109 protein-coding genes, 2 tRNA genes and 2 pseudogenes (2 of these 113 running past the window's edge) are annotated in these 113,392 nt (G+C 62.1%); 52 read left to right on the plus strand and 61 right to left on the minus strand.

Annotation, left to right across the window (positions count from 1 at the left end):
* Positions 1–1,124, plus strand: the 3' portion of a protein-coding gene (locus PO860_RS18285) for a M23 family metallopeptidase (protein ID WP_183610616.1). The gene continues 817 nt to the left of window position 1, outside the view; only the last 1,124 of its 1,941 coding nucleotides appear in the window; its start codon lies beyond the left edge, outside the window; its stop codon occupies positions 1,122–1,124.
* Positions 1,125–1,190: 66 nt separating this feature from the next.
* Here the strand turns inward: PO860_RS18285 and clpB are convergent, their stop codons facing one another.
* From clpB to PO860_RS18315, 6 genes are all read right to left on the minus strand, one after another.
* Positions 1,191–3,791: an ATP-dependent chaperone ClpB gene (gene clpB, locus PO860_RS18290; RefSeq protein WP_273885802.1), complete on the minus strand. Its 2,601-nt coding sequence runs from the start codon at positions 3,789–3,791 to the stop codon at positions 1,191–1,193.
* A 252-nt stretch (positions 3,792–4,043) separates the two neighbouring features.
* The gene (locus tag PO860_RS18295) at positions 4,044–4,769 is read right to left on the minus strand and encodes a DUF4167 domain-containing protein (protein WP_273883103.1); all 726 of its coding nucleotides are present in this window, start codon (positions 4,767–4,769) and stop codon (positions 4,044–4,046) included.
* Positions 4,770–5,111: 342 nt separating this feature from the next.
* Entirely contained in the window at positions 5,112–5,972 is an 861-nt protein-coding gene (prmC, locus tag PO860_RS18300; RefSeq protein WP_273883102.1) for a peptide chain release factor N(5)-glutamine methyltransferase, read from the minus strand.
* Positions 5,969–7,048, minus strand: coding sequence for a peptide chain release factor 1 (gene prfA, locus PO860_RS18305; protein ID WP_273883101.1), 1,080 nt, complete (start codon positions 7,046–7,048; stop codon positions 5,969–5,971). The genes prmC and prfA overlap by 4 nt, the downstream gene beginning before the upstream one ends.
* A gap of 29 nt (positions 7,049–7,077) precedes the next feature.
* Positions 7,078–9,345: a phosphoenolpyruvate--protein phosphotransferase gene (ptsP, locus tag PO860_RS18310; protein ID WP_183610611.1), complete on the minus strand. Its 2,268-nt coding sequence runs from the start codon at positions 9,343–9,345 to the stop codon at positions 7,078–7,080.
* Between the two features lie 89 nt (positions 9,346–9,434).
* Positions 9,435–10,709, minus strand: coding sequence for an aspartate kinase (locus PO860_RS18315; RefSeq protein ID WP_183610610.1), 1,275 nt, complete (start codon positions 10,707–10,709; stop codon positions 9,435–9,437).
* 296 nt (positions 10,710–11,005) lie between these two features.
* Between PO860_RS18315 and ubiG the strand changes: the two genes are divergently transcribed.
* Complete coding sequence (ubiG, locus tag PO860_RS18320; RefSeq protein ID WP_273885803.1) at positions 11,006–11,752, plus strand: bifunctional 2-polyprenyl-6-hydroxyphenol methylase/3-demethylubiquinol 3-O-methyltransferase UbiG; 747 nt, start codon at positions 11,006–11,008, stop codon at positions 11,750–11,752.
* A gap of 265 nt (positions 11,753–12,017) precedes the next feature.
* Here ubiG and PO860_RS18325 read toward each other — a convergent pair whose 3' ends face one another.
* From PO860_RS18325 to PO860_RS18340, 4 genes are read right to left on the minus strand one after another with little or no spacing between them, the layout of a single operon-like run.
* Positions 12,018–12,446, minus strand: coding sequence for a DUF1178 family protein (locus PO860_RS18325; RefSeq protein ID WP_272784974.1), 429 nt, complete (start codon positions 12,444–12,446; stop codon positions 12,018–12,020).
* A complete protein-coding gene (locus PO860_RS18330; protein ID WP_273885804.1) occupies positions 12,443–13,300 on the minus strand; it encodes a carbon-nitrogen hydrolase family protein in 858 nt (285 codons plus the stop codon). Before PO860_RS18330 ends, PO860_RS18325 begins: the two co-directional genes overlap by 4 nt.
* A 10-nt stretch (positions 13,301–13,310) precedes the next feature.
* Positions 13,311–13,568, minus strand: a complete 258-nt coding sequence (gene grxC / locus PO860_RS18335) for a glutaredoxin 3 (protein WP_273885805.1) — start codon at positions 13,566–13,568, stop codon at positions 13,311–13,313.
* A gap of 31 nt (positions 13,569–13,599) precedes the next feature.
* Entirely contained in the window at positions 13,600–14,376 is a 777-nt protein-coding gene (locus tag PO860_RS18340; RefSeq protein ID WP_183610605.1) for a ComF family protein, read from the minus strand.
* Between the two features lie 77 nt (positions 14,377–14,453).
* On the opposite strand from PO860_RS18340, the gene PO860_RS18345 reads away from it, so the two are divergent.
* Positions 14,454–15,338, plus strand: a complete 885-nt coding sequence (locus PO860_RS18345) for a methyltransferase domain-containing protein (RefSeq protein ID WP_183610604.1) — start codon at positions 14,454–14,456, stop codon at positions 15,336–15,338.
* 15 nt (positions 15,339–15,353) lie between these two features.
* Here PO860_RS18345 and PO860_RS18350 read toward each other — a convergent pair whose 3' ends face one another.
* The 6 genes from PO860_RS18350 to PO860_RS18375 form a co-directional block, all read right to left on the minus strand.
* On the minus strand, positions 15,354–15,521 hold the full coding sequence (locus PO860_RS18350) for a Flp family type IVb pilin (RefSeq protein ID WP_183610618.1): 168 nt from the start codon (positions 15,519–15,521) through the stop codon (positions 15,354–15,356).
* 67 nt (positions 15,522–15,588) lie between these two features.
* Positions 15,589–15,906, minus strand: coding sequence for a hypothetical protein (locus PO860_RS18355; protein ID WP_183610603.1), 318 nt, complete (start codon positions 15,904–15,906; stop codon positions 15,589–15,591).
* Between the two features lie 230 nt (positions 15,907–16,136).
* Positions 16,137–16,550 carry an 8-oxo-dGTP diphosphatase MutT gene (mutT, locus tag PO860_RS18360; RefSeq protein WP_273885806.1) on the minus strand — a complete coding sequence of 138 codons (414 nt, stop codon included), beginning with the start codon at positions 16,548–16,550 and terminating at the stop codon, positions 16,137–16,139.
* On the minus strand, positions 16,547–17,353 hold the full coding sequence (locus PO860_RS18365; protein ID WP_273885807.1) for a GNAT family N-acetyltransferase: 807 nt from the start codon (positions 17,351–17,353) through the stop codon (positions 16,547–16,549). The genes mutT and PO860_RS18365 overlap by 4 nt, the downstream gene beginning before the upstream one ends.
* Positions 17,334–18,575, minus strand: a complete 1,242-nt coding sequence (gene argJ, locus PO860_RS18370; RefSeq protein ID WP_275038339.1) for a bifunctional glutamate N-acetyltransferase/amino-acid acetyltransferase ArgJ — start codon at positions 18,573–18,575, stop codon at positions 17,334–17,336. The genes PO860_RS18365 and argJ overlap by 20 nt, the downstream gene beginning before the upstream one ends.
* Positions 18,576–18,691: 116 nt before the next feature.
* Positions 18,692–19,573: a peptidylprolyl isomerase gene (locus tag PO860_RS18375; protein WP_272784970.1), complete on the minus strand. Its 882-nt coding sequence runs from the start codon at positions 19,571–19,573 to the stop codon at positions 18,692–18,694.
* Between the two features lie 246 nt (positions 19,574–19,819).
* Here PO860_RS18375 and secA point away from each other — a divergent pair, with 246 nt between their 5' ends.
* The 3 genes from secA to PO860_RS18390 all read left to right on the plus strand — a co-directional run bounded on the left by secA (position 19,820) and on the right by PO860_RS18390 (position 25,414).
* Entirely contained in the window at positions 19,820–22,537 is a 2,718-nt protein-coding gene (gene secA, locus PO860_RS18380) for a preprotein translocase subunit SecA (RefSeq protein WP_183610599.1), read from the plus strand.
* A gap of 180 nt (positions 22,538–22,717) precedes the next feature.
* On the plus strand, positions 22,718–24,133 hold the full coding sequence (locus PO860_RS18385) for an oligosaccharide flippase family protein (RefSeq protein WP_273885808.1): 1,416 nt from the start codon (positions 22,718–22,720) through the stop codon (positions 24,131–24,133).
* On the plus strand, positions 24,134–25,414 hold the full coding sequence (locus PO860_RS18390) for a GNAT family N-acetyltransferase (RefSeq protein ID WP_273885809.1): 1,281 nt from the start codon (positions 24,134–24,136) through the stop codon (positions 25,412–25,414). It begins immediately after the preceding gene.
* Positions 25,415–25,681: 267 nt separating this feature from the next.
* On the opposite strand, the gene PO860_RS18395 is transcribed toward PO860_RS18390, so the two are convergent.
* Positions 25,682–27,313, minus strand: coding sequence for an AMP-binding protein (locus PO860_RS18395; protein WP_272784967.1), 1,632 nt, complete (start codon positions 27,311–27,313; stop codon positions 25,682–25,684).
* A 235-nt stretch (positions 27,314–27,548) separates the two neighbouring features.
* Here PO860_RS18395 and PO860_RS18400 point away from each other — a divergent pair, with 235 nt between their 5' ends.
* Positions 27,549–28,529, plus strand: coding sequence for an aldo/keto reductase (locus PO860_RS18400; protein WP_183608731.1), 981 nt, complete (start codon positions 27,549–27,551; stop codon positions 28,527–28,529).
* On the opposite strand, the gene PO860_RS18405 is transcribed toward PO860_RS18400, so the two are convergent.
* Positions 28,522–29,109 carry a TetR/AcrR family transcriptional regulator gene (locus PO860_RS18405; protein WP_183608730.1) on the minus strand — a complete coding sequence of 196 codons (588 nt, stop codon included), beginning with the start codon at positions 29,107–29,109 and terminating at the stop codon, positions 28,522–28,524. The two genes, PO860_RS18400 and PO860_RS18405, sit on opposite strands and share 8 nt — an antisense overlap.
* A gap of 127 nt (positions 29,110–29,236) precedes the next feature.
* Between PO860_RS18405 and PO860_RS18410 the strand changes: the two genes are divergently transcribed.
* Complete coding sequence (locus PO860_RS18410; RefSeq protein ID WP_272784966.1) at positions 29,237–30,532, plus strand: MFS transporter; 1,296 nt, start codon at positions 29,237–29,239, stop codon at positions 30,530–30,532.
* Between the two features lie 124 nt (positions 30,533–30,656).
* Positions 30,657–30,741, plus strand: a tRNA-Leu gene (locus tag PO860_RS18415).
* Between the two features lie 110 nt (positions 30,742–30,851).
* On the opposite strand, the gene PO860_RS18420 is transcribed toward PO860_RS18415, so the two are convergent.
* Entirely contained in the window at positions 30,852–31,139 is a 288-nt protein-coding gene (locus tag PO860_RS18420; RefSeq protein ID WP_097622071.1) for a hypothetical protein, read from the minus strand.
* Positions 31,140–31,303: 164 nt separating this feature from the next.
* The gene (locus tag PO860_RS18425; protein WP_126910578.1) at positions 31,304–31,588 is read right to left on the minus strand and encodes a hypothetical protein; all 285 of its coding nucleotides are present in this window, start codon (positions 31,586–31,588) and stop codon (positions 31,304–31,306) included.
* A 211-nt stretch (positions 31,589–31,799) separates the two neighbouring features.
* Here PO860_RS18425 and PO860_RS18430 point away from each other — a divergent pair, with 211 nt between their 5' ends.
* Entirely contained in the window at positions 31,800–33,548 is a 1,749-nt protein-coding gene (locus tag PO860_RS18430) for a cation:proton antiporter domain-containing protein (RefSeq protein ID WP_183608728.1), read from the plus strand.
* Between the two features lie 57 nt (positions 33,549–33,605).
* On the opposite strand, the gene PO860_RS18435 is transcribed toward PO860_RS18430, so the two are convergent.
* Positions 33,606–33,890, minus strand: coding sequence for a hypothetical protein (locus PO860_RS18435; protein ID WP_183608727.1), 285 nt, complete (start codon positions 33,888–33,890; stop codon positions 33,606–33,608).
* Between the two features lie 202 nt (positions 33,891–34,092).
* Here PO860_RS18435 and PO860_RS18440 point away from each other — a divergent pair, with 202 nt between their 5' ends.
* On the plus strand, positions 34,093–34,683 hold the full coding sequence (locus PO860_RS18440) for a YqaA family protein (protein WP_183608726.1): 591 nt from the start codon (positions 34,093–34,095) through the stop codon (positions 34,681–34,683).
* A gap of 22 nt (positions 34,684–34,705) precedes the next feature.
* On the plus strand, positions 34,706–35,221 hold the full coding sequence (locus tag PO860_RS18445; RefSeq protein ID WP_273883092.1) for a disulfide bond formation protein B: 516 nt from the start codon (positions 34,706–34,708) through the stop codon (positions 35,219–35,221).
* A gap of 9 nt (positions 35,222–35,230) precedes the next feature.
* Here PO860_RS18445 and PO860_RS18450 read toward each other — a convergent pair whose 3' ends face one another.
* Positions 35,231–35,788 carry an HNH endonuclease gene (locus PO860_RS18450; protein ID WP_077992002.1) on the minus strand — a complete coding sequence of 186 codons (558 nt, stop codon included), beginning with the start codon at positions 35,786–35,788 and terminating at the stop codon, positions 35,231–35,233.
* Between the two features lie 111 nt (positions 35,789–35,899).
* Positions 35,900–36,592 carry a DNA-3-methyladenine glycosylase family protein gene (locus PO860_RS18455; protein ID WP_272784962.1) on the minus strand — a complete coding sequence of 231 codons (693 nt, stop codon included), beginning with the start codon at positions 36,590–36,592 and terminating at the stop codon, positions 35,900–35,902.
* Between PO860_RS18455 and gluQRS the strand changes: the two genes are divergently transcribed.
* Positions 36,591–37,472 carry a tRNA glutamyl-Q(34) synthetase GluQRS gene (gene gluQRS, locus PO860_RS18460; protein ID WP_273885811.1) on the plus strand — a complete coding sequence of 294 codons (882 nt, stop codon included), beginning with the start codon at positions 36,591–36,593 and terminating at the stop codon, positions 37,470–37,472. The two genes, PO860_RS18455 and gluQRS, sit on opposite strands and share 2 nt — an antisense overlap.
* Here the strand turns inward: gluQRS and PO860_RS18465 are convergent.
* On the minus strand, positions 37,437–38,360 hold the full coding sequence (locus PO860_RS18465) for a YihY/virulence factor BrkB family protein (RefSeq protein WP_183608723.1): 924 nt from the start codon (positions 38,358–38,360) through the stop codon (positions 37,437–37,439). The two genes, gluQRS and PO860_RS18465, sit on opposite strands and share 36 nt — an antisense overlap.
* Before the next feature lie 76 nt (positions 38,361–38,436).
* On the opposite strand from PO860_RS18465, the gene PO860_RS18470 reads away from it, so the two are divergent.
* The 7 genes from PO860_RS18470 (at position 38,437) to PO860_RS18500 (ending at position 44,286) form a co-directional block, all read left to right on the plus strand.
* Positions 38,437–39,270 (plus strand): SDR family oxidoreductase, encoded by an 834-nt coding sequence (locus PO860_RS18470; RefSeq protein ID WP_183608722.1) that lies wholly within the window; start codon positions 38,437–38,439, stop codon positions 39,268–39,270.
* Positions 39,271–39,284: 14 nt separating this feature from the next.
* Positions 39,285–39,488 (plus strand): twin transmembrane helix small protein, encoded by a 204-nt coding sequence (locus PO860_RS18475; RefSeq protein WP_097622081.1) that lies wholly within the window; start codon positions 39,285–39,287, stop codon positions 39,486–39,488.
* 477 nt (positions 39,489–39,965) lie between these two features.
* The gene (locus tag PO860_RS18480; protein ID WP_183608721.1) at positions 39,966–40,544 is read left to right on the plus strand and encodes a cob(I)yrinic acid a,c-diamide adenosyltransferase; all 579 of its coding nucleotides are present in this window, start codon (positions 39,966–39,968) and stop codon (positions 40,542–40,544) included.
* Positions 40,545–40,577: 33 nt separating this feature from the next.
* Entirely contained in the window at positions 40,578–41,363 is a 786-nt protein-coding gene (locus tag PO860_RS18485) for a rhomboid family intramembrane serine protease (RefSeq protein ID WP_272784958.1), read from the plus strand.
* A gap of 188 nt (positions 41,364–41,551) precedes the next feature.
* Positions 41,552–42,301, plus strand: coding sequence for an electron transfer flavoprotein subunit beta/FixA family protein (locus tag PO860_RS18490; protein WP_275037939.1), 750 nt, complete (start codon positions 41,552–41,554; stop codon positions 42,299–42,301).
* Positions 42,302–42,327: 26 nt separating this feature from the next.
* A complete protein-coding gene (locus PO860_RS18495) occupies positions 42,328–43,257 on the plus strand; it encodes an electron transfer flavoprotein subunit alpha/FixB family protein (protein WP_275032687.1) in 930 nt (309 codons plus the stop codon).
* Between the two features lie 147 nt (positions 43,258–43,404).
* Entirely contained in the window at positions 43,405–44,286 is an 882-nt protein-coding gene (locus tag PO860_RS18500; RefSeq protein ID WP_097618080.1) for a 3-hydroxybutyryl-CoA dehydrogenase, read from the plus strand.
* Positions 44,287–44,464: 178 nt separating this feature from the next.
* Here the strand turns inward: PO860_RS18500 and tlpA are convergent, their stop codons facing one another.
* Positions 44,465–45,127, minus strand: a complete 663-nt coding sequence (tlpA, locus tag PO860_RS18505) for a thiol:disulfide interchange protein TlpA (RefSeq protein ID WP_183608717.1) — start codon at positions 45,125–45,127, stop codon at positions 44,465–44,467.
* Positions 45,128–45,153: 26 nt separating this feature from the next.
* Between tlpA and argH the strand changes: the two genes are divergently transcribed.
* From argH to PO860_RS18525, 4 genes are all read left to right on the plus strand, one after another.
* A complete protein-coding gene (gene argH / locus PO860_RS18510; RefSeq protein ID WP_272783666.1) occupies positions 45,154–46,557 on the plus strand; it encodes an argininosuccinate lyase in 1,404 nt (467 codons plus the stop codon).
* A gap of 156 nt (positions 46,558–46,713) precedes the next feature.
* Complete coding sequence (gene lptM / locus PO860_RS18515) at positions 46,714–46,908, plus strand: LPS translocon maturation chaperone LptM (protein ID WP_003543301.1); 195 nt, start codon at positions 46,714–46,716, stop codon at positions 46,906–46,908.
* An 11-nt stretch (positions 46,909–46,919) separates the two neighbouring features.
* On the plus strand, positions 46,920–48,188 hold the full coding sequence (gene lysA, locus PO860_RS18520) for a diaminopimelate decarboxylase (RefSeq protein ID WP_183608715.1): 1,269 nt from the start codon (positions 46,920–46,922) through the stop codon (positions 48,186–48,188).
* A 165-nt stretch (positions 48,189–48,353) separates the two neighbouring features.
* Positions 48,354–50,996, plus strand: coding sequence for a TIGR02302 family protein (locus tag PO860_RS18525; protein WP_273884517.1), 2,643 nt, complete (start codon positions 48,354–48,356; stop codon positions 50,994–50,996).
* Between the two features lie 134 nt (positions 50,997–51,130).
* Here the strand turns inward: PO860_RS18525 and PO860_RS18530 are convergent, their stop codons facing one another.
* From PO860_RS18530 to PO860_RS18540, 3 genes are all read right to left on the minus strand, one after another.
* Complete coding sequence (locus PO860_RS18530; RefSeq protein WP_018495840.1) at positions 51,131–51,490, minus strand: response regulator; 360 nt, start codon at positions 51,488–51,490, stop codon at positions 51,131–51,133.
* A 217-nt stretch (positions 51,491–51,707) separates the two neighbouring features.
* Positions 51,708–52,250, minus strand: a complete 543-nt coding sequence (gene hpt / locus PO860_RS18535) for a hypoxanthine phosphoribosyltransferase (RefSeq protein WP_003567049.1) — start codon at positions 52,248–52,250, stop codon at positions 51,708–51,710.
* A 132-nt stretch (positions 52,251–52,382) separates the two neighbouring features.
* Positions 52,383–53,036 carry a hypothetical protein gene (locus PO860_RS18540; RefSeq protein ID WP_272783670.1) on the minus strand — a complete coding sequence of 218 codons (654 nt, stop codon included), beginning with the start codon at positions 53,034–53,036 and terminating at the stop codon, positions 52,383–52,385.
* Positions 53,037–53,241: 205 nt separating this feature from the next.
* Between PO860_RS18540 and ftsE the strand changes: the two genes are divergently transcribed.
* From ftsE to PO860_RS18560, 4 genes are all read left to right on the plus strand, one after another.
* Positions 53,242–53,901 (plus strand): cell division ATP-binding protein FtsE, encoded by a 660-nt coding sequence (gene ftsE, locus PO860_RS18545; protein ID WP_003567051.1) that lies wholly within the window; start codon positions 53,242–53,244, stop codon positions 53,899–53,901.
* Positions 53,894–54,907, plus strand: coding sequence for a cell division protein FtsX (locus PO860_RS18550; protein ID WP_097618074.1), 1,014 nt, complete (start codon positions 53,894–53,896; stop codon positions 54,905–54,907). Before ftsE ends, PO860_RS18550 begins: the two co-directional genes overlap by 8 nt.
* Positions 54,908–54,974: 67 nt before the next feature.
* The gene (locus PO860_RS18555) at positions 54,975–55,691 is read left to right on the plus strand and encodes a YdcF family protein (protein ID WP_273884516.1); all 717 of its coding nucleotides are present in this window, start codon (positions 54,975–54,977) and stop codon (positions 55,689–55,691) included.
* Positions 55,692–55,816: 125 nt separating this feature from the next.
* Positions 55,817–56,614 carry a lysophospholipid acyltransferase family protein gene (locus PO860_RS18560; protein WP_273884515.1) on the plus strand — a complete coding sequence of 266 codons (798 nt, stop codon included), beginning with the start codon at positions 55,817–55,819 and terminating at the stop codon, positions 56,612–56,614.
* On the opposite strand, the gene PO860_RS18565 is transcribed toward PO860_RS18560, so the two are convergent.
* Positions 56,615–57,145 carry a gamma-glutamylcyclotransferase gene (locus PO860_RS18565; RefSeq protein WP_273884514.1) on the minus strand — a complete coding sequence of 177 codons (531 nt, stop codon included), beginning with the start codon at positions 57,143–57,145 and terminating at the stop codon, positions 56,615–56,617.
* Positions 57,146–57,196: 51 nt separating this feature from the next.
* Between PO860_RS18565 and PO860_RS18570 the strand changes: the two genes are divergently transcribed.
* Entirely contained in the window at positions 57,197–58,213 is a 1,017-nt protein-coding gene (locus PO860_RS18570; RefSeq protein ID WP_273884513.1) for a DUF2125 domain-containing protein, read from the plus strand.
* Between the two features lie 13 nt (positions 58,214–58,226).
* Here the strand turns inward: PO860_RS18570 and PO860_RS18575 are convergent.
* From PO860_RS18575 to PO860_RS18590, 4 genes and pseudogenes are all read right to left on the minus strand, one after another.
* A pseudogene (locus tag PO860_RS18575) lies at positions 58,227–58,647 on the minus strand (GNAT family N-acetyltransferase).
* 9 nt (positions 58,648–58,656) lie between these two features.
* Positions 58,657–59,583, minus strand: coding sequence for a prephenate/arogenate dehydrogenase family protein (locus PO860_RS18580; RefSeq protein ID WP_183608707.1), 927 nt, complete (start codon positions 59,581–59,583; stop codon positions 58,657–58,659).
* Positions 59,580–60,677, minus strand: coding sequence for a histidinol-phosphate transaminase (hisC, locus tag PO860_RS18585; RefSeq protein WP_272783659.1), 1,098 nt, complete (start codon positions 60,675–60,677; stop codon positions 59,580–59,582). The genes PO860_RS18580 and hisC overlap by 4 nt, the downstream gene beginning before the upstream one ends.
* 92 nt (positions 60,678–60,769) lie before the next feature.
* Positions 60,770–61,546 (minus strand): class I SAM-dependent methyltransferase, encoded by a 777-nt coding sequence (locus PO860_RS18590; protein WP_003582647.1) that lies wholly within the window; start codon positions 61,544–61,546, stop codon positions 60,770–60,772.
* Positions 61,547–61,599: 53 nt separating this feature from the next.
* Between PO860_RS18590 and gloB the strand changes: the two genes are divergently transcribed.
* Together gloB and PO860_RS18600 are read left to right on the plus strand one after the other, a co-directional pair.
* Positions 61,600–62,370 carry a hydroxyacylglutathione hydrolase gene (gene gloB, locus PO860_RS18595; protein ID WP_183608705.1) on the plus strand — a complete coding sequence of 257 codons (771 nt, stop codon included), beginning with the start codon at positions 61,600–61,602 and terminating at the stop codon, positions 62,368–62,370.
* On the plus strand, positions 62,370–62,792 hold the full coding sequence (locus PO860_RS18600) for a cupin domain-containing protein (RefSeq protein ID WP_273884511.1): 423 nt from the start codon (positions 62,370–62,372) through the stop codon (positions 62,790–62,792). The genes gloB and PO860_RS18600 overlap by 1 nt, the downstream gene beginning before the upstream one ends.
* Positions 62,793–62,794: 2 nt before the next feature.
* On the opposite strand, the gene yddG is transcribed toward PO860_RS18600, so the two are convergent.
* Together yddG and PO860_RS18610 are read right to left on the minus strand one after the other, a co-directional pair.
* A complete protein-coding gene (gene yddG, locus PO860_RS18605; protein WP_273884510.1) occupies positions 62,795–63,682 on the minus strand; it encodes an aromatic amino acid exporter YddG in 888 nt (295 codons plus the stop codon).
* A 31-nt stretch (positions 63,683–63,713) separates the two neighbouring features.
* Positions 63,714–64,493 (minus strand): DUF3108 domain-containing protein, encoded by a 780-nt coding sequence (locus PO860_RS18610; RefSeq protein WP_183608702.1) that lies wholly within the window; start codon positions 64,491–64,493, stop codon positions 63,714–63,716.
* A gap of 241 nt (positions 64,494–64,734) precedes the next feature.
* Between PO860_RS18610 and rpmB the strand changes: the two genes are divergently transcribed.
* Positions 64,735–65,031 (plus strand): 50S ribosomal protein L28, encoded by a 297-nt coding sequence (rpmB, locus tag PO860_RS18615; protein ID WP_008527777.1) that lies wholly within the window; start codon positions 64,735–64,737, stop codon positions 65,029–65,031.
* 109 nt (positions 65,032–65,140) lie between these two features.
* Complete coding sequence (locus PO860_RS18620) at positions 65,141–65,776, plus strand: VUT family protein (RefSeq protein ID WP_183608701.1); 636 nt, start codon at positions 65,141–65,143, stop codon at positions 65,774–65,776.
* A 10-nt stretch (positions 65,777–65,786) separates the two neighbouring features.
* Here PO860_RS18620 and PO860_RS18625 read toward each other — a convergent pair whose 3' ends face one another.
* The 5 genes from PO860_RS18625 to PO860_RS18645 form a co-directional block, all read right to left on the minus strand.
* Entirely contained in the window at positions 65,787–66,353 is a 567-nt protein-coding gene (locus PO860_RS18625; RefSeq protein ID WP_273884509.1) for an ATP-binding protein, read from the minus strand.
* Positions 66,354–66,434: 81 nt separating this feature from the next.
* Positions 66,435–67,457, minus strand: coding sequence for an esterase-like activity of phytase family protein (locus PO860_RS18630; RefSeq protein ID WP_273884507.1), 1,023 nt, complete (start codon positions 67,455–67,457; stop codon positions 66,435–66,437).
* 16 nt (positions 67,458–67,473) lie between these two features.
* Entirely contained in the window at positions 67,474–69,375 is a 1,902-nt protein-coding gene (gene cobT / locus PO860_RS18635; protein ID WP_273884506.1) for a cobaltochelatase subunit CobT, read from the minus strand.
* A gap of 13 nt (positions 69,376–69,388) precedes the next feature.
* Positions 69,389–70,381, minus strand: a complete 993-nt coding sequence (cobS, locus tag PO860_RS18640) for a cobaltochelatase subunit CobS (protein WP_097618060.1) — start codon at positions 70,379–70,381, stop codon at positions 69,389–69,391.
* 307 nt (positions 70,382–70,688) lie between these two features.
* Positions 70,689–71,306 carry a J domain-containing protein gene (locus tag PO860_RS18645; RefSeq protein ID WP_183608697.1) on the minus strand — a complete coding sequence of 206 codons (618 nt, stop codon included), beginning with the start codon at positions 71,304–71,306 and terminating at the stop codon, positions 70,689–70,691.
* Between the two features lie 102 nt (positions 71,307–71,408).
* Here PO860_RS18645 and PO860_RS18650 point away from each other — a divergent pair, with 102 nt between their 5' ends.
* The gene (locus PO860_RS18650) at positions 71,409–71,693 is read left to right on the plus strand and encodes a BolA family protein (protein ID WP_273884505.1); all 285 of its coding nucleotides are present in this window, start codon (positions 71,409–71,411) and stop codon (positions 71,691–71,693) included.
* 102 nt (positions 71,694–71,795) lie between these two features.
* Here the strand turns inward: PO860_RS18650 and PO860_RS18655 are convergent, their stop codons facing one another.
* Genes PO860_RS18655 through PO860_RS18665 form a run of 3 tightly spaced genes read right to left on the minus strand, consistent with a single transcriptional unit; the run spans position 71,796 to position 74,817 of the window.
* Positions 71,796–73,109: an HlyC/CorC family transporter gene (locus PO860_RS18655; protein WP_183608696.1), complete on the minus strand. Its 1,314-nt coding sequence runs from the start codon at positions 73,107–73,109 to the stop codon at positions 71,796–71,798.
* On the minus strand, positions 73,106–74,230 hold the full coding sequence (gene aroB, locus PO860_RS18660; protein WP_183608695.1) for a 3-dehydroquinate synthase: 1,125 nt from the start codon (positions 74,228–74,230) through the stop codon (positions 73,106–73,108). The genes PO860_RS18655 and aroB overlap by 4 nt, the downstream gene beginning before the upstream one ends.
* Positions 74,227–74,817 carry a shikimate kinase gene (locus tag PO860_RS18665; protein WP_183608694.1) on the minus strand — a complete coding sequence of 197 codons (591 nt, stop codon included), beginning with the start codon at positions 74,815–74,817 and terminating at the stop codon, positions 74,227–74,229. The genes aroB and PO860_RS18665 overlap by 4 nt, the downstream gene beginning before the upstream one ends.
* Positions 74,818–74,965: 148 nt before the next feature.
* Between PO860_RS18665 and PO860_RS18670 the strand changes: the two genes are divergently transcribed.
* The 5 genes from PO860_RS18670 to PO860_RS18690 all read left to right on the plus strand — a co-directional run bounded on the left by PO860_RS18670 (position 74,966) and on the right by PO860_RS18690 (position 78,792).
* The gene (locus PO860_RS18670) at positions 74,966–75,142 is read left to right on the plus strand and encodes a hypothetical protein (protein ID WP_275032752.1); all 177 of its coding nucleotides are present in this window, start codon (positions 74,966–74,968) and stop codon (positions 75,140–75,142) included.
* Positions 75,143–75,147: 5 nt separating this feature from the next.
* Positions 75,148–76,101 (plus strand): site-specific tyrosine recombinase XerD, encoded by a 954-nt coding sequence (gene xerD / locus PO860_RS18675; RefSeq protein WP_183608692.1) that lies wholly within the window; start codon positions 75,148–75,150, stop codon positions 76,099–76,101.
* A gap of 63 nt (positions 76,102–76,164) precedes the next feature.
* Complete coding sequence (locus PO860_RS18680; protein ID WP_097618053.1) at positions 76,165–77,118, plus strand: acetyl-CoA carboxylase carboxyltransferase subunit alpha; 954 nt, start codon at positions 76,165–76,167, stop codon at positions 77,116–77,118.
* Positions 77,119–77,314: 196 nt separating this feature from the next.
* Entirely contained in the window at positions 77,315–78,562 is a 1,248-nt protein-coding gene (locus PO860_RS18685; protein WP_273884504.1) for a L,D-transpeptidase family protein, read from the plus strand.
* A 5-nt stretch (positions 78,563–78,567) separates the two neighbouring features.
* Positions 78,568–78,792 carry a sulfurtransferase TusA family protein gene (locus tag PO860_RS18690; RefSeq protein ID WP_273884503.1) on the plus strand — a complete coding sequence of 75 codons (225 nt, stop codon included), beginning with the start codon at positions 78,568–78,570 and terminating at the stop codon, positions 78,790–78,792.
* Positions 78,793–78,827: 35 nt separating this feature from the next.
* On the opposite strand, the gene PO860_RS18695 is transcribed toward PO860_RS18690, so the two are convergent.
* Positions 78,828–80,006, minus strand: coding sequence for a CobW family GTP-binding protein (locus tag PO860_RS18695; protein WP_183608689.1), 1,179 nt, complete (start codon positions 80,004–80,006; stop codon positions 78,828–78,830).
* A 24-nt stretch (positions 80,007–80,030) separates the two neighbouring features.
* Positions 80,031–81,164, minus strand: a complete 1,134-nt coding sequence (locus tag PO860_RS18700) for a D-alanyl-D-alanine carboxypeptidase family protein (protein ID WP_273881455.1) — start codon at positions 81,162–81,164, stop codon at positions 80,031–80,033.
* 166 nt (positions 81,165–81,330) lie between these two features.
* Between PO860_RS18700 and PO860_RS18705 the strand changes: the two genes are divergently transcribed.
* Together PO860_RS18705 and PO860_RS18710 are read left to right on the plus strand one after the other, a co-directional pair.
* Positions 81,331–82,494 (plus strand): M20 aminoacylase family protein, encoded by a 1,164-nt coding sequence (locus PO860_RS18705; protein ID WP_183608687.1) that lies wholly within the window; start codon positions 81,331–81,333, stop codon positions 82,492–82,494.
* Positions 82,495–82,547: 53 nt separating this feature from the next.
* Positions 82,548–82,624, plus strand: a tRNA-Arg gene (locus PO860_RS18710).
* Between the two features lie 228 nt (positions 82,625–82,852).
* Here PO860_RS18710 and PO860_RS18715 read toward each other — a convergent pair.
* A complete protein-coding gene (locus tag PO860_RS18715) occupies positions 82,853–83,167 on the minus strand; it encodes a BrnA antitoxin family protein (RefSeq protein ID WP_273884526.1) in 315 nt (104 codons plus the stop codon).
* Positions 83,167–83,411 (minus strand): annotated as a pseudogene (locus PO860_RS18720) (BrnT family toxin). The gene PO860_RS18715 and the pseudogene PO860_RS18720 overlap by 1 nt, the downstream one beginning before the upstream one ends.
* Positions 83,412–83,682: 271 nt before the next feature.
* On the opposite strand from PO860_RS18720, the gene PO860_RS18725 reads away from it, so the two are divergent.
* Positions 83,683–83,946, plus strand: coding sequence for a DUF982 domain-containing protein (locus tag PO860_RS18725; RefSeq protein WP_183608686.1), 264 nt, complete (start codon positions 83,683–83,685; stop codon positions 83,944–83,946).
* Between the two features lie 121 nt (positions 83,947–84,067).
* On the opposite strand, the gene PO860_RS18730 is transcribed toward PO860_RS18725, so the two are convergent.
* Complete coding sequence (locus PO860_RS18730) at positions 84,068–84,589, minus strand: DUF2937 family protein (protein WP_273884501.1); 522 nt, start codon at positions 84,587–84,589, stop codon at positions 84,068–84,070.
* 161 nt (positions 84,590–84,750) lie between these two features.
* Here PO860_RS18730 and PO860_RS18735 point away from each other — a divergent pair, with 161 nt between their 5' ends.
* Together PO860_RS18735 and PO860_RS18740 are read left to right on the plus strand one after the other, a co-directional pair.
* Positions 84,751–85,011, plus strand: a complete 261-nt coding sequence (locus PO860_RS18735; protein WP_272783645.1) for a hypothetical protein — start codon at positions 84,751–84,753, stop codon at positions 85,009–85,011.
* Between the two features lie 116 nt (positions 85,012–85,127).
* Complete coding sequence (locus PO860_RS18740; RefSeq protein WP_183608683.1) at positions 85,128–85,280, plus strand: hypothetical protein; 153 nt, start codon at positions 85,128–85,130, stop codon at positions 85,278–85,280.
* Positions 85,281–85,351: 71 nt separating this feature from the next.
* Here the strand turns inward: PO860_RS18740 and PO860_RS18745 are convergent, their stop codons facing one another.
* Positions 85,352–85,642 carry a BON domain-containing protein gene (locus PO860_RS18745; protein ID WP_183608682.1) on the minus strand — a complete coding sequence of 97 codons (291 nt, stop codon included), beginning with the start codon at positions 85,640–85,642 and terminating at the stop codon, positions 85,352–85,354.
* Between the two features lie 58 nt (positions 85,643–85,700).
* Positions 85,701–86,351, minus strand: a complete 651-nt coding sequence (locus PO860_RS18750; protein ID WP_183608681.1) for a hypothetical protein — start codon at positions 86,349–86,351, stop codon at positions 85,701–85,703.
* 373 nt (positions 86,352–86,724) lie between these two features.
* Between PO860_RS18750 and dxr the strand changes: the two genes are divergently transcribed.
* Positions 86,725–87,915 carry a 1-deoxy-D-xylulose-5-phosphate reductoisomerase gene (dxr, locus tag PO860_RS18755; RefSeq protein ID WP_273884500.1) on the plus strand — a complete coding sequence of 397 codons (1,191 nt, stop codon included), beginning with the start codon at positions 86,725–86,727 and terminating at the stop codon, positions 87,913–87,915.
* Positions 87,916–87,930: 15 nt separating this feature from the next.
* Here the strand turns inward: dxr and PO860_RS18760 are convergent, their stop codons facing one another.
* From PO860_RS18760 to hemA, 7 genes are all read right to left on the minus strand, one after another.
* Positions 87,931–89,004: an ABC transporter ATP-binding protein gene (locus tag PO860_RS18760; protein ID WP_273881450.1), complete on the minus strand. Its 1,074-nt coding sequence runs from the start codon at positions 89,002–89,004 to the stop codon at positions 87,931–87,933.
* Positions 89,005–89,027: 23 nt separating this feature from the next.
* Entirely contained in the window at positions 89,028–90,950 is a 1,923-nt protein-coding gene (locus PO860_RS18765) for a glycoside hydrolase family 127 protein (RefSeq protein ID WP_272783639.1), read from the minus strand.
* Positions 90,951–90,970: 20 nt separating this feature from the next.
* Complete coding sequence (locus tag PO860_RS18770; RefSeq protein WP_183608677.1) at positions 90,971–91,834, minus strand: carbohydrate ABC transporter permease; 864 nt, start codon at positions 91,832–91,834, stop codon at positions 90,971–90,973.
* Entirely contained in the window at positions 91,831–92,748 is a 918-nt protein-coding gene (locus PO860_RS18775; protein ID WP_097618038.1) for a carbohydrate ABC transporter permease, read from the minus strand. The genes PO860_RS18770 and PO860_RS18775 overlap by 4 nt, the downstream gene beginning before the upstream one ends.
* A gap of 73 nt (positions 92,749–92,821) precedes the next feature.
* Positions 92,822–94,060, minus strand: a complete 1,239-nt coding sequence (locus PO860_RS18780) for an ABC transporter substrate-binding protein (protein WP_273884498.1) — start codon at positions 94,058–94,060, stop codon at positions 92,822–92,824.
* A gap of 54 nt (positions 94,061–94,114) precedes the next feature.
* Complete coding sequence (locus tag PO860_RS18785; protein WP_183608745.1) at positions 94,115–95,092, minus strand: LacI family DNA-binding transcriptional regulator; 978 nt, start codon at positions 95,090–95,092, stop codon at positions 94,115–94,117.
* Between the two features lie 373 nt (positions 95,093–95,465).
* The gene (hemA, locus tag PO860_RS18790; protein ID WP_273884525.1) at positions 95,466–96,680 is read right to left on the minus strand and encodes a 5-aminolevulinate synthase; all 1,215 of its coding nucleotides are present in this window, start codon (positions 96,678–96,680) and stop codon (positions 95,466–95,468) included.
* A 323-nt stretch (positions 96,681–97,003) separates the two neighbouring features.
* Here hemA and PO860_RS18795 point away from each other — a divergent pair, with 323 nt between their 5' ends.
* The 3 genes from PO860_RS18795 (at position 97,004) to PO860_RS18805 (ending at position 105,846) form a co-directional block, all read left to right on the plus strand.
* The gene (locus PO860_RS18795; protein ID WP_065281468.1) at positions 97,004–97,261 is read left to right on the plus strand and encodes a YMGG-like glycine zipper-containing protein; all 258 of its coding nucleotides are present in this window, start codon (positions 97,004–97,006) and stop codon (positions 97,259–97,261) included.
* 169 nt (positions 97,262–97,430) lie between these two features.
* A complete protein-coding gene (locus PO860_RS18800) occupies positions 97,431–99,359 on the plus strand; it encodes an autotransporter assembly complex protein TamA (protein WP_275037940.1) in 1,929 nt (642 codons plus the stop codon).
* A gap of 64 nt (positions 99,360–99,423) precedes the next feature.
* The gene (locus tag PO860_RS18805; RefSeq protein WP_275035616.1) at positions 99,424–105,846 is read left to right on the plus strand and encodes a translocation/assembly module TamB domain-containing protein; all 6,423 of its coding nucleotides are present in this window, start codon (positions 99,424–99,426) and stop codon (positions 105,844–105,846) included.
* Positions 105,847–105,893: 47 nt separating this feature from the next.
* Here PO860_RS18805 and PO860_RS18810 read toward each other — a convergent pair whose 3' ends face one another.
* Positions 105,894–106,331 carry an Lrp/AsnC family transcriptional regulator gene (locus tag PO860_RS18810; RefSeq protein ID WP_183608674.1) on the minus strand — a complete coding sequence of 146 codons (438 nt, stop codon included), beginning with the start codon at positions 106,329–106,331 and terminating at the stop codon, positions 105,894–105,896.
* 123 nt (positions 106,332–106,454) lie between these two features.
* Here PO860_RS18810 and rocF point away from each other — a divergent pair, with 123 nt between their 5' ends.
* The 4 genes from rocF to PO860_RS18830 all read left to right on the plus strand — a co-directional run bounded on the left by rocF (position 106,455) and on the right by PO860_RS18830 (position 111,343).
* Complete coding sequence (rocF, locus tag PO860_RS18815; RefSeq protein WP_183608673.1) at positions 106,455–107,390, plus strand: arginase; 936 nt, start codon at positions 106,455–106,457, stop codon at positions 107,388–107,390.
* 28 nt (positions 107,391–107,418) lie between these two features.
* Positions 107,419–108,618 (plus strand): ornithine--oxo-acid transaminase, encoded by a 1,200-nt coding sequence (gene rocD, locus PO860_RS18820; protein ID WP_272783637.1) that lies wholly within the window; start codon positions 107,419–107,421, stop codon positions 108,616–108,618.
* Between the two features lie 195 nt (positions 108,619–108,813).
* Complete coding sequence (locus tag PO860_RS18825; RefSeq protein WP_088677608.1) at positions 108,814–109,290, plus strand: chemotaxis protein CheW; 477 nt, start codon at positions 108,814–108,816, stop codon at positions 109,288–109,290.
* A 280-nt stretch (positions 109,291–109,570) separates the two neighbouring features.
* Positions 109,571–111,343, plus strand: a complete 1,773-nt coding sequence (locus PO860_RS18830) for a methyl-accepting chemotaxis protein (protein WP_273884497.1) — start codon at positions 109,571–109,573, stop codon at positions 111,341–111,343.
* Positions 111,344–111,375: 32 nt separating this feature from the next.
* Here the strand turns inward: PO860_RS18830 and PO860_RS18835 are convergent, their stop codons facing one another.
* The 3 genes in view from PO860_RS18835 to fdhF are tightly spaced (at most 37 nt apart) and all read right to left on the minus strand, a layout consistent with a single transcriptional unit that may run on beyond the window.
* Positions 111,376–111,621: a formate dehydrogenase subunit delta gene (locus PO860_RS18835; protein WP_273881443.1), complete on the minus strand. Its 246-nt coding sequence runs from the start codon at positions 111,619–111,621 to the stop codon at positions 111,376–111,378.
* On the minus strand, positions 111,611–112,435 hold the full coding sequence (gene fdhD / locus PO860_RS18840) for a formate dehydrogenase accessory sulfurtransferase FdhD (protein ID WP_273884496.1): 825 nt from the start codon (positions 112,433–112,435) through the stop codon (positions 111,611–111,613). Before fdhD ends, PO860_RS18835 begins: the two co-directional genes overlap by 11 nt.
* 37 nt (positions 112,436–112,472) lie before the next feature.
* A protein-coding gene (fdhF, locus tag PO860_RS18845) for a formate dehydrogenase subunit alpha (RefSeq protein WP_273881442.1) crosses the window boundary here: on the minus strand, positions 112,473–113,392 show its end. 1,960 nt of this gene lie beyond the right edge of the window; the window shows 920 of its 2,880 coding nt (coding positions 1,961–2,880); its start codon lies off the right edge, out of view — the gene reads right to left on this strand; it ends in the stop codon at positions 112,473–112,475.

The following is a 113,392-nucleotide window of genomic DNA, read 5'->3' on the forward strand; positions in this document are numbered from 1 at the left end:
GCGTCGACACGCCGATCGCCAAGGCGCTGACGGATTCAGGCTATCCGCAGCAATATGCCGATGGCATTGCCGGTTTTATCTCGCAGCAACTGGGTTCCACCGATCTCGACAAGGGCGACGTGTTGCGCATCGGTATCATTCAGAAGGGCGAACAGGCAAAGATCATCCGCGCCAGCGTCTATCGCGGCACCCGCCATCTCGTCACCGTTGCTGTTGACGACAAAGGCAGATACGTGCCCGGAAGCGAGCCGCCGATGCTGGATGCCATCGCCACCGCCTTCGATGACAATTCCTTCGCGCCGCCGCCCGGCCAGAACCTGCCGCGCGTCTATGACGGCATCTATCGCGCCGCCCTTTCCTACGGCATGACCAAGGATATGACGGCGCTGATCATCAAGCTGCTTGCCAGCAATGTCGATTTCCAGGCGCAGCTGCGGTCGACCGACAGTCTCGAGGCCTTCTTCTCCGTCGCCGATAGCGCCGGCCAGGCAACCGAGGATTCCGAACTGCTCTACGTCAATGCCCGTTTCGGCGACACGCAGACGCGCTTCTACCGCTTCCAGGACCCCGACGACGGCACGGTCGATTATTTCGACGAGAACGGCAAGAGCATCCGCCAGTTCCTGCTGCGCAATCCGGTTCCGAACGGCATCTTCAAATCCGGCTTCGGCATGCGCCGTCACCCGATCCTCGGTTTCGCCCGCATGCACACCGGCGTCGATTGGGCGGCACCCCGCGGCACGGCGATCATCGCCGCCGGCAACGGAACGGTTGAAAAAGCCGGCTGGGATTCCGGCGGCTACGGCAATCAAACGATCATCCGCCATGCCAACGGCTATGAATCCTCCTACAATCACCAGAGCGCCATCGCCAAGGGCGTCATCCCCGGTGCCAAGATCCGCCAGGGCCAAGTGATCGGCTGGGTCGGAACGACGGGCGAGTCCACCGGACCGCACCTGCATTACGAGCTGATCGTCAACGGCACCAAGGTCGATCCGCTGCGCATCCGCCTGCCGGGCGGCAAATCGCTGCAGGGCGAGGCGCTGGCGAAATTCGAGGACGAGCGCAAGCGCATCGATACGCTGCTGAACAACCAAACGGCGGATCAGGTGGCGAGCAAGTAGCCTCCCGCAAACAAAAATGGCGGCCGAAGCCGCCATTCCCAATTCTCATTCATCGGCCAAACCGGCTTACGCCGCCTCGTTCACCGTCTGCCGCGTCCTGAACTGCAGCCGGTCTGAACCGCTCGTCACCTTCACCGTCGATCCGTCCGGCACTTGGCCGGACAGAATCTGCTCGGCCAGCGGATCCTGCACGAACTTCTGGATCACCCGCTTCAGCGGCCTTGCGCCGTAGACCGGATCGTAACCCTTGTTCGCCAGCCAGTGGCGGGCTTCCTCGTCGAGATCGATGACGATCTTGCGTTCGGACAAGAGCGCCACCAGCCGCTTCAGCTGGATATCGACGATCGCGCCCATCTCCCCACGCTTCAGGCGGTGGAAGAGGATGATCTCATCGATGCGGTTCAGGAATTCCGGCCGGAAATGCCCGCGCACGACCTCCATCACTTGCTCGCGAACCGTGTCGCTGTCGTCACCGTCCGGGAGCTGCGTCAGATATTCGGCACCGAGGTTCGAGGTCATGATGATCATCGTGTTGCGGAAATCCACCGTCCGGCCCTGGCCGTCCGTCAGGCGTCCGTCGTCCAGCACCTGCAGCAGGATATTGAAGACGTCGGGATGCGCCTTTTCGATCTCGTCGAACAGCACGACCTGATAGGGCCGGCGGCGCACAGCCTCCGTCAACGCCCCGCCTTCGTCATAACCGACATAGCCAGGAGGCGCGCCGATCAGCCGGGCAACGGAGTGTTTTTCCATATATTCCGACATATCCATGCGCACCATTGCCGTCTCGTCGTCGAAGAGGAAGCGGGCGAGCGCCTTGGTGAGCTCCGTCTTGCCGACGCCGGTCGGGCCGAGGAAGATGAACGAGCCGATCGGCCGGTTCGGATCCTGCAGGCCGGCGCGGGCGCGGCGGACGGCGCGGGAAACGGCCTGAACCGCATCACCCTGGCCGATCACCGATTTCGCCAGCTCGTCTTCCATCCGCAGCAGCTTGTCGCGTTCGCCCTCCAGCATCCTGTCGACCGGAATGCCGGTCCAGCGGGAAACGACGTGGGCGATGTTGTCGGGGATGACGACCTCCTGCACCATCGCGCCGCGTTCGCCATCCTGCTTTTCGGCATCGACGAGCTGCTTTTCGAGATCGGGAATGACGCCGTAGGTCAGCTCGCCGGCACGCTGGAACTCCCCCTTGCGCTGGGCGATCGCCAGTTCGTTGCGGGCATCGTCCAGCTGCTTCTTGAGATCGGCGGCAAGGCCGAGCTTCTGCTTTTCCGCCTGCCAGCGGGCCGTCAGCGCATCGGCCTCTTCTTCGAGACCGGTGAGTTCGGTCTCCAGCCGCTTCAGCCGGTCGGCCGACGCAACGTCGGTTTCCTTCTTCAGCGCCTCGCGCTCGATCTTCAGCTGGATGATGCGACGGTCAAGTTCATCGAGCTCTTCCGGTTTGGAATCCACCTGCATGCGCAACCGCGCCGCCGCCTCGTCCATCAGGTCGATCGCCTTGTCGGGCAGGAAACGGTCGGTGATATAGCGGTTGGAAAGTGTTGCAGCCGCCACCAACGCCGCATCGGCGATGCGCACCTTGTGATGCTGCTCGTATTTTTCCTTCAGGCCGCGCAGGATCGAGATCGTGTCTTCGACCGTCGGTTCGTCGACGACGACGGGCTGGAAGCGGCGGGCAAGGGCCGGATCCTTTTCGACATGTTTGCGATATTCGTCGAGCGTGGTCGCACCGACGCAATGTAGCTCACCGCGGGCAAGGGCGGGTTTCAGCAGGTTGGAAGCGTCCATCGCCCCATCCGCCTTGCCGGCGCCGACCAGCGTGTGCATCTCATCGATGAACAGGATGATTTCGCCGTTTTCTGCCTGGACCTCGTTGAGCACGGCCTTCAGCCGCTCCTCGAATTCGCCGCGATATTTCGCACCGGCAATCAGCGCGCCCATATCGAGCGCCATCAGTTTCTTGTCCTTGAGCGATTCCGGCACGTCACCGTTGACGATGCGCAGCGCCAGGCCCTCGACGATCGCCGTCTTGCCGACGCCGGGTTCGCCGATCAGAACGGGATTGTTCTTGGTGCGGCGCGACAGCACCTGGATCGTGCGGCGAATTTCGTCGTCGCGGCCGATCACCGGGTCGAGCTTGCCCTCGCGGGCTTCGGCCGTGAGATCGCGTGCGAACTTCTTCAGCGAATCGAAACCCTGTTCGGCATTGGAGGAATCCGCCGTCCGCCCCTTGCGGATGTCGTTGATGACCTGGTTGAGGCCCTGGGCCGTCACGCCTGCGTTCTTCAGCGTCGAAAAAGTCGAGGCCGAGGATTCGATCGCCAGCGCCTGCAGCAGGCGCTCGACCGTGACGAAGCTATCGCCGGCCTTCTTCGCCGCCTCTTCGGCGGTTGAAAGCACTTTGGCGAGCGGCTGGGCCAGATAGATATTGCCGTTGCCGCCTGATATTTTCGGCAGTTTGGCAAGGGCCGCGTCATTGGCCAGGCGGGCAGCCTTGGCATCGCCGCCGGCGCGCTCGATCAGCGACGCCGCCATGCCCTGATCGTCGTCGAGCAGGACTTTCAGCACATGTTCGGGCGTGAACTGCTGGTGACCCTGCGCCAGCGCATAGGTCTGCGCCGACTGGATGAAGCCGCGCACCCGCTCGGAATATTTCTCGATATTCATATTCTACCTCCATGGATCGCTCTGCCCTGACGAGGCACAGACCGATGATTGAGATCGACCCCCTGAAAAGGCAGGCCGCGCTTGGCCCGTAAGGGATTCGGGCGAAGCAGTTCGAGGAGAATATGGTAGCCTGTGCTACGAGTTTAAAGAGCCCGTAAAAAATGAAAATCCCCGGCGCGAGGCCGGGGATTTTCAAGGCAATTCTGAAGATGGCATGACCTTCCGCTCTCCCCCGAAGGAGAGGCAAAATCCTCATTCCGATGCAGCGTCAGCCAGTACAGGCGCCTCGCCAGAGGCACCCTCGCCTTCAGCTGCTTCGCCTTCTGCGCCGCGGCGCGGGCGACGGGGACGGCTGCCGGTGGCGCGACGGCGGGGCTGGCGCTCGCGCGGCTGACCGCCCGAGCCTTCCTCGTCCATGGCGACTTCGGCCGGAATGCCTTCGATCTCCGGCTGTGGGCCGGTTCCGTCGATGACCTCGGCCTGGGGCACCACTGGCGCGGGAGCGGGAGCCGGCTGGGACCGGGACTCGGGCTGCGGCCGCGACTGATGCTGCCTGTTCTGTGGCGGCTGGACGATGACGACATCATCACCGTCATTGTCGTTGTTATCGATGTCGTCGCCGTCGCGGTCCGCGGCGTCATTGTATTCGCCGCGATCGTCGCGCTGGAAACGTTCCTGCATCTGCGCCTGGGCGCTGGCAATGATCCGATTGTAGTGTTCGGCGTGCTGGAGATAATTCTCGGCAATCACGCGGTCGCCGGAGCTTTGAGCGTCGCGGGCGAGCTGCGCGTATTTTTCGGCGATATGTTGGGCAGTGCCGCGAATCTTCACATCGGGGCCGGAGCTGTCATAGGTTCGGGTCAGCGGATTGCCGCCCTTGCGGTTGAAATTGTTGTTATTGTTATTTCCGCCGCCGCCGCCGTTGTTATTATTGTTACCACGCCCTCGACCGCGCTTGTTCTGCTGTCCTGGCCTCATAGATCGTTCACCTGAATTCTCTGTTTGTGATGGATACATGGCACCAACCGCCATGACCGAAAAGCGGGTCAGGACCTTTGTGCCGCGAGCATACTGCGCCTTTGCGCCGACCTGCCGCTTGGTTCTCAAGTCAGATTGACTGATTCACGCATTGGGTCGTGTTCAACCGTTGAAACTCTCGTTTAAAAGAGCGGACCCCCGAGGCAAACCAAGTACCGAACGAATCTCGTTCATTCCTATCTGCCCAACACGTGACCGCAACCTATATCGCTTCCCTGGGAAATCCAAGCCTTTTCTTCGCAATAACAATAATGTCCTGTTCAACGCAGCAATTATCGCCTGTCACACGAGCGCGAACACGAGCACCCTGTCGTTCTGACCATAATCTTTTACGGATTTGAGGCACTTGAAGCCTTTCGCTTCGAAGATCGCCGTCACATCGTTTCGCTGATCGTAGCCGATTTCCAGTCCGAGAACCCCATCGGGCCTCATGAACCTTGCCGCATCCTTGGCTATGGCTTTATAGGCGTCAAGCCCATCCGGGCCGCCATCCAGAGCCGCAACCGGATCAAATTTCATCACTTCGGGAGCGAGATCGTGAATGACATTGGAAGCAATATAGGGCGGATTTGAGACAATCACGTGAAAGGAACCCTGGATGCTCTCGAACCATCTCGATTGTATGGCCTCAAAACGATCCTGTAATCCGTTTCTTTCTGCATTCGATCTTGCCGTCTGAAGTGCATCCGCCGATATGTCGCTGCCGATACCTGACGCCTCCCGACACTCGCTCAAAAGCGCAAGGCATATCGCCCCGGTCCCGGTTCCTATATCAAGAATATGGAGATCGTCTTGCGCCTTTGCAAGCTCCTTGAGATAGGCAAGCACCGTATCGACCAGGATTTCCGTATCCGGCCGCGGTTCCAGCGTTTCCTCCGAGAGCCGCAACGGAAGCCCATAGAATTCCCGCTCCCCGAGAATGCGATGCACCGGCTCGTGGCCGAGCCGCCGTTCCACCGCCTTGTAAATCGCCTCGGCCTGCTCGGAAGAAAGCCGCGCCGCCGATCGCGTCAACAGCTCGGTCGGCGACAGTTTCAGAAGACCTGCAACAAGCAGACGCGCGTCGGTCGCCGGATCGACGATACCTGCTTCGGTGAAGCGGCGGCGCGCTTCGGCAAGCGTGTCGGCGACCGTCGAGCTCATTGTTGCTCGCCGAGCTGCGCCAGCTGGCTTGCCTGGTAATCGGCCATCAACGCATCGACGACCTCCTCGATCTCGCCTTCCATCATCCGGTCGAGTTTATAGAGCGTCAGATTGATGCGATGGTCGGTCACCCGCCCCTGCGGGAAATTATAGGTTCGGATACGTTCAGAGCGGTCGCCGGAGCCGACCTGGCTCTTGCGGTCGGCCGAACGCTCGCTGTCGGCCCTCTGCCGCTCGGCATCATAGAGCCTGGAGCGCAGCACCTGCATCGCCTTGGCGCGGTTCTGGTGCTGTGATTTTTCCGAGCTGGTGACGACGATGCCGCTCGGCAAGTGGGTGATGCGCACCGCCGAGTCCGTCGTATTGACATGCTGGCCGCCCGCGCCCGAAGAGCGCATCGTGTCGATACGGATATCCTCCGGCCGGATCTCGATGTCGATCTCCTCGGCCTCCGGCAGCACGGCCACCGTTGCGGCCGACGTATGGATGCGCCCGCCCGCCTCGGTTTCCGGCACACGCTGCACGCGATGCACGCCGGATTCAAATTTCAGCTTGGCGAAGACGCCCCTGCCGGTGATCGTCGCGATGATTTCCTTGTAGCCGCCGGCTTCACCCTCGCTCGCCGAGAGCACCTCCGCCTTCCAGCCCTTCTCCGCTGCAAACCGCTCATACATGCGAAACAGATCGCCGGCAAAAAGGGCGGCTTCCGACCCGCCCGTGCCGGCGCGGATTTCGAGAATCGCGCTCTTTTCGTCTGCCGCGTCCTTCGGCAGAAGCAGGATCTGCATCTCCTGCTCGAGCGCCTCGATCTGCCCCTTCACCTCGGGCAGTTCCAGCTCCGCAAGGTCGCGCATCTCGCGGTCGACCGACTTGTCTTCGAGCAGGGTTTCGAGATCGGCAAGCTCGGCAATCGCCTTCTCATAGGCGCGGATCTTCGTCACGACGGGCTGCAGCTCGGAATATTCGGACGCGAGCTTCACATAGACATCGGCGGCAGGACCTGCCGACATGCGCGCCTCGATCTCGCCGAAACGGCGTTCCAGCTCGCGCATCTTTTCAACGGGAAGCTTCGCCACCCTTCACTCCGATTCTTCTTAATCTCTGTCTAAAGGGGAATATTGTGGCTTTCGGCGAAGCGGGCAAGCACCTCGCGCATCGGCATCATGGCATGGACATCGTCCAGCACCTCGTCCATCGCCGTCTTCAGCGCCCCGACATCGAGCCCGAGCAACATTGCCTTCACCGGCCCGATCGAGGCCGGCGACATCGAGATCGAGCGGAAGCCGATGCCGAGCAGCGCCATCGCCGAGATCGGTTTGCTGGCAAGTTCGCCGCAGAGCGTCACCGGCGTCTTGTTCCGCTCCGCCCCGCGCACGATATCGCGCAGGATGCGCAAAAACGGTTTGCCGAGTGGATCGAACCGGTCCGAGACCCGCGCGTTGCCGCGATCGACGGCCATCGCGAACTGGAAGAGGTCGTTCGAACCGACCGAGACGAAATCGACTGCCTCCATCAGCTCGTCGAGCTGCCACAGCAGTGCGGGCACCTCCAGCATTGCTCCGAATTGCAGCTTGCGCGGCAAGCCGTGGCCGAAGCGCGAGAGATGCTGCACTTCCTTCTGCAACAGCTCGCGCACCATCCTCAATTCGGAAACCTCGGTCACCATCGGCACCATCAGCTTCAGCTCGGTGCCCGCCGATGCCTTCAAGAGGGCGCGCAACTGAGTGCGCAACAATCCCGGCCGGTCGAGCGACAGCCGGATGGCGCGCCAGCCGAGTGCGGGATTTTCCTCCTCATGGCCGCGGAAATACGGCACGACCTTGTCGCCGCCGATATCGAGCGTGCGGAAGGTGACGGCGCGGCCCGCCGCCTGTTTGATCACATTGCGATAGAACTGCTCCTGCTCCTCCGCCTTCGGCATGGTGGAGGCAATCATGAACTGGAGTTCGGTGCGAAAGAGGCCGATGCCCTCGGCGCCCGATTCCGAAAGCTGCGGCAGGTCGACCAGCAACCCCGCATTCATCATCAGCGCGATCCGCTGCCCATCCCGGGTCACCGGCTCGACGGCGCGCAGCGCCCGGAACTGCTCCTGCCGCCTGGCGCGGAAGCGCACCTTTTCCTCGTAGGAACGCCGGTGATCGGCCATCGGCCGCAGATGCACGTGTCCCTCGTCGGCGTCGATGATCACGGCATCGCCGTTCTCGGCAAGCGCCACCACACCCGCTGCCTGGCCGATGACCGGAATGCCCATGGCGCGCGCGACGATCACCACATGGCTTGTCACTGCCCCTTCTTCCAGCACCAGCCCGCGTACGTTGGCGCGGGGATAATCGAGCAGCTCGGCCGCCCCCATGGCGCGCGCCAAGATGATTGCGTCGCTGGGGAAACCTTCGGCGGTCGTCCGCCCGGTATAACCCGTCAACTGCCTGAGCAGCCGGTTCGCCAGATCCTCGAAATCATGCATGCGTTCGCGCAGATAGGGGTCGGTCAACCGCATCATCCGCGCTTTGGTGTCGCTCTGCACCTTTTCGACCGCCGCTTCCGCCGTCAGGCCGTTGCGAATCGCCTCCTCGAGCTTGCGCACCCAGCCCTGGTCATGCGCGAACATGCGATAGGTTTCGAGCACCTCACGGTGTTCGCCTTCCATCGAGACGTCGCGACGCGACAGCATGTCGTCGATCGAGATCCGGAGCGAGCCCATGGCTTCGGCCAGCCGCCGGATTTCCTTCTCGGCATCTTCATTCAGCAGGTTGGTCACGACGATGCGCGGCTCGTGCAGCACGACGTAACCGAGGCCGATGCCGTCATTATAGGTGTCGCCGTCGATCGTCACCGATCGTGTCAGGTCGAGTTCGAGGCCCGGCTTGGTGATCTTCTTGAGCTCGCCGGTGGCGATCATCTCGGCAAGCACCATCGCCGTCGTTTCGAGCGCTTCCACCTCCTCGTCGCGATAGTTGCGGCTCGCCTTGTTCTGCACGACGAGAACGCCAAGCGAGCGGCCGGTCCTGAGGATCGGCACGCCGAGGAAGGAATGGTAGATTTCTTCGCCCGTTTCCGGCAGATAGCGGAACGCCGGATGCGACTGCGCGTCGGAGAGGTTCAGCGGCTGCGCCGAAGCGGCGATCGTACCGACGAGGCCCTGCCCCATCTTCAGCTGCGCCAGGTGCACGGCCTCTCGGTTGAGGCCTTCAGTCGCGTAGAGTTCGAGAACGCCGTCGGCGCGCAGCACATAGACGGAGCAAACCTCCGCCACCATGTTGCCGGCGATCTGGCGGACGATCCGGTCAAGACGATCCTGCGGCTCCAGCGGCTCTGCCATCAACTCGCGCAGCCGCCTGAGCAGCACGCGCGGACCGCCGGAAAGGTCTCTCATGGCGTCTCAAGCTCCCGAAACAACGCACTCAGTCGCGGCAGGCCTGCCTTCGTCTCCTCAACCTGAAGGGGCAGGCAGGCCGCTGGGAATCAATTCTTATCCAGACCGTAGCAGGAATGCAAAGTCCTGACAGCGAGTTCTGCATAAGGACCGTCGATCAGGATGGAAATCTTGATCTCGGAGGTGGTGATCGCCTTGATGTTGATGCCTTTTTCAGCAAGTGCACGAAACGCGGTCGCAGCGACGCCCGCATGGCTGCGCATGCCGATGCCGATGACCGACACTTTCACCAGCCCTGATTCGTTCTGCACGACATCGTAGCCGATCTTCTCCTTATGGTCGCCGAGCACCTTGATCGCTTTCTCCACGTCGCCGGACGGCACGGTGAAGGTCATGTCGGTCTTCGACCCGTCCTCGGAGATATTCTGGACGATCATGTCGACATTGATATGGGATTCGGCGAGCGGCCCGAAGATCGCCGCGGAAACGCCCGGCCGGTCGGCAAGACGGCGAAGCGAGATCTGAGCCTCATCCTTGGCATAGGCGATGCCGGTGACTACTTCCTGTTCCACGATTTCATCCTCGTCACAAATCAGCGTTCCGGGCGGGTTTAGCAGATCGCCCATGCCCGGAGCATCGGGATCTTCGAATGACGAGCGCACGAAGGTGCGCACCTTGTGCACCATGGCAAGCTCGACCGAGCGCACCTGCAACACCTTGGCGCCGAGCGAGGCCATTTCAAGCATTTCCTCGAAGGCGATCTTCTTCAGCCTGCGCGCCTTCGGCACGATGCGCGGGTCGGTCGTATAAACGCCGTCGACATCGGTATAGATATCGCAGCGATCCGCTTTGACAGCTGCCGCGATGGCGACGGCCGAAGTATCCGACCCGCCGCGCCCGAGCGTCGCGAGGCGGTTGTCAGGACCCAATCCCTGGAAGCCGGCGATGACGGCAACCTGCCCCTCGCCCATGCGTTTGACGATGTCGGAGCCGTCGATTTCCAGGATGCGCGCCGCGCCATGGGCGTTGTCGGTCTGGATCGGAATCTGCCATCCCTGCCAGGAACGCGCATTAATATCCATCGCCTGCAAGGCGATCGCCAGCAGCCCCGAGGTCACCTGCTCGCCGGAGGCGACCACCGCATCATATTCGCGCGCATCATAAAACGGAGAATTGGCGCCGATCACCTTCGGCATGCCCTGCACCCAGCTGACCAGCTCATTGGTTTTGCCGGACATGGCCGAGACCACCACCGCCACCTCGTGGCCGGCGTCGACTTCACGTTTCACATGGCGGGCAACGTTCTTGATGCGGTCCAGGTCAGCGACGGACGTGCCGCCGAATTTCATTACGATACGTGCCATATGCCTCTACCACGACTGGCGCCGGAAAACGGAAACCCGGACCCGGCATCACGAAAGCTCTGGGGCGGACCGCTTGGCGAAAGAGCCGGATTCCCATTTTTTGGAACCGCTCTAAAAGCCCAGGCCCTGAAGGCCCCAAGTTGCGGCGTCTCTTAGCGAGTTTGGCGGGGGGAGGCAAGCGCGCGATAAAAGCAATCGCCGGGCGTCTGCGCCTTCGTCAGGTGGCCGATACCCACGCCCCTTGACTTATGCCCCCGATCATCCGACTTCACTTGTCACGAACGAAGGAGTGGACGATGACGGAAACCGCCAGAAGCACGATCGACCAGGGCGAAGTGGACCGCTTCTCGGCGATGGCGGCGGAATGGTGGAGCCCGACCGGCAAGTTCAGGCCGCTGCACAAGTTCAATCCCGTCCGTCTCGCCTATATAAGAGACAAGGCCTGCGAGAATTTCAGCCGTGACCCGAAAAGCGCTCGCCCGCTCGAGGGCCTGCGCGTCCTGGATATCGGTTGCGGCGGCGGCCTCCTGTCCGAACCTGTCGCGCGCATGGGCGCCTCTGTCGTCGGCGCCGATCCCTCCGAAAAGAATATCGGCATAGCCTCGACCCATGCGAAATCCTCCGGCGTTTCAGTCGACTATCGCGCTGTCACCGCCGAGGCGCTTGCCGAGGCCGGCGAAACCTTCGATATCGTCTTGAACATGGAAGTGGTCGAACATGTCGCCGACGTCGAATTCTTCATGGCGACCTGCGCGAAAATGGTCCGCCCCGGCGGCCTGATCTTCGTCGCCACCATCAACCGCACGATGAAGGCGGCAGCCCTTGCCATCTTCGCTGCCGAAAACATCCTGCGCTGGCTGCCGCGCGGTACCCATCAATATGAAAAGCTGGTGCGTCCGGAAGAGTTGGAAAAGCCGCTGGCGGCAAGTGGCCTCGAGATTACCGACCGTACAGGGGTCTTCTTCAATCCGCTGTCGAACCAGTGGAACCTGTCCAAGGATATGGCCGTGAACTATATGCTGCTGGCCAAGCGGCCTGCATAGCTTTCAACGGCAATAAGCCGACTACACTTTCAGCATTTGAATGCAGGCAAGCAGATCCTTTTGGGTTTCCGCGTTGCAAGCGGCAAGTTCCTTGACTCGATCGCGATCGATTGTCGTCTTCGCTCCGTCTGGGCGATGAAGCCCCAGGCCGGGCGGCGGCTTCGAAATTCAAGGGCTCGCGCAGAACGAAGCCTTCAACCGTTTCGCTTCGGCAGGTGCAACGTGCAGGCCGAAATTGTAGAAGGCCAGACGCGCGGAAGGCATTTCAGTTCACATCCTCGGGCAGAACAGGGATGGCGGCGATCTCGATGCCCTCTTCCACGAGCGCCTGCGCCTCATTGAGCGTCGCCTGGCCGATGATGCCGCGGGCGTCCGCCTCGCCATAATGGATCTTGCGGGCCTCCTCGGGAAACTTCGCGCCGACATCCTCGGAATTGGCCTTGACGGCCGCAACGGCCTCTTTCAGTTTTTGCAGGGCCTCCTGGCGCATGGCATCCATCGCCAGCGTCTGCCTCTCGTCCTTTTTCCGCGCCGTCGACACCGAAGGCGCCATCAGCAGCTTGGACACGGCGGCGGAATGGCAGACCGGGCAGGTCAGGAAACCAGTCGCAACCTGGCGGTCGAAATCGGCGCTTTCAGAAAACCAGCCTTCGAATTCATGGGCATTGTCACAGGTGAGGGAATAACGGATCAAGCGGCAACGCCTCCTGCGACTTCCCCCGCAATCCTCTCGACCGAAAATTCCCGGCCATTCCTCAGGTTCGGGATCTTGTCATGCGCGGCCTTGACCGCGCCGGGATCGATCTCGGCGACGATGACCGCCTCGCCGGTGGCGCCGGCCGACGCCAGCACCGTGCCCCAGGGGTCGATGATCATCGAATGGCCGAAGGTCTCGCGTCCGTCCTCGTGCCGGCCAGCCTGCGCGGCGGCAATGAGGAAGACACCGTTCTCGATGGCGCGGGCCCTGAGCAGGATCTCCCAATGCGCCTCGCCGGTCTGCTTGGTGAACGCGGCCGGAACCGTCATCACCTCGGCGCCGGCAACCGCTTGGGCGCGGAAGAGCGCGGGAAAACGCACGTCGTAGCAGATCGCAAAGCCCATTTCGGCAAAGGGCAGTGAGAGGACGCGGGCCTCCGAGCCGGCGGTGTAGGCCGCACTTTCACGCCAGCTTTCGCCATTGTCGAGGTCGACGTCGAACATATGGATCTTGTCGTAGCGATTGAGGATTCGGCCATCGGGACCGAACAGAAAGCCGCGATTGGCGATCTTGCCGTCCGCAAGGGCAATCGCCGTCGAGCCGACATGCATGTAAATGCCGAGTTCGGCGGCGAGTTCGGAGCCGGTCTTGACGATGATGTCGTGCGTCTCGTCGGTGAGCACGGCGCGCGCCGCCGCGCGGTCGCGCTGCAGCATGCCTGTCATCTCGGGCGTCTGCACATAGGTCGCGCCCTCGGCGGCGGCTTCACGGACCAGCCGCGCCATGGCGGCGGCATTCTTCACCGGATCGACCCCGGAACACATCTGGATGGCGGCGGCCTTGAAGCTCATCGGTTCGTCCTCAGGCCGCCAGCATCGGATCGAGCTTGCCGGCCCGATCGAGTGCAAAGAGATCGTCGCAACCGCCGACATGATCGACGCCGATGAAGATCTGCGGAAAGGTGGTGCGCCCGTTCGACTTGCCGATCATCTCCTGGCGAAGATCCGGCGAGTTGGTGGCGTCGTGCTCGACATATTCGACGCCCTTTTCTTCGAGCAGGGACTTGGCGCGGCTGCAATAGCCGCAAAACTGCCGTGTATAGATGGTGACGGGTACCATGATCTCTCCAGACCGATGCCGAGTATTTCTGTCATATAGGCTCGGACAGAGCCCTTGCAAAGGTCAAAACCGTTATCTCGGCCGCCCCCGCCTTGCGCAATGTCCGGCTTGCTGCAGCGACCGTCGCCCCTGTTGTATAGACGTCGTCGACAAGAACGATGCGCTTGCCGAAAATGTCGTTTTCGCAACCCTTAGCAATCGCGAAAGCGCCCCTGACATTATCTTCGCGCGCCTTCGCGCCGAGGCCGACCTGCTGGCTCGTGCGCTTGACGCGGATAAGCGTGGCTGCAAGCAGCGGCTTGCCCGAAAGCCTTGCCATATGGCGGGCAAGCTCGGCTGCCTGGTTGAACTTGCGCGCCAGCATGCGGGTACGGTGCAGCGGCACCGGGATCAGCGCATCGCAGCTTTCGACCGTCCCGTCGGAGGCGCGCAGCATCCAGGCGGCCATCATCGGCGCCAGATCGGTGCGATCGCGATATTTCAGCCCATGAACGAGATCGCGGGCCGCATGGTCGTGGGTCGCAGCCGACCGCAGCCGGTCGAAAGGCGGCGGGTGGGCGATCGCCTCGGCGCTGAGGATGCCGGCACCGAGATCGTGCGAGAAGGGAATGCCGAGCACTTCGCAATAGGGCCGTTCGATGAAGCGGATGCCGGACCAGCACTTTGCGCAGAGCCCGCGATGGCCGCCTGTGGAAATACCGCAGACCGAACAGGCTGGCGGATAAAAGAAATCGGCAAGCGCCGAAAACGGCCGCAAGAGATGCGTCCGCAAGACCTTTGACGGACTTTCGAAATCGATCGGCCCCATGCCAACGAGGCTAGCGCATAATCTCGAAAAGGAAAATCATCTTGCCGCTTAAACCGTGCCGGACTAAGGACATCGCCATGGAAACGATTTTCGACAAGGCCCTGATCGCCGCGCATCGCCATCGCGCGCTTGTCAACAACGACCCGAAAGCCGCCTTCCTGCTCAACATCGCCGCTGAAGAAATGGCCGAGCGGCTTGCGGTCGTCGAGCGGACCTTCGAGACCGCCGTCGAACTGCATGGCGCAACGGGGGCTGCCGCCCATGCCGCGCTGGCGACGGGCAAGATCGGCACGATGATCCGCGTCGAGAGCGAGAGGGCCTATGCAATCCCGGGAGAAACCCTGATTGAGGCGCCGCTCGAGGACGTGCCGCTCGAACCGCAATCGGCCAATCTCATCCTTGCGCCGCTCAGCCTGCATCTGACCAACGATACGCCTGGCGTCTTCATCCAGATCCGTCGCGCCCTGAAGCCGGACGGCCTGTTCCTGGCTGCGATCCCCGGCGCCGGCACGCTGCAGGAATTGCGCGACGTGCTGCTGGCCGCCGAGGTCGAGATGACAGGTGGAGCAAGCCCGCGCGTCATCCCCTTCGCCGATGTGCGCGATGTCGGCAGCCTGATGCAGCGCGGCGGCTTCGCGCTGCCGGTGATCGATGCAGAGAACTACACGGTACGATATGATTCGCTCTTTCCGCTGATGCGGGATCTGAGAGCGATGGGCATGAGCAATCCGCTTGCGGCCCGCGGCCGGATGCCGCTGACGCGCGCCTTCTTCCTGCGCGCGGCCGAAATCTACGCCGAGCGTTATTCCGATCCCGACGGACGCATCCGCGCGACCTTTTCGATCATCTATGTCTCGGGATGGGCGCCGCACGAGAGCCAGCAAAAGCCGCTCCAGCCGGGCTCGGCCAAGGCGCGCCTTGCCGATGCGCTGAAGGTGGAAGAGCACAAGCTCAGGCAGTAAACGCCCACAGCTTCTTCAATTCGCAGGCAGATTGTTGTTGATCACGTTGAAGACGTTCTGCAGGGCATTGGTAAAAAAGCCCAGACCCGAGATGAGCGCGGTGCAAATGATCGCGGCGATGAGACCATATTCGATCGCCGTCGCCCCTCTGTTATCCGCAAAAAATGCTTTCAAAAGACGCATTACCCCAACCTTTAGCGCGAAGACGACAAACGACCATTCCACGACCATCGGGCGATGGCCGGCACTTTCAGCAACCGGCGCCGACGCCGTAGCCCTGGACGACGCAGACCGAGCCGGGCGTATCCTGGAGGACGCTGCGGCGGATCGTATAACGCTTGCCGCTTTCGTTCTTCGGGATCGATCCTGTCGTCATCGTGTCGAATTCAACCGGCGCGCTGGCAAAGACGCTCTTCTTCGAGGAATCCGCAAGCATCGGCGTCAGGATGAGCGTCAGCGCCACCACTGCCGTGCCGAACAGAAGGGCGATATTGAGCGCACCCGTCCTGCGCGAGGCAGACGAAACCCGTTCCTTTTCCCGGACAGCTTTCCAGAAATCATCGTCCATGACGTCAAGCCTTTTAATACACGCACGCCAGATGCTTGATTGAGGCCGATCTTTGGCAGAAGGTGTTAAACGATCCATTAATATCCACAGCCGAAAACGGCGTGGCACAATAATAATCAGCTAACGCTAATGCATGTCGCCTGGAAGTGTGCAGCGGTTCCAGGATAACGACATGCATTAGAATAAAAATTTAAAGCGCGTCGCACCAATCAAGTTCAACCGGATGCGCTTTAAAGTAAATCCTGCAGCATCGGGATGAGCGGCTCGTCGGCCGGCGGCATCGGGTAATCGCGAAGCGCCTGCGGACGCACCCATTTCAGCGCCTGGCCCTCCCGGCCCTGAGGAATGCCCTCATAGCGCCGGCAGATATAAAGCGGCATCAACAGGTGGAAAGTCTCGTAGGAGTGGCTGGCAAAAGTGAGCGGCGCCAGACAGGCGATCTTGGTGTTGATCCCGAGTTCTTCCTCAAGCTCGCGCACCAGCGTTTCCTCCGGCGTCTCGCCGGGCTCCACCTTGCCGCCGGGAAACTCCCACAACCCCGCTAGCGACTTTCCCTCGGGACGCTGTGCCAACAGGATACGCCCGTCGGCATCGATCAGCGCGCAGGCGGCGACCAGCAAAATCTTCCGGCCTGCATCGATCATCGCGGCTCCCGCTGCCAATAGCAATAATGATAGGCATCGCGAAAGCCGAGGCGTTCATAGAGGGCGATGGCCGAACGGTTGGACAGCTTCACCTGCAGCCAGGCCGATCGGGCGCTGCGCATGCGCGCCCAGCGCAGCGCCGAGGTCAGGATCTCGGTGCCGAGTCCCTCGCGCCGCCGCGTCTCGGAGACCGAAAGCGACATGATGCCGGCAAGGTCGTTGTCCTGTACGCAGAGCACGGTCGCAAGCGGGCCGTCCGCCGCATTCTCGATCATGAACAGGCCCGATGGCGGCTTGATCGCCGAAATGATTTCGGCGAGCGCCGGCTTCAAGCTCAGTGGTGCCCGCTCGACGGCAAGGTTGGCGTCGACGAAACGGCCGACATCATGGGTCGGCAGGTGATCGAGCGTATCCGGCAACGCGGCCTCGGCAAGGTCGCAGGTCATCACCACAGTCTCGTCGAACCGTGTCCAGTTCTGCGCGCCGAGAAGCTCGATCAGGACAGGCGAAGCAAGCGGCGTCTGGCGGATGACGGCGGCGCGGCCATAGGCCTCGAACTTCCGGCTCGCCTTTTCCAGGCGGATTTCGACGTCGCGATGATCCGAAGGATCGAGCGGCACGATCGAATTCAGCCGGTTGGACGGATGGCCGGCCGTCAGCCGCACCTGCCAGCTGCCGTCATATTGCACCGACGCCGCCGGCCAGGCACGGAAGCCGACGGCCTCCAGCCTGCGCACCAGCGGCAGATTCTGTGAAGAAATGGATGCCTGCGTCAATGAACGATCAGCTCCGATAGTCGCCATTGATCGCAACATATTCCTTGGTGAGGTCGCAGGTCCAGACGGTTGCGGTGCCGGCGCCGAGGCCGATATCGACTTTCACGGGGATATCCTGCGCCTTCATGACGGCAGAGGCGGCCGCCTCGGAATAATCCGGGTCACGCTCGCCATTGACGGCGACCCTGATGTCGCCGAACCAGATGGCAAGCCGGTCTCGGTCGGCCATCTCGCCGGATTTGCCGACGGCCATGACGATCCGGCCCCAATTCGCGTCTTCGCCGGCGGCTGCCGTCTTGACCAGCGGCGAATTGGCGATCGACAGTCCGATGCGCTTGGCGGCGGCATCGCTTTCGGCGCCCGTCACGGTGATTTCGAGCATCTTGGTTGCACCCTCGCCGTCGCGCACCACCTGCAGCGACAGATCCTTCAACACGTCGTTGAGGGCGGCGCGGAAGGCGGCAAGGCGCGGATCATCGGCGCGTTCGATGCGGGCCTGGCCGTCCTCGGCCGCGGCCCCCGTCGCAAACAGCATCAGCGTATCGGAGGTGGAAGTATCGCTGTCGACGGTCATGGAATTGAAGGTCGGACCGACGCCGTCAGACAGAAGCACCTGCAGGGCGTCGGGCGCGATGTCGGCATCGGTGACGACGAAGGAAAGCATCGTCGCCATGTCGGGCGCAATCATGCCGGCACCCTTGGCAATGCCGTTGATCGTGACAGTGACGCCGCCGATCTCGGCGCTGCGGGTCGAAACCTTCGGATAGGTGTCGGTCGTCATGATCGCCTTGGCGGCCTCGAACCAGAAATCGCCGGTCGCTTCGATCTGCATCCGGTCGAGGGCGCCTGCGAATTTGGTGGCGTCGAGCGGCTCGCCGATGACGCCGGTCGAGGCCAGATAGACTTCGTTTTCGGCGCAGCCGACGGCAGCGGCAGCAGACTTCGCCGTCAATGCAGTCGCCTGGCGGCCCTTTAGGCCGGTGAAAGCATTGGCATTTCCGGAGTTGACGACGACGGCGCGGGCGCTGCCATGAGGGAGATTGGCCCGGCAGAAATCGACTGGCGCCGACGGGCACTTCGAACGAGTGAAGACGCCGGCAACCGCCGCCGGTCTATCGAAGACCATCATCAGCACGTCGGTGCGGTTCTTGTACTTGATGCCGGCGGAAGCCGTCGCCATGCGCACACCGCGCAGCGGCGGCATCGAGACGAAGGATTTCGGAGCGAGCGGAGAGACGGAACCGGACATGATGAGACCTGCCAATGAGCATTTCCGGGCGAAAAATGGAACCGGCTCGCCATCGGGAAATGCGACAACAACGACGATAGTGAAGGGCCCGGAAGAACCGGGCCCAGATGCAAATATTACGGCTTCGGTGCCGGTGCGGCAGGCTCGCTGCCCGGCTCCGGCTGCTTGTTGGCCTGGTCGTAACCCTTGCGCAGCGTCTCGTCCGTGATCTCGATCTTGGCCGAGGCCTTCGCCTTGTTCAGAAGCTCGAGATACTTGTCACGCATGACGAGCTGACGAACCTGATCCTGCACCTGCTCGAAGGGGGGCGGCGGGGCGTCGCGCTTATCCTCGACCTTGATGACGTGATAGCCGAAATCGGTCTTGACGGGCGTCTTGGAATAGGTGCCCTTCTCAAGCGCGAAGGCTGCGTCCTCGAATTCCTTGACCATGCGGCCGCGCGAGAAATAGCCGAGATCGCCGCCTTCCGACTTGTTCGGATCGGTGGATTTTTCCTTGGCGAGCTCGGCGAAATCCTTGCCGGCATCGAGCTGCTTGATGATGTCCTTGGCTTCGTCCTCGGTCTTGACGAGAATATGACGGGCGTGGACTTCTTCCTGCTTCGGCAGGGCGGCGACTTCCTTGTCGTAGCGGGCCTTGACTTCTTCAGGCGTCACGACGTCGACGACATGCTTCTTGAAATAGGCGTTGTGCAGTTCGCGATCGGCGAGATACTGCATGCGCTTCTTGAATTCGTCGGTCTGATCGAGCTTCTCGGCCGCAGCGTCGGCGGCAAGCAGCTTCACGTCGATGGCTGCGGAAAGGGCTGCGACCTTCTTCTGGTCATCGGGAAGCTGGGCCAGTTGCGGATCGAGATTGGCGACCGCGAGGTCGAGTTCCGACTGGTGAATCTCCAGATTGCCGACCTTGGCGATGACGGCGTCATCGGCATAGGCCGGAGCTTGGAGCGCAACAAAAGTTGCAAACGCCAGAACGGCAAGTTTGTTGGTGGTCAACATGAAATACCCTTCACAGTTACATCGCCGGTTTCAGCATCGCCTGAATCCAGCCCAAAATAGCCATCAACACCGGATTGTGGCCTTTCTGTATCCGCCAAATCCGTTGACATCATTCGACCCCCCTCTTATCTGTCACGCAACCTCGCGTCCAGAACAGTTTCCGGGCGTTTTAAGGCGCGCGCCTGATTTTCGGCTGGGCCGCGAACAAGAAACGTCGGGGATGAATATTGAGAAAGGACCAGTCATATGGTCAGCTTTGGCGGTATAGCCCGCAAGTTATTTGGGTCTTCCAATGACCGCCGTGTGCGGTCCTACCAGCCGAACGTCATCGCCATCAACTCTATCGAAGAGAAGACCAAGGCCCTGACGGACGAGCAGCTCGCGGCAAAGACCGTGGAGTTTCGCGCCCTGCTCGCCGAGGGCAAGACGCTCGACGACATTCTGATCCCGGCTTTTGCCGTCGTGCGCGAAGCTTCGCGCCGCGTTCTCGGCCTGCGACCTTTTGACGTACAGCTGGTCGGCGGCATGATCCTGCATTCGAATGCGATCGCCGAGATGAAGACCGGCGAAGGCAAGACCCTCGTCGCCACCCTGCCGGTCTATCTGAACGCGCTTTCCGGCAAGGGCGTGCACGTCGTCACCGTCAACGATTACCTCGCCCAGCGCGATGCCGCGACCATGGGCCGCGTCTACGGCTTCCTCGGCATGACCACCGGCGTCATCGTCCACGGCCTCTCCGACGAAGAGCGTCACGCGGCCTATGCCTGCGACATCACTTACGCCACCAACAACGAACTCGGCTTCGATTATCTGCGCGATAACATGAAGTACGAGAAGAACCAGATGGTCCAGCGCGGCCACAACTTCGCGATCGTCGACGAAGTGGACTCGATCCTCGTCGACGAGGCGCGCACGCCGCTGATCATCTCCGGCCCGCTCGACGACCGCTCCGAACTCTATAATACGATCGACGCCTTCATTCCGATGCTCGTCCCCAGCGATTACGAGATCGATGAGAAGCAGCGCTCGGCCAACTTCTCCGAAGAGGGCACCGAGAAGCTGGAAAACCTGCTCCGCCAGGCCGGCCTCTTGAAAGGCAATGCACTCTACGACATCGAGAACGTCGCGATCGTCCACCACGTCAACAACGCACTGAAGGCCCATAAGCTCTTTCAGCGCGATAAGGACTATATCGTCCGCAACGACGAAGTCGTCATCATCGACGAGTTCACCGGCCGCATGATGCCGGGCCGCCGCTATTCGGAAGGTCAACACCAGGCACTCGAAGCCAAGGAAAAGGTGCGGATCCAGCCGGAAAACCAGACGCTGGCCTCGATCACCTTCCAGAACTACTTCCGCATGTACGCCAAGCTCGCCGGCATGACCGGTACGGCGCAGACGGAAGCGGAAGAATTTGGCAACATCTATAATCTTGATGTCATCGAGGTTCCGACCAATCTGCCGATCAAGCGCCTCGACGAGGACGACGAGGTTTACCGGACCTTTGACGAGAAGTTCAAGGCGATCATCGAGGAGATCCTCGACGCCCACAAGCGCGGCCAGCCGGTGCTCGTCGGCACGACCTCGATCGAGAAATCGGAACTGCTCGCCGAGCGCCTGCGCAAGCAGGGCTTCGACGACTTCAAGGTGCTGAACGCCCGCTACCACGAGCAGGAAGCCTATATCGTCGCCCAGGCCGGCGTGCCCGGTGCCATCACCATCGCCACCAATATGGCCGGCCGCGGTACCGACATCCAGCTTGGCGGCAACCTCGACATGCGTATCGAGCGCGAACTCGGCGAAGTCGAAGCCGGCCCGGAGCGTGACGCCCGAATCCAGGCGATCGTCGAGGAGATCAAGGAACTCAAGCAGAAGGCGCTCGCCGCCGGCGGTCTCTATGTCATCGCCACCGAACGCCATGAAAGCCGCCGTATCGACAACCAGCTGCGCGGCCGCTCCGGCCGTCAGGGCGACCCCGGCCGCTCGAAATTCTATCTCTCGCTTCAGGACGACCTGATGCGCATCTTCGGCTCCGACCGCATGGACAGCATGCTGACCAAGCTCGGCCTCAAGGAGGGCGAGGCGATCGTTCATCCCTGGATCAACAAGGCCCTGGAGCGCGCCCAGAAGAAGGTCGAAGCCCGCAACTTCGATATCCGCAAGAACCTCCTGAAGTATGACGACGTTCTCAACGATCAGCGCAAGGTGATCTTCGAGCAGCGTCTCGAACTGATGGAATCGACCAATATTTCCGAGACCGTTTCCGACATGCGCCGTGAGGTGATCGAGGACATGGTCGAAAAGCATATCCCCGAGCGCGCCTACGCCGAACAATGGGATGCCGCCGGCCTGAAGACCGGTGCCTTGAATATCCTCAATCTCGACCTGCCGGTCGAGGACTGGGTGAAGGAAGAAGGCATCGGCGAAGACGATATCCGCGAGCGCCTGACGGAGGCGGCCAACGCCGCCTTTACCGAAAAGGCCGAACGTTTCGGCGACGATATCATGCATTATGTCGAACGATCGATCGTCATGCAGACGCTCGATCATCTCTGGCGCGAGCACATCGTCAATCTCGACCATCTGCGCTCCGTCATCGGCTTCCGCGGTTATGCCCAGCGCGATCCGCTGCAGGAATACAAATCGGAAGCCTTCGAGCTGTTCACGGCGCTGCTCAACAATCTGCGCGAGGCCGTGACGGCCCAGCTGATGCGCGTCGAACTGGTGCAGCAGGCCCCTGCCGAGCCGGAACCGCCGCTAATGCAGGCCCATCACCTGGATCCGACGACCGGCGAGGACGATTTCGCCCCGGCGATCTACCAGGCGTCGGAAGTCATCGTTTCTCCTGAGAACCGCAACCCCGATGACCCGGCCACCTGGGGCAAAGTCGGCCGCAACGAGACCTGCCCCTGCGGCTCCGGCAAGAAATACAAGCATTGCCACGGCGCCTTCGAGCAGGTCTGAGGCAAGCCGCAAGGATCCAGAAAATGCCGCCTTCGGGCGGCATTTTCTTTTGTGCGGCAACGCCTGACAATCGCAATTTCGACGTCGGGCAGCAGGCCCGATCCGGAACCGTTTCTTAACCCTGTTCTGTCAAGACTTCGGCTGCGATTTGCCTGACCTTTAGAGTTTTGCGTGTTCATCATGGCGGTCATAGAAACAGCGGAGAAGATGCTGCCCGCGGGTCTGCGCCCGATCGGCAGCCGTACGCTGCGCATGCTTGCGGCCTTGCTCACCGAACGCGGAGAGAAGGCCGCCGCCCAGCGCATGGCGCTGACGGCCTTTTCGATCCGCATCCTCAGTGCAGCCCTTGCCTTCGTCTCCCAGATCGTGCTTGCCCGGCTGATGGGCGAATATGAATACGGCATATTCGTTTTCGTCTGGGTCCTGGTCGTCGTCTTCGGCGATCTCTCCTGCCTTGGTTTCCACACGGCAATCGTTCGCTTCCTGCCGCAATACAGGGCAGCCGGCGCCTTCGAGGAAATCCGCGGCCTGACCGGCACGGCGCGCATCTTTGCGCTGCTTTCCGGCACGGCGGTGCTCGTCGCCGGCATGCTCGGACTGCATTTCTTCGGCCATATGATCCAGGTCTATTATCTCATCCCGATCTTCCTCGGCCTGCTCGCCATGCCGATGATCGCGCTCGGCGACATTCTGGAAGGCACGTCGCGGGCGAACCATTGGCCGGTGATGGCGCTGAGCCCGGTCTATATCGTCCGCCCGATCCTCATCATCGCCTTCATGCTGATCGCCATTGCCATCGGCGCCGAGCATACGGCCGTCACCGCGATGCAGGCAGCGCTCGCCGCGACCTTCGTCACCGCACTTGGCCAGTATGCCGCAACGCTCTATCGCCTTCGACGGCATTATGACGAAGGCCCGCGCAAGGTCGAATTCCTCGCCTGGTTCAGCGTCGCCTTTCCGATTTTTCTGATCGAGGGCGTGAGCTTCCTGCTCACCAATTCCGATGTCGTCGTCGTCGGCATCTTCCTGGAGCCGCACGACGTCGCCATCTACTTCGCCGCCGCCAAGACGATGGCGCTAGTGCATTTCATCAATTTCTCGGTCAAGGCAGCCTCCGGCCCGCGCTTTTCCTCGATCATCGCCGAAGGCGACCATGCACAGCTGGCGGTCGCCGCCGTCGACGCCGCCCGCTGGACCTTCTGGCCGGCGCTCGGGGTCGGCCTTGCGGTGCTCGGCGCCGGACATCTGCTGCTGTCGCTGTTCGGCGGCGCCTTCACATCAGGTTATGTGGTGATGGCGATCCTGCTCGCCGGCATCCTCGCTAAGGCGTTGGTCGGCCCGGCCGAAACGTTGCTGATGATGGCCGGCAAGCAGAACCTCTGCGTTGCGCTCTATGTCGGCGCATTGGCCGCCAATGTCGGCCTCAACCTTGCTTTGATCCCGCATTACGGCATCGAAGGCACCGCGATTGCCACGGCCTCGGCCATGGCGGTCGAGGCGATCCTGCTGCATCTCGCCGTGCGCCGCGCGCTCGGCATCGTCCTTTTCGCCTTCGCCAGCCCCTCCGCCGCAACGCCAGAAATGAGAGTTCGATAGATGGTGCGTATTCCCCCCGTTACCGAAAGCACCGACAGCATCGCCAACCGCATGGTGCATGATCTCGCTGCGCTGAATTTCGAAGCGCCGCGGGCCGAGGCGCGCGCCGAGATCGGCCGGCCGGGGCGCGAGCTCTGCCTCTATCCCGGCAAGCTCGGCTATGAGCTTCAGGAAGAGCTCGATTTTCTCTCCAACCGGGCGATGGAGCCGAACGTCTTCTTCTCCGGCCGCTTCCTTGCACCCGCCATGCCGCGGCTCGAAGACCGGCAGGTGAACTTCGCCCTGATCCGCGACCACAATGGCGGCGGCCGCAGCCGCATGCGCTTCCTGATGCCGTTTTCGATCGACAAGCCGGGCTTTGCCGTCGGCCCGTCGATCATCCGCGGCTGGTCGAACAGTTTCGGTCCGCTCGGCACGCCGCTCGTCGACAGCGAGGATGCCGCCGAAACCCTCGACAATCTCTTCGAGGGGCTGATCGCGCGCGATCTCAATCTGCCCGGCATACTGGTTCTGCCGGATCTCAGGCTGAACGGCATCTTCGTGCGCATGCTCAAGGCCGTGGCGCTCAGCCGCAATCTCCCCGTCACTGTCACCAATCCCTATCTGCGCCCGATGCTGCAGAGCGACGAAGAGGCGCCGGCCTATCTCAGCAAAACCGTCTCCTCCTCGCATATGCGCGAGATGCGCCGCCAATGGCGCCTGCTGGAGGAACAGGGAACGGCGGTCTATGCCGTCGCCCGCCAGCCGCGCGAAATCCATATCCGCTTCGAGGAATTCCTGGCAATGGAAGCCGGCGGCTGGAAGGGCAAGCGGCGAAGCGCGCTCGTCACCGATCGCTACCACACGGCCTTCGCCCGCGAGGCGGTATCGAATCTTGCCGCCGTCGATGCCGTGCGTGTTCACACGATCGATCTCAACGGCAAGGCGATCGCCGCCATCGTCGTGCTGATAATGGGCGGCGAAGCCTATACCTGGAAGACCGCCTATGACGAAAACTATGCCCGTTATTCGCCGGGCAAGCTGTTGATGAGCGAACTGACCGAATGGCATCTCGACGACGCCAATATCGTCCGCTCCGATTCCTGTGCCGTCTCTGACCACCCGATCATGAGCCGCTTCTGGCGGGAGCGTGAAGAGATGGGAACACTGGTGATCGGCCTGACGCAGAACAGCGACCGCGACATGCGCCAGGTCACAGCCCAACTGCACATGTACCGCAGCACCCGCAACATGGCGAAGATGCTGCGCGAAAAGATCATGTCGCTGGCCGGCCGGGGCTAGAGCCCTTCCTGGTCAGCTTGAAGCATTCTGTTGGCTCAAACGGAGTCGGATGGTCGACCGGCCGGCGCGCGTCGTAGCCCAGTTCTACGGCCAAGCCGGCCGGTCGATCAGGCGGCCCGTTTCAGCCAACCCGAAGGGCCGGGCATCTTTGCGCCAGGATCAGAGGCGATCGGCTCGGACGTACCTTGGGGTATGCCCTTCGCCAATCGCCTCTGCCCTGACGAAAACCTGCTCCGGCAGAATGCTTCAAGCTGACCAGGAAGGGCTCTAACCTTCGGCCGCCGCCCTCTCGCGCAGCAGCCGGCGGATCACCTTGCCGGTGGTGGTCAGCGGCAGGGCATCGATGAATTCCACCTCGCGTGGATATTCGTGCATCGAAAGCCGCGTCTTCACCCATTCCCTGATATCGGCGGCCAGCGCCTCGCTTGGCGGATGGCCCGGTGACAGCACGATATAGGCCTTGACGATCTCGGTGCGCACGGCATCGGGTTTGCCGACGGCCGCGGCAAGCTGCACGGCGGGATGGCCGATCAGGCAGTCTTCGATCTCGGCCGGGCCGATGCGGTATCCCGACGAGGTGATGACGTCGTCGTCGCGGCCTTCGAAGGTGACGTAGCCCTCGCTGTCCTGCCGGCCGATATCGCCGGTGAGCAGCCAGCCTTTGGCGAATTTTTTCTCGGTCGCCGCCGCATCGTCCCAATAGCCGAGGAACATCACTGGGTCGGGACTGGCGATGGCGATCTGGCCCGGTTCGCCCACGGACAATTCGTCGCCCGCCTCGCTGACGATCGCGACGCGATGCCCGGGCACCGCCCGTCCGATGGCGCCTGCCTTGGTGACACCATAGGCACCACTTGAAGCGAGCACGAAATTGCACTCCGTCTGGCCGTAGAATTCGTTGACGGTGATGCCGAGCGTGCGCCGCGCCCATTCATAGGTCTCGCGGCCGAGCGCCTCCCCGGCCGAACCGATGGTGCGCAGCACCAGATCGTATTTGGACAGCGGATCGGCAACGGATCGCATCAGCCGCAACGCCGTCGGCGGAATGAAGGCATTCCGCACCTTCATCTCCGCCATGATGCGGTAGGCCATGTCGGCATCGAATTTCTGCGCCGGCGACGAGACAACAGGGACGCCGAGCAGCAGGCTCGGCAGCAGCGCATTGAGCAGCCCGCCGGCCCAGGCCCAATCGGACGGCGTCCAGACCTTGTCGCCGGCTCGTGGAAACCCCTCATGGGCAAACTGCATGCCGGGAATATGGCCGGGCAGGACGCGGTGGCCATGCAACGCACCCTTCGGCGGCCCGGTCGTTCCCGAAGTGAAGATCATCAGCGCCGGATCGTCCGGGCCGGTCCTGGCGGCGTCGAAGACGGGGGAATGGCCACTCACCAGATCACCAAAGGCAGCCGCATCGGCACTCGCCCCGTCGATGCTGACCACGTGCTTCAGCATCGGCAGGCGACCGCGGATCTGCCGGATGCGCTCGAGGCCGAAGCCATTGGTGATAGCGGCCGCCACGCCTGCCGCCTTCAGCCGGTATTCCAGCGCCTCGACGCCGAAGAGCAGCGCCAGCGGCAGCGCAATCGCGCCGGTCTTGTAGATCGCTACATGCGCGATCACCGTCTCGAAGGATTGTGGCAAGAGCAGCGCGACGCGATCGCCGCGTTTGATACCAAGCGAAACGAGCGCATTGGCGAAGGCCGAGGACTGGTCGGCGAGCGCGCGATAAGTCATTGCGCGGTGACGGCCATCCGGGCTGAAATGTTCGAGGCAGACGCGCGCCGGCGCCCGGGCCGCCCAGTCGTCGCTGACGGCGCGGCCGATATTGAAAACTTCGGGAACCCGCCACGAGAAATCGCGATAGAGATCGTCGTAGCGATCATGGGGCGGCAGTATCATAGGCGAAATCCGGTGAATGTTGCACCAGCTAACACCTTGTGCTGTAAATGCGCAAGCGGCCGGTCCGGGCGGCGATCACAAGCGCGGCTTCACAGCCCATCACGCATTGTTGTGCGCATGGCAGAACGGATTCTTCGCCAAGCGCCCTGCGACTTTGCCGGTTTCCGCACTAGATCTTGGGAAGCCGCCTGGGGGCATCGGAATTGGGTCCGCCAATTCATCACGGAGTCGTTTCATGGAATACGCGAAATTTGGAAAGACCGGTCTGGAAGTGTCGAAAATCTGCCTCGGCTGCATGACCTTCGGCGATCCCGGCCGCGGCAATCATGCCTGGAGCCTCAGGGAAGAGGAAAGCCGAGCGATGATCAGGCAGGCGATCGACCTCGGCATCAATTTCCTCGACACCGCCAATACCTATTCCAACGGTTCTTCAGAAGAGATCGTCGGCCGCGCCATAAAAGATTTCGCCAAGCGCGAGGACATCGTGCTGGCAACCAAAGTGTTCAACCGCATGCGGCCGGGTCCCAACGGCGCCGGCCTGTCGCGCAAGGCGATCTTCGACGAGATCGAAAACAGTCTGCGCCGCCTCGGCACCGACTATGTCGACCTCTACCAGATTCACCGTTTCGACTATACGACCCCGATCGAGGAAACGCTGGAGGCGCTGCACGACGTCGTCAAATCGGGCAAAGCGCGTTATATCGGCGCCTCCTCCATGTATGCCTGGCAGTTCGCCAAGGCGCTTTACGTCTCCAGGCTGAACGGCTGGACCGAATTCGTCAGCATGCAGGATCACCTCAACCTGCTCTACCGCGAGGAAGAGCGGGAAATGCTGCCGCTCTGCGAGGATCAGAAGATCGCCGTCATCCCCTGGAGCCCGCTTGCCCGCGGCCGCCTGACCCGCGACTGGGACGAGACGACCGCACGCAGCGAAACCGACGAATTCGGCAAGACGCTCTATACCCAGTCCATCGATGCCGACCGCAGAATAGTCGAGGCCGTCGCCGAGATCGCCAAGGCCCGCGGCATCTCCCGCGCCCAGGTGGCAACCGCCTGGATCCTGCAGAAGAGTGCGGTGACCGCCCCAATCATCGGCGCGTCCAAGCCGAACCACCTGACCGACGCTGTTGCCTCGCTCTCGGTGAAGCTTGCCGCCGAGGAAATCGCGGCCCTGGAAGCACCCTACATCCCGCACGCGATCGCCGGCTTCAAGTAGTCGCTGGTCGGCTGCCGGGGTCGAGCTGCCGGCGCATCGTCACCAGGAACTGCTCGGCAAGCGCCCGGTCCTCGACCGCGCGGGCGAGAATGACGGCGCCCATCATCGAGGAGAGCGTCGTCGCGGCATTGGCGCGGCGTTCTTCTTCGGTCTCGCCGGGAACGATATCGGCGAGCGTGTCGACCAGCACGGATAGCCCGTCGCTAAAGACTGCGCGGACAGCGCCGCGGCTGCGGCTCACCTCCTGGATCAACGTTGCGAAGACGCAGCTGCCGCCCGGATCGTCGACCGTACGCCAGTGGATATAATGGTCGAGAAGTGCAGCCAGCGGCCGGTCCGGCGCTTCGGCGATATGCTCCTTCCAGCGCGTTTCCACCCTGTCGATCAGCTTGCGGCTGACCTCCAGCGCCAGATCGTCCTTCGAATCGAAATGACCGTAGAAGCCGCCATGGGTCAGGCCCGCCGCCTTCATGATGTCGGCGACGCCGACGCCATCGAAACCGTTTTCGCGGAAAAGCACGCCGGCAACGCTCAGGATCTTTTCGCGGTTTTCGGCAAATTTTTCGCGGCTGACCCGCATTGTCGTCTCCAGAAATAGTCGCTTGACAAAATATATGACGTCCATCATCAATACGCAAGAAATATGATGGCCATCATGTAAATCGGCCTGTATCTTCCCGAAGCTGAATTCGAACGGAATCTTGCCCATGGTTTCCACAGCCCTCGCCTCCACCCTCGCCCGGCGCAACATCCATTACGGCTGGGTCGTCGTTGCCGCCACCTTCCTCACCATGCTGGTCACCGCCGGCGCCATGGGCGCACCCGGCGTGCTCATCAAGCCGCTGCAGGACGAGTTCGGCTGGGAGACCTCGCAGATTTCCTCGGCGCTGGCGATCCGTCTGATCCTGTTCGGCTTCATGGGACCGTTCGCCGCGGCCTTCATGAATTATTTCGGCGTGCGCAAGGTCATCGTCTTCGCGCTGGCGCTGATCGGCGCCGGCTTCATCGGCTCGCTGTTCATGACGACGCTGTGGCAATTGCTGCTGCTCTGGGGCATCGTCGTCGGCTTCGGCACCGGCCTGACGGCCATGGTGCTCGCCGCGACGGTCTCCTCACGCTGGTTTACCAAGCACCGAGGCCTGGTCGTCGGCATGCTTTCGGCAAGCTCGGCCACCGGCCAGCTCGTCTTTTTGCCGCTGATGGCGGAGTTGACGGAACGTTATGGCTGGCGCTCGACGGTGTTTTTCGTCTGCGCCATGATCATGGTCGCGGCCCTTGCCGTGCTGGCTTTCATGCGCGACCGCCCGGCCGACCTCAACCTGCCGGCTCTCGGCGAAACGCAGGTCACGCCGCCGCCGGCAAGCACCTCGCTCGGCGTCGCGTTGATGACGCCGATCACCGTGCTTAAGGAAATCTCGAAGACCTCGACCTTCTGGATCCTCTTTGCCACCTTCTTCATTTGCGGGCTCAGCACCAACGGTCTCATCCAGACCCATTTCGTCACCCTGTGCGGCGATTTCGGCATCGTTCCGGTGGCGGCCGCCAGCGTGCTGGCGGTCATGGGCATCTTCGATTTCTTCGGCACCATCGGCTCCGGCTGGCTGTCCGACCGCTTCGACAATCGCTGGCTGCTGTTCTGGTATTACGGTCTGCGCGGCCTGTCGCTACTCTACCTGCCCTTCAGCGATTTCAGCTTCTACGGCCTTTCCATCTTCGCCGTCTTCTACGGCCTCGACTGGATCGCCACCGTGCCGCCGACCGTCAAGATCGCCGCCGATCGCTTCGGCCGCGAAAAGGTCGGCCTCGTCTTCGGCTGGGTCTTTGCCGGCCATCAGCTGGGAGCCGCCACCGCCGCCTATGGCGCCGGCCTCTCGCGCACCGAGCTGTCGAGCTACCTGCCCGCCTTCTTCGTCGCCGGCGCCTTCTGCCTGTTGGCCTCGATCCTGGCAATCACGCTGAAGAAGTCCGGCCTGAGCAATCCCGCGCCCGCCGCCGCCCACTGACACAAACAGGATCCGGCCTCGAAACGAGGCCGGGTTCTCCACCGGATCAGTCCGATAACTTCGCCCAACCGTCTTGCGCGCGCGGGCGCTCGCATGTTAGACAGCCGCCCGGTCCGTATCCGTTGCCCCATTGGCGGAATTGGTAGACGCGCTCGACTCAAAATCGAGTTTCGAAAGAAGTGCTGGTTCGACCCCGGCATGGGGCACCAGCCTTCGCTCTGCGAGCTTTGGCGCGGCAGGCCGAAGAGCAGCTAAGCGAAAGCGGACTGGTCCGGTAATGCTCCGGTTAGCTGCACATTATCTTCGCGTGCAGGTGAAACTACTTATTCTTCAGCAGCCACATCTTGCCGGCCATGGTGATGCCGTAGACGTCTTTTGAAACGTCGTCATCCAGGTGCCGCCGCTCAAGGAAACCCGGCTCCTTCAACTCGCCCAGCGTCTTGGCAGTAACTGATTTAATTTTCTGCGGCCGCTCTTTCCAACGGTCGGTTTTTGCGTAAGTCACTGTCGCGTTCTGGTGCGTCCATTTATTGGCCGGCTGGGGATAAAGGTCTCCATCCCTGGCGAGTTTGAGGGCGGCAATCTGGGACGGTGTAAGCTCAATCATAGTGATAATCCTGTGCGGGAGGTGTTTGCGCCGGGAGCGCGCATATACCAAAGGCGTGCTCATAACACCGACGGACCACTTCCACCACCCATTCAGATCGTCCTGCCGCGAAAGGCGAAAACCCGGCTTGTGGAACCGGGCTTCGTCCTTGTCGCATATTCCAGTTAATTGCAGCGTCTCACCGTCTTGGTGACCTCGCCTTCGTCGGTCTGGCGGGTGACGCTCCTGGTTTCGCAGCCGTTATCGCGATAGCGGCGGTGCTCACGTTCGCGCACCGCACCGAAAGTGACGCCACGCTCGCTGATGGTGATGCCGGGCCTTACTCGCTCATGACGATAACCGTCATCATAGGAACGCTCCCTGACATAGACGCTGTCGGCGAGAACAGGCGCTGCAAACGAGCAGGCGGCAAGGGCCGCCACAGTACAGTTGAGGATGATCTTCCGCATGTCGTTTCTCCTTTCTTGATGAAGGGGCAACGAGGTAGGACGCAACTGGTTCCGATATCGGTAACCGTCCGATCGTGCCACGGACGACGATAGACGATGCCTGCGGCTGGCCGCCCAGGACTGAGAACGAAGGCATCGCAACTCAAATCACCTGTTTAATTTTGCCTGCGCTTCGTCCAAAGTGGCCGCCGCTACACAAGAGAGGGCGGACGTGCATCAGGAAGTAGGACTCATTGCGACGGTTGCCGTCAGTTTTGTTTTCGCCGCGATCCTGGGCTACGGCGCCGATCGGCTCCGGCTGCCGCCGCTCGTCGGCTACCTGATGGCCGGCATCCTGATGGGGCCGTTCACCCCGGGCTTCGTCGCCGACACCGCCCTTGCCGGCCAGCTCGCCGAAATGGGCGTCATCCTTCTGATGTTCGGCGTCGGCCTGCATTTTTCCGCCTCCGACCTGCTCGCCGTGCGCGGCATCGCCGTGCCGGGCGCGATCGGGCGGATCATTCTCGCCACCCTGCTCGGCGTCGGCCTTTGCCGACTCTGGGGCTGGAGCCTCGGCGCCGGCATCGTCTTGGGCCTCAGCCTGTCCGTGGCGAGCACCGTCGTTCTCTTGAAGGCGCTGGAGGAGCGCAATCTCGTCAACGCGCCAAGCGGACGCGTCGCCGTCGGCTGGCTGATTGTCGAGGATCTGGTGATGGTGCTGGCGCTGGTGCTGCTGCCGGCGCTCGCGGAGCTTCTGGGTGGCAACGCCGCCGATACGACCAACCACGGCCTCGGCGACCTGCCGCTGGTGCTGACGATCGGCCTCACACTCTTGAAGGTGGCGGCCTTCGCCGCTATGGCGATCTTCCTCGGCCCTCGCATCGTGCCCTGGCTGCTGACGATGATCGCCCGCACCGGTTCGCGTGAGCTGTTCACGCTGACGGTCCTGGCGATCGCGCTCGGCATCGCCTTCGGCTCGGCGGCAATCTTCGGCGTTTCCTTTGCGCTCGGCGCATTTTTTGCCGGCGTCGTCATGAGCGAATCCCAGCTCAGCCACAGGGCGGCCGCCGATTCGCTGCCGCTGCAGAATGCCTTCTCCGTGCTGTTCTTCGTCTCCGTCGGCATGCTCTTCGACCCCTCGATCTTGGTGCGCCAGCCGCTGGCCGTGATCGGCGCGCTGGCGCTCGTCATCCTCGGCAAGGGCATCATCACCTTCCTGATCGTCATCCTGCTCAGATATCCGATCGGCCTGGGGCTGACATTGGCCGGCGGCCTTGCCCAGATCGGCGAATTCTCCTTCATCCTCGCCGGCCTCGGCGTGTCGCTCGGGCTTCTGCCGCATGAGGGCCAGGATCTGATCCTGGCCGCCGCAATCCTGTCGATCACGCTCAACCCGATCGTGATCCTGGCGACCGACGGACTGAAGAAATATGCCCATTCGACATGGCCCTCCCTTTGGGAAAACTACGGCCGAAAGAGGCAGAAGGCGCTCGGCAAGGAACTGGAAAAGATCAGGGCGCTCGGCGAGGAGCGCGAACGCCAGCATCAGCTGAAGATGCAGCAGCTGATCGAGACTTTCCCATTGTTCTCCGAGGTCGACGAGGACGCGCAGGAGGAGCTGCTGCTGCTCTTCAAGGCAAAGTCCGCTCCACCCGGCGAACGTGTCATCCGCCGCGGCGACCGTGGCGACGGCATGTATTTCATCTCTTCAGGGGCGGTGGAAGTCCGGCTTGCCAGCGGCGCGATTCGCCTGGAACCGGGCGCCTTCTTTGGCGAAATGGCGCTTCTCACCGGCGGACGGCGCACCGCCGACGTCATCGCCGTCGACTTCTGCCAGTTCGAGGTGCTAGAGCGACGCGACTTCAACATGTTCATGGCGCGTCATCCCAATCTGCGCGCCGCCGTCAGCGAGATGGCCCAGAAGCGCACGGAGATGAACGTCCTGCGGCAGCAGTGGGAAAAGTCGATGGACCTGTCGTGAAACGCAAACCGCGGTGGGATGAAATCCCCAGCTGCAAACACGCTGTCTATGAACGTCTCAGCGCGCCGGCCAATAACCATCGGAGCGGAAATCCTCGGGGATCGGGTCGAGCCGCGACAAGGCTTCCGCTGCGAAATCGATCTGCAGCGACAGGTGTTTGAGAGCCGCCAGCATCGGCATGCCGGTCGCAAACTCGCGGATGCGCGACAGGTGATAGCCGCTTTCGCTGAGCCGCCGCGCCGCCTCCCGGCGTACATCCTCCCGGCTCGGCCTGCCGCGCTCTTCGGCCTGGACATTCATTTCCACGGCCCGCCCAAGGCCGCCTTCGATCACTTTGAACATTCTTTTGCCACCCTGCACGTCGACCTAGAAACAGCTTGCCGCAGAATGGCCGATTCGCAATCCCGTGAAATCTAGGGAGAGCCGTCGACGCCCCGCATCACGAAAATTTTTGGATGGCGGTGGCACGAAGGACACGGGCGAGCATTTACAGCGCCGCGCATGGCCCCTAAAGCTTTTTGCACTGCAACAGGAAGGAAACGGAATGCTCCGCAGACTTTACGACTGGACCATGTCTTTGGCCTCGCGCAAATCGGCCGAAGTCTGGCTCGCCGTCATCGCCTTCGTCGAAAGCTCCGTCTTTCTCGTCCCCGCTGATGTGCTCTTCCTGCCGATGGCGCTGGCCAAGCCGGAACGCACCTATCGTTATGCCCTGATTGCCACCGTCGCCTCCGTGCTCGGCGGCATCGCCGGCTGGGCGCTCGGCTATTACGCCTATGAGACGGTGGCGCGGCCGGTTCTCGAATTCTATGGCAAGCTCGAAGCCTTCGAGCAGATGAAGGCCTATGTCACCTACGAGACGATCCTGCTGCTGCTCGTCACCTCAGGTCTCGCACATCTGCCGCCGATCAAAATCGTCACGATCCTGTCCGGCGTCATCCACGTCAATCTGGGTCTTTTCATTGTTTCGGCGATCGTTGCGCGCGGCGCGCGTTTCCTCTTCCTTGCTTGGCTGCTGCGCCGCTACGGAGAGCCGATCCGGGATTTCATCGAGAAACGCCTCGGCCAGATCGTCGGCATCGGTGCCGGTGCCGTGATCGTGCTATACGTCGGCTACCGCTCTTTCGCTCATTAGGCCCAACTTGCGGAGTTCCGCCATGACTGCCACTTCTTCTCCGCTCGCCCGCGCCGGCTTTACCTATTCCCTGTTGCTCGCGATCGGCATGGCGGCCGTTGTCGGCACGGCGCTCGGGTTCCAATATATCGGCGGCTATATTCCCTGTGCGCTCTGCCTGCTGCAGCGCCAACCTTATTATTACGCCATCCCGATCGCCATTCTCGCCGCCATCTCCGAACTCGTCGGCCTGCCGAATTGGATCACCCGCGCGCTCATCCTCGCGGCCGGCATGCTGATGCTGGTCACGGCTGGCATGGGCGTCTACCACGCCGGCGTCGAATGGCATTTCTGGCCGGGGCCGGCCACCTGCTCGACGACGGCAAGCAGCATGACGACCAATGCCGGCGATCTGCTCGGCGAACTCAATACGATCAAAGGCCCATCCTGCACCGATGCGGCGCTCAGGGTCCTCGGCCTGTCTTTTGCGGGCTGGAACGTGATTGCGGGGATCCTGCTCGCAGCCTTCGCCTTTGTCGGCGTCCGCAAGGCTGCGTAAGCAATCCGATCAAGGCTGCAGTTCGGTATCCCAGTAGAGATAATCGAGCCAGCTATCATGAAGATAGTTCGGCGGGAACAGCCGGCCGTTATTGTGCAGATCCTGCACCGTCGGCTGATAGGGCTTCTGCGACGGGAACATGCCTGCCTGCTTGGGAAGCTTGCTGCCCTTGCGCAGATTGCAGGGCGAACAGGCTGCCACGACATTCTCCCAGGTCGTCTCGCCGCCATGGGCGCGCGGGATGACATGGTCGAAGGTCAGGTCGTCATGGGCGCCACAATACTGGCATTCGAACCGGTCACGCAGGAAGACGTTGAACCGGGTGAAAGCAGGATTGCGGGATGGCTGAACGTAAGTCTTCAGGCACACGACACTCGGAAGCCGCATCGAGAAACTCGGTGAGGACACCGAATGCTCATATTCTGCGATGATGTTCACACGGTCGAGAAATACCGCCTTGATCGCGTCCTGCCAGGACCACAGCGACAAGGGGTAATAACTCAGCGGCCGGTAGTCAGCGTTCAGAACGAGCGCTGGCAGGGCCTGGGGGGAGACTGCAATCGTCAAGGGACTCTCCTGATCGATTCGGCATCTGCACCTGTATATTAGGCCGGTTGTTACAGGATTGTGAAGTCCAATAAATTCAGAGGATAAAGGCAATTTGAAGAGTGTTGCCGATCAGCCGGTCGGCACCAGGTCGCGGCGCGTTTTCGCGGCGTAATAGGCCCAGAAAAGCCGGGCCGCCACGGAGCGCCACGGCGACCAGGCTTCCGAAAGCTCGGCAAGCGCCTTCGCCTGCGGCCGCGCCGCGAGACCGAATGCCGCACCGACGGCATTCTGCAGCGCCACATCGCCGGCCGGAAAGACGTCGGCATGGCCGCCACAGAACATCAAATAGACCTCCGCCGTCCACGGACCGACGCCCTTGAGCGCCGTGAGTTCACCAAGCGCTTCATCAGGCGGCTTCAGGCAGAGCCCGGAAAGATCGAGGCGGCCGGAGGCAACGGCTTCAGCGATCCGCGACAGCGTCTCGGCCTTGGCGCGCGACAACCCGAATTCCCGCCATGCCTCGGAATGAAGCAGCGTGTAGCCTTCGGCGGTCAGCAACCCGTCCGCCGGCAGCATCCGCCGCCAGATCGCCTCGGCGCTAGCGCGCGATACCATCTGCGAGACGATGATATGGGCAAGGCCGGCAAAACCGGGTTCGCGCAGCCGCAACGGAAGCGGCCCGATATCCGCTGCGATCGGCGCAAGACGCGGATCGAGGCCAAGCAGCGCTTCCAGCCCCCACCTGACGTCGTCGTCGTTGCGGATGATCTGCACATTTCCTCCCAGTGGTTCGAAACTGAAATCCGTGGCAGAAGAAAGCATGATCACGAGTGAGCGTCAAAAACCTGTATTTCGTTTTGCGCCGAGCCCGAACGGACAGTTGCATCTCGGCCATGCCCTCTCGGCCCTCTTGAACCGCGACATGGCGGAGGCCTGGCATGGCCGCCTGCTGCTGCGGATCGAGGACATCGACCAGGCGCGCTGCACGCCCGAGTTCGAGGCCGGCATCCTCAGGGATCTCGACTGGCTGGGAATTGGCTGGGAAAGTCCGGTGCGGCGCCAGTCGGAACATTTCGCCGAATATCAGGCGGCGCTGCATGCGCTGATCGAGCGCGGCCTGGTCTATCCGGCCTTCCTGACGCGCGGTGAGGTGAAGGCGCGCGTCGCCGCCTATGAGGCGGCTGGTGAAACCTGGCCGCGCGATCCCGACGGCACGCCGCATTATCCCGCCAACGATCGCGAGCGCCCGGAAGACGAATGGCGGGACATGCTGGCCTCGGGCAGGAAACATGCCTGGCGGCTCGATATGCGCAAGGCGCTCGCGCTGACCGGCGAGCTGCTGTTCTGGACGGAAACCGGCGACGGCAGATCAGGCGAGATCGCCGCCGAGCCTGAAGCCTGGGGCGATGTCATCCTGTCGCGCTCGGACGCCCCGTCGAGCTATCATCTGTCGGTGGTCGTCGACGATGCGCTGCAGGGTGTCAGCCATGTGGTGCGCGGCTTCGACCTCTTCCCGGCGACATCGGTGCACCGGCTGCTGCAGGTGCTGCTCGACCTGCCGCAGCCGCTCTATCACCATCATCGCCTCGTCCTGGATGCGCAGGGCCGCAAGCTTTCGAAAAGCGAAGGGGACAGTGGGCTTGCCGAATTGCGTGCCCGCGGCCTGTCAGGGGCCGATATTCGCTGCCTTGTCGGGCTCTGACGGCCTTTCGACACGCTCTCTGCCGACGATCGAAAGCGTATGCGAGAACATCCGGAAGACGCGGAATTTGATCAGCGCCGCATTGATCTCCGCCCCGATGATGAAGATGACGCCGACCATATAAAGGAAGATCAGCACGATCATGACGGAGGCGAGACCGGCATAGGTTGCCGTGTAATTGGCAAAGGTCGCCAGGTAATAGGCAAAGATCAGCGCGCCGGCGAGCCAGAGAAGCAGCGTCAGCAGCACCCCGGGGATGACGTCGAAGACCCGCCGCTTGCCGGCCGGCAGCCAGAGATGCATGACCAGCAGTCCGACGGTCAGAACCACCAGCGTGCCATAGATGCGCCAGCTGAAGACGATGTCGAGCGTATCGGCAAACAGCGGGAACCATTTCCTGGAATAATCGAGCGCCAGCGGCAGGGCGACGAGCAGAATGCTGATCGCCGTGAAGATGATGACCGCGATCAACACGTAGCCGAGGCTGGCGAGACGGGTGAAATACCAGGCCCGCGTTTCCTGCACCCGATAGGCGCGATTGAGCGAAATGCGCAGCGCCTCGACACCGTTCGAAGCGAAATAGGCGGCCGCCAGCACCGAGATCGTCAGCAGCCCGCCGCGCGGAATGGTCAGCACCTGCAGCACCTGGTCGGCGAGCGGCTTGGCGATCGCCTCGGGCCAGGTGTCGAAGATCAGATGGATGGCGGTCGAGGAGAACTGGTCGGCGCCGAGAAAGCTTGCAAGCGCCGTGCCGAAGATCAGGAAGGGGAAAACCGCAAGCAGGCTCGACAGCGCCACGTGGCTCGCCATGGCAAAGCCGTCATCCTCGATCATGTGACAGATCGCGTCATAGACCACGTCGTAGATCGTGCGCAGCACCTTCGGCATTCCGTCTCCGGCTTTCCAGATTGTATCCTCTGGCCGAATATGGGAAACGAGTCCCATTTTGTACAGGAATCATTCCATGGCGGGAGAGCGCACCATCGTCGTGACCGGATGTTCGTCCGGTATCGGCGCTCATTGCGCGCGGGCGCTGAAAGCCGATGGCTGGCGCGTCTTCGCGACGGTGCGCAAGCCGGACGATTTGGCGGCCTTGGAGGCAGACGGCATCGAAGCCTTCCTGATGGACTATGCCAGGCCCGAGACGATTTCCGACCTGGTCGGCGCGGTTCTCGAACGCAGCGGCGGCCGCATCGACGCGCTCTTCAACAATGGCGCCTACGGCCAGCCGGGCGCCGTCGAGGATCTTTCGACATCATCGCTGCGCGCCCAGTTCGAGGCGAATTTCTTCGGCTGGCACGAACTGACGCGGCAAATCATTCCGGCGATGCGCAGACACGGAGAGGGACGGATCGTGCAATGCTCGTCGATCCTCGGCGTCGTGCCCTATCGCTACCGCGGCGCCTATACCGCTTCCAAATTTGCGCTCGAAGGCCTCAGCATCACTTTGCGCATGGAGCTGCAGGGCAGCGGCATCCATGTGAGCCTGATCGAACCGGGGCCGATCGCCACGCGTTTCACCGCCAACGCGCTCGCAAAGATCAAGGAGCATATCGACGTCCGGAATTCGCCGCACGCGGCCGACTATATCAGACAACTGGCAAGGCTTGACGGATCGGGGCCGGTCAACCGCCACAAGCTTGGCCCGGAAGCGGTCTATTCCGTATTGAAGCGCGCATTGAACTCGAAAAATCCGAGGCCACATTATCCTGTAACGACTCCGGCTAAACAGGGCATGTTCCTGAAGCGGCTGCTTCCGGCAGACCTCTTCTACCGCCTGATGCGCTGGACGGACTGAGAAAGCTGAATGCCATGTCCACCGTCACCTATATCCTTGCGATCATCGTCATGGGCGCCGTCGCCCTCGTCCTGATCCGCGGCCTCTTCAACATGATGAAGGGCGGCGACGCCAACCGTTCCAACAAGCTGATGCAGCTTCGTGTCCTGCTGCAGGCAATCGCCGTCGTCCTGATTATGATCACGCTCTGGATCACCGGCGGCGGCCGGCCGAGCTGAGGTGACTAATGCAGCGGGGATTTCGATGATGGGTGCAGACAGGAATGACCGCGGAGAGGTGAGTGCCGGCTTGAGGAAGCACCCCGACGCGGTGTGCGTCAGTATGCCGGGGAGAGTTTGGCGAGAAGGCCAACCCCGCTCTCCGTCATCCTCGGGCTTGACCCGAGGATCCATGCCCGATGCCGCTGGTGGATGCGGTGTGGATGCTCGGGTCAAGCCCATTGCTGTCCGGTTGGCGCTGGTAGCTGCCCCTCACCCTAACCCTCTCCCCGTAAAAAACGGGGAGAGGGGACGTGCCCTGCGAGAGCGAGGTGGGAACGGCGAGGCCGCGGCATGTCCCTTCGCCCCGCAAGCGGGAGTCCGAAGGACGGGTCGAGACAGGTGGCTCGACCCCGGTCGGTGCCGGCAGGCGGATGAGGGGCTGCTGTCGACAATCTCACACGGCGCAAACGCCCTCCCCTCGACAGGCGGTGCGGCATGGTGAAACTCAACAAGATCTACACCAAAACCGGCGACGACGGCACGACCGGGCTGGTTTCCGGCCCGCGCCGGCCAAAAGACGATTTGCGCGTGGAAGCCTACGGGACGATCGACGAGGCCAATTCCGCGATCGGTCTGGCGCGGCTGCACACATCAGCCCTGCCCGAACTTGACGCCATGCTGATGTCGATCCAGAACGACCTCTTCGATCTCGGCGCCGATCTCGCCACGCCGGACACCGGTGAGACGCCGGCCTACGAACCGCTGCGGATCGTCGAGACTCAGGTCGATCGCGTCGAGCGCGATATCGATCAGCTGAACGCCGGTCTCGAGCCGCTGAAATCCTTCATCCTGCCGGGCGGCAGCCCCGCCGCCGCACATCTGCATCTTGCCCGCACGATTGCGCGGCGCGCCGAACGTTTGATGGTGGCGCTTGCCCGCACCGACGGCGAAATCGTCAGCGAGCCGGCAAGGAAATACGTCAACCGGCTCTCGGATTTCCTCTTCGTCGCGGCACGTCATGCAAATGACCGGGGCCAAGCGGATGTGCTTTGGGTTCCCGGAAAAAACAGATAGGCTTGCCGCGACGACGATCGCCGGGGGGCCTTAATGTTCATACCACTTCACGACGCCAACACGCTGAAACATATCAAGGTCCAGTGGGTGACGCTCTCGCTGATCGCACTGAATGTCGCAATCTGGCTCTTGACCAGCCTGGAGAGCGAGCAGGCAGCCCAGGCGACGACCGTCGGGCTCGGCTACATCCCGGCGATCGTCTTTGGCGACGCGGTGCTGGCGCAGGGGCTCGAAATCGTCCCGGAACCGCTGACTTACCTCACCTATGCCTTCGTCCACGCCGGCTTCTGGCATCTCGCCGGCAACATGATCTTCCTCTGGGTCTTCGGCGACAATGTCGAGGATGCGATGGGACATCTGCGCTTCCTGATGTTCTACCTCCTCTGCGCAGCCGCCGGCGCGCTCTGCCACGGCCTGCTAAGCATGACGTCGCAAGCGCCGCTGGTCGGCGCATCGGGGGCAGTCTCCGGCGTGGTTGCTGCCTATGTCATGCTGCATCCGCGCGTCAGGGTCTGGGTGCTGGTCTTCTTCCGTATACCGCTGCCGCTGCCGGCCTTCGTGCCGCTGCTTTTATGGATCGGCCAACAGTTCTTCATGCTGGCGATCACACCCGACGGCGATGTTTCCTGGGGCGCGCATGTCGGCGGCATCCTTGCCGGGGCTTTTCTGATCCTGGTGTTGCGCCGGCCCGGCGTGCCGCTCTTCGACCGGGAGATCGTCACGCCCCGCGCGGTGAGAAACGGCCCCGGCGCCGGTCCGGCCATTGCGGCCGGCACGAACGGGCGGACGACACAGCGCCTTCCCTGGGGTCGGCGCTGATCTGGCGATATTGATGTGAACGTAAACGTCATATATTGCCTAGGCAAATTGCCTATCGGCGTCATGGAAGCGTTGAATTTGGAGGAAAAACGCGTATCCATGTCGCCATTCGACCATCGGAGCAGCGCCTGAGCGCGCATTTTCTTAGAAAAGTCTCTGAAGCCAGTTTTCCCTGAAGGAAGGACCCCATGAAGATTCTCGTCCCAGTCAAACGGGTTGTCGACTACAACGTGAAGATCCGGGTGAAGCCGGATGGCACGGGTGTCGAGCTTGCCAATGTGAAGATGTCGATGAACCCGTTCGACGAGATCTCGGTGGAAGAGGCGCTGCGGCTGAAGGAAGCCGGCAAGGCCGAGGAAGTGGTGGTGGTGTCGATCGGCCCGGCCAAGGCCGAGGAGACGCTGCGCACCGCCCTTGCCATGGGCGCCGACCGGGCGATCCTGGTCGAGACCGATGATGCGGTCGAGCCGCTCGCCGTCGCCAAGATCCTGAAAGGTGTGGCCGAGGCCGAGCAGCCGGGCCTGATCATCGTCGGCAAGCAGGCGATCGACGACGATTCGAACCAGACCGGCCAGATGCTGGCAGCCCTGCTGGGCTCGGCCCAGGCAACCTTCGCCTCGAAGATCGAGATCGGTGATGGCAAGGCGCAGGTGACCCGCGAGGTCGACGGCGGCCTGCAGACGATCGAGATCAAGCTGCCGGCGGTGATCACCTCCGACCTCAGGCTGAACGAACCGCGTTATGCCTCGCTGCCGAACATCATGAAGGCGAAGAAGAAGCCGCTCGACAAGAAGGCGCCTGCCGATTTCGGCGTCGACACCACACCGCGGCTGAAGGTGTTGAAGACCGAGGAGCCGTCCGGCCGCAAGGCCGGCGTCAAGGTCAAGTCGGTCGCCGAGTTGGTCGACAAGCTGAAGAACGAAGCCGGCGTGCTGTAATCAGCTGAGAACAGGAGCAAAATATCATGACCATTCTTCTTCTCGCCGACCACGACAATCAAAGCCTTTCCGACCAGACCGCCAAGGCGCTGACGGCGGCAAGCCAGATCGGCTCCGACGTGCACATTCTCGTCGCCGGCAAGGCTGCCAAGCCTGCTGCCGAACAGGCAGCCAAACTTTCGGGCGTCGCCAAGGTGCTGCTGGCCGAAAGCGATGCACTCGCCAACAATCTGGCCGAGCCGCTGGCCGAACTGATCGTCTCGCTGGCAAGCAGCTACGACACGATCCTGTCGGCCGCCACCTCGGTCGGCAAGAACGTGCTGCCGCGGGTGGCCGCTCTTCTCGACGTCGCCCAGGTCTCGGAGATCATCGAGGTGATCTCATCGGACACCTTCAAGCGGCCGATCTATGCCGGCAATGCCATCCAGACGGTGCAGGCCAGCGATGCCAAGAAGGTAATTACCGTGCGCACCGCCTCCTTCGCCTCTGCACCGGAGGGTGGCTCAGCCACCGTCGAGGCGATCGCGGCGGTTTCCGATCCGGGACTGTCGACCTTCGTCAAGGACGCCCTGTCGGCCTCCGACCGTCCGGAACTGACGTCTGCGAAGATCATCCTCTCCGGCGGCCGGGCGCTGGGTTCTGCGGAAAAATTCCGGGAAGTCATCCTGCCGCTTGCCGACAAGCTCGGAGCTGCCGTCGGTGCCAGCCGTGCCGCCGTCGATGCCGGTTATGCGCCGAACGACTGGCAGGTCGGCCAGACCGGCAAGGTGGTGGCGCCGCAGCTCTATATCGCCGCCGGCATATCCGGCGCTATCCAGCATCTGGCCGGCATGAAGGATTCGAAAGTGATCGTCGCCATCAACAAGGACGAGGAGGCGCCGATCTTCCAGGTCGCCGACTACGGCCTAGTCGCCGATCTGTTCGAAGCCCTGCCGGAATTGCAAAAGGCGCTCTAAGCGCGCCAAATGCTTTTCTTTCGCACTTGCGAATGACTGGAAAATTATCTTTTATCGGTCTACTACTGCTGCCGGGCGATCATTCGTCCGGCAGTATTGCTAGAAAATGCGGCAGCGCGGGGGCGAATGCCGTGTGGGGGTTTGGAGATGAATGCGGTGTTGAAGAATATTGGGATTATCGGTGCCGGCCAGATGGGCTGCGGCATCGCGCATGTTTCGGCCGCCGCAGGTTACAGGGTTCACATCTACGATCTCTCCCAGGACCGCATCGAATCCGGCCTTGCCACCATCAATGGCAACCTCGCCCGCCTGGTGACGAACGGCAAGATGACCGAAGAGGAGCGCAAGACGACCTTGTCGCTCATATCAGGCTCCTCCGATGTCAACGATCTCGCCCCCTCCGATCTCGTCATAGAGGCGGCGACCGAGGATGAAACGGTCAAGCGCAAGATCTACACGCAGGTTTGTCCGGTCCTGAAACCGGAAGCGCTGCTTGCCACCAACACCTCTTCCCTGTCCATCACCCGGCTTGCTGCCGCCACCGACCGCCCCGAACGCTTCATGGGCATACATTTCATGAACCCGGTGCCGGTCATGAAGCTGGTCGAACTGGTGCGCGGCATTGCGACCGATGAGAAGACTTTCTCCGCCGCCAAGGAATTCGTCGGCACGCTGGAAAAGACCATCACTGTCGCTGAGGATTTCCCGGCCTTCATCGTCAACCGCATCCTGCTGCCGATGATCAACGAGGCGATCTACACGCTCTATGAAGGCGTCGGCACGGTCGATGCCATCGACACGGCGATGAAGCTCGGCGCCAACCATCCGATGGGGCCGCTGCAGCTTGCCGATTTCATCGGCCTCGACACTTGCCTCTCGATTATGCAGGTGCTGCACGACGGTCTGGCGGACTCGAAATATCGCCCCTGCCCGCTGCTGGTGAAATATGTCGAAGCCGGCTGGCTCGGACGCAAATCCGGCCGGGGCTTCTACGACTATCGCGGCGACGTGCCTGTCCCGACGCGGTAACTAGACATCATCAGAACGGGCGAATAGACCGAGCGCCCGCGAAATGCTTTCCTTGCCGGGAACGGGAGGAAACGCCATGTCGACCGAAACACCCATGTTCCTGCTGCAGTGCTGCGTTCTGATCGGAATCGCCGGCGTCTTCCTCATGAGAGGAGATGGGGACTCCTGATCAACGTCGTTACGACCCGATCGCACCCTTGATCAGCGCCTTGGCGTCTTCGCTATCCCAGGCGGCAGGGCCGTTCATGGCGGAGATCAGGCAGCCCTTGTCGTCGAGCAGCAGCGTCACCGGCAGGCCGAAGGCAAGGCCTTCCTTCTTCAGACTGTTGAAGACGCCGATCGTATTGTCGCGGTAAAGCTGCAGCGCATCGACGCCGGTTTCAGTCAGGAAGGTCTTCGGCTTCTCGTCGTCGCCGGTGTCGATATTCACCGGCACGACTTGGAACCTGTCGCTGCCCATCGCCTTTTCGAGTGCGTTCAGCGCCGGCATTTCCTCGCGGCAGGGTACGCACCAGGTGGCCCAGAGATTGAGAAGCACGGTCTTGCCGGCGAAATGGTCGAGCGTCAGTGGCTTGCCATCCGGGCCGTTGAAGGAAACCGCGGTGAGTTTGCGCGGCTCGGCGGCGGCAACCATGGCGGCCACCTGCCCCTTCATCAGCGGCGCCAGATTGGCAGCACGCTCCTTCGCCAGCGAGCATTCGGCCGAAGCGCTGCTGCCGATCCCATTGCCAATCCCCGTCTCCTTCACGTATACCGCTGCCGCACCTGCAACGACACCTGCGACGGCGGCGATTGCGATCAATTTTCCGGACGGCAGGCCGAAGGGTTTTTTCGTCGTCATTTCATTCTCCAGGACGGGCATCTTCCATGGCCGAGAACAACACGGACACCAAATCCTCCAACCAGATGTGGGGTGGGCGCTTCGCCTCCGGCCCGGACGCGATCATGGAGGAGATAAATGCCTCGATCGGTTTCGACAAGAAGCTATTCGCCCAGGACATCCGCGGTTCGATCGCCCACGCGACCATGCTTGCCCATCAGGCGATCATTTCATCAGACGATAAGGACAAGATCGTTCACGGGCTAAACACGATCCTGTCAGAAATCGAAAGCGGCAATTTCGAATTCTCGCGCCGGCTCGAAGACATCCACATGAATATCGAAGCGCGCCTGGCGACGCTGATCGGACCGGCAGCCGGCCGGCTGCACACCGCCCGCTCGCGCAACGATCAGGTGGCGCTCGACTTCCGTCTCTGGGTGAAGGAAGAGCTTGAGAAGACCGAGCGAATGCTGACCGGCCTGATCGCCGCCTTCCTCGATCGCGCCGAGGAACATGCCGAAAGCGTCATGCCGGGCTTCACCCATCTGCAGACCGCCCAGCCCGTCACCTTCGGCCATCATTGCATGGCCTATGTCGAAATGTTCGGCCGCGACCGCTCGCGCGTGCGCCACGCCATCGAGCATCTGGACGAAAGCCCGATCGGCGCTGCCGCCCTTGCCGGCACCGGCTATCCGATCGACCGCCATATGACCGCCAAGGCGCTGGGTTTCCGCGAGCCGACCCGCAACTCCATCGATACGGTCTCCGACCGCGACTTCGCCATCGAATTCCTGTCGATCGCAGCGATAACAGGCATGCACCTGTCGCGCCTGGCGGAAGAGATCGTCATCTGGTCGACCCCGCAATTCGGTTTCGTCCGTCTCTCCGACGCCTTCTCCACAGGCTCCTCGATCATGCCGCAGAAGAAGAACCCAGATGCCGCCGAACTGGTGCGCGCCAAGACCGGCCGCATCAACGGCTCGCTGGTGGCGCTGCTGACGATCATGAAGGGGCTGCCGCTCGCCTATTCCAAGGACATGCAGGAAGACAAGGAACAGGTCTTCGACGCGGCCGAAAGCCTGGAACTGGCAATCGCCGCCATGACCGGCATGGTGCGCGACATGACCGTCAACACCGCGCGCATGAAGGCGGCGGCCGGCTCCGGCTTTTCGACGGCGACCGATCTTGCCGACTGGCTGGTGCGCGAAGCAGGCCTCCCTTTCCGTGATGCCCATCACGTGACCGGCCGCGCCGTGGCGCTTGCCGAAAGCAAGGGCTGCGACCTTGCCGAGCTGCCGCTCTCCGACCTGCAGGCGATCCATTCCGCGATCACCGACAAGGTCTACGACGTCTTGACCGTCGAGGCCTCGGTCGCCAGCCGCAAGAGCTTCGGCGGCACGGCGCCCGCCGAAGTGCGCAAGCAGATCGCCTTCTGGCGCGCCCGCAACTGATGAGTACGGGGCGGGGCGAAAAGCCGCCGCGCCCTTCCTTCAGGACGCGGAAAGACCGTCCAACAATCAGGGTGCACAAGGCGGATAAACTTCGATATGAAGATGTCCGTCACTTGAGCTGAATGATGCCAGCAGATGCCGCAGAAGAGGAAATCCATGCAGAAGAGCTTGCCGCACCTCGTCCGCCTGACGGCCGTTCTCGCCGTCATCGGCCTTGCCGTTGCCGGATGCGGGCGCAAGGGCGACCTCGATCCGCCGAGCGCTGCGGCCACCAAGGAAGGTGACGTTTCCAAGCCGACGAAACAGCCGGGAACCGTTGATAAGCCTTTCCTTCTCGACCCCCTTCTTTAAGGCATAAGCCCGTGAACCACTTCGAATACCGCGACGGCATCCTTCACGCCGAGAACGTTCCCGTTCCCGAGATCGCCAAGGCGGTCGGCACGCCCTTTTATGTCTATTCCACCGCAACGCTGGAGCGCCATTACCGCGTCTTTTCGGAAGCCTTCGCCGACATGGATTCCATGGTCTGTTATGCGATGAAGGCAAATTCGAACCAGGCGGTGCTGAAGACGCTGGGCCGCCTCGGCGCCGGTATCGACGTCGTCTCGGAAGGCGAGCTGCGCCGCGCGCTTGCCGCCGACATTCCGGCAAACCGCATCATGTTTTCAGGGGTCGGCAAGACGCCGTCCGAGATGGATTTTGCGCTTGAGGCCGGCATCTACTGCTTCAACGTCGAATCCGAGCCTGAACTCGAAATCCTCAATCAGCGCGCCGTCAGCGCGGGCAAGAAAGCCCCGGTCTCCTTCCGCATCAACCCTGACGTCGACGCCAAGACGCATTCCAAGATCTCGACCGGCAAGAAGGAAAACAAGTTCGGCATCTCCTGGGAGCGCGCCCGCGCGATCTATGCCCATGCCGCCAGGCTGCCGGGCATCGAGGTCACCGGCATCGACATGCATATCGGCAGCCAGATCACCGAATTGCAGCCGTTCGACGACGCCTTCAGGCTGCTGCATGATCTTGTCGCGACGCTGCGCGCCGACGGCCACACCATCGATCACGTCGATATCGGCGGCGGCCTCGGCATCCCCTACAAGGACGACAACAATCCGCCGCCACTGCCGGATGCCTATGCGGCAATCGTCAAGAACCAGTTGCGCGGCCTGAACTGCAAGATCATCACCGAGCCGGGCCGCCTGATCGTCGGCAATGCCGGTATCCTGGTGACCGAAGTCCTCTATGTGAAGGATGGCGGCGAAAAGACCTTCGTCATCGTCGACGGCGCGATGAATGATCTTATCCGCCCCACCCTCTACGAGGCCTATCACGAGATCCGCCCGGTGACGATTTCGGCGGCGAACGCCCCACGCATCCGCGCCGACGTCGTCGGTCCCGTCTGCGAGACCGGCGATTATCTGGCGCTCGACCGCGAGATGGCGATGCCGAAGCCCGGAGACCTGATGGCCGTCAGCACGGCCGGCGCCTATGGTGCGGTCCAGGCCGGCACCTATAACAGCCGCCTGCTCGTGCCCGAAGTTCTGGTCAAGGGCAGCGATTTCCATGCGATTCGCCCGCGCAGAACCTATGCCGAGCTGATCAGCCTCGACTCCGTTCCGGCCTGGCTGGACTGAACAAGCCATCACTTTTTGGCGAATAAACGTGAAAAGCCGGTATTGCCGGCCGCTCGCCCTCGCCTTCGCCACAAAGAGTGTTATCCTTTCGTTCATGAGCGTATTGCCCTGCAATCGCCGGAAGCGCCCTCTGTTCCAGAACGCCAGATCGCGGAGACCGGACCGATGACAAGCCTCTCAAGGCAGAAGAAGGGTGCATTTGCGCTCCGCCCCTCGCTTGCCCGGTTGGTGACGACAAAACGCCTGCTGGCGCGCTTTGTACTGTTTTTCGAGCAATTGCTGCCGCCTTTGATGCCGGTCCTGTCCGTCATCGGCTTTTATCTCTCCGCCTCGTGGTTCGGCCTCTTCCGCAGTGTGCCGGACTGGCTGCGCATCCTGCTGCTGATCGTTTTTGCCGCGGCTTTTCTGGTCTCGCTCGTCCCCTTCCGCACCCTGCGCTGGCCGAGGATCGCTGAAGCCGACCGCATGCTGGAAGAGCGCAATGGCCTGCCGCACCAGCCGGTCACTGTCCAGGAAGACGAGCCGGCCTTCGATACGCCCTTCGCCCGGGCACTCTGGCGCGAGCACCAGATCCGCATGGCGGAAAAGATCGCCGCGCTGGATGCCGGACTGCCGCGACCTGATATTGCCGCGCATGACCGTTTCGCTCTGCGCGCGGTGCCGGCGCTGCTGCTGGTCACCGCCTTCGCTTATTCGCTGTCGATCAATGGCGGCTCGGTCATGGATGCGTTGCAGGCGGCACCCGAGCAGATAACGGTCGATCCGGCGGTGCGTATCGACGCCTGGGTGACGCCGCCTTCTTATACCGGCCGCGCCCCGATCTATCTGACGGCTGACGGCAGCGAGCAGGCGCCGATCGGCATTCCGCAGTTTTCAGGCCTCACCGTACGCGTCAGCGGCGGAAAGACAGCCGAAAAGGTGGTGTTCCGCAAGGCAAACGGCGAGGCGCAGGATATTGCTGTGCAGGCGGATACCAAGCCGCAGCAGCCGGCGGCGTCGGGCAGCGAACAGCCGAATACGGCCGCAGCCAGTCCGGCTCTCGTCGCGCAGACGCATATGATGAAGCTCGAGGAGAGCGGCGCGCTCGAAGTCAACGGCCGTCGCTGGAGTTTCAACATCCTTCCCGACAAAGCGCCGGAGATCGCTTTCGACGGCTTGCCGAAGCGCAGCGTCAACGGCGCGCTTGAAATCGGCTTCACCGTCAAGGACGATTACGGCGTCCAGGAGGCGCATGCGGAGATCGTTCCCCTGGAAAACGATCCGACGGCAACGCCGCTCTATCCGTTGCCGGAATACCGGCTGGACATTCCCCGCCGCAACGCCCGCGACGCCAAGGGCGTCACCAGCCGCAACCTCACCGAACATCCGCTTGCCGGCAAGCGGGTGCGCGTAACACTTGTCGCCAAGGATGCCGCAGGCCAGACCGGCCGCAGCCCGCCGCATGAGATGGTGCTGCCGTCGCGGCCCTTCAACGAGCCGCTTGCCGCGGCCGTCGCCGAGGAACGGCAGGTTTTCGCGCTCGATACGCGCAAGATGCCGCAGGCGATCGCGCTGAACGAGGCGCTGACCATCCGTCCCGAGGAGACCATCCCCAAGCTCACCAACTACCTGCTGCTGCAATCCGCCTTGACGCGCATGAAGCTCGCTAGGGGGGAGGAAGCGCTCAAGGATACGGCCCAGTATCTCTGGGAGATCGCGCTCGGCATGGAGGACGGCGATCTTTCGCTTGCTGAGCGCAAGCTGCGCGAAGCCCAGCAGAACCTTGCCGACGCGTTGAACCGCAACGCCCCGGACGAGGAAATCAAGAAGCTGATGAACGAACTGCGCAAGGCGATGCAGGACTATATGACCGAGCTTGCCCAGCGTATGCAGAACGCGCCGATGCAGCCGAACCAGAACGCGCAGAACATCCTGCGCCAGCAGGATCTGGAACGGATGATGGACCAGATCGAGAATCTCGCCCGCTCCGGCAATCGTGACGCAGCCCAGCAGATGCTATCGGAATTGCAGCGCATGATGAACAACCTGCAGGCCGGCCGGCCGCAGCGCGGCCAGCAAAGCCAAGAAAACAGCGAGGCCCGCAAGCAGATCGACAAGCTCGGTGAGATCCTGCGCGATCAGCAGAAGCTGATGGATCAGACCTTCCGCCTCGATCAGCAGCTTAGGGATCGTATGCAGCGCGGCGAGCCTGACATGGGCGAGAACGATCCGCTGCTCGACGAGATGAACCCCGGAGAGCAGGATCAGCAGCAGGGCCAGCAAGGCAAAGACGGCCAGCAGCCCTCCGACCAGATGACGGCCGAGCAGCTGCGCGAGGCGCTGAAACAGCTGCGCGCCCAGCAGGATGCGCTCGGCAAACAGCTCGGCGAATTGCAGAAGAAGCTCGGCGAGATGGGCATGAAGCCCGGCCCCGGCTTCGGCCAGGCGCAGCGCGAAATGGAAGGCGCCGGCCGCGAACTCGGCCAGGGCCGCGGCCAGCCGGCCGTCGAGGGCCAGGGGCGCGCGCTCGAAGCACTTCGCCAGGGCGCCCGCGACATGATGAACCAGATGATGCAGGCGCAGCAGGGCCAGCAAGGGCAGGGTCCGAACGGCCAGATGAGTCAGGGCGGCGACCAGAATGGCCGCGACCCGCTCGGTCGGCCACGCCCCCCGGGACCGGATTTCGGCGACAACAGCGTCAAGGTCCCCGACGAAATCGACGTTCAGCGCGCCCGAGAAATCCTCGACGCGATCCGCGAGAAGCTCGGCAACAATCCGCCGCAGGAAATGGAACGGCGGTATCTCGAACGGTTGCTGGACATCCAGTAGGCCCTACGCCACCGTGAAATGAAACGGCGCGCTGAAGCAAGGATTTCGGCCGGATCGGCCTAAATCCGGATCGAATCGAAGAAGGTGAGCGGGATGCCGTCCGGAAAACCGCGCACGCCTCTCGGTATCATGCCCTAAGCGACGAGCGCCCGCGCGACCGCCTTGCGGATATCGGGAAGCGCGAATGGTTTGGCGACGACGTCGATGATCTTTTCGGCAAGATCGTCGGCCCGCTCGCGCTGTTCGGCATAGCCGGTCATCAGCAGGATCTTCAGGCTTGGAAAAGCGTCTTTTGCCTGATGGGCGAGTTCGATGCCGTCCATGACAGGCATGCGGATATCTGAAAGCAGCAGATCGTAGACCCCGTCCTTGAGCTTCTCCAGGCCCTCGGCCCCGTCAGCCGCCTCATCGGTCTCATGGCCATCAAGCCGCAGGGCTCGGGCTACGAAAGACCGCAGGGAGTCCTCGTCTTCCGTGATCAGAATTCTTGCCATATGTGCATCGCTCCGTGTCAGCCCCGCGACGGAAATCATCAGGATTTCCTTTTCGATCGGTAAAGATGAGGAAGCGATGGACGAGATGGTTAACAACCCGTCTCGAACGGCAAGATAGCGCTGCGCGTCTTTCAGACGCGCGGGAAATGCCGCAACACCTTCAATTGCTGAATCTTTTACCCCCGATCGAGTCCGACTTCGGGGGTGATGCAGCCGCTCAGGCGTCGCCGGTCACCACGCCGACGAAGGGCAGTTCGCGAAAGGCATAGGCGACATCCATGCCATAGCCGACGACGAAATAGTCCGGGCATTCGAAGCCGACATAATCGGCCTCCAGCTTTTCCTTACGCTTGACGCGCTTGTCGAGCAGCACGGCGATGGTGACGTTGCGCGCCCCGCGCTCGAACAGCAATTCCTTGGCAAAGAGCAGCGTCCGGCCGGATTCGAGGATATCGTCGATCAGCAGGACGTCGCGGCCATGGACGTCGCTGTCGATATCCTTGACGATGCGCACGCCCTGCGAGACCGTGCCGATGCCGTAGCTCGACAGAGTGATGAACTCGACCTCCGGGGCAAGCCCGCTATCATGCAGGGCACGGATCAGGTCGGCGGCGAAAATGAACGAACCCTTGAGCACGGCGATGACGAGCAGGTCCTTGGTCGGGCCGTTGGCGATCTCCCGCGCCATCGAATGATTGCGCTCGGCGATCTGTTCGGCAGTAAAGAGCGGCTCGATGTTTTTTCCGCGCACGACAGGCATAAGGGCTTGCTCCATGAAAAGAAGGGTAAGCCGTTAGCACAAATGCGGCCTCGAAACAGCCTCGCGGCTGAAATTTAACGGGATTGGCGCGAGCTGTGGCCGGAAAGTCGGCCATGAAAGATCCCGGATTTTCTACGGCAGGAAGGAAAGCCGGATCTGCGGCATTTTTCCGCCGGCATGCTGGACGCGAGCCGAGAAGCCCCGGCTTTGGCCGCTGTAGATGACATCGGATGGCGGATTGATGACGATGCTTGCGGTCAGTCGCTCGTCGGTTACGAGATCGGCACGGATCGGCTGCACCGTCTGCGTCGTGCCGCTGTCGTTTTCGATGATGCCGTTGATGACGAGCACCCGCATCCCGTTCGCATCACGCGGCGTCACCGTGACATGGGTGAAATGCAGCGGCGCGCCGGAAGTGGCTCGCTCGCCGGAAAGGCCGGAAAAGCCGCCCGCAAGCCCGAAGACGAGCACGATGAGCCCCAGCACCAGCGCGGCGAAGCTGCGCATTGATGCGCGCTGCAGCCAGGATTCCAATGTCTGCAGAACGGAAGCGGCCATCGCCGGCATGAGCGGCGGCTGTGCGGCCTGCGCCGCAGCCATGCGCTTGCGGTTGTCGTTATGGGTCCTGGCATTGAATTCCCGAGGCCGCACTTTGCCGAGAGTCACGAATTCGGCGTCGGAAATATCGGCGGGACGTGCCGTGCGGTACTGGCGGATAGCAGGTTCCGGCGGCAGGAAATCATAGACCTGGCCCGGCGTCCGGCGGCTGAAGGAGGATGCTTCCATGGTGGCTGCCTCGCAGATGTCCACATGGTTTCGATGCCAGGAGAAATCTGGCATTGAAACGAATCCTCCTCAGTCGTAAATTTTAATGGTTAATGCTTCGCAAAGATCGCCATCAAACGGACGTCTTTCCAGCAAAATTTACCGGCTGTTAACGGTGTTGGTTAACAAGTCGTGCGGTGAAACCCACAACAGACTGAGCTGCCCGTTGATCCACTTCGAGAATGTCGGTTTGCGCTATGGCATGGGCCCGGAGATTCTCCGGGACCTAACCTTCGACATTCCGAAGAAGTCCTTTCAATTCCTGACGGGGCCATCGGGCGCCGGCAAGACGTCGCTGCTGCGGCTGCTCTTCATGTCGCTGCAGCCGACACGCGGCCTGATCCGCATGTTCGGACGCGACATTTCCGAAATCCCCCGCCCGGAACTGCCGCTGCTGCGCCGCCGCGTCGGCATTGTCTTCCAGGATTTCCGTCTCCTCGACCATCTCACCACCTATGAGAATGTCGCTTTGCCCTTACGCGTACGCGGCAAGGATGAAAGCTCCTACAAGACCGATGTCCTGGAACTGTTGAAATGGGTCGGCCTCGGCGAACGCATCAACGTGCTGCCGCCCGTGCTCTCCGGCGGAGAGAAACAGCGCGCCGCGATCGCCCGGGCGCTGATGGACCGGCCGGAAGTGCTGCTTGCCGACGAACCCACCGGCAATGTCGACCCGCCGATGGCCAAGCGCCTGCTCAACCTTTTCCTCGAGCTGAACCGCCTCGGCACCGCCGTTGTGATTGCCACCCATGACCTGGCGCTGATGGAACAGGTGGAAGCCCGCCGCATGATCCTCTCTGGGGGGCATCTCGATATCTATGACTGAGCCTCCATCCAGAAACCGAGACACGGCGCCTGGTAAGGCGGAACAGAAGCGGCCGGAAATGCGCGTGCGCCCGACCGCACCGATCCTGCCGCCGTCCAACATCCAGGGCAGCGCGTTGATGGTCGTGATATCGATCATGGCCTTTCTCGCCTGCCTGACGCTCGGCGGCGTCAGCATGGTGCGCTCGACGGCGGCCAGCTGGGAGAGCCAGATTTCCCGCGAGATTACCATCCAGATCAAGCCGGACGACAATCTCGACATGGAAAAGGCGCTGACCCAGGCGCGCGATCTGGCACTGACCTTCGTCGGCACCAAGAGCGGCCAGATCGTCGACGAGGCGGCGACCGCCCGCCTGCTCGAACCCTGGCTCGGCCCCGGTCTCGATCTCAAGGATCTGCCCGTTCCCCGCCTCGTCATCATCACCATCGACGAGAGCAATCCGCCGGACTTCGATTCCATGCGGGCGCTGCTCAAGGACAGCATCCCGCAGGCGACCCTCGACGATCACCGCACCTGGGTCGACCGGCTGGTGTCCATGGCGCATACGACCGTCATGATCGGTACCGGCATCCTGCTCCTGGTTTTCACGGCGATGGTGCTCACCGTCGTCTTCGCCACGCGCGGCGCGCTGTCGGGCAACCGTCACGTCGTCGAAGTGCTGCATTTCGTCGGCGCCGAAAGCTCCTTCGTCGCCACCGAATTCCAGAAGCATTTCCTGAAGATCAGCCTCAAGGGCTCGGCGATCGGCAGCGCCCTTGCCGCTCTCTTCTTCGCCAGCGCGGGTTTTTGGCAGAGCCGCACCCTCGCCACCCCGGAAACCGACCAGGCAACCGCGCTCTTCGGCACCTTCTCCGTCGGTGTGCTTGGTTATGCCGGCATCTTTGCAACGATGATCGTCATCGCGCTCCTGACCACCTTCACCGCGCGGCTGACCGTCATGCGGACGATCTACGAAATCGATACACTACGCTCGGACCCGACACGCACCGACGGCATTGCGAGTTGATCCTGACCATGCCGTTTTGCCAGGAAAGCGTCTGTTCCGCGCCGCAATCAGCGTATAGTCACGATTCATGACCATGGGAGATACGACACCCAACCCGATTCACCAAGACCCGGAGCTTGCCAGCCCGGCGGCTTTGCCGCCGCGGCGCGGGCTGATCCGCCGCTTGCTGCGTTGGGGCGGCTTTGCCTGCGTGCTGGCAATGGCGCTGGTGTTCGGCGGCTTCCTGCGTTTTGCCGATTCCGTCACGACGCTCAAGCCCCCGGCCGAGCCGAAAGCGGATGCGATCGTGGTGCTGACGGGAGGCTACCAGCGCATCGACCAGGCCGTAGAACTGCTGCAGAAGGGTGCCGGCAAGCGATTGCTGATTTCCGGCGTCCATCCGACGACGACGCCGGCGCAGATCCGCAAGATGACCCAGGGCTCGGCCGATCTCTTCTCCTGCTGTGTCGATATCGGCTACGATGCGATCGACACCATCGGCAATGCCGAGGAAGCCTCCAACTGGATCCACGCCAATGGATACCGCAGCGTCCTGATCGTCACCAACAACTATCACATGCCGCGAAGCCTCGCCGAGCTCTCCTATGTCGATCCCGATATCGAGTTCATCGCCTATCCCGTCGTCAACTCGGATCTGAAGAGCCGCAACTGGTTCACCGACCCGAATGCGATGCGCGTCATGCTTGCCGAATATGCAAAGGTGCTGCTGGCCGGCGCTCGCAACATTACCGGCTTCGGCCGTCACACCGGGCTACGCTCGGCAAGTGCGTCCGGCCAGAACTAAAGCCTTCCGTTTCTCGGAAGAAATCACGAATGCTCCAGGCTTTCGCATCGAGGCATCATCAAACGCTTTTTATGACGGGCAATATCGTGTAGGCCGGTCGCGTGAGCATGCCTCGGGAAAGTTTCATGATCGCCCTGCGTTCCGTTCTCTTCAACACGATCTTCTACGCCAACCTCATCATCCGGATGATCGTGCTTTCGCCCTATTACTTCGTGGCGCCGCGCCTGACCGCCTATGCGATCCCGAAGAACTGGGCGCGTTCCAACCACTGGCTGATGCGGGTGATCGTCGGTACGACCTTCGAGATCGAGGGTCTGGAGAACCTGCCTGACGGCAGCTACATCCTGGCGCCGAAGCACCAGTCCTTCTGGGATACCTATGCGCTGCTGCCTTGGCTGAAAGACCCCGTCTACATCCTGAAGCGCGAGCTGATGTGGATTCCGCTGTTCGGCTGGTATGCCAAGAAGCAGCGAGTGATCCCGGTCAACCGCGGCGCCCGCGGCAAGGTGATGGTGGAGGTGCTGAATCGCACCAGGCAAGAGCTTTCGACCGGCCGCCAGCTGATCATCTATCCCGAGGGCACCCGCCGTCCGCCGGGGGCAGAGCCGCTCTATAAATACGGCATCGCCCGCATGTACCGCGACCTCAACATCCCGGTCGTGCCGATCGCCATGCATCCCGGCCTCTTCTGGCCGCGGCGGAGCTTCCGCCGTTATCCCGGCCATTTCAAGGTGAGGATCCTGCCGCCGATCATGCCGGGAATGGATCCGGACGCCTTTTTCGCCCACCTGATCGAGGTGACGGAGCATGCAAGCGACGAGCTCCTGCTCGATACCGTGGAACGCAATCCGCATCTGCCGTTGCCGCCGACGACGATCGAACGGCTGGCGGAACTCCGTAAGGTGAAGGCGGCGACGGCCTGATCAGGCGGCGCGCAGCCGCTCCACTTCACTGGCGACCTGCTCCAGCCACTGATCGCGAATGCCCATCTGCCTCAGATGCGCCAGCGTGTTGAAGACATAGGCATCGTTCGGCCCGGACTGGCCGGTGGCCTCGTTCACCACGCGCGCCGCCTCGAATGCGTCGAGCGTGCCAGCATATTGCTCATGGTCGCGATCAGCAACGTAGGTAACCGCCTCCACCCTGCGGCCTCCGGCAAATTGCAGCCGCACCCGCCGCTCCAGATAGACATTGGTGACCAGTTCGCGAGCGCGAAGATAATCGATCACCTCGTCCCATTTTTCCGATGAAATACGGAAAGCCATGCCGCGGCAGGCGCCGCCTCTGTCGAGGCCGAGGACGAGACCCGGACTGTCGCGCGTACCGCGATGGACAAAGGAGCGGACGCAGAGCGAACGCCTGTAGCCATGCACCAGAGCATCTGCCCGTTCCAAAAACTCGAAGCCCGGATTCCACATCAGCGAACCGTAGCCAAACACCCAAAATTCGTCCATATCGCACGCCAGACCGGAATCACATTTGCGATTCACCATTGGAGAACCATCATGGCAGCGTCAAGCCGATCCGGCAGCGGCCAATCCGGCAGCGGCAAGAAATTCTGGTTGCTGGGTGGCGGCGTCCTCCTGCTGATCGCGCTTTATACCGGCGGCTGGTTCTATGCGGCATCGACATTGAAGACCACGGTGCTGAAAGCGATCGCGCCACGCGGAGAGGCTGGCGTCAGCGGCGAATGCTCCGATATCGAATTCCGCGGCTATCCCTTCCGCATCGGCCTGTTCTGCTCCAAGGTCGATGTCGACGACAATGTCAACGGCGTCTCCGCCAGCTTCGGCGCGCTGCGCTCGGCAGCCCAGGTCTACGCCCCCGGCAATATCGTCTGGGAACTCGATTCGCCGGCCGAGATCCGCACCACCAATGGCCTTTCGATCTCGGCTCAATGGACGAACCTGCAAGCGAGCCTGGCGACCAGGCTCAGAGGCATCGACCGCAGCTCGACCGTCATCGAGGGCCTGAAGGCGACGGCCGTCTCCTCCTATACCGGCCAGACCATGAGCTTCGATGCCGCTCGCACCGAAATCCATCTGCGTCAGAACGGCGCCGATCTGGATGGCGCGATCTCGGTGCAGGATGCCAACACGGCGATCAAGGACTGGCCGCAGATCTTCCCGAAATTATCTGCGAGCATCGATCTGACCATCGCCGGCAAGGCCGGCCTGATCGACGGCAGTGATCCGAGCGGCCTCAACGGTGCCGCCGGCGAACTGCGCCGCATCGTCGCCGACATCGGCGACGGCAAGGTGATGACGCTCACCGGCCCCTTCTCCTTCGACGAGCAGGGTCTTCTCTCTGGAAAATTCAAGCTGGAGATCGAACAGCTCGGCCCCTGGGGTCACAGCCTGAAACAGGCCTTCCCGGATATCGCCTCGACGGTGAACACGGCCACGAAGCTCCTGAAAGCGCTCGCCAACGGCAGCGACAAGGTCTCGGTCGATCTCGTCGTCGATCACGGCAACGCCACCGTCAGCGGCTTCATCCCTCTCGGTCGTATCCCGCCGATCTGACGTATATCGCCTCTCAGCCTATCCGCTTGATGAAGAAGACTTCGGGCACCGATTGCACGCCAAGCAACTCGATTGCGCCGGTTTCGGTAAATCCGTTGCGGCGATGCCAGTCCTGCGGCCGGCTCTCGTCGCATTCGCTCGACGTCATCAGCAAACGAGCGCCTTCGCCGCGCATGGCTGCCTCCCAGGCGAGAAACAGCGCGGTGCCCACGCCCGACCGACGATGGCCGGGCACAACGCGGATCATTTCCATATAGGGAACCCTGCCCCAGAAGCGGGAGAAGCGCAGGAAGCCGACAATCTCGCCGGCCTCCCGGGGCGATGAGATATTCACCGAGCGTCACGCAACGCGATACCCATGCCTTGCCGGCGCTGGCATCTTCGCAAGCCAGCCAGTCGATGTCGGCCTGACTAGCGCTCGCCACCTCCACCATCGCGGTCGGCTACTTCTTATCCAGCGCGTGGGGGCGGCCGAAATCGGGCGCGTCGACGTCCTGGCCGGCCTGGATGATCGACCGGCGGATGGCGCGCGTGCGGGTGAAGAGTTCGAAAATCTTGTCGCCCTCACCCCAGCGGATCGCGCGCTGCAGATAGGCGAGATCCTCCGAGAAGCGTGCCAGCATTTCGAGGATCGCATCGCGATTGTGCAGGCAGACGTCGCGCCACATGGTCGGGTCGGACGCAGCAAGGCGGGTGAAGTCGCGAAAGCCGGAGGCCGAATATTTGATGACTTCAGACTCCGTCACCGTCTCCAGATCGTCGGCGGTGCCGACAATGTTGTAGGCGATGATATGCGGCAGGTGCGAGACGATGGCGAGCACCTTGTCGTGATGCTCCGCATCCATCTCGTCGACCTTCGAGCCGAGCGCTTCCCAGAAGCTGCGCAGCCGCTTCATCGCCGCCTCGTCGGTGCCTGCGACCGGCGTGAAGATGCACCAGCGGCCTTCGAAGAGACCGGGAAAGCCGGCATCCGGGCCGGATTTTTCCGTGCCGGCCAGCGGATGGCCGGGGATGAAATGCACATTGTCAGGCATGTGCGGCAGCATCTGTGCGATGACCGAGGCCTTGGTGGAGCCGACATCGGTGACGATAGCCCCGGGTTTCAGGCTCCCAGATATTTCTTTCGCCACACTTTCCGAAGCGCCGACCGGCACCGAGACGATCACCAGATCGGCTTCCTTGACGGCATCGGCCGAAGACGTCGTGTAGCGGTCGCCGAGACCGAGCTCTTCCGCACGCTTCAGCGTATCGGCGCTGCGCGTCGCGACAACGATCTCTCTTGCAAGGCCGAGCCGCCGGATGTCGTAGGCGAGCGAAGAGCCGATCAGGCCGATGCCGATCAGCGCGATACGATCGAACTGCACGTTCATGCGTTGCGTCCCATGAATTCGGTGAGCGCGGCGATGACGCCGCGGTTGGCCTCTTCGGGGCCGACGCTCATACGCAGCGCATTGGCGAAGCCGTAGCTGCGCACGGCGCGCAGGATGTAGCCCCGGCTCGTCAGCAGATCGTCGGCATCCGCGGCGCGCTTGCCGTCGATATCGGGGAAATGGATGAGGACGAAGTTGGCGACGGACGGCGTCACCTTCAGGCCGATCGCCTCGAGCGCCTGGGTGAGCGTCTCCACCCACATCTGGTTGAAGGAGACGGCCTGCTGGATGAAGGCCTGGTCGCGGATGGCCGCAGCACCCGCGGCAATTGCCGGTGCGTTCAAATTGAAGGGCGCGCGCACGCGGTTCAACGCGTCGACGATCTCGACGGGCGCATACATCCAACCGACACGCAGTGCCGCCAGGCCGTAGGCCTTCGAGAAGGTGCGGGTCATCACCACGTTGGCATTGGAGGAGACGACCTCGATGCCGGCTTCATAATCGTTGCGGCGCACATATTCGGCGTAAGCCGCGTCGAGCACGAGAACGACATGCTTCGGCAGTCCGGCTTGCAGGCGGCGGATCTCGCTGACCGGAACATAGGTGCCTGTGGGATTGCCGGGATTGGCGATGAAGACGATCTTGGTCTTCTCCGTCACTGCCGCAAGGACCGCGTCGACATCGACGGTAAAATCCTTTTCCCTGACGACGACCGGTGTCGCGCCCGCGCCCATGATCTGGATCTTGTAGACGAGGAAGCCGTGCTCGGTGATGATGGCCTCGTCGCCGGCGCCGAGATAGACATGGCAAAGCAGGCCGAGCAGTTCGTCGGAACCGTTGCCGCACAGGATGTTTGCCGGATTGAGACCGTGCACGGCAGCGATCGCCTCGCGCAGTTCGATCGCCTGCCCGTCGGGATAGCGTCCGAGATCGCCGCCGGCGGCTTTGAAGGCCTCGATCGCCTTCGGGCTGGCACCGAGCGGCGTTTCGTTGGACGAAAGCTTGTAGACGCGGGCAACGCCCGGCACATGTTCCTTCCCCGGAACATAAGATGCGATATCGAGAATACCGGGACGCGGAACGGGCTTGCTCATCTCAACGCTCATGGGATCGACCTTGGAATTTGCCGGAAAATTACCCCGTGGCATTAAAGCGGAATGCGGTTCTTGTCGAGAGCCGGACGGCCTTACCGGTTGCGTGTGGTCGGTACACCGTGCGGGGCGAGAACCGGCACGAAGACGCGGCGAGAGGCGCGCGCCGCAACCGGCAGCCCCTGATAGAGCCGCTTCTGCGCCTCGACGATGATGACGCCTGAGAAGGCCGGCCATAGCGTCCGGCCGATCCGCTCGAAGGCGCGGCGAAGGCGCAGGATGGTCCTGAGCTTCGAAGGCGGGAAGAACAGCGCTTCGGCCGTTGCGCCGGGGGTAAAATTCGTCTCCCGCAGCAGATGCGTCAGCTGACCGCGCGAATAGGGGCGGCCCGAACCGAAGGGCGTATGTTCCATGCGCGCCCAGACGCCGCGCCGGTTCGGCACGACGATAACCAGCCGTCCGCCGGGCGCCAGCACCCGCCAGAGCTCCTTCAGCGTCTCCCGCGGGCTTTCGGCGAATTCCAGCGAATGCACCATCAGCACCCGGTCGATCGAGGAATCCGGCAGCGGCAGTTCCTCGTCGAAAACAAGCGTCGTCGAAGAGAGCGAGCCCATCGGCCAGTTCACCGCGCCCTGCCCGGCCGGCATGAAAGCAAAGGTGCGCTCGGTATCGGCCTGGAAGCGGTCGAGGAAGGGCACGGCATAACCGAGGCCGACCAGACGCTCCTGCGGCAGCCGCACCCAGAGCGAGGACAGCGCCATGGCGATCGACTGCTCGGCAAGACGCCCGAGCTCGGAATGATAGAACTGGCGTAGGTCGACGATATCGGCGTGCATTGCGATAAATGTTATCAGCGGGCGGTTGGACTTCAAGGCCGGAACCTCTACATTTCCGCGAGACTCGCATGACAAGGGATTATTGAACGATGAAACCGTTGGAATTAGACGTTTTTCTCTGCCGCACCGACAATTTCGGCGTTCTCGTCCACGATCCGGAAACAGGGTTTACCGCGGCGATCGACGCGCCGGAGGAAGCGCCGATCCTGGAGGCGGCGGCACGCCGCGGCTGGAAGATCACCCATATCTTCACCACCCATCACCACACCGACCATGTCACCGGCAACCTGGCGCTGAAGGAGAAGTTCGGCTGCGAGATCATCGGCCCGATCAACGAGGCCATTGCCATTCCCGGTCTCGACCGGACGATGGCCGATGGCGACAGCTTCCTGTTCGGCGATCACACGGTCAACGTCATCGAGACACCCGGCCACACCGCCGGCCACATCTGCTATCACTTTGCCGATGACAAGCTGCTCTTTGCCGCCGACACGCTGTTTGCGCTCGGCTGCGGCCGGCTGTTCGAACGCCCGGCCGCCGACATGTGGCATTCGCTGCAGAAACTCGCCGTGCTGCCCGATGAGACTGCCGTCTATTTCGGCCATGAATACACATTGTCCAACGCCCGCTTCGCCCTGACGGTCGATCCCGGCAATGAGCGGCTGAAGAGCCGTGCCGCCGAGATCGAGGCCTTGCGCGCCGACGGCAAATTCACCATTCCGACGACGCTGGGGCTGGAAAAGGAAACCAATCCGTTCCTGCGCGCCGCCGATCCGGCGATCCGCCGCAATCTGTTGATGGAAGGCAAGACCAACGAAGAAGTCTTTGCCGAGATCCGCAAGCGCAAGGACAATTTCTGATGTCTGCCGAAGACATCATCCGCGCCCTCGGCATGCAGCCGCATCCCGAAGGCGGCTGGTATGTGCAGACATTCCGCGATACGGCGGGCGGCGACCGCGGCCACTCGACGGCGATCTACTACCTGCTGACCCGGGGACAGCGCTCCCACTGGCACCGCGTCCATGACGCCGCCGAGGTCTGGCACTACTATGCCGGCGCGCCGCTCGCGCTGCATCGCTCGCAAGACGGAACGGCAAGCGAGACCCTGACGCTTGGAACGAACCTGTCCGCCGGCGAGCGGCCGCAGGCGATCGTTCCCGCCAATTGCTGGCAATCGGCCGAAAGCCTCGGCGACTTCACCCTGGTCGGCTGCACCGTCTCGCCCGGCTTCGAATTTTCGAGCTTCGAGATGGCCCCGCCCGGCTGGAAGCCCGGCGGCTGAGATCATTCGGCTGCCACGGGCGGCTGGACCTTGCGGCGGAACATGTCCTGGGCGGCCAGCACTGCCCCGCCGGTGACGAGCAGGCATGCCAAGGCGATGCGCCAGCTCGGCTCGGCAAACCCGAACAGCGTCAGGATCAGCGTCGAAAGCAGCGGTGCGGCATAACTGGCCGCGCCGAGGGTCTGGATATCGCCGTTCTTGACGCCGTGATCCCAGGCGTAGAAGGCAGCTCCCACGGGCAAGAGCCCGAGCCCGGCGACGGCAAGCCATTCGAAGCCGGTTGCCGGCCAGACGGTCGTCTCCAGGCCGAGATGGCAGAACAGCGACAGCATGGAGGTCGCAAGGCAGAAGCCGGTGACCACATCCGTGGAGACGGCGTCGAAACGCCGCGTCAGCAGCGAATAGCCGGACCAGGTGAAAGCGCTGAGAAAGGCGGCCCCGTAACCGACCGCATAGGCGCCGTCGAAATCGATGCCGTTGCGGCCGACGATCAGGAACGTGCCGCAAAGCCCGGCAAGCGCCCCTGCCAGATGATACCAGCGCAGCCGTTCGCCCGGCAGCAGCGCCGAACCGACGACGAGCAACAGCGGCCAGAGATAGGCGACCAGCCCCGCCTCCACCGCCGGCGCGTTCCTCAGCGCGGTGAAATAGAGGAAATGATAGCCGAACAGGCCTGCAATACCGATCAGCCAGACCTTGGCCGGCTGCTTCAGCAGCGCCAGCCGTGACGGGTTGACGATCAGCACGGCGAGGCCGGGAAGGCTGCCGATCGCAAAACAGATGGCCGAAAGCTGAAACGGCGGCACCTTGCCGGAGGCGGCCGTCAACAGCGCCAGGAACGACCACATCAATATGGCCGTAAAACCGATCAATGTCGCGCGAAGCTTCATCCGTCCCCCTTCACGGAGGCGATAAGCCCCGTCAGCTGTTGCTGCCGTATTTGACGGCAGTGATCGTCACCATTCCATATTCGGTTGGAATGCGCACATAGACAGGAGCGTATACATTTGCCACCTCCGACTTGGCAAACCAGATTTCCATCCGGTCGCTCTTGCTGAGATAGACGATGTCCTTGCGGCCCTTCTTGTAGCCCGAGCGCGGCACGAAGCGCACGCCGCAGACAACAGCCTTGCCCTTGAAGCCGTTGGTCGAGAAATCCTCGTCGCCCTTCGGCGAGAGCACCAGATCCATACGCGTCTCGCCGTCGAAAATCGGCAGCGTCTGCGAGCAGACCTTGGTGTCGCCGGTGAAGACCAGGCCGGAGATCGGATCGAGCACCGAACGCATATCGCGCGGCGTCACATCGATCCAGTTCTTCGGACGTTTCGGCGGCGGCGTCGTCGTCGCCGAGATGATGTCGCCGTTGCGGTAGCTGACCTCGTAGACGCGGGCCTTCTTGCCGCTCTTGTAATAGAGCGAATATTTCTGCGCCTGCAGCCTATCGTCTCGCACGACGCCGGTGACGCTGGTCTTGGCCGAAATCGTCGTGATGAGGTCGGCAAGACCGGCCGAACTGATGCTGCCGGCGATCTTGTAGCTGTGATCGTCCTCGATCTCGGTCAGGAACGCAGCGCGCGCGATCGGCAGGCCGGCGAGCGTCACCCGGTATTCCGTTCGATGCTGGATTTCGGCGGCTGATGCCGGTATGGCAAGAAGCGCTGTGATGGCCGAAATGAAAATCCGTCTGCCCGAATGAGCCATGAATAAAGCCTTGTCTTGCCGCGCGCCGGCAGCCTTTGCCGAGCGCTCTATACTCCTGCCGTGAAGGGAAGAAAACAGCAGCTTTTTGACAGAATTGCGGGAAAGGCCAAGGTTTGGCTTGACGCGAGCAGCCTGTCTGACTATAGAACCGCAACTTTCCAATCATGCCTGTTGGATTGCGAGCCCGGTTTTGCCGGGAATGGCAATTCGATGGCCCGAGAAAAACAAGAATAGGTGTTCCATGTCCCGCGTGTGCGAATTGACCGGCAAGGCCGTCCTGACTGGTAACAATGTCAGCCATGCCAACAACAAGACCAAGCGCCGGTTCCTGCCGAACCTGTGCCAGGTAACGCTGATCTCAGACGCTCTCAACCAGCGTTATCGTCTTCGCGTTTCGGCTGCTGCTCTTCGCTCCGTCGAGCATCGTGGCGGCCTCGATGCCTTCCTGATCAAGGCAAGCGAAAACGAACTGTCGATGCGCGCGCGCCTGCTGCGCCGCCAGATCGTCAAGAAGACCGCCGAAGCCGCTGCTGCGTAAGCTTCTGCACTTCTTTCATACGGCTTCAAAAGGCTTGCACGGGTAAAACCGGTCAGGCCTTTTGCTTTGCCTGAGCACTCCAACTGGTGGCATCACCCAGGATAAAAAAATGCTGAAGACGCGCTATACCATCGCCTACGTCGCCCTGATGACGCTTGTCGTCGTCGCCTCCAATTTCCTCGTCCAGTTTCCGCTGAACGCTGAAGTCGCCGGCATCAACCTTGCCGACATCCTGACCTGGGGCGCTTTCTCCTATCCGGTCGCCTTCCTGATCACCGACCTGACCAACCGCCAGTTCGGCCCGCAGGCAGCCCGCAAAGTCGTCTTTGCCGGCTTCGTCGTCGGCGTGACGCTGTCCTTCTTCACCTCGGTGCCGCGCATCGCCATCGCCTCCGGCTCGGCCTATCTCGCCGGCCAGCTGCTCGATATCGCCGTGTTCAACCGCCTTCGCCGCCAGGCCTGGTGGCGCGCGCCGCTCGTCGGCTCGCTGATCGGCTCGGCGCTCGATACGGTGATGTTCTTCTCGCTGTCCTTCGCCGCGTTTTTCGTCTTCCTCGGCCCGAACGACCCCTTCGCGCTGGAAGCGGCTCCCGTTCTCGGCGTCTTCGCCACGGAGGCGCCGCGTTGGATTTCCTGGGCGATCGGCGATTTCGCCGTCAAGATGATCGTCGGCTTGGTCATGCTGCTGCCCTATGGCGCGCTGATGAACGTGCTGCGGCCGATGCAGGCCGCTCGCGCCGGCTGAGCAGCAAAAATCACCGACGCCGCCGAACCGCACCGGCGGCGATCGCCGGATGCAGAACTACCTCTGCAGTCAGATCGTCAATCTCTCGCGATGAATCGAGCCGCAACACCGGCGACGTCTGCGTTTCCAGCCATTGCTCATGCGCCGCAAGGCTGCGGCGTTCGGGACCTGATGTATCGTAGCTGGCCGCCCATTCCAGGAATTCGCCGCTTTTCACCTCCATGTCGCCGCCGGGTCCGATTCTGTTGCCGTATCGGACAATCTCCCGCGCACGAATGCGTGCCATCCGAAGCTCCGGCTCGATCCTGAGGAACACGATCAGATCGTAGAGCGGCTCGAGCCGCCTTCCCCATTTCAGCGCCGATCCCGAGAGAACCCAGCCGTCAAGCCGTGCCGTCTCCTCAAGAAGCAGCCGAATGCGCTCGTCGGCATCCCTCGGCATCGTGAACGGCGGATCGGTCGGCAGCCAGAAGAAATCGTCGGTGTCGAGATGGGCGATATCAAGCTTTTCGGCAAGCGCAAGGCCGAGTGATGTCGTGCCGGAACCGGACGCGCCCATGACATGGATATGCACCATGACTTCCCTCCGACAGCGGCTTCACGACAATGGCTCAAAAGGGCCGACTACGGTTCAATCCGATAGCCAAAGCTTGTGACATCAGTCTGACGCAGCCTGCTTCACACTGTCGGAAAGTCGGAATTCCAGCATCAGATTGCGCTGCAGGATCGAATGGTTGTCGTCCGATACCAGGATGATATGGGTCGTCCCGTCGGCGGCCTGGAAAACGTCGAGGCCTTCCATATTGTCGATCTGCGAGTTGAAATTGCCTTCGAGCAGCAATTCGCCGTCGACGACGGCGTCGGGCCTGATATCGACGCCCTTGATGCGCCGAAGGCGCATGCCGATGCCTTCGGCCATATTGAAACGCCGCTCCAGCAGCAACAGGTCGCCGTTCGGCAGGAAGGCGCCGTCGGTGACGTCGAAGCTGCCATCCCGCTCGACCGCGAAACGCCCTTTCAGGGGGCCGCTCAGAATGGCCGCCAGCCGGTTGCCGTCGCTGTCGAGACCGCGTTCGGAGACGATGACCACGCCACCCTTGAGCGGGCTCGATGCCGGCGCCACGGCGATGGTCTCGATACCGCGATTGTCGCTCAGCATCTTCGGCGGGATGAGGATCGGCAGCGTGCCGATCGCGCCCGATTGGGCAAAACCGGGGTCGGGATAGATATCGACGCGATGGCGCTGTTCGAAGGAGACCAGAATGCGGTCACCGTCGAGCGCCAGGCCCTCGGCATCCATATATCCCTTGCCCTCGAAGCTGCGTCCGGCGCTGTTCTTCATCGGCGTGATAACGACATTGGAATGACCGGAAAGCCTGCCTTTGGCGTCGCGCTCGATGCTGCCGGTCAGCCACTGGCCGGTATCGAGCACCACGATAAAATGTTTTTGATCTTGCCGGAAACGGATGGAGGAGAGCGAGCCGAACAGCGCTCTGCTGGAGACCATCTCCAGCCCGCCCAGAAATTCCAGCGATCCGAATTTCGTCTCCGAAGAACCGATCCTGAAATCGGAGATTTGCCGGCTAATGACCGGCACATCGTCGGCAGCCCAGGACGGGCAAGCGCCGGCGACGATGCAGAGGGCAACCAATGCCGCGCGGCGGAGCCGCCGACCGATCATGTTCCTTCCAGCGGCGTCAGCCGGCACGACGAAACCGGCCGCCACGCGGCTGGGTGGATTGATCTTCGAACAGCGAGGCAAGCTGCTCGGTCATCGCGCCGGCGAGCTCGTCCGCATCGACGATCGTCACGGCGCGGCGATAGTAGCGCGTCACGTCGTGACCGATGCCGATTGCCAGCAGCTCCACAGGCGAGCGCGTCTCGATCTGTTCGATGACGGCGCGCAGGTGCCGCTCGAGATAATTGCCCGGATTGACCGACAGCGTCGAATCGTCAACCGGCGCCCCGTCCGAAATCATCATCAGAATGCGGCGTTGCTCACGGCGTGCGAGCAGGCGATTATGCGCCCAGATCAGCGCCTCGCCGTCGATATTTTCCTTGAGCAGGCCCTCGCGCATCATCAGGCCGAGATTGGCGCGTGCGCGGCGCCACGGCGCATCGGCCGACTTGTAGATGATGTGGCGCAGATCGTTGAGGCGGCCCGGCGTCTGCGGCTTGCCGCCGGCAAGCCAGCTTTCGCGCGCCTGCCCGCCCTTCCAGGCCTTGGTGGTGAAGCCGAGAATCTCGACCTTGACGCCGCAGCGCTCCAGCGTGCGGGCGAGAATATCGGCGCAGGTGGCGGCGACGGTGATCGGCCGGCCGCGCATCGAACCGGAATTGTCGATGAGCAGGGTGACGACGGTGTCGCGGAACTGCGTGTCGCGTTCCATCTTGAAGGAAAGCGCCTGCATCGGATCGATGATGATGCGCTGCAGCCGGGCCGGATCGAGATAGCCCTCTTCCAGGTCGAAATCCCAGGAGCGGTTCTGCTGCGCCATCAGGCGGCGCTGCAGCCGGTTGGCGAGGCGGCCGACCGCGCCCTGCAGGTGCGCCAGCTGCTTGTCGAGGAAGGCGCGCAGTCGCTCCAGCTCGGCGGCGTCGCAGAGTTCCTCGGCGGTGGTGATCTCGTCGAACTCTTCGGTATAGACGTGATAGTCGACCTTCTCGTTGAAGTCGGCAAAAGGCGTGTTCGGACGGCGGGTCTCGCCCGGCGTTTCCGAATCGTCCTCGCCCTCTTCCATCATGTCGTCGTCGGAGATTTCGGCGCCTTCGGTCTCGCCGTCCTCCATCTGCTCGTCAGCGACTTCACTGTCCTCGACGGGGGCGGCATCGGTGCCGGCATCCTCGTCGACCTCGTCCTGATCCTGCTCGTCGCCGCTCGGCTGGTCGTCCTGCTCCGACTGGTCGTCATTGTCGGCGTCGCTGTCGTCGTCGCCGTATTCCTCGGCCATTTCCATGGCCGACAGCATGTTGCGGATGACCTTGGCGAAGGCCTGCTGGTCGTTGATCGCGCTCGACAGATTGTCGAGTTCAGCCCCAGCCTTGTCCTCGATGAAGCCGCGCCACAGGTCGAGCACCTTGCCGGCGGAAGCCGGCGGGCGCTGGCCGGTCAGCTTCTCGCGCACCATCATCGCCACGGCTTCGCCGACCGGTGCATCTTCCTGGCGCTCGATGCCGGTGAAATTCGCCTTGGAATATTTCTCTTCCGTCATGGAGCGCAGATTCGACGCCATGCCCTCCATGCGCAGCGCGCCGATCGATTCGACGCGCGCCTGCTCGACGACGTCGAAGATCGCCCGGGCGTCCGAGCCCTGCGGCGCCATCGTCGCATGCACCTTCTCGTCATGGCAGGCAAGGCGCAGCGCCATGGAATCGCCGAGCCCGCGGGTCACCGCCAGCTCATGCGCCGTCGGCCGCTTGGAAAGCTCCGGCAGCCGGATGCGCTCGCCGGTCATCCCCGGCCGTTCATTGGCGAAGGTCACCTCGACATCGCCGTCGCCGGCGATCGAGCGCACGCAGCCCGATATCGCCCGGCGCAATGGCTCGACGTCGACGGGCCCGCCGGGCTTTGCTTTCGAATTGTCACCGCGAGCTGCCATGATCGGTCGGGCCTCAGGCTCCGAGAACGATATTGGCGGCACTTTCCTTCAGCTCGACGCCGAAGGCGCGCTGATAGTGCTCGGCGACCAGCGGGCGCTCCAACTCGTCGCACTTGTTGAGGAAGGTGACGCGGAAGGCGAAGGCGAGATCGCCGAAGATCTCGGCGTTTTCAGCCCAGGTGATGACGGTACGCGGGCTCATCACGGTCGACAGATCGCCGTTCATGAAGGCCGCGCGCGTCAGGTCGGCGACCCGCACCATCTTCGAGACGGTGTCGCGGCCTTCCCTATCCTTGCCGAAGCTCTTCACCTTGGCAGCAACGATATTCACTTCGTGATCGTGCGGCAGGTAGTTCAGCGTCGTCACGATCGACCAGCGGTCCATCTGTGCCTGGTTGATCTGCTGCGTGCCGTGATAGAGGCCGGTGGTGTCGCCGAGACCGATCGTATTGGCGGTCGCAAACAGACGGAAGGCCGGGTGCGGCCGAATGACGCGGCTCTGGTCGAGCAGCGTCAGGCGGCCGGAGGATTCGAGCACGCGCTGGATGACGAACATCACGTCGGGGCGACCGGCATCATATTCGTCGAAAACAAGCGCGACATTGTGCTGATAGGCCCAGGGCAGGATGCCGTCCTTGAATTCGGTAACCTGCAGCCCGTCCTTGACGACGATGGCGTCCTTGCCGACGAGATCGATACGGCTGACATGGCTGTCGAGGTTGATGCGCACGCAGGGCCAGTTAAGGCGCGCCGCCACCTGCTCGATATGCGAGGACTTGCCCGTGCCGTGATAGCCGGAGATCATCACGCGGCGGTTATGGGCAAAGCCTGCGAGAATGGCGAGCGTCGTTTCGCGGTCGAACAGGTAGTCGGGGTCGAGGTCCGGCACATAGGCGTCGCCCTTGCTGTAGGCGGGAACGCGGATGTCGGAATCGATGCCGAAGGCCTCGCGGACCGAAACGGTGGTATCGGGCAGTTCTGATATATCAAGGTCGATCTTGCTCATCATGTCTCCAAGGCGGGTGATGCCACCCGGCCATACTGTCTCGCCATGTCGCAACCGTGACGCCGCGAAGTTATTCCGCGCCCGTCCAGGTCGGAACGTCGGCGATACTTCTCCGGGACTGAAACGAAACCTCGGCGGGATAATGACCGCGTGCGAGCATTCTTGAAAGAGTCCCGGACAAGAAACGCCGCGTCCGGAAGGTCGGCGGAGGCGATGTCGGGAAAACGCACAAAAATGAGCCGCGTTTGCCTGCGGCCTCAGCCGATTTGGACCATACCCGATTGAAGCCCAAGAGCAAGGACGGGAATTAACAAAAACCGTTCTGCTTCAACAATTGATAGGCCTGGATGACGGCGCGGAAACGTTCCTCCGAGCCGCGGTCGCCGCCATTCGCGTCCGGATGGTGCTTCTTCACCAGTTCCTTGTAGCGGCTCTTGATCTCCGCCGAGGTCGCATTGGCGTCGAGACCCATCGTATCGAAGGCCTTGGTTTCCAGCGATTTCAGCTTGCGCGCCTGGGGAAAACGCGGCCCGCTGCCCTTGCCGCCTTCCTTGACGAAACCGAAGGGATCGCGAACGCGCGTATAGGCGCCGGAGCGCACCTCCGAATGCAGCGGACTGTCCTTCGCCGCCTTGTTGACGCCGACGGTCCATGTCGGCCGGTGGCCGGTGATCGCCTCTTTCTGGTAGCGCGCGATCTCGCCGTCGGAAAGACCGGAGAAATAATTGTAGCCCTTGTTGTAGTCCTTGACGTGCTCGAAGCAGAACAAAAAGAACTGGCCTTCCGCATTGCGTCCGACAGGAGCGCGATGCGAGCCTTTCTTGTCGCAGCCGTCCCACTGACAGGTAGGCGGTGCCTGCTCCGGCTCCGGCTCGCGTTTGCGGCGTGTTCGGATGCGATCGAAATATTTTGAATCAAGTCTCATGACGGCGCTAATTATGGGGCTGTCGCGAAGCGACAACAAGAATTGACAAACGGGTTTGTTGCTGGCTTGGTGGGAACCTTTTTCGCGAAGCAGCAAGACTGGATGATGACCCTGCGAACCCGCATCGAAGAAAAGCTAATCGAAGCCTTCGCGCCCGAACGCCTGAGCGTCATCGACGAAAGCCATCTGCATGCCGACCATCAGCCCGATATCACCGGCACTGGCGAAACCCATATGCGGGTGAGGATCGTTTCGGCAAAATTTACCGGCATGTCGCGGCTGGCGCGCCACCGGGCGATCACCGACCTGTTGAAACCGGAACTCGATGCCGGCCTGCATGCGCTGGCCGTCGAACCGGCAGCACCCGGCGACCCGACCCGCTGGTAACGGCACTGGAGCCTATATAGGCATTGGCGGCCCGCGATCCTACAGCGCCGCGCGTCTTTTTCAGACGCGCAAAGGACGCTGCGGCAATTTGAATTACCCGGATCAGGCAGGCTTTGCGCCGTCTTCCCCGGCGGGACGGATGCGCAGCTTGGTGATGCGGTTCTTCTCGCGCTTCATGACGATGAAGCGTTTGCCATAAAAGGTGAAGGCTTGGCGCTCTTCCGGGATGGTCATCGATTCATGGATGACGAGGCCAGCAATCGTCGTCGCCTCCTCGTCGGGCAAGTTCCAGTCGAGCGCCCGGTTCAGGTCGCGGATCGGCACGCCGCCGTCGACGACGACCGAACCGTCGGCCTCCTGGCGCACGCCCTGCATCTCGATATCGTGCTCGTCGGAAATATCGCCGACGATTTCCTCGAGGATATCCTCCAGCGTGACGATGCCCTGCACTTCGCCATATTCGTCGACGACAACGGCGAAATGCTGCTTGCGCCTGAGGAAGGCGTTCAGCTGATCCTCGAGGTTGGTGCTGTCGGGCACGAACCACGGCTTCTGCGCGATCTTCACGATGTCGAGGTTCTGCGGCTCCATGTTCGGCTCGGCAAGCGCCCGCAGCAGATCCTTGGCGTGCACGACGCCGATGATGTTGTCGATCGTGCCGCGCCACAACGGCATGCGCGTATAGGGGCTTTCGAGAATGGCGCGCACCACCGCTTCGGGCGGATCGTCAGCGTTGATCGCCCGCATCGCCGTGCGATGGACCATGATGTCGGAGAGTTCAAGCTCGCCGAGATCGAGCACGCCGCCGAGGCGGTCGCGGTCGGCCTTCACCACCGATCCCTCGCGGTGCAAGAGGTCGACGGCGCCGCGCAGCTCCTCATGTGCCGTCAGCATCGACATCTCCCGCGAAAGGTTGATGCCGAACAACGCAAGGATCCGGCGCACGATCGCGTTGACGAAGGAGGAAATCGGGCCGACGACGAGGACGAAAAGCCTGGCCGGAAATGCGACGGCGAGCGCGAAGCGCTCAGGCCTCGAAATCGCCCAGCTCTTCGGCAGCACTTCGGCGAAGATGACCAGGATGACGGTCATCGCCAGCGTCGCCAGGGCCACGCCGGAACTGCCGAACAGCCCGAGGAACAGGCTGGTGGCGATCGAGGATGAGAGGATGTTGGCGAGATTGTTGCCGATGAGCAGCGCGCCGATCAGCCGGTCGCGCCGCTCGATCAGCTGCCGGACAAGGCCGGCGCGTTCGTCGCCGTTCACCTCAAGCGTATGGATGCGGCTGCGCGAAACGGCGGTCAGAGCGGTCTCGGAGCCGGAAAAGAAGGCGGACATCAGCACGAGCGCCGTGATCGAAAGGATCTCCGGCCAATATGTCGCGAGAAATACCAGCGCGCCTTCAATCGTCGTCAAGGATGTTTTTCCCGGAGAAAGCTGATTACTTCGGAAGCCGGAACGTCATCGGCGACGAAGGACTGGCCGATGCCGCGCGTCAGGATGAAGGTGAGCTTGCCGCTCTTGACCTTCTTGTCCTGCGCGATCGCGTCCATCAGCGTTTCGGCCGGCGGCAACTCGCCCGGAATGTCCGCCATCCGGGTCGGCAAGCCGACCGCCTTCAGGTGCTGCTCGACGCGCCGCGCATCGTCGGGGCTTGCCAGGTTCATCCGTGCGGAGAATTCATGCGCCAGCACCATGCCGATCGACACGCCCTCGCCATGCACGAGGCGGGAGCTGTCATAGGCGGTCGCCGCTTCCAGCGCGTGACCGAAAGTATGGCCGAGATTGAGCAGCGCCCGCTGGCCGTTCTCGCGCTCGTCGGCAACGACGACATCGGCCTTCGCCTGGCAGCTATTGGCAATCGCCTCGATGCGTGCCGAGCCGCCTGCAAAAACCGCTTTCCAGTTGGTTTCCAGCCAGGCGAAAAAATCCGGCTTGTCGATCAGCCCGTATTTCGCGACCTCGGCGTACCCGGCGCGGAATTCGCGCTCGCTCAGCGTATTCAGCACATCCGTATCGGCCAGAACCAGGTCCGGCTGATGGAAGACGCCGATCAGGTTCTTGCCGTGGCGGGAATTGATGCCGGTCTTGCCGCCGACGGAGGAATCGACCTGCGACAGCAGCGAGGTCGGCACCTGCACGAAGCGCACGCCGCGCCTGATGATGCCGGCCGCAAATCCCGAAAGATCGCCGATGACGCCGCCGCCGAGCGCGATGACGTAATCGTTACGCTCGACGCGGGCTTCCAGCACCTTGTCGCAGGCGGTGATCAGATGTTCGAAGCTCTTGGTCTTTTCGCCGGCCGGCAGCACGACCGCGGCCGAGACGATGCCCGCTTCCTCCAGGCTTGCGACGAGGGCCTCGAGATAGAGCGGAGCGACATTTTCGTCGGTGATGACAGCCGCCTTGCGGCCCTTGAGGCGGGAAGCGATCTCGACGCCGGCCCGTGCGATCAGCCCCGGCCCGATCAGGATATCGTAGGCGCGCTCGCCGAGCGGCACATGCACCGTCTGGACGTCGGAGGTTATCGCATTCATGACGCTGCACTTTCTTTCTGAGCTTCGATCACGGCCATCAGCACCTCGTCGGCCATGATTTCCTTGCGCACGTCGCGTGAGAGCACGGTGAGGTCTGCCTGCGCATAGATCGGATAACGGGCATTCATCAGGTTTTCGAGCGTCTGCTTTGGATTTTCGGTCTTCAGCAGCGGCCGCGTGTCGCGCTTGTTGACCCGGTCCCAGAGCACGTCGAGATCGGCCTTCAGCCAGACGGAAAGGCCGCCCTTCTTGATGCGTCTGCGCGTCCGCTCGTTGATGAAGGCGCCGCCGCCGGTGGAGACGACGCGCGGCCCACTTTTCAGCAGCCGTTTAACCACCCGCGTTTCCAGCGCCCGGAACTCTTCCTCGCCATAGGCGGCGAAAAGTTCGGGGATCGTCATGCGCGACACCCGCTCGATCTCGAGATCGCTGTCGATGAAAGGAATGCCGAGCTGGCTGGCGACGATGCGGCCGACGGAGGATTTGCCGGCGCCCATCAGACCGACAAGGATCAGATTGCGTGAACCGAGCGCGGCGCGAGCTCTGTCTTTCAGGCTGTCAGCAACGGTCAGCAGTGGTTCACTCATCGGTCCATTCACACTTTGTTTGCAAACCGTATCGACAAATGCAGATGGAGCGTCAAGTCGCGAACAAGGGAATCATGGCTTGAATACCGCTTCTTGCACTTGCAGATACGCTTCTTATAACAGAAGCAGCGCATTAAGGAGTTGCCGGATGCCGACCCTGTTCCGTTTTCTGTTCTTCTGCGCGATCCTCGCCGGGACGGTCTACGGAGCCATGTGGGCGCTGGTGACCTTCGTCGAGCCGCAGCAGCGCGACGTGACGATCCGCATTCCGTCCGAACGGGTCAATCCGCCTGCGACGGGCGCGATCAATCCGGCCAGGAAGTGAGCGGCATGAGAGATCTCGGTCACGTCCATGTGGAATCCTTCCTGGAGATGATGAGCGCCGAGCGCGGTGCTGCCGCCAACACGCTGCAATCCTATGAGCGCGACCTCGACGATGTCAGCTCCTTCCTGAAGGATCGCAGCATACGACTGACCGAAGCCGCCTCCGCCGATCTGGCCGCCTATCTCGCCTCACTCGCCCGAAAGGGCTTCAAACCCTCGTCCCAGGCGCGCCGGCTTGCCGCCATGCGGCAGTTCTACAAGTTCCTCTACGCCGAGGGCCTGAGGACCGACGACCCCACCGGCATTCTCGATGCGCCGAAGAAGGGCCGCCCGCTGCCGAAGACGATGGGAGTGGAGGAAGTCGGCCGGCTGCTTGCGCAGGCGGAGGCCGAGGCGGAGGATGCGGCTCCGGGCCAGCTGCAGCGCTTGCGCATGCTGGCGCTGCTGGAGCTGCTTTATGCCACCGGCATGCGTGTCAGCGAACTGGTTTCACTTCCTGCCCGCGTACTCGACCAGGAAGGCCGCTTCCTGATGATCCGCGGCAAGGGCAACAAGGAGCGGCTGGTGCCGCTGTCGCAATCGGCAATATCAGCGCTCAAATCCTACGGGCGCCTGTTGGCGGCGGAAAATGCAGCAATGAAAGATCCGCAGGAAAGCCCATGGCTGTTTCCCGCCGCCTCGAAGGAGGGCTACCTGCCGCGCCAGGTGTTCGCCCGCGATCTGAAGAACCTGGCGATCCGCGCCGGCCTGACGCCGTCGATGATCTCGCCGCATGTCATGCGCCACGCCTTTGCCAGCCACCTGCTTGCCAACGGCGCCGATCTGCGTGTCGTCCAGGAACTGCTCGGCCATTCGGACATTTCGACCACGCAGATCTACACGCATGTCCTCGAAGAGAGGCTGCAGCAACTCGTCCAGACGCATCACCCCCTTGCCAAACAGGCGAAAAAGCACGAATAGGACCGGCGACAAGGGGCGGAGCCAGGAAAACGCCCCGTGGCACAAGGAACGGAAACGCACCTCATGCACAATTATCTCGACTTCGAAAAGCCGATCTCCGACCTCGAAGGCAAGATCATCGAGCTGAAGAAGCTCGCAACGGAAGACGAGAGCATCGACACCACCGATGAGATCGGCCGGCTGGAGGTTCGCGTCCGCGAGGCGATCGTCGAAATCTATTCCAAGCTCAATCCCTGGCAGAAGACCCAGGTCGCCCGCCATCCGCAGCGCCCGCATTTCGTCGACTACGCCAAGACGCTGTTCCAGGAATTCACGCCGCTCGCCGGCGACCGCAAATTTTCCGAGGATGCCGCGATCCAGGCGGGCCTTGCCCGCTTTCGCGGCCAGCCGGTCGCCGTCATTGGCCAGGAAAAGGGCAACGACACCAAGAGCCGCATCAAGCACAATTTTGGCAGCCCCCGTCCGGAAGGCTACCGCAAGGCGATCCGCATCCTCGAGATGGCCGATCGTTTCGGCCTGCCGGTGATTTCGCTGGTGGATACGGCGGGTGCCTATCCCGGCGTCGGTGCCGAAGAGCGCGGCCAGGCCGAGGCGATCGCCCGCTCGACGGAAATGTGCCTCGGCGTCAAGGTTCCGCTCGTTTCCGTCGTCATCGGCGAAGGCGGCTCTGGCGGCGCGATCGCGATCGCCACCGGCAACAAGGTCTATATGCTCGAGCATTCGATCTACAGCGTCATCTCGCCGGAAGGGGCCGCCTCCATCCTCTGGCGCGATTCCACCCGTGCCCGCGAGGCGGCAACCAACATGAAGATCACCGCCGAAGATCTGAAATCCCTCGGCGTCATCGATGGCATCATCTCCGAGCCGCTCGGCGGCGCGCATCGCGATCCGGACAGCGTCATCGCCGCGACCGGCGACATGATTGCCAATGCGCTCGGCGAAATGGCGTCTCGTTCCGGCGAGCAGCTGCGCAACGAGCGGCGTCAGAAATTCCTCAATATCGGCCGCAACCTCTAAGACAAGTTGGGCTTTTCATCGATTGGGGCCAAATCTTGGCCACATTGGTGTTATCTGTAACATTCGCGCTTGCGGGGATGTTCGGGGCAAGTCATAGGCTGGTAAGGTTTTATAAAGTATAAACCGCCTATGATTCCTTCCAATGCCCGAACTCCATAGGCGGACCGGGTCGCACTATCTTTATGGGCTAGTTTGGATGCGCATACGTCATTTTGCCTATGTTTCCCTCATGGCGCTGGCTCTCACCGGCTGCAATGACGCGTTGGAAACTGCGCAGGTCGATCTTTCCCAGGTCAAGAACAAGGTCGAGCAGCCGCTTCCCGCCCATATCCTCACCGCCATGGCCGCCAAGGGCATGGACCGCAATTCGCCGATCATGATTCGCATCTTCAAGGAAGAAGGTGCCATGGAGATCTGGAAAGCGAAGACCGACAACCGTTTCGACAAGATCGCCGATTACAAGATCTGCGCCTGGTCCGGCCGTCTCGGTCCGAAGGTAAAGACCGGCGACCGGCAGGCGCCGGAAGGTTTCTACGAGCTGACACGCGCCAACCTGAACCCCAACTCGAAATATTATCTGGCGATCAACACCGGCTTCCCGAACCGCTACGACGCGGCCAACGGCCGCACCGGCTCCGATCTGATGATCCATGGCGCCTGCTCGTCCTCCGGCTGCTATTCGATGACCGACCAGCAGGTGCTGGAGATCTATGCCTTCGCCCGCGACGCTTTCAAGGGCGGCCAGGCGACGGTGCAACTGCAGGCCTTCCCCTTCCGCATGACCGCGGAAAACATGGTCAAGCATCGCCTCGACGACAATTACGACTTCTGGAAGATGCTGAAGGTCGGCTACGACAATTTCGAAGTGACGAAACGCCCGCCCGAGGTGAACGTCTGCGAGAAGAAATACGTCTTCAACCAGCAGGTTACCGATGGCGGCGCCTTCAATGCCGCCAGCAAATGCCCTGCGATGTCGACGCCGCCGGCGCTGACGGCAGCCCTTGCCTCCTATGGCAAGACTTATGATGCCGACTATGCCAAGGCGATGAGCAAATTCGACGGCATGGCCTGGTACGACCCGTCCGAAGCCGAGCGCAAGGCGGTGGTCGCCAAGACCCGCAAGGGCCGCGAACTCGCTTATGCCCCGACCGGCACCTCGCTCGAAGCCGGCCGCATGGTTAAGGTTGCCGAACTCGAAGACCTGATGGCCAAGCGCACCGCGCAGGGCCTCGCCGCCAAGACCGCGCCTGGCGCCACGCCGGCAGCACCTGCCGGGCCGCAGGCAATCTCTGCCCAGCCGCAGGCAACCGCCATCGCTGCCGCGACACCCGCGGTCGTGCCGATACCGACGCAGAACCCGCTGGCCTTTACCGCGCCCGAACCGCAGGAAACGGCGGAAGCCGCGGCAAAGAAGCCGTTCTGGAAATTCTGGGCGCGGAACTGAACGGCTTGCCCCCCGTTCTCTACGATCTCAGCGGCCTGAAATGCCCATTGCCGGTGATCAAGACGCGCAAGAAGCTTGCCGCCATGGCAAGCGGTGCCCTCATTCGCGTCGACACCACCGATCCGCTGGCTGTGATCGACATGCCGCATTTCTGCAATGAGGACGGCCACGAACTGGTCGAAACCGAAAAGACCGAAAACGGCCACCGCTTCCTGATCCGCAAGCGCTAATCCCGGAACCGCTGCACACTTTCCGGCGACATGCGTTAAATTCGTAATCCCGGAATAGCGAGCGGATTGTCGGACAGCGCCGCACGATCGGGCCTGTCGATGCGCGGCTTGCCGAGAAAGGCGTCGAACAGATCCTTCACGAAAGCTTCCGGCAGATCGCGGGTGATCAGCACCATGCGCGTGCGCCGGTCTTGCGGATCCGGCCAGGCGGGAAGCCGCACCGGCGGATGGAAGATGCTCTGGACGCCATGCAGCACCAGTGGTCGTTCCGGCCGGTCGGAGACGGAAACGATCGCTTTCATTCTCAAAAGCTTCTCGCCATGGGCCGAACGCAGGAGATCGATGAACATGTCGAGCGCCATCGGGTCGATCGGCTTCTCCTCGATGATCGAGAAAGAGCGGATCGAGGCATCGTGACGATTGACGTCGTGCGCGTCCTGGTGCGCATGACCGTGATGATGATGGTGGTGACCATGGTGATCCCCATCATGATCGCCGTCATGATCATCATCGTGATGATCATGCGCCTCGTGCGCGTCCTCGTCCTGCAGCCAGCGGCCGACATCGGCGATCTTCGTCGCCGGATCGTAGAGCCCGTTGACCAGCACTCCGGCGCTGCCGGCATCGGTGCTGTCGGCATCCATCATCGCGGCGCGCGGATTGAGCGCCCGCAGCCGCTTTTCCAAAGCATCGGTTCCATCCGTCCCGCCGGCCAATGATTTTTTCGAGACGATCAGCCGGTCGGCGACCGCCGCCTGCTTGCGGGCTTCCTCGTGATTGTCGAGCGTCTGCAGCCCGTTTACCGCATCGACGACCGTTACGACGCCGTCGAGCTCGAAATTCGTGGCAATGATGGGATTGCCCATGATCGCCTGCATGACCGGGGCAGGGTCGGCAAGGCCGGTGGTTTCGATGACGACGCGCTTCACCGGCTTAACGCGGCCGGTCTGCACCGCGTCCATCAGGTTCGCCAGCGTATCCACAAGTTCGCCGCGCACGGTGCAACACAGGCACCCGTCCGACAGCTCGATGATCGAATCGCCGGAGCTTTCGACCAGCAAATGATCGATGCCGACATCGCCGAATTCGTTGATGATGACGGCCGCATCCTTCATGACAGGATCTTTGAGAATGCGGTTGAGCAGCGTCGATTTGCCGGCGCCGAGAAAGCCGGTCAGGATGGTGACCGGAATCCTGTCGTTGAGCGCGCTCATCTCATTTGACCTTAAAAGCTCATCTTAAAAAGATGTCGGGCGCGGCATCGGCACCGGCACGTTGGCGAGTGCTCCAGCCGCATCGCCGGCCGCCACCTTTTCCGGCTGCTGAGCCGGCTGCGGATCCTGCCCGGGAATGAGGCCGGCAAAGACGAAACGCGGATCGTGGTCCATTTCCAGAATATAGGGCGACTGCACTCTCATGCGGCCGACCTCGTCTCGCGTTTCGCTGCGTATTTTTGCGCCCTTGGCGCTGCAGATATCGGCGGTGATGTCGGTAACCTGGTCCTGTCCCGGCCCGTAGGGCTTTAGCGACCCCAGCGTGTCGTTGCCGGGAAACTGGCTGGTGAAGCCCTTCTGCAAGAGGTTCGCCGTCGCATCGGCGCGCGCCGCAAGGCTGTCGGTGCCGAGCACGACGGAGACCAGCGTGCGGCCGTTGCGCGTCGCCGAACCGATCTGGTTGAAGCCGGAGGCGCAGATGAAGCCGGTCTTCATGCCGTCGGCGCCGGCGAAACGGCCGATCAGCATGTTGAGGCTCGGCACGTTCTGCTGACCGGTGGTGAAACCTTCCAGCGCGAAATAGCTGGCATATTGCGGAAAATCGCGGCGCAGCGCCACCGTCAGCACCGCAAGATCGCGCGCTGTCGTATACTGCCCCTTGCCCGGCAGGCCGTTCGGATTGACGAAATGCGAATCCGTCATGCCGAGCTTCAGCGCCTCGCCGTTCATCCGCGTCACGAAGCCTTCCTGCGTACCGCCGATGGCTTCCGCGACCGCCACCGCGATGTCGTTGGCCGACTTCACCATCAGGATCTTCAGCGCGCTGTCGAGCGTCAGCTTCTGGCCCGGCTTGAAATACATCTTGGCCGCCGGCTGCGCGGCGGCGCGCTTGCTCATGACGATAGGCGTATCCAGGCTGATCTGACCGGCGCGGATCGCATCGAACACGGTATAGACGGTCATCAGCTTGGTCAGCGAGGCCGGATACCATTTGCGGAAGGCTTCCTCGTGCTCGAGCACGCGGCCGGTCTGCACGTCGACGAGAATATGCGGATTGGCCTGAGCGAGCGGAATAGAGGCAAGGAAACCGGCAGTCGCGGCGACCGCGAAACTAAACGGCCGCAAAACGGCAAACAAACGGAAGTGGCTCGTCGACACGGTTCGTCCTTCGGATATTAGGAAAATCTCGAAACCTTCACCTATCTAGCCTATATGGCTAGGACATGGCAAAGGTCATTGACGAAGTAATTTCGCCTCACACTCCAGCTTCACACCGTTGTGATGCGATGAACGATTGTCGGGATTTCATAACAGGAACGCGAATATGCCGATTTTGAACAGAGCCGCGGAATTGCAGGACGAAGTTGCCGAATGGCGCCGCCACATCCACGCCCGGCCCGAACTCCTCTTCGCGGTGGAAAACACGGCCGCCTTCGTCGCTGAAAAGCTGAAGGAATTCGGCGTCGACGAGATCGTCACCGGCATCGGCCGCACCGGCGTCGTCGGCCTGATCAGGGGCAAGGGCGAAGGCCGCCGCACCGTCGGCCTGCGCGCCGACATGGATGCCTTGCCGCTGACCGAGATCACCGGCAAGCCCTGGGCTTCGAAGACACCGGGCAAGATGCACGCCTGCGGCCATGACGGCCATACTGCCATGCTGCTTGGCGCCGCGAAATACCTGGCCGAGACCCGCAACTTCAACGGCAATGTCGCCGTCATCTTCCAGCCCGCCGAAGAAGGCGGCGGCGGCGGCAACCTGATGGTCAAGGACGGCATGATGGAGCGCTTCGACATCGAAGAGGTCTACGGCATGCACAATCTGCCGGGCCTGCCCGTCGGACAGTTCGCCATCCGCAAGGGCGCGATCATGGCGGCAACCGACGAGTTCACCGTTACCATCAAGGGCCGCGGCGGCCACGCCGCCCAGCCGCACCGGACGATCGACCCGATCGCCATCGGCGCCCAGATCGTCGCCAACCTGCAGATGATCGCCTCGCGCACCGCCGATCCGATCAGCTCGGTCGTTGTCTCGGTGACCAAGTTCAATGCCGGTTTCGCCCATAACGTCATTCCGAACGATGCGACTTTCGCCGGCACCGTCCGCACCCTCGACGCCGAGGTGCGCACGCTCGCCGAGACACGCTTCCGGCAGATCGTCGAGGGACTGGTGGCAGCGCATGGCGCCGAGGCCGAGATCAGCTTCCATCGCAACTATCCCGTCACCGTCAACCACCCCGATGAGACCGAGCATGCTGTCGCCACCGCCAGCGCCATTGCCGGCGAGGCCAACGTCAACGCCGAGATCGATCCGATGATGGGCGGCGAGGATTTTTCCTACATGCTGAACGCCCGCCCCGGCGCCTTCATCTTCATCGGCAACGGCGACAGCGCCGGCCTCCACAACCCGGCCTACGACTTCAACGACGAAGCCATCGCCCACGGCATCTCCTACTGGGTCCGCCTCGCCGAACAACGCCTCGGCGCCTAGCAACAATTAAGGCTTGGCTTCACGCCAAGCCTTTTGTATGCATGGCATCAAGTGGTCCCGTAGCTCAGCAGGATAGAGCACCAGATTCCTAATCTGGGGGTCACGCGTTCGAATCGCGTCGGGATCACCATAAATTTCAATTATTTACGACCACACAATCCATTTCGCATCTTGCATTCGTGTTGCAAGCGCTTCCCTTGACATCCAGGCATTTCAACGAGGTAGCGGCAAATCCATGCAACATGCTGCGCAACACCTTCACCGCCATCCTAGCTCTGCTCAAGTAGCCCGCCCACTAGACACCCAGCGAACGTCCATGTGGCCGCCTAACGCTCAGACGCCTCGACTAATGGCCTGGCTATAGTCCTACCGCCTTTCGCAGCGTCTCGTTTATCCGGCTTTGCCAGCCTTCGCCTTTCGCCTTGAAGGCATCGACGACTTCCGGATCAAGCCGAATGCTCACGGCGACCTTAGGGTTATCGGACTTTGGCCGGCCGCCCAAGTTCTTCCTGATGGATTCGGCCGACTCAGGAAGAGCTTCGCTGAAGGGTTTAAGGCCGGCGATCTGCTCGTCGGTCAGTTCTGGGTTGTCCGGGTCGGATGCGATCATCTTCTGGATTTCAGCCTCTTCCTTAGGGGTTAAAGGCCGTTTCGAGGAATACTTGATAGTCATCATGCTTTCCTTTCCTTCGAGCTTGCGGGCCGCATAGAGATTACCGAGATGGCCTCGGAGCCAAGGGGGCGGAAGATCACAGCGATGATCATTGCCCGTTCAACTCTCCGATGGTTCTGTAGCGGTCGCCCTTTGCCGGTCCGACCTTGGAGTCGAGGAAAAACTCAAGCGATAGTTCAGCGAAGTCCAAGCCATGCTTGGCGATGTTGGTTTGGCGCTTCAGTTCATCCCAAGTGATCTTCATAGATTTTGTATATACGAAAACATATGTGCCTCACAAGGGGTTTCTGCATATACGGAAACTAGTCATAATAACCGGCTTCATTTCGGCTGACATCGATTTCTCTTCCGATCGCCTTGTGCCTTCAAGGATCCCTTGGCTGTGAACATCCCCATTCAGGATGCATTGTGCCGCCTTCCTTCGATGCCACGCCAGCCTTTGAATAAACCGTTGCATGCAGTGGCACGCCCCTTGCACTGTTAACAATATGCCATCCCATCGGGAGTATTGTGTAATGGAATGGGACACTTCGATCGAATTCGATCCAGTCATTCTTCTCTTTGAGGACCCCGACAGATTTTTCTCCGTCAGGACGGCCGTGGGGGCCGCCAACGCGCTCATGTACGAGTTCCCGTGCGACGACGGTAAGGAGTTCCTTGCTGCTATTGAAATCTGTCTGGACGTCGTGAAGGGCAACGCTGAACCTGAGCAACTGAGGGCGGCGATTATTCGCGCCGCGGATGAAGCTGGCGTAACGGCCATCTCCGTTCTTCATTGAGCTAGCAGAGCATCTCGCAGCGGCCGCTTGCTTCAAGTCGTCTGCTTCCCCGCATGCGGCGGGAGGAATGACGGATCTCGTCTTAAGATGGGCAGCAGGGCGCCTGACCTCCCGTATTGGCTCATGACACCTGACGATAGGCTCGTCGTCCGCGCCCAACGCGTCGTGCCCCCAATCCCAGCAGCACCGTCACGACCCACCCACCGGCAAAACCAATCGCGCCCCAGACAAGACCGGCGAAACTGACAGGAACACCAGGCACGAAATCCCGCCAGGTATTGGCAAAAACGACGTCATCGGCATTGCCCAGCAACAGCACGAAGGGCTTGGCGACGGGGGTGGCGGTGCCGAGTTTCAGTTGCTGCGACAGCAGCGATTCGTAGCGGGTGATGGTGCTCTGCATCGAGACGCCGCGGTCGCGCAGGAAATCGTCGGAGGATTGGGCATAGGCGGTCAGCGCCTGCTGGCGATCGAGATGATGGTCGGCCGCTTGCCGGTTGAAATCCTCGACGATGACCCGCAATTCGTCGACCGCCCCGCCGATCCGCTGGCGGTATTGCTGGGCAAATTCCGGCGCCTGCGAAAACACCGTGCCGCCGGCAAGCCCGGCGACGATGGCGATGATCCTTGCAATCGGTCCCATGAGCGGTGCCTCCGTCTTTCCCCAGCGCTAACGATCCGCGGCCGCAAAGGTTTCTTCGTCGACACAATCGGTAACTCTATGTGATTGAACCGACAGCGCTTCCGGCGAGTTGATCCCAGGACTAACTCAGAACAGGACCAACTCAGAAAGAGAGGCTCGTCATGAAACAGTTCATCCTCGCCTGTACGCTCGCTGCGGCGTCCGTCTTTTCCGCAATGCCGTCAGAGGCGGCAAGTGTCACCATCACCACGGACAATGCACGCCCCTATTACGGCGATTCGGAACGCCCCTATTACCGCCACCGTCCGTATAACCGCCACTATGGGATGTCGCAGCGCGTGTCGCGTGATTGCTTCACCAAAACGGAGAAGATCCGCCGCCATGGCCATACGGTCGTCAAGGAAACCCGGATCTGCCGATGAGGCAACCTATACAGGATAGCCCTGCTGATTCAATCGGCCGGGCTTTTACCTGACCTTGCCATGAGGAACTTCGCAAGTTTAGCCGCGTTTATCGCGAAGAAACAGGAGTATTCATCATGCGTATCAAGATGACTCTTTTGGCCATCGGCTATATTGCCATCAGCGCCGTGCTGCTCACCATCGCCTACCATCCGCAGGGGTCGGGCGCCATGCAGAAGACGGATCGTCTGGCCGGCTCGTCCTTCCTCGTCGAACGCTTCGCTGGTTGATCAACGGGCAGCCTCACAGGCGACGACATCGATATATTCGTGATGGCAGCCCCGGAGCGGCCGCAGTCTGATTAATGCGTGCCGTCGAGCGACGATCCGCCGAGCAGGATGCGATTCTGCACCGAATGCACACCCTCGACGGCCTTGGCGACCGCAGTCGCCCGTTCGATCTCACCGACCGTGCCGACGGTGCCCGTCAGAACCACCTGATCTTCGTCCATCGTCACCTCGACATCCGCCGCATCGATACCGCCGGCGATCGCCAGCGCATTGGCGACAGCCGACTCGAGCAACGCGCGGTTGGCGATTTCCGTTTCTATTTCCGGTTCGAGCCCGTGAAATGTCTGTTCCTTGAAAACCATGATCCGTTTCTCCGTGAATCTGCCGAGGAAACGCCGACCGGTGCGGTTTGGTTCAACGCTACCACTGCACGCGATAGCGAAGGTTGACGCTGCCGGCCTCATCCGGTGAAAACGGATTGTTCACCGAGGCATCGAGGTTGAGGTTCGGCAGGATGGCCTGGTTGACCCCCACCGTCGTCGAGAAGTCGCCGCCGACATTGCTGACGCCTGTGCCCGCCGACAGCGAGGTTCCCGTCCAGGGATAGATCAGCTTCAGCGCCTGCGACGCCGTCACCGAGGCCTGCCTGGTATCGACCGCGTCAAATTGGACACTGATGGACCGGCTCGATTGCATGTCGAGTGAATCGGACAGGATCCAGCTGCGTGAACGGCTGAGGGTCAGCGCGCCGCTGCCGCGCAGCGTATCGACACTGACTTTCGCGCCCCGCTGCGATTGGCCTGCCGGCGTGACACTCGTCCTGACGATCCGGCCCCAGAGCATGGCCTGACCGGAATCGGGCAGCAATGCTCCGCCTTTGGTCGTGGCGAGCCCGATATCGGCGCCGGCGCTGGTTTCCCATTCCGCGGGCAGGCGAAAACCCATCGTCGCCTTGTAGGACCGGTCGGAAAGTTTTGCCGGCGACCAGATCAGCAGATCATCCGCCCTCGCAGCAGCAGTGAGCGACGGCAGGATCGACAAAAGAATGCAGGCTATTTTGAATATCGTCATGACATAAGAACGTGTTTTGATGTGACGTGGCTGCAGCAGCCAAAACCGAAGCGGCCGCGCACATAAAGCGCTCGTAGCGAACGCGATGAGGAATAACGGCCAAGCCGCTCATCCCGGTTTCATCCTCGATTTAATGTTTGCCGGAAGGCCGGCGGCACCGAGTGCCTGGGCGCCGCAGCACCCCGAATTGCCCATGCGGCCATCACCGACCGCCCGCGAAGCTCGATTCCTCGAGCAATGTCATAAGGGTCACATCCGCCGGCTGTTCTGTAAACCCCTCAGCGGTAGAAATCTGCTGCACCGCACACTTGCCGCCCCTTACAAAGCCTAGTAGAGCCTGAGCCTACGAGAGAAATTTTTCGCGAAATTGCATATGATGACCGGCAAAACCGCGCCGCGGCGCCTTAGCATCTTCGGCTCGACCGGTTCGATCGGCCGGAACACGCTCAATGTCGTCGATCATCTGGGTGGGCGGGAGAACTTCGAAATTTCCGTGCTGACCGGCAACGGCAACGTCGAATTGCTGGCCCGGCAGGCCAAATTATCAGGCGCGCGGCTGGCGGTGACGGCAAATGACCGGCATTACCAATCACTGAAGACCGAACTTTCCGGCAGCGGCATCGCGGTTGCCTCGGGTAAATCCGGCCTGATGGAAGCGGCCGAGCGCGAAGCCGACTGGGTGATGGCGGCAATCGTCGGCACCGCGGGCCTGGCGCCAACACTTGCAGCTGCGCGCCGCGGCGCCGATATCGCCCTTGCCAACAAGGAATGCCTGGTCTCGGCCGGCGATCTCTTCATCGCAGCCGTCCGCCAAGGCGGCGGCCGGCTGCTCCCCGTCGACAGCGAGCACAATGCAATTTTCCAGGTGCTGGAAGAGAACCAGCGCCACGCCATCGAGCGCATCATCCTCACGGCATCAGGCGGCCCCTTCCGCACCGCCTCGCTCAAAGAGATGGCGGATGTGACGGTGGAAACCGCGCGCGCCCACCCCAACTGGTCGATGGGATTGAAAATCTCGATCGACAGCGCCTCGATGTTCAACAAGGCGCTGGAAATGATCGAAGCCCGGCATCTGTTCGGCCTGACGCCCGAACAGATCGAAGTCATCTTCCATCCGCAATCGATCATCCATTCCATGGTCGGCTATACCGACGGGTCGGTGCTGGCCCAGCTCGGCGCGCCCGACATGCGCACGGCCATCGGCTATGCCCTGTCCTTTCCGCGCCGGCCGAACCTGCCGATCGAGCGGCTGGATTTCGCCAAGCTCGCCAGGCTGGATTTCGAGGCGCCGGACGAGGTGCGGTTTCCGGCGCTGCGGCTGGCGCGCCTGGCGATGACGCGCGGCGGCGTTCAGGGCGCCGTGTTGAACGGAGCCAAGGAAGTGGCGCTCGAAGCCTTCATCGAAGGGCGGCTGCCCTTCCTCGCCATGGCCGAAATCACCGAGAGGGTCATGGACGATCTGGCCGGCCTGCCGCCGGCAGCCGATATGGACGATGTCTTCGCCGCCGACAGGCAGGCGCGGCAAAGGGCGGCGGAGCTCATGACACTGGCGATCGCCGAGTGAAGTTGACGGCCGCTATTATCGCAACCGGTTCCCGCCCTCGTCGAACAATCTGCAATCCAACGGTTCAAACAGCAGGCTCACCTGCTCGCCCGCCGCAATACTGATCGGTGACCGATGCTCGACGGTCAGCGACTGGCCATCGGCAAGCTGGCAATAGAGATATTGCGTTCCCCCGAGATACTCCGAAAAATCGACCCTGGCCGTCAGGCTGCCCGACGGCACGGATGCCACCTTCAGATGCTCCGGCCGCAGACCGAGCGTCACCGCGGCGCCCACCGGCCTGTCTGCCGGCGGCAGGCCGCTTTCGATGCGTCGGCCGGCGACCTCCACCAGGGCGCCCTCACCCCAACGGGCATTCAACAAGTTCATCCTCGGCGAGCCGATGAAACCCGCCACAAAGGTATTGGCGGGATCCTCGTAGATCTGCCGCGGCGTTCCGGCCTGTTCGACGCGGCCGTCGCGCAGCACGACGATCTTGTCGGCGAGCGTCATCGCCTCCGTCTGGTCGTGGGTGACATAGATCATCGTGTTGCCGAGCTCGCGGTGAAGGCGGGCGATCTCGATGCGCATCGACACGCGCAGTTCCGCATCGAGATTGGACAGCGGTTCGTCGAACAGGAAGACATCGGGCTTGCGCACGATCGCCCGGCCGATCGCCACACGCTGCCGCTGGCCGCCGGAAAGCTGGCCCGGCCGGCGGTCGAGAAGATGGTCGATCTTCAGGATGGCGGACGCGGCCTTCACCCGCGTCTCTATCTCGGCGGCATTGGTGCGCGCCATCTTCAGCCCGAAGGCCAGGTTGTCGCGCACGCTCATATGCGGATAGAGCGCGTAGGACTGGAAGACCATGGCGATGCCCCGCTCGGACGGATCGAGATCGGTGACAATCCGTCCCTTGATCTCGACCTCGCCGTCGGTCACGTCCTCAAGGCCGGCGATCATGCGAAGAAGCGTCGATTTTCCGCAGCCGGACGGGCCGACGAAGACGACGAATTCACCCTCCTCGATCGTCAGGTCGATGCCGTGGACCACCTGCAGATTGCCATAGCTTTTTCGCACGTCCTGGAGCACGACGCTCTTGTTAGCCATACCGTTCGTCATCCCCAAACGACCTACTTGTCCGACTGGACCCAGACGAGCATCTCCCCGGGCGCGCGGTTGTCCCAGAGATGATAGGGCACGAAACGCGCCGTAGCGACCTGCCGTTCGGCCGGCGCCTTGCGGTAGAGCGGCGTTCCCCAATTCGACGTCTCCTCGCGCTCGACCTTGAGATCGAGGGCGACGGCATCGTTGAGATCCTTCAGCACGACGGTTTCGGCGGCCGGCAGCTCGCGCGGCAGGACGATGGCGTTGAGATCGTCGCCATTGTCGGTCGTCTCGACGCAATAGACGAGCGGGCCGCGCATCAAGGCGACGCGGCCGGCATCCTGGCGCACTTTCGGATTGGCATATTGCGGGCGGAGCGCCAGCGGCAGGTAGAGGGCGACACGATCGCCGCTGACCCATTCGCGATCGATCCTGGCATATCCGTCGCGGATATTGGCATCGAGATCGAGCATCTCGCCATTGACGCTGAGGGTAGCACCCTCCGCCCAATCGGGAATGCGCAGCGACAGCGCGAATGTCGCCGGCTTCTCCAGCCTGGTGGTAAAGGCGATCGCACCGTCCCACGGATAATTGGTCACCTGCTCGAGTTCCACCACAGCACCATTGGCAAGCTTCAGCCGCGCGGTGCTCTCGCCATAGAGATGCACAGCGATTTCGTCATCGGCAACGGCATACATGTAGGAGCCGATCGAGGTTACCAGCCGGGCGATGTTCGGCGGGCAGCAGGGGCAATGATGCCATTTCCAGCGGTGGTGCTTGCCGGCGCTTTCGAGCGGATTGTCGTAGAAGAAAGTCTTGCCGTCTGTGGAAAGACCGGGCAGCGCGCCGTTATAAAGCGCCTGCTCCATGATATCGGCGTAGCGCCGGTCTGGACCGCGGCCGAGCATGCGGCTTGCCCAGAACACCAGGCCGACCGAGGCACAGGTCTCGGCATAGGCGGTGGCGTTCGGCAGATCGTAATAGTCGGTGAAACCTTCGTTGGACGCCGCCGGCCCGATGCCGCCGGTGATGTACATCTGCTTGGTGGTTAGATCGTCCCAGAGGGTTTCCAGCGCCGCCGTCAGGCTGTCGTCCTTATATTCGGTGGCGATGTCGGCCATGCCGGAATAGAGGTACATGGCGCGCACCGCGTGGCCGACGACCTTTGTCTGCGCGCGCACCGGCTGGTGCGCCTGGCCATATTCATAGGTCTTCTGATGGAAGTCGGCGGCGCTCCGGCCGTCGCGAGCGGCCTCGGCCGTGAAAAAGTGCGGCTCGGAGCCGCGTTCGTCGATGAAGTATTTCGACAGGTCGAGATATTTCTGCTCGCCCGTGACACGGGCGAGCTTGACCAGCGCCAGTTCGATTTCCTCATGGCCGCAATAACCGGGGATCTGGCCTTCGCCATGGCCGAAGATCTTGATCATGTAATCGGCAAAGCGGCACATGATGTCGAGCAGCTTGCGCTTGCCGGTCGCCTGATAATAGGCGACCGCGGCCTCCATCAGATGGCCGGCGCAATAGAGCTCGTGATGGTCGCGCAGGTTGGTCCAGCGGCGGGCGGGCTCGACGCGCTGGAACCAGGCGTTCAGATAGCCGTCCTTGTCCTGCAGTCTCTCATACATGTCGATGATTTCGTCGGCGCGCGCCTCCAGCTTCGGATTCGGCCGGCGATAGAGCGAATAGGCGATGGTCTCGATCGACTTGCCGAGGTCGGAATCCCAGAACATCTGCGTCGTCCCGCCCCAGGGCTGAATGGGAATGACGACACCGGGGCTCGGCTGGTTGACGTCGATCGCCTTGAGCATGCCGGCCTCGACGCAGCGGTCGAGCAGGGTTTCGGCAGTGGAATTGCAGATGGCGTCCTGCCATTTGCCCCAGAAGCCGCCGAGCTCGACATCGGGAACGGCGACGGGACGAAACTGGCGGTCATTGGCTGATTTGGTCATGGGCTCGACTTTCTCTAGGATCATTTCACCGCGCCGGCCATCAGCCCGCGCATGTAGTAGCGTTGCAGGAGCAGGAAGACGATCAGGCAGGGGATCGTCATGACGACGACACCGGCCTGCACCGCTCCCCAGTTGATGGCGCCAAGCCGTCCGGCGCGAACCGCCGTCATCAGCACCGGCAAAGTGTATTTCTCGTTGCTGGAAAGCAGCACGAGGGCGGCCAGAAACTCGTTCCAGGCATTGAGGAAGGCAAAGATCGCCACCGTCGCGACGCCGGGAAGCACCAGCGGCAACAGAACCCGGACCAAGAGCCTGAGGTCGCGCGCGCCGTCGATGCGCGCGGCCTCTTCGATCTCCTTCGGCACCGCATCGAAGGCGTTGCGCATCATGAAGACCGAGAAGGGCAATTGCAGCGTTACATAGACGAGCGTCAGCCCGAGCAGCGAGTTGTTGAGGCCGAGCTTTGCCAGGATGATGAAGAGCGGCGTCAGGATCGACTGGAACGGGATCATCAGCGTCGCGATGATCAGCACGAAGAGCGCATTCTTCATCGGGAAGCGATACCGCGAGAAACCGTAGCCGGCGAGCAGGCTGACGGCGACGGTCAGCACCACGGTGGCGATCGAAACGAACAGCGAATTGATCATGTGCCGCCAGATGCCGGCGCCGAACGTATCGAGCAGCGCATAGGCATCGAAGCTGACGCCTGAGGTCGGCCATGGCGGCAGAGGCGGCAGGCTGGCCTCGGCGCCCGGCCGGAAGGAGGCGAGCAGCGTAATCACGAAGGGGGCGAGAAAGAAGATCGAGATGACGATGCCGGTGAGATGATAGGCCGATTTCGTCCGGATCGCCTTGCGGGCGCGACGTTCCCTTGAGGTGCTCATGGACGCTCCTCCCCGACGCGCAGCAGCCAGAGCTGCACGATGCTGATGGCCATCAGGATGGCGAGAAGCACAATCGAGAGTGCCGCGCCGTAACCGAGATTGAACGACACGAAGGACTGGTTGAAGATGTAGTAGACCACCGAGATCATCTTGTTCTGCGGTCCGCCCGCCGTCATGATGTAGAACTGGTCGAAGGCGAGGATCGAACCGGTGACGGAGACGATCAGCGCCAGTGCGATCGTCTTGCGCATCAGCGGCAGCGTCAGATGCCGGAAACGCTGCCAGCGGCCGGCGCCGTCGATGCGGGCCGCCTCCGTCAGCTCAGATGGAATGGCCTGCAGCCCGGTCAGCAGAATGATCATGGTGAAGCCTGCGATCTTCCAGACGACCATCACCACGACGGTCAGGAAGGCGGTGTCGAAGGTCGCAAGCAGATTGGGGCTCTTTTCCAGGAGACCGAGCGCTTTCAAGGCCGGACCGATGAAGCCGCTATCGACATTGGCAAGCCAGACCCAGAGCAGCGAGGCGGTGGCAAGGCCGACGACGACGGGCAGGAAGATGATCGTGCGATAGGCGCTGACGAACTGCCGTTCCTTTTCGACGAAAATGGCCAGCGGAAAGGCGACGGCGAAGATCGCGATGGTGACGATCACGGTGTAATAGGCGGTAAAATTCAGCGCCGTCATGAAACGGGTGTCGTTGATCATGCGGTAATAGTTGTTGAAGCCGATCCAGCGCGACGCGCCCATCAGCGGCCAGTTGTGCAGGCTCATCCATCCCGTGAAGACAACCGGCATGATGAAGAAGACGATGACCAGCGCCATGGCAGGCGCGATATAGGCAAGGCCGCGCCAGTTCGATCTGCGCCGTCGCCTGCGCCGAGGCAATAGTGTCTCTGAACCGGAACCGGTCATCAAACGCTCCGCATCTGTCAATTGAAATTGGCCGGGAAGCTGCCACCGCTCCCCGGCCGCGGCCGAGGGAGAGTTATTGGCCGCTATCGATGATCGATTGCATTTCCGATTGGGCGCTCGAAAACGCACCGTCGACGTCGTCGCCGAAGATCGCGGCGTTGGTGAAACTTGCCCACGGGCCGTTGGCGCTGTTGATAAGGTCGTTGAACTGCAGCGTATAGGGCGTCTTGGCGACGGCAATCGCCTTGAGGCCGACCTGCATGCGCGGATCGAGACCCTCCAGCACCTTGTCGGCGATATCGCCGCGCGTCGGCAGGCTGCCATATTTCGCCATGATCTTCTGGCCGTCCATCGAATAGATATATTCGAGGAATTCCTTCACCGCGTCGATCTTCTCGGTGCCTTTGGTGACGACGAAGTTGTCGCCGCCGGCAAAGGACGACGGCTTGCCGTCGACGCCGGGAATGAGGGTCACGCCGAAGTTGATGTCGGGATGCTGGGTCACCAGCGTGCCGATGGCAAAGGCGCCGAGGCTTTGCTGACCGATCTTGCCGTTGGTGAAGGTCAAGAAGTTCGCGCCGTTGTCGCTGGCGGCACCCGCCGGCACCAGGTCCTTCTTGACCATGTTGCGGTAGATGTCGACGGCCTTGCGCATCTGAGGCGTATCGAGGGTCGCCGTCTTGCTGTCGGCCGACAGAATGTCGGTGCCCGCACCCCAGACGAGCGGCGTGAAGGTGAAGATCATGCAGCCGCCGCAGCCGCCGCCGGAGAAATAGAAGCCGTAGGTATCGTCACCGAGTGCCCGGATCTTCTCCGCATTGGCGGTGATTTCGTCCCAGCTTGCCGGCGCCTTTTCCGGGTCGAGACCGGCCTTCTTGTAGAGATCCTTGTTCCAGGCGAAGACCGATGTTTCCACAGAGAGCGGCAGGCCGTAAATCTTGTCCTGATAGGTGCCGAGGCGGACATGCGACGGGGACAGCGCGTTGAAATAGGGCAGCGATTTTGCCCAGTCCGTCAGGTCTTCCAGCTGGCCGGCCGCGGCAAAGGCAGGATTGTAGATGAGATCCATCGACAGGGCGTCGGGCGCCTGTCCGCCGGCAATTGCCGTCGCATATTTCTGCACCAGCTCGGAGAACGGCACCTCGGTCACCACGACCTTGTTGTCGTGGCTGGAATTATAGGCCTCGACCACCTTCTTGAAGGAGTCGCCGATCCCCGTGCGAACCCACATTTCGACATTCTCGGCGGCTGACGCGGCCGAAAACAGGCACAAGGTAGCGATGCTGGTCGCCGCCAATAGACGCTTGATCATGACACTCCTCCCGATATGGCGCATCTCCCTGCGCCTTTGCTCATTCCCTTACGCTCATTCCCCGGGGGCTTTCCCCCCGCATGACTGCCGGACGATCAGCCGGCACGGCAATTTCCGCACACCCGGCTCGACAGGCCGTCCTTCCGCGAGCGCCAGCACCGTCAATCCGGCCTGCCGCCCGAGCTCCTTCAGCTCCATATCCACCGTCGTCAGCGGCGGCCGCGTCTGCGCCGCGACAATCTCCCAATTGTCGAAGCCGATGACCGAAACATCGCGCGGCACATTGACGCCGCGCTCGCGCAACGCATCCACCGCGCCGCGGGCGATCTGGTCATTGCCGCAGAAGAGCGCATCCGGTTTTTCTCCCGGCCTCTTCCAAAGCTGTTCGACCGCCTCATGACCCCAGCTTTCCGACCAGACGCCGTAGAGCACCGGTTCGCGGTGACCTGCGACCTCGTGATAGGCGCCGGCCCGTTCGCGCACCGAAAAGAATTCCTCCGGCCCGGTGATATGCGCGATCCGCCGTCGCCCGGCCTTGACGAGCCATTCCACCGCCAGCCTAGCACCCTGTTCGTCGTCCGAACGGAAGGTAACGCTGTTCCGCGTCCCCTCCGTGAAGGCGTAGACGACGGGCACAAGCAAATTCGACAGATCGACGGGCAGACGTCTGTCCAGGCGTTTTCCCGTCGCGATGATGCCGTCGACCTGCTTGTCCAGCATCGCATCGACATGGATCTGGGCTAGCGCCGGATCGTCTTCGATGGCGCAGAGGAAAACCGAAACCCCATGATCGACGAGAGCGTCCGAAATTCCCGCCATGACAGGCAGCGTGAAACGGCCGTAGGTGTCGTTGGTCAGCAGCCCGATGGTGAAGCTGCGCTTGCTGAGAAGACCTCTCGCCAGCGCATTCGGCCGATACCCGATTTCGCCGGCGATCCGCTTCACCCGCTCGCGCGTTTCCGCTCCCATCCGGCCGGTATCGTTGAGAGCCTTCGACGCCGTCGAAATGCTCACCCCGGCAGCCGACGCCACCTCATGGATGGTGATCCTGCCTCTTTTTCCTCCCGATATGTTCAGACCTTCCTCCTTCTGAAGTGGCATGAGAAAAGCTTTTACCAACTTCGATGTCAAGTGAGAAAAGGTTTTCTCATGCAATTCGAGCGATGGATCGAGGCGCGGGCTGCAGCAAGGAAGGTGTAGAAAGAAAGATCGATCCGCGTCAGTCAAGCCGGCTGGCGAGATGCCCGGCCGCGGAGACCGGCGCGGTTTCTCAAAACGGCAGCGCCGGATGCTCTTGTCCGGGTAAAGCGGATGTGCGGTGGATCTTGGCGCGCAAATCGAACGCCATCAGGGCCTCTGGTGGAGGCCCTGAATGACGGTTCAAACCCAAGCGATCATGAAAATATCAGGCGACGTGCCTTGCCAATGCGCAGCGCGACCAGAGCGAATGCAGCGCCTCGACCAGATGGGCGATATCGGCATCGGAATGCAGCGGCGTCGGCGTGATTCGCAGGCGCTCGGTCTTCTTCGGTACGGTCGGATAGTTGATCGGCTGGACATAGACGCCGCAATTGTCGAGCAGCAGGTCGGAGATCCACTTGCACTTGGCCGCATCGCCGACCAGCACCGGCACGATATGGCTCGGATTGGGCATATGCGGAATGCCATTCTGGTCGAGCAGCGCCCTCAGTTTGCGGACCCGGTCCTGATGGCGGGCGCGCTCGAACTGGCTGACCTTCAGGTGCTGGATCGAGGCGACGGCGCCGGCGGCCAATGCCGGCGGCAGCGCCGTGGTGAAGATGAAGCCGGAGGAAAACGACCGGATGAAATCGCAAAGGGCGGCCGATGCGGCGATATAACCGCCCATCACCCCGAAAGCCTTGCCGAGCGTGCCCTCGATCACCGTCAGCCGGTCCATCAGCCCCTCGCGCTCGGCAATGCCGCCGCCGCGCGGGCCGTACATGCCGACGCCATGGACTTCGTCGAGATAGGTCATCGCCCCGTATTTGTCGGCGAGATCGCAGATCTCCTTGATCGGGGCGATATCGCCGTCCATCGAATAGACGCTCTCGAAGGCGATCAGCTTCGGCGCCTTCGGATCGGCGGCCTTGAGCTTGGCTTCGAGATCGGCCAGGTCGTTGTGCTTCCAGATCACCTTGTCGCACTTGGCATAACGGATGCCCTCGATCATCGAGGCATGGTTGAGCGCATCGGAGAAGATGACGAGGCCGGGGATTTTCGCGCCGAGCGTCCCGAGGGCTGCCCAGTTGGAGACATAGCCCGACGTGAAGATCAGCGCTGATTCCTTGCCGTGCAGATCGGCCAGCTCACGCTCGAGCATGACGTGATAGTGGTTGGTGCCAGAAATATTCCGGGTGCCTCCCGCACCCGCACCACAGTGGTCGATGGCGTTCTTCATCGCCTCGATCACCTTCGGATGCTGGCCCATGCCGAGATAGTCGTTGGAGCACCAGACCGTGACTTCCTTTTGGCCATCGGCCGTATGGCGCGTCGCGCGCGGAAAGTTGCCGCGGTGACGTTCGAGATCGGCAAAAACGCGGTAACGGCCCTCGGCATGAAGCCCGTCCAGCTCGTTTTTGAAAAACGCTTCGAAATCCATCATATGCTCCAGTATCGCGCGGCCGTTCTTGCCGACCGGACGTCCGCGCGTCAATGCTTACCCTTTGCTTTACCATCAACTGCGGCAAAAGGACCAGTTTTTTGAATGATTCCAGATAAAAAATCTGCCCGCCGCAATCGATGAAATTGATGCGCCAGATCCGACGGAATTGGCCAATCGCGTGCAGCATGGCGACGGCCGGTATCGCAAAAAAATCGGCGCACCGGTGGACAACCCTTTCTTCCGACATAGTTTTCGGTCTAGCCTGACAAAAAATAAAGGGACGGCCTTTGCCCGCTGGGCAACAACCTCGGAGAGAAAAGATGAAGAAAGTTGTCATACTCGCATTGATCGGCCTGTCGATCGCAAGCTGCACGCCGACCCAGCAGGGCGCCGGTATCGGCGCTGCATCGGGCGCCGTCATCGGCGGCGCGGTCACAGGCAATGTTCGTGGCGCGGCGGTCGGCGCCGCTATCGGCGGCGTGTCCGGCGCCCTGATCGGCAGCGTCGCCGAACAGCCCGGCCAGTGCTACTATCGCGACCGCTACGGCCGCCGCTACATCGATACTTGCCCGCGCTGAAAGCGCCAGGCAATCGGCAAACTCAGTAAATCCCGGACACAGGTCCGGGATTTTTTGTGCTAAATTAGCGCGTTGGCAATTTAAAATGGTACACCCCGCGCGATTTTGCCGCTAAGCTGTTCACGGCTGGGCAACGAAGCTTCATTGTAGGCATAACCAAAAGCGGCGGATGCGGATCAGAGGGACAGGCCCGAAAACAGGTATTGCGTATCGGCGAACAGGCACCATGATGGTGGTCGCAGCGGCAGCTGCGTTCTCACCGGTCCTGATCGGCGACGCTTACGCCTTCAAGCTTTTTGGCATCACCATTTTCGGCAAGGAGGAGGAGGAAGGTCAACAGGTGCCCGATCCGGTGCGCTACCATGTCGACCTCAAAGCCGATACCGCCGATCCCGACCTCAAAGAAGCCCTGGAAAACAGTTCCCGTCTCCTCGGTGACCAGAAACTGCCGGTGTCCGGCGATCTCGGCATCGTCGTCAAGGCGCGCGACGACCGTGAGCGGCTGATCGCCACTCTGTATGAAAAGGCCCGTTATGGCGGCGTGGTGACGATCACCATCGACGGCAGGAATATCGACGACCTGCCGCCCAATCCGACATTCGACCGGTCCGGTCCGATCCCCGTCACCGTCAACATTGCTCCCGGCCCGGTTTTCAAGGTCAGGGAGGTCCAGTTCGGCGGCGATGCCGCAAACCACAATCCTGCCGATTACGATCTTGCCCCGGGCGCGCAGGCCGGCTCGCTTGCCATCATCAAGGCCGGCGACAAGATCGTCGAACAGCTGAAGAGCGAGGGCCGGCCCTTTGCCAAGCTGACCGAACGCAAGGTCGTCGCCGATCACAACAGCGATACCGTCGATATCGTCCTTGCTGCCGAAGGTGGCCCGGTCGCCCCGATCGGCGATGTCGGCGTCACCGGTGAAAAGACCGTCAAGCCGGCTTTCATCCAGCGTTATTCCCGGCTGAACAAGGACGAAGCCTATTCCCCGGAAGCGCTGAAGAAAGCCGGCGAGCGGCTTCGCGCCCTCGGCGTCTTTTCGAGCGTCACCATTCACGAAGGCGATGCGCTGGCGCCGGACGGTACCCTGCCGATGACGATCGAGGTTTCCGAAGGCAAGCGGCGCTATTTCGGCGTTGGCGCGCAATATTCCACCACCGACGGCTTCGGCGTTCAGGGCTATTGGGGCCACCGCAACCTGTTTGGCGAAGCCGAAACGCTGCGGATCGAGGGATCGGTCTCGCGGCTTGGCGAAACCACGGATGTCGGCAGTCTCGACTATTCCGCCGGCATCCTTTTCACCAAGCCCGGCGCCTTCTTCCCCGCCGCCACCCTGAAGGCCGGCATCGTCGCCAAGACCGAAAATCCGGATGCCTATAATGCGACGCTCGTCACCGCCTCGCTCGGCCTTTCCTACGAATTGACCGACCGGGACACGGTCTCGGCGAGCGGCGAGGTCAGCTGGGAGCGCGATGATGACGCCTTCGGCGAGAACGACTATCTGACCTTCACCTTGCCGATCCAATATGATCGCGACGCACGCGACGACAAGTTCAACCCCACGGAGGGTTATCGCGCGACATTCTCGGCAAAGCCTGGCTACGAAATCTTCAATGCCACGCCCTATGCGGCATTCGAGGGCTCGATCTCCGGCTATCTGCCGTTCGGCCAGGAAGACGGCCTGGTGCTGGCCGGCAAAGTTGCCGCTGGCGTCCTGATCGGCGGCGACAGCATTGGGGATATTCCCGCCACGCAGCGCTTCTTTGCCGGCGGCGGCGGCTCCGTGCGCGGATACAGCTATCAGGAAATCTCGCCCTATAACGACAATGACGATGCCACCGGCGGCCGCTCCTATGTGACCGGCTCGCTGGAGGCCCGCATCAAGATCACCGATACGATCGGCGTCGTGCCCTTCATCGATGTCGGCACCGTCTCGGACAGCACCTTTCCGGGTTTTTCCGATATCCGCGCCGGCGCCGGTGCGGGAATACGATATGCGACGCCTTTCGGCCCGCTGCGGCTTGATTTTGCCATGCCGCTGAACAAGTACGAAGGTGGCACAGATTACGGAATCTATGCGGGCATCGGTCAATCCTTCTAGAATTGCCGTTTAGCTGCGTTTTTCGATCTGTGGCCGTCATGAAAACGGGGTAGTGTCCGCACCGATGCAAATGCTGGCAAAAATCGTCACCTGGGTCATACGGCTCACCGGCTATGTCGCCGGCGCCGCTTTGATTCTCGCTGTCGCGGCACTTGCGATCTTCGGCTTCACCGCCTTCGGCGCTCGTATCGTCACCGAAAAGATAGCCTCCACGCTTTCCAACCGCGACATGACGATCGAAGTGCGCGAACCGCAAGGTCTTTTGACCGGCGGGCTTCGCGCCGCCGAAATCACCATCTCCGACACCAGGGGCGTGTTTGCGGAAGTTCACGGCATCGCGATCGACTGGAACCCGCTGGCGCTGCTGACCGGCACCTTCCACGCCAAACGCTTCGAGATCGAGGCGATCGAGGTACTGCGCAAGCCGGTGCGCACCCTGCCCTCGCGGCCCGGAGCAGAAAATTCCGGCGGCTTTACTCTTCCGATCAAGGTCGACATCGATCGTGTCGCGCTGCCCGATATCAAACTTGCCGAACCCTTTGCCGGGCGCGCCTTCGCGCTCGCCGCCGAAGGCAGCCTTTCGGCAAACGGCGATGGCGGCGAGGCGATCGTCAATGTCAGCCGTCACGCGGTGCCGGATGCGCGGCTTGCCGCCGACATCGCTTACGCGCCGGCCGAAAACCGGCTGCGGGTGAAAGCGCAGCTTTCCGAGCCGAAGGGCGGGCTGGTCGCCGGCTTTCTCGGCCTGCCGGACAGTCCCGCCGTCAACATCGATCTCGACGGCCAGGGGCCGATATCCGATTGGAAAGGCAAATTGCAAGCCGCCCTCGACGGGCAGCAGCGTGCCGCAATCGAGACCCGGCATCAGATCACCGCAGACGGACTGCACCACCTCGACCTCAAGGGCGGCGGTGACCTGAGTTCGCTGCTGCCGTCGCCATTCCGGCCGCTTTTTGCCGGCCAGACCAATATCGATCTTGCCACCACCTTCGACGACCACGGCAAGATCGATATCCAGACCGGCAATATTGCCACCGGCAGCGTCGTGATCGCCGCGTCCGGCACCCTTGATCCGGCCGGCAACAACAGCCTGAACGCCAATCTACTCGGCACGTCCGGGCCTGTCGATTTTCGCTGGCCGCTCGCCGAAGGCGAAGCGCGCTTCCTGATATCGGGCCTTAACCTGGCGCTGACAGGCGATGCGCAGGCGGCCCGGCTGAACGTCAGCGGCTCGCTCGACACCGCAACCCTGCCGCAGGCCGATATCGGCAACGTCAAGCTGACGGCCAAAAGCGACGCCTTCAATCTCGCCGCCCGTTCCGGCAGCGTCCAGCTGCGCCTGGTTGCCGGCGACATGACCTTTGCAGACCCGAACCTCAACCGCGCCGTCCAGGGGCCGGTCACGATCGCTTCGCCGCTGCAAATCTCGCCCGGCAGCATCGGCTTCAACGGCACCACGGTCGAAAGCGCCAATATCAACGGCAGCCTCAACGGCTCCTATCGGCTGGCAGACCGGGCGCTGACCGGCAACCTCAAGCTCACCGTCGAACCGGCAGCCTTGCCGGTTGCGGTTACAGGCAGGTTCGACGGGCCGATCTCGCTCGAAAGCCAGGTGGTCGGCACCATCCCGTCGAAATTCGCGCTGTCCAACCTCGTCCTCAGGTCCGGCACGCTGGAAGCCGCCGGTAACGTCGCGCTCGACGGCCAGATGTTGAATGCCGATCTCTCCGGCCGGCTGCCTGACATCGGCAAACTCGTCACAGGCGCCAGTGGCGGGGCGGCTTATGCGTTGAGACTTGGCGGCGAGATCCCGGCAATTTCCGTGACGGCCAATCTCAAGGCTGCCAGCCTTGAGATGGCCGACCGCGTGCTCGGCAACCTCAATATCGACCTGTCGGGTGTCGCCGACCCCAAGGCGCCGCAGGGCAGGATCGCCGCCACCGGCACGATCGACGGCCAGCCGATCAGCATCAACGGCGACATCCGCTCCGAGGACGGCAAGACAAGCATTCCGGCGCTGACCGCCGATATCGGCGGCAACCGGCTGACCGGCAATCTGGAATTCTCACCCGCCCTGGAACCGACAGGCGCACTGACCTTCGACTTCCCCAATGTCGGCCTCCTCGCCGCACTCGGCGGACAAGAGATTGAGGGCGATCTCAAGGGTTCGCTCGGTGTCGAGAGCGACAGCGGCAGGATTGCACTCAAGCTGCTTGCATCGGGGGGCTCGATCCGCCGCGATAGGCTTGCGATCGTCAAGCCGGAATTCGATGTCACGGTCAGCGATCTCAGCGCCCTTGCGGCAAACGGCACGGTCAAGGCCGACGAGGTGACTGCCGGAGAAAACAGGCTCGCCGGCCTTTCGCTCGCTTTCACGAAGCAGCAGAACCAGACCGATTTCGATCTTAGTGCCGCCTATGACGGCCATCCGGTGCTGGCCGCCGGCAATATCCAGGCACCAGGCGGCACGATCGCGGTAAACCTCAACCGCTTCTCGGCAAGCCCCCGCAACATCCCGGTCGAACTGGCCGCACCAACTGAGGTCACGATCAGCGGCGGTACCGCCACCCTGAACGGATTGACGCTGAAGACCGGCACCGGCTCGGTGAGCGTCACCGGTTCCGCCGGCGAGACGCTGAGGCTTAATGCCGACATCCACGAACTGCCGGCAGCCCTCGCCAATGGTTTCGTGCCGAACCTTTCCGCCGGCGGCACGATCTCCGGAACGATTGCCGTGACCGGAACGCCGGCAGCACCCGTGGCCGACTTCAAGCTCGACTGGAAGGATGCGACAACCGGCCAGACCAAGGGCGCCGGGCTGGCGCCGCTCGGTATTGCCGCCGGCGGCAAATTTGCCGACAACAAACTCGATTTCGACACCACGGTTGCCAGTGAGGACGGCCTGTCGCTGAAGGCCGCCGGCAATGTCGCGCTTGCCGACCCCAAGGCACCGGTGCTGGATGTCGACGCCGATATCCTCAACCTGCCCGCCCGCATCGCCAATGGTTTCGTTGCCGATCTCGCCGCCGAAGGCACGATTACAGGAAAAGTGATGGCCTCCGGTTCTCTCACTGCGCCCACGGCCAATTTCGATCTCGATTGGAAGAATGCCGCGACGAGTCAGACGAAACGCGCCGGCCTTGCGAATCTTGGCCTGAAGGCATCCGGAAAATTCACCGACAACAAGCTCGATTTCGACACGGCGATATCAGGCGCCAACAGCCTCTCGCTGAAAGCAAACGGCAATGTCGCCATCACCGGCACGACGATCGGCAACGTCAAGGTCGACGCCGCGCTGGCAAATGTTCCCGCAAGCATCGCAAACAGCTTCGTGGTCGATCTCGCCGCCGAAGGGACGATCTCAGGAAGGGTAGCGGCCTCCGGCTCGCTCGCTGTTCCCACTGCCAAATTCGATCTGGACTGGAAAAACGCTGCGACGAGCCAGACGAAACGCGCCGGCCTTGCCGGCCTCGCCGTCAAGGCATCAGGAAAATTCGCCGACAACAAGCTCGATTTCGACACGGCGATATCAGGCGCCCACAGCCTGTCGCTGAAAGCAAATGGCAATGTCGCCATCACCGGCACGACGATCGGCAACGTCAAGGTCGACGCCGCACTGGCGAATGTTCCGGCGAATATCGCAAACAGCTTCGTCGCCGATCTCGCCGCCGAAGGCGCGATCTCCGGAACGGTCTCGGCCGCAGGCTCGCTTGCCGCTCCGACCGCCAATTTCGACCTCGATTGGAAAAACGCTGCGACCAGCCATACGAAACGTGCCGGCCTTGCCGCTCTCGGTCTGACCGCATCGGGAAAATTTGCCGACAACAAGCTTGATTTCAACGCAGCGGCCAGCGGCGACGAAGGCCTCTCGCTGAAGAGCACGGGCAATGTCGCCCTCGCCGGCACGACGGTCGAAAACATCAAGGTCGATGCCGAGATCGCCAAGGTTCCGGCCGCCCTCGCCAATGCTTTCGTTCCCGATCTGGCGGCCGGCGGCACGATATCGGGCACTGTGTCGGCCGCCGGCACACCCGCCGCACCGAAAGCCGACTTCAAGCTCGACTGGACGGATGCTGCAACCAGCCAGACCAGAAGCGCCCATCTCTCAGGTCTGGCGCTTGCCGCATCCGGCCGCCTCGCCGACAACCGGCTCGACTTCGACGGCAATCTCGCCGGCAAGGACGGTCTGTCGCTGAAGGCCGCCGGCAACGTTGCGATATCGGGCACCTCGGTTAAAGCCCTTGACGTCAAGGCCGATCTTTCCAACTTGCCCGCCGGCCTCGCCAACGGCTTCGTCCCCGGTCTTGCCGCAGAGGGCACCGTCTCGGGAACGGCATCCGCGTCTGGAGCGCTTCCAAAGCCGGCCGTCGATTTCAAGCTCGACTGGAGGAATGCCGCCACCGCCCAGACCAGGAGCAGCGGCCTTTCGGGTCTGAGTGCCGCGGCATCCGGCAAGTTCGCCAATGACCGGGTCGATTTCGACGCCAATCTCGCCGGCAAGGATGGCGTTCTGGCCAAGGCGACGGGCGGCGTCACTATCGCGGGAACGGCGATCCGGGACCTTTCGATCAATGCCGATATCCCGGCGCTGCCGGCCAAAATCGCCAATGCCTTCGTTCCCGGTCTCGGTGCCGAGGGCACGCTCTCGGCAAACGCCGTGACGTCGGGAACGCCGGCAAATCCGATCGTCGATTTCAAGCTCGACTGGAAGGATGCCGCGACCAGTCACACCAAGGCTGCCGGTCTTTCCCGGCTGGCACTGGCGGCGACGGGAAAATATGCCGGCGACAGGCTCGATTTCGATGCCGATCTCAGCGGTGGCGGCGGCATTGCGCTGAAAGCCACCGGCAATCTTTCGATCGCCGGCACCTCGATCCGCTCGGTCGACGTCACGGCGAACGCCACCAACGTCCCGGCCAGCCTCGCCAATGGCTTTGTTCCCGGTCTTGGCGCCGAGGGCGCGGTCTCGGCGACCGCAAAGGCCACTGGCGCGCTATCGGCGCCGTCCGTCGACTTCAAGGTCGACTGGAAGAATGCGGCGACGAGCCAGACGAAGGGCGCCGGCCTTTCGCCGCTCACCATCGGCGCCTCGGGCAAGCTTGCCGGCAACAAACTGACCGTCGATACCAGCCTTGCCGGCGACGCCGGCATGTCGCTGAAGGGCGGCGGCAGCGTGATGATCACAGGCAACCGCGCCATCGACATGCGCTTCAACGGCAATCTTCCCTTCGCCGTGCTCGGCGCCCCGCTTGCCGCACAAGGTCTTGTCGCCGACGGCGTCGCCACCGTCAACCTGCAGATCGGCGGAACGGCCGCAGTCCCCGTCATCAACGGCACTGTCTCGACCTCAGGCGCGAAGCTCGTCGACGTCCGGCGCAATCTTGCCGTCAACAATCTTACGGCGGCAGTGACCTTCAACGGCAGCCAGGCCGTGATATCGCGCCTCAACGGCACTCTCGGCGGCGGCGGCACGATCTCGGCGAGCGGCACCATCGGCATCCAGCCGGCCGGCGGCTTTCCCGCCGACATTTCGATCAAGCTCGACAAGGCGGTCTATGTCGACGGAACCCTTGTCGTTTCCACCGTCAATGGAACGCTGGGCCTGCGTGGGCCGATCATGAGCGCGACGCTGAGCGGCAAGCTTCGGCTGGACAAGACCTCGATTACCGTTCCGGAAAAATTGCCGACCTCGCTCAGTGAAATCGACATCCGGCACAAGAATGCGCCGCGAGCGGTGCTTGCGCAGCTCCGAGAAGACGGCGAGCGGAAACCCGGCGAAAAATCCTCGACGATCACGCTCGATCTCGAAATCGACGCGCCCTCGCATATCTTCGTGCGCGGCCGCGGCATCGATGCCGAGCTCGGTGGCCGCGTGACAATCGGCGGAACGGCGGCTGCACCCATCGTGACCGGCGGTTTCACCATGCGTCGCGGGCGCCTGACCATTCTCAACCGCCGTATGGATTTCACCGACAAAAGCCGGATCACCTTTGCCGGCGACCTGACGCCGGCCCTCGATATGGAGGCGACCTCAACCTCCGGCTCGACGACGCTGACCGTCGATGTCGCGGGCCTCGCCACCGACCCCGCCATCACTTTCTCCTCCTCGCCCCAGCTGCCGCAGGACGAAGTGCTGGCGCAGCTGATCTTCGGCCAGTCGATGTCGAAGCTCTCGCCGGTGCAAATCGCCCAGCTCGCCGACGCCGTGAGCCAGCTGGCCGGCAACCGCTCCACCTCGCTTTTCGAAGGCCTGCGCAACCAGCTCGGCGTCGACGATCTCGACATCAGCACCGATTCCAAGGGCCAGACGAGCGTCAGCGTCGGCCGCTATCTCAATGACCGCACCTATTTCGAATTGCAGCAGGGCGGCTCGGCCGGCGCCAAGGCGGTGATCAACCTCGACGTCGGCCGCGGCGTCAAACTGCGCGGCGCGGCCGGGGGTAACGGTGAGGGCGAAGCGGGCATCGTTTACGAGCGGGAATACTGATACCCGTCGCAGCGGCTTTGAACGACCTGAATCAGCCTTGAGCCGGCTTAAAAACCTGTCTTGCTTGTCTTGAGAAGGATATTGCTCTCGGTCGAATTGATGCCGTTGATCAGCCGGATGCGGCGCAGCGTCTCGTCGAAGGAGGCAAGGTCGCGATCCTCCAGCTCGGCGACGAAATCCCATTTGCCGTTGGTGCTGTGCAGCGCGCGCACCTGCGGCAGGCCCCGCAGCTGGTCGGCCACCCGGTCGGCAAGCTTGCCGAGCACTTCGATCATGACGATGGCGCGCACGCCGGCCGACCGCGTCTCGTGGCCAGTGCGGATAGTGAAGCCCACGATGGTGCCGCTGGCGACCAGCCGGTCGATCCGGGCGGCAACCGTTGCCCGCGACGCGCCCGTCAGCGCCGCCAGCGAGGAGACGGATATCCGGGCATTATGACGAAGTGCACTCAGAAGTTCGGTATCGAGATCATCCACGCCGATCACTTTGTCAAAATAGGTTTATCAATTTGCGCAATCATAATCCATTTCTGGCACTTTTCCATCTTTTTGCCGTCAACCCTTTATCCCACTATCGGCCGAAACAGGCCTCAACACGGAGCCCTCCACATGAATGCCCAATCGCGATCTGTCACCCTTATCGGCGCACCGCTGGAAGAAGGCTCCGGCCGCAGAGGGGCCGCCATGGGTCCCGCGGCGCTGCGTATCGCCGGCGTCGACCAGACGCTGATCGAGCTTGGCCATGACGTCGCCGATCTCGGCGATGTCAGAATCGTGCCGGCGATGGACCTGCCAAACCATCAGAAGGCCCACAATCTGAGGATCGTCGGCGCCTTCACGCGTGCCCTCGAAAACAGCGTCCATGATGTCGCCGCCTCCGGCCGTTTCCCGCTCATTCTCGGCGGCGACCACAGCCTTTCCATGGGCAGCGTCTCCGGCATGGCCCGCTATGCCGCCAGCAAAGGCCGCCCGCTCTTCGTGCTCTGGCTCGATGCCCATGCCGATTTCAATTCTCCAGCCACCTCGCCCTCCGGCAATATTCACGGCATGCCCGTCGCCTTCTTCTGCGGCGAGGCCGAATTCGCCGAGATCCTGCCGAAGGACCGTCCCTTCGTCGATCCGAAGAATGTCTTCCAGGTCGGCATCCGTTCCGTCGATGCGCGTGAGCGCGAGGAAATCCATGAACACGGCGTCAACGTCTTCGACATGCGCGCGATCGACGAGCAGGGCATCGGCGCCATCATGCGCGAGATCCTCGATGTCGTCACCAAGGCGAACGGCCTGCTGCATGTCAGCCTCGACCTCGATTTCCTCGATCCCGAGATTGCCCCCGGCGTCGGCACGACGGTGCCTGGCGGCGCGACCTTCCGCGAGGCGCATCTGGTGATGGAAATGCTGTCGGACAGCGGCCTCGTCTCGTCGCTCGATCTCGTCGAGCTCAATCCGTTTCTCGACGATCGCGGCAAGAGCGCCCGCATCCTGGTGGAGCTGACGGCAAGCCTCTTCGGCCGCCGCATCTTCGATCGTCCAACACGTGCAGCATAAAAGGCGACGTAAAAGGGAGAGAACGACCATGAACACTTCGGAAAAACTGATCGCCACGGAACAGCGGCTCGGCGCCAACAATTACAAGCCGCTCGACGTGGTGCTGACACGTGGCGAAGGTGTTCATGTCTGGGATACCGACGGCAACCGTTATCTCGATTGCCTCTCGGCCTATTCGGCCGTCAACCAGGGTCATTGCCATCCGAAGATCCTCGCCGCTATGGTCGAGCAGGCGGGCAGGCTGACGCTCACCTCCCGCGCCTTCCGCAACGATCAGCTCGCCTATCTCTACGAAGAGCTTGCGGCGCTGACCGGCTCGCACAAGATCCTGCCGATGAACTCAGGCGCGGAAGCCGTGGAGACCGCCATCAAGGCGGTGCGCAAATGGGGATACGAGGTCAAGGGCGTGCCTGATGGCAAGGCGGAGATCATCGTCTGCGCCGATAATTTCCATGGCCGGACGCTGAGCATCATCAGCTTCTCCACAGATCCCGACGCCCGCACCGGCTTTGGCCCCTACACGCCGGGCTTTCGTACCATTCCCTTCGGCGATGCCGAGGCCTTCGAGGCTGCGATCAACGGCAATACTGTGGCCGCCCTGATCGAGCCGATCCAGGGGGAAGCCGGTGTCATCATCCCGCCGGCCGGTTATTTCACCCGTATCCGCGAGCTCTGCACTGATAACAACGTCACCCTCATCCTCGATGAGATCCAGACCGGCCTCGGCCGCACCGGCAAGCTGCTCGCCGAAGAACACGAAGACATCGAGGCCGACGTGACGCTGATCGGCAAGGCACTGTCCGGCGGCTTCTACCCGGTGTCGGCAGTGCTTTCGAATTCCGAGGTTCTCGGCGTGTTGAAACCCGGCCAGCACGGCTCGACCTTCGGGGGCAACCCGCTCGCCTGCGCGGTGGCGCGCACCGCCCTCAAAGTGCTCGTCGAGGAGGGGATGATCGAGAATGCCGCTGTCATGGGCGACTATTTTCTCGAAGGCCTGAGATCGATCCGCTCGAACATTGTCAGGGACGTGCGCGGCCGCGGCCTGATGATGGCCATCGAGTTGGAACCCGAAGCCGGCGGCGCACGGCAATATTGCCATGCGCTGAAGGAGCGCGGCCTTCTCGCCAAGGATACCCACGACCACACGATTCGCCTCGCTCCGCCACTGGTCATCACGAGAGAACAGGTCGATTGGGCGGTCTTGCAGATCGAAAAGACCATAGGCTGAAGTAAATCGGGGCTGAAAACCTTCGCAATCCCGTTCCCGATTTAGATTTGGGCAACACTCTTTCGCTAATGTCGTCGTAACCGTAACGATGCTTCGCCGAAAGCAAAGCCATCGCGTGGTGTGAAGGCAGGGCTCGTCAGCGCCAATGGTGGCGCACCCGCTCTGCCCTGGCTTACGACAGTTGGGAAGAATTCTATGGCCACGATCAATTCCACTAGCTTCAGCGGCGATACGCTCGAAATCATTGCCTTCCGCCTGCATGATCAGGAATTCTGCGTCAAGACAACGACCATCCGCGAAATCCGCGGCTGGGCGCCCTCGACGCCGATCCCGCATTCGCCGGCTGATGTCATCGGCGTCATGAACCTGCGCGGCTCAGTGATCCCGATCATCGACCTCGCCTACAAGCTCGGCATGAAGAGCACCGTCGCCAACGAGCGCAGCGCCATTGTTGTCGCCGAAGTTCACAGCATGGTCATCGGCATGCTCGTCGACCGCGTCTCGGATATTCTCACCATTTCGTCCAGCCAGGTCCAGCCGGTGCCCGAAGTGACCGCGTCCTTCGACCGCGCCTACTGCGAAGGCATCATCGCTTCCGAAAATGGCATGATCTGTTTCCTGAACCTTGCCAAGATGTTCAAGGAAAACGAGACGGATGAACTGGCGGCCTGATCGGCCGTTATCATTCGCAACTTGAAAGCCGCCCCACCGGGCGGTTTTTTATTGCCGCATCAAGCAAACTTGCTGTATCAACTCAATATTATTAGCAATTTCTTTTATACGTAATATTAACCACGTTCCCTCACCATGGTCGGGAAGCATACGGGTGACAAATCCGGCGCAGAGGGAACGATAACCGGCCATCGGTTCTTCCCGGCACCGGAATATCTCGCCCGTCCTCTCGCTTCTCCAGCCGAAACGGCAAACGCTGTGCACCTCAGAGGGAACAGGAATGTTTGGTCTTACCTCCGATTCGAAATACATTCTTGACGCCATCTCCAAATCGCAGGCGATCATCGAATTCGATCTCGATGGAAATATCCTCACGGCGAACGAGAATTTCTGTAACGCGCTTGGTTATCGCCTGAACGAGATCATCGGCAAACATCACAGCATGTTCTGCGAGCCGGCCTACACGGCGACCCCGGAATATCGCGCCTTCTGGGCCCGCCTTGGCCGCGGCGAATATGATGCCGGCGCCTATAAGCGTCTCGCCAAGGGCAACCGGGAGATATGGATCCAGGCGTCCTATAATCCCGTTTCAAAGGGCGGAAAACCGTTCAAGGTGGTGAAATTCGCCGCCGATATCACTGCCGCCAAAAAGCAGGCGGTCGAGGATGCCGGCAAGCTGGAGGCGATCTCGCGTTCGCAGGCGGTGATCGAATTCACCCCGAAGGGTGAGATCCTGACCGCAAATGAGAATTTCTGCAACGCCATGGGATATTCCCTGGCCGAGATCACAGGCAAGCATCACAGCATCTTCTGCGACCCCGCCTATGTCAGCACCGAGGATTACGGCAGCTTCTGGCGGCGCCTCGCCAACGGCGAGTTCATCGCCAACGAATTCGTCCGTTTCGGCAAGGGTGGCCGCGAAATCTGGATCCAGGCGGCCTATAACCCGATCGTCGATGCCGACGGCAAGGTCTACAAGGTCGTGAAGTTCGCAACAGACGTCACCCAACGCATGAGCGCGATTTCCCTGCTCGGCGTCGCGTTGCGGCAGCTTTCAAAAGGTGATCTGACCAGGACGGTGGATACATCCTTCGTCCCGTCGATGGAGCAGTTGCGCCACGATTTCAATACCGCGGTCAAAGGTCTCGCCGAAACGATGAAGACGATCGGCGAAAATGCCAGCGCGATCGCCGCCGGGTCGAGCGAGATCGGCGGATCGGCCGATTCCTTCTCCAAGCGAACCGAACAGCAGGCCGCATCGATCGAGGAGACCGCAGCCGCGCTGGAGGAAATCACCACCACCGTGAACGATTCCAGCCGCCGGGCCGATGAGGCGGGCCGCCTCGTCGCCATGACCAAGCTGGGCGCCGAACAGTCCGGTGTCGTGGTCCGCAACGCCGTCGCCGCCATGGACCAGATTGAGCAGTCCTCGCTCGAGATCACCAATATTATCGGCGTCATCGACGAAATCGCTTTCCAGACCAACCTTCTGGCGCTGAATGCCGGCGTCGAGGCGGCCCGCGCCGGCGAAGCCGGCAAGGGCTTCGCGGTGGTCGCCCAGGAGGTTAGAGAGCTTGCCCAGCGCTCCGCCAAGGCGGCCAAGGAAATCAAGGCGCTGATCAATACGTCGAGCAACCTCGTCAAGAACGGCGTCGGCCTCGTCGGCCAGACCGGCAAGGCGCTCGAGGAGATTGTCGCACAGGTCGGCGATATCGACGGCAACGTCGCCGCCATCGTCGAAGCCTCCAGAGAACAGGCAACCGGCCTCAAGGAAATCAACCAGGCGGTCAACACGCTGGATCAGGCAACCCAGCAGAATGCCGCCATGGTCGAGGAAAGCACCGCCGCCAGCCACAGTCTTGCCAGGGAAGCCGAGACGCTGCGCGTGCTGCTGGCGAGGTTCCGGCTGCCGGGCCAACCTCAGACCGCTGGCCGGCCCGAGATAAGGCATGAGGAGAGACAGGCCGGCTCCCCGGCGCTGCACCTCGTCTCACGTGTCGCAAAGGCGCATGGTGCGGCGGCAGCGACCGCCCAGAGCTGGGAAGAGTTCTGATCTCCGTCTTCCCCCGCATGCGCCGATCCTGATTACCGGACTTGGTTTGTTGCCGGCTCCGGCTTTCGGATCAGAGGAGCAGCCTGTAGCACCAACGCATCCAGGCCGTTCTCCTCATTCTCCAGAATTTCGAACAATTGCCGCCGCATGCGCGGCTCCCAGAATTTGTTGATATGGTTGGCGACACCCTCCACGGCTTCGTTTGCCGGCTGGCTCTTGAAGAAGGTGGCGATCTGGTTTGCCATATAGACGAGCTTGGTCTTGGTATCATGCGACATCGGCGATGTTTCCGGGCGAAATGCGGTGCGGGTGGGTGAAAATCTCGAAATCCTCGCCGCGCACCAAAGCGACGAGCGTCATGCCGGCCTCTTCGGCCGTGCGGATGGCCAGCGCCGTCGGCGCTGAAATGGCGATGAGCACGGGGCTGCCGAGAATGGCCGCCTTCTGCACCATTTCGACCGAAAGCCGGCTGGTGACGACGACGGCGCCGTCCCCGCCTCTTTTGCCGGCGCGGATGATGGCGCCGCAGAGCTTGTCCAGCGCATTGTGCCGGCCGACATCTTCGCGCACCGCCATCAATCCCCTGCCGGGAAGATAGAACCCGGCGCCATGCACCGCCCGCGTCTCGCGATGCAGCGGCTGCGCCTCGTTCAAAAGCGAAACGGCCCGCACGATATCCGCGTGCGACAGCGACAGCGGCGATGCCGAGACATCGGGCACCGGCCGCACCGCCTGCTCGATCGATTCGATGCCGCAGAGCCCGCAGCCGACCGGCCCCGCCATACTGCGACGCCGTGCCCGCAGCTGATCGGCGACATCGTCGACAAGGCTTACCTGCACATCGATGCCCTGCTCCCCCTCGATGACCTCGATGCCCGATATCTCGGCCCGCTCAGTGATGATCCCTTCGGTCAGGCTGAAGCCGACGGCAAAATCCTCGAGATCTGCAGGCGTTGCCATCATCACCGCATGCGAACTGCCGCCATAGGAAAAAGCGATCGGCACTTCTTCCGGCACGATGCGAGAGCCGGTGTGCATAATGCCATTGCGGCAAGCGGTTTCGGGAGCGGCGGCGGTGACGGTGAAGGTCATGATGCGCGTTCCTGCTGACAGAGCCGCCCCCGCATCATCACTCCGCGGCCTCGAGCTTGCCGGCAATGCGGCGCGCTTGCCGTGCCTGCTCGTCATATTCCAACTGCCAGTCGCTCGGCCCGTTGGAGGGCGAAACCTGCACCGCCGTCACCTTATATTCCGGGCAGTTGGTCGCCCAGTCGGAGAAATCGGTGGTGATGACGTTCGCCTGCGTATTGGGATGATGGAAGGTCGTATAAACCACACCGGGCGCCACACGATCAGTGATCAGTGCCCGGAGCGTCGTGTCGCCGGAGCGGCTGCCGAGCTTCACCCAGTCGCCATCGCGAACGCCGCGCTGCTCGGCGTCGTGGGGATGGATTTCCAGAAGGTCTTCCGCATGCCAGACGACATTCTCGGTCCGCCGCGTCTGCGCCCCGACATTGTACTGGCTGAGGATGCGGCCGGTGGTGAGCAGCAGCGGGAAGCGCGGGCCGGTGCGCTCGTCGGTCGCCACATATTCGGTGCGGATGAACTTGCCCTTGCCGCGCACGAAGCCGTTGACGTGCATGATCGGCGAGCCGAGCGGGTTCTTCTCGTTGCACGGCCACTGCACCGAGCCCATCTTCTCGAGGTAGTCGTAGGACACCAGGGCGAAACTCGGCGTCGTCGCGGCAATCTCGTCCATGATCTCTGACGGATGGGCATAATTCCAGTCGAGCCCCATCGCCTGGGCAAGCTTCTGGGTTACCTCCCAGTCGCCAAGGCCGTTGCGCGGCGACATCACCTTACGCACGCGGTTGATGCGGCGCTCGGCATTGGTGAAGGTTCCGTCCTTCTCGAGGAAGGTCGAGCCCGGCAGGAAGACATGGGCGTAATTGGCGGTCTCGTTGAGGAAGAGGTCCTGCACGACGACGCATTCCATCGCCGCGAGCCCGGCCGCCACATGTTTGGTATCGGGATCGGACTGGAGAATGT

The organism is Rhizobium binxianense (assembly GCF_028994275.1).
Taxonomy (GTDB): Bacteria; Pseudomonadota; Alphaproteobacteria; order Rhizobiales; family Rhizobiaceae; genus Rhizobium; species Rhizobium binxianense.

Excerpts from the sequence above, each read along its gene's own strand:
- clpB (WP_273885802.1), bottom strand. The coding sequence starts at position 3,791 with ATGAATATCGAGAAATATTCCGAGCGGGTGCGCGGCTTCATCCAGTCG.
- PO860_RS18295 (WP_273883103.1), bottom strand. The coding sequence starts at position 4,769 with ATGAGGCCAGGACAGCAGAACAAGCGCGGTCGAGGGCGTGGTAACAAT.
- prmC (WP_273883102.1), bottom strand. The coding sequence starts at position 5,972 with ATGAGCTCGACGGTCGCCGACACGCTTGCCGAAGCGCGCCGCCGCTTC.
- ptsP (WP_183610611.1), bottom strand. The coding sequence starts at position 9,345 with ATGAGAGACCTTTCCGGCGGTCCGCGCGTGCTGCTCAGGCGGCTGCGC.
- PO860_RS18315 (WP_183610610.1), bottom strand. The coding sequence starts at position 10,709 with ATGGCACGTATCGTAATGAAATTCGGCGGCACGTCCGTCGCTGACCTG.
- ubiG (WP_273885803.1), top strand. The coding sequence starts at position 11,006 with ATGACGGAAACCGCCAGAAGCACGATCGACCAGGGCGAAGTGGACCGC.
- PO860_RS18330 (WP_273885804.1), bottom strand. The coding sequence starts at position 13,300 with ATGAGCTTCAAGGCCGCCGCCATCCAGATGTGTTCCGGGGTCGATCCG.
- grxC (WP_273885805.1), bottom strand. The coding sequence starts at position 13,568 with ATGGTACCCGTCACCATCTATACACGGCAGTTTTGCGGCTATTGCAGC.
- PO860_RS18340 (WP_183610605.1), bottom strand. The coding sequence starts at position 14,376 with ATGGGGCCGATCGATTTCGAAAGTCCGTCAAAGGTCTTGCGGACGCAT.
- PO860_RS18345 (WP_183610604.1), top strand. The coding sequence starts at position 14,454 with ATGGAAACGATTTTCGACAAGGCCCTGATCGCCGCGCATCGCCATCGC.
- PO860_RS18350 (WP_183610618.1), bottom strand. The coding sequence starts at position 15,521 with ATGCGTCTTTTGAAAGCATTTTTTGCGGATAACAGAGGGGCGACGGCG.
- PO860_RS18355 (WP_183610603.1), bottom strand. The coding sequence starts at position 15,906 with ATGGACGATGATTTCTGGAAAGCTGTCCGGGAAAAGGAACGGGTTTCG.
- mutT (WP_273885806.1), bottom strand. The coding sequence starts at position 16,550 with ATGATCGATGCAGGCCGGAAGATTTTGCTGGTCGCCGCCTGCGCGCTG.
- PO860_RS18365 (WP_273885807.1), bottom strand. The coding sequence starts at position 17,353 with ATGGCGACTATCGGAGCTGATCGTTCATTGACGCAGGCATCCATTTCT.
- argJ (WP_275038339.1), bottom strand. The coding sequence starts at position 18,575 with ATGTCCGGTTCCGTCTCTCCGCTCGCTCCGAAATCCTTCGTCTCGATG.
- PO860_RS18375 (WP_272784970.1), bottom strand. The coding sequence starts at position 19,573 with ATGTTGACCACCAACAAACTTGCCGTTCTGGCGTTTGCAACTTTTGTT.
- secA (WP_183610599.1), top strand. The coding sequence starts at position 19,820 with ATGGTCAGCTTTGGCGGTATAGCCCGCAAGTTATTTGGGTCTTCCAAT.
- PO860_RS18385 (WP_273885808.1), top strand. The coding sequence starts at position 22,718 with ATGGCGGTCATAGAAACAGCGGAGAAGATGCTGCCCGCGGGTCTGCGC.
- PO860_RS18390 (WP_273885809.1), top strand. The coding sequence starts at position 24,134 with ATGGTGCGTATTCCCCCCGTTACCGAAAGCACCGACAGCATCGCCAAC.
- PO860_RS18395 (WP_272784967.1), bottom strand. The coding sequence starts at position 27,313 with ATGATACTGCCGCCCCATGATCGCTACGACGATCTCTATCGCGATTTC.
- PO860_RS18400 (WP_183608731.1), top strand. The coding sequence starts at position 27,549 with ATGGAATACGCGAAATTTGGAAAGACCGGTCTGGAAGTGTCGAAAATC.
- PO860_RS18405 (WP_183608730.1), bottom strand. The coding sequence starts at position 29,109 with ATGCGGGTCAGCCGCGAAAAATTTGCCGAAAACCGCGAAAAGATCCTG.
- PO860_RS18410 (WP_272784966.1), top strand. The coding sequence starts at position 29,237 with ATGGTTTCCACAGCCCTCGCCTCCACCCTCGCCCGGCGCAACATCCAT.
- PO860_RS18420 (WP_097622071.1), bottom strand. The coding sequence starts at position 31,139 with ATGATTGAGCTTACACCGTCCCAGATTGCCGCCCTCAAACTCGCCAGG.
- PO860_RS18425 (WP_126910578.1), bottom strand. The coding sequence starts at position 31,588 with ATGCGGAAGATCATCCTCAACTGTACTGTGGCGGCCCTTGCCGCCTGC.
- PO860_RS18435 (WP_183608727.1), bottom strand. The coding sequence starts at position 33,890 with ATGTTCAAAGTGATCGAAGGCGGCCTTGGGCGGGCCGTGGAAATGAAT.
- PO860_RS18440 (WP_183608726.1), top strand. The coding sequence starts at position 34,093 with ATGCTCCGCAGACTTTACGACTGGACCATGTCTTTGGCCTCGCGCAAA.
- PO860_RS18445 (WP_273883092.1), top strand. The coding sequence starts at position 34,706 with ATGACTGCCACTTCTTCTCCGCTCGCCCGCGCCGGCTTTACCTATTCC.
- gluQRS (WP_273885811.1), top strand. The coding sequence starts at position 36,591 with ATGATCACGAGTGAGCGTCAAAAACCTGTATTTCGTTTTGCGCCGAGC.
- PO860_RS18455 (WP_272784962.1), bottom strand. The coding sequence starts at position 36,592 with ATGCTTTCTTCTGCCACGGATTTCAGTTTCGAACCACTGGGAGGAAAT.
- PO860_RS18465 (WP_183608723.1), bottom strand. The coding sequence starts at position 38,360 with ATGCCGAAGGTGCTGCGCACGATCTACGACGTGGTCTATGACGCGATC.
- PO860_RS18470 (WP_183608722.1), top strand. The coding sequence starts at position 38,437 with ATGGCGGGAGAGCGCACCATCGTCGTGACCGGATGTTCGTCCGGTATC.
- PO860_RS18475 (WP_097622081.1), top strand. The coding sequence starts at position 39,285 with ATGTCCACCGTCACCTATATCCTTGCGATCATCGTCATGGGCGCCGTC.
- PO860_RS18480 (WP_183608721.1), top strand. The coding sequence starts at position 39,966 with ATGGTGAAACTCAACAAGATCTACACCAAAACCGGCGACGACGGCACG.
- PO860_RS18485 (WP_272784958.1), top strand. The coding sequence starts at position 40,578 with ATGTTCATACCACTTCACGACGCCAACACGCTGAAACATATCAAGGTC.
- PO860_RS18490 (WP_275037939.1), top strand. The coding sequence starts at position 41,552 with ATGAAGATTCTCGTCCCAGTCAAACGGGTTGTCGACTACAACGTGAAG.
- PO860_RS18495 (WP_275032687.1), top strand. The coding sequence starts at position 42,328 with ATGACCATTCTTCTTCTCGCCGACCACGACAATCAAAGCCTTTCCGAC.
- PO860_RS18500 (WP_097618080.1), top strand. The coding sequence starts at position 43,405 with ATGAATGCGGTGTTGAAGAATATTGGGATTATCGGTGCCGGCCAGATG.
- tlpA (WP_183608717.1), bottom strand. The coding sequence starts at position 45,127 with ATGACGACGAAAAAACCCTTCGGCCTGCCGTCCGGAAAATTGATCGCA.
- argH (WP_272783666.1), top strand. The coding sequence starts at position 45,154 with ATGGCCGAGAACAACACGGACACCAAATCCTCCAACCAGATGTGGGGT.
- lptM (WP_003543301.1), top strand. The coding sequence starts at position 46,714 with ATGCAGAAGAGCTTGCCGCACCTCGTCCGCCTGACGGCCGTTCTCGCC.
- PO860_RS18525 (WP_273884517.1), top strand. The coding sequence starts at position 48,354 with ATGACAAGCCTCTCAAGGCAGAAGAAGGGTGCATTTGCGCTCCGCCCC.
- PO860_RS18530 (WP_018495840.1), bottom strand. The coding sequence starts at position 51,490 with ATGGCAAGAATTCTGATCACGGAAGACGAGGACTCCCTGCGGTCTTTC.
- hpt (WP_003567049.1), bottom strand. The coding sequence starts at position 52,250 with ATGCCTGTCGTGCGCGGAAAAAACATCGAGCCGCTCTTTACTGCCGAA.
- PO860_RS18540 (WP_272783670.1), bottom strand. The coding sequence starts at position 53,036 with ATGGAAGCATCCTCCTTCAGCCGCCGGACGCCGGGCCAGGTCTATGAT.
- PO860_RS18550 (WP_097618074.1), top strand. The coding sequence starts at position 53,894 with ATGACTGAGCCTCCATCCAGAAACCGAGACACGGCGCCTGGTAAGGCG.
- PO860_RS18555 (WP_273884516.1), top strand. The coding sequence starts at position 54,975 with ATGACCATGGGAGATACGACACCCAACCCGATTCACCAAGACCCGGAG.
- PO860_RS18560 (WP_273884515.1), top strand. The coding sequence starts at position 55,817 with ATGATCGCCCTGCGTTCCGTTCTCTTCAACACGATCTTCTACGCCAAC.
- PO860_RS18565 (WP_273884514.1), bottom strand. The coding sequence starts at position 57,145 with ATGGACGAATTTTGGGTGTTTGGCTACGGTTCGCTGATGTGGAATCCG.
- PO860_RS18570 (WP_273884513.1), top strand. The coding sequence starts at position 57,197 with ATGGCAGCGTCAAGCCGATCCGGCAGCGGCCAATCCGGCAGCGGCAAG.
- PO860_RS18580 (WP_183608707.1), bottom strand. The coding sequence starts at position 59,583 with ATGAACGTGCAGTTCGATCGTATCGCGCTGATCGGCATCGGCCTGATC.
- hisC (WP_272783659.1), bottom strand. The coding sequence starts at position 60,677 with ATGAGCAAGCCCGTTCCGCGTCCCGGTATTCTCGATATCGCATCTTAT.
- gloB (WP_183608705.1), top strand. The coding sequence starts at position 61,600 with ATGAAACCGTTGGAATTAGACGTTTTTCTCTGCCGCACCGACAATTTC.
- PO860_RS18600 (WP_273884511.1), top strand. The coding sequence starts at position 62,370 with ATGTCTGCCGAAGACATCATCCGCGCCCTCGGCATGCAGCCGCATCCC.
- yddG (WP_273884510.1), bottom strand. The coding sequence starts at position 63,682 with ATGAAGCTTCGCGCGACATTGATCGGTTTTACGGCCATATTGATGTGG.
- PO860_RS18610 (WP_183608702.1), bottom strand. The coding sequence starts at position 64,493 with ATGGCTCATTCGGGCAGACGGATTTTCATTTCGGCCATCACAGCGCTT.
- rpmB (WP_008527777.1), top strand. The coding sequence starts at position 64,735 with ATGTCCCGCGTGTGCGAATTGACCGGCAAGGCCGTCCTGACTGGTAAC.
- PO860_RS18620 (WP_183608701.1), top strand. The coding sequence starts at position 65,141 with ATGCTGAAGACGCGCTATACCATCGCCTACGTCGCCCTGATGACGCTT.
- PO860_RS18625 (WP_273884509.1), bottom strand. The coding sequence starts at position 66,353 with ATGGTGCATATCCATGTCATGGGCGCGTCCGGTTCCGGCACGACATCA.
- PO860_RS18630 (WP_273884507.1), bottom strand. The coding sequence starts at position 67,457 with ATGATCGGTCGGCGGCTCCGCCGCGCGGCATTGGTTGCCCTCTGCATC.
- cobT (WP_273884506.1), bottom strand. The coding sequence starts at position 69,375 with ATGGCAGCTCGCGGTGACAATTCGAAAGCAAAGCCCGGCGGGCCCGTC.
- cobS (WP_097618060.1), bottom strand. The coding sequence starts at position 70,381 with ATGAGCAAGATCGACCTTGATATATCAGAACTGCCCGATACCACCGTT.
- PO860_RS18645 (WP_183608697.1), bottom strand. The coding sequence starts at position 71,306 with ATGAGACTTGATTCAAAATATTTCGATCGCATCCGAACACGCCGCAAA.
- PO860_RS18650 (WP_273884505.1), top strand. The coding sequence starts at position 71,409 with ATGATGACCCTGCGAACCCGCATCGAAGAAAAGCTAATCGAAGCCTTC.
- aroB (WP_183608695.1), bottom strand. The coding sequence starts at position 74,230 with ATGAATGCGATAACCTCCGACGTCCAGACGGTGCATGTGCCGCTCGGC.
- PO860_RS18665 (WP_183608694.1), bottom strand. The coding sequence starts at position 74,817 with ATGAGTGAACCACTGCTGACCGTTGCTGACAGCCTGAAAGACAGAGCT.
- PO860_RS18670 (WP_275032752.1), top strand. The coding sequence starts at position 74,966 with ATGCCGACCCTGTTCCGTTTTCTGTTCTTCTGCGCGATCCTCGCCGGG.
- xerD (WP_183608692.1), top strand. The coding sequence starts at position 75,148 with ATGAGAGATCTCGGTCACGTCCATGTGGAATCCTTCCTGGAGATGATG.
- PO860_RS18680 (WP_097618053.1), top strand. The coding sequence starts at position 76,165 with ATGCACAATTATCTCGACTTCGAAAAGCCGATCTCCGACCTCGAAGGC.
- PO860_RS18685 (WP_273884504.1), top strand. The coding sequence starts at position 77,315 with ATGCGCATACGTCATTTTGCCTATGTTTCCCTCATGGCGCTGGCTCTC.
- PO860_RS18695 (WP_183608689.1), bottom strand. The coding sequence starts at position 80,006 with ATGAGCGCGCTCAACGACAGGATTCCGGTCACCATCCTGACCGGCTTT.
- PO860_RS18705 (WP_183608687.1), top strand. The coding sequence starts at position 81,331 with ATGCCGATTTTGAACAGAGCCGCGGAATTGCAGGACGAAGTTGCCGAA.
- PO860_RS18715 (WP_273884526.1), bottom strand. The coding sequence starts at position 83,167 with ATGACTATCAAGTATTCCTCGAAACGGCCTTTAACCCCTAAGGAAGAG.
- PO860_RS18725 (WP_183608686.1), top strand. The coding sequence starts at position 83,683 with ATGGAATGGGACACTTCGATCGAATTCGATCCAGTCATTCTTCTCTTT.
- PO860_RS18730 (WP_273884501.1), bottom strand. The coding sequence starts at position 84,589 with ATGGGACCGATTGCAAGGATCATCGCCATCGTCGCCGGGCTTGCCGGC.
- PO860_RS18735 (WP_272783645.1), top strand. The coding sequence starts at position 84,751 with ATGAAACAGTTCATCCTCGCCTGTACGCTCGCTGCGGCGTCCGTCTTT.
- PO860_RS18740 (WP_183608683.1), top strand. The coding sequence starts at position 85,128 with ATGCGTATCAAGATGACTCTTTTGGCCATCGGCTATATTGCCATCAGC.
- PO860_RS18745 (WP_183608682.1), bottom strand. The coding sequence starts at position 85,642 with ATGGTTTTCAAGGAACAGACATTTCACGGGCTCGAACCGGAAATAGAA.
- PO860_RS18750 (WP_183608681.1), bottom strand. The coding sequence starts at position 86,351 with ATGACGATATTCAAAATAGCCTGCATTCTTTTGTCGATCCTGCCGTCG.
- dxr (WP_273884500.1), top strand. The coding sequence starts at position 86,725 with ATGATGACCGGCAAAACCGCGCCGCGGCGCCTTAGCATCTTCGGCTCG.
- PO860_RS18760 (WP_273881450.1), bottom strand. The coding sequence starts at position 89,004 with ATGGCTAACAAGAGCGTCGTGCTCCAGGACGTGCGAAAAAGCTATGGC.
- PO860_RS18765 (WP_272783639.1), bottom strand. The coding sequence starts at position 90,950 with ATGACCAAATCAGCCAATGACCGCCAGTTTCGTCCCGTCGCCGTTCCC.
- PO860_RS18770 (WP_183608677.1), bottom strand. The coding sequence starts at position 91,834 with ATGAGCACCTCAAGGGAACGTCGCGCCCGCAAGGCGATCCGGACGAAA.
- PO860_RS18775 (WP_097618038.1), bottom strand. The coding sequence starts at position 92,748 with ATGACCGGTTCCGGTTCAGAGACACTATTGCCTCGGCGCAGGCGACGG.
- PO860_RS18780 (WP_273884498.1), bottom strand. The coding sequence starts at position 94,060 with ATGATCAAGCGTCTATTGGCGGCGACCAGCATCGCTACCTTGTGCCTG.
- hemA (WP_273884525.1), bottom strand. The coding sequence starts at position 96,680 with ATGGATTTCGAAGCGTTTTTCAAAAACGAGCTGGACGGGCTTCATGCC.
- PO860_RS18795 (WP_065281468.1), top strand. The coding sequence starts at position 97,004 with ATGAAGAAAGTTGTCATACTCGCATTGATCGGCCTGTCGATCGCAAGC.
- PO860_RS18800 (WP_275037940.1), top strand. The coding sequence starts at position 97,431 with ATGCGGATCAGAGGGACAGGCCCGAAAACAGGTATTGCGTATCGGCGA.
- PO860_RS18805 (WP_275035616.1), top strand. The coding sequence starts at position 99,424 with ATGCAAATGCTGGCAAAAATCGTCACCTGGGTCATACGGCTCACCGGC.
- rocF (WP_183608673.1), top strand. The coding sequence starts at position 106,455 with ATGAATGCCCAATCGCGATCTGTCACCCTTATCGGCGCACCGCTGGAA.
- rocD (WP_272783637.1), top strand. The coding sequence starts at position 107,419 with ATGAACACTTCGGAAAAACTGATCGCCACGGAACAGCGGCTCGGCGCC.
- PO860_RS18825 (WP_088677608.1), top strand. The coding sequence starts at position 108,814 with ATGGCCACGATCAATTCCACTAGCTTCAGCGGCGATACGCTCGAAATC.
- PO860_RS18830 (WP_273884497.1), top strand. The coding sequence starts at position 109,571 with ATGTTTGGTCTTACCTCCGATTCGAAATACATTCTTGACGCCATCTCC.
- PO860_RS18835 (WP_273881443.1), bottom strand. The coding sequence starts at position 111,621 with ATGTCGCATGATACCAAGACCAAGCTCGTCTATATGGCAAACCAGATC.
- fdhD (WP_273884496.1), bottom strand. The coding sequence starts at position 112,435 with ATGACCTTCACCGTCACCGCCGCCGCTCCCGAAACCGCTTGCCGCAAT.